We start from the raw sequence: 115,343 nt of genomic DNA on the forward strand, positions 1-115,343 counted from the left end.
CGTCCGGCGCACCGATCTGCAGCGGCATGATCCAGTTCGCGAACCCGGCGAACAACGGCGTCGCGAACATCAGCAGCATGATCGTGCCGTGCATCGTGAACGCCTGGTTGAACTGCTCGTTCGACATGATCTGCGTACCCGGGCGGGCCAGCTCGGCGCGCATGAGGAGCGCCATGATGCCGCCGATGCAGAAGAACGCGAACGACGTGACCAGGTACATCGTGCCGATGGTCTTGTGGTCAGTGGTCGTGAGCCACTTGACGGCAGCGATACCGGGTTGCTTCTTGCGTACGGGTGGTGCTGCCGGAGCCGATTCGGCGGCGGCACCCTGAGGTTCGTTGAGGATGCTCACTGGTTCTTGGTCTCCGCATTCCTGGCGTGGTCAGTCTGCTCGATACCCGCCGGCAGGTACCCGGTCTGTCCCTTCGCCGCCAGGTCCTTCAGGTGCTGCCGGTACTTGGCAGGCGAAACGACCTTGACGTTGAAGAGCATCCGGGAGTGGTCGACGCCGCAGAGCTCCGCGCACTTACCCATGAAGGTGCCCTCCTTGTTGGGGGTCACCTCGAATACGTTGGTGTGGCCCGGGATGACGTCCTGCTTCATCAGGAACGGCACCACCCAGAAGGAGTGGATGACGTCCCGCGAGGTCAGCACGAACTGGACCGTCTCGCCCTTCGGCAGCCAGAGCGTCGGACCGGGGTTGCCGGTCTGCGGGTTGCGCGTGGCCGGCGTGCCGTAGTCGTAGACGCCGTCCGCACCCTGCGGCGCGGACTTCTTCCACTTGTCCGGGATCGCCTTGAGCTCCGGAGAATTGATGTTCGTCGTCTTCGGGTTGCCGTCGACGTTCTCCAGGTAGTTGAACGCCCAGCTCCACTGGAAGCCCACGACGTTGATGACGTGGTCCGGCTTCTTGGACGTCTTGAGGAGCGCGCTCTCATCACGCGCGGTGAAGTAGAACAGCACCGCGATGATGATGAACGGGACGATGGTGTACAACGCCTCGATCGGCATGTTGTACCGCGTCTGGGCAGGGACCTCCACCTTGGTCCTGCTGCGACGGTGGAAGATCACGCTCCAGATGATCAGGCCCCACACCAGCACGCCCGTTGCGAGGGCGGCGGCCCAGGAGCCCTGCCAAAGAGAGAGGATCCGCGGCGCCTCGTCGGTGACGGGCGTTGGCATGCCGAGGCGGGGGAAGTCCTTGTATGTGCAACCAGTAGCGGTCGCCAGGACCAGGCCCGCAGCAAGCACCTGCGGCAGCTTCCGCCGCATCGGGCGCCGCGACGAGCGGTCGGAGCCGTTGGGACTCACGTAGCGCCTTCCCGAGAGTCTCGCCCGAGCGGTCGGCTGCGGCCTTACTCGCTGGTCGGTCGCCGCCCTGCTTCGGGCAGGGGTTTGGATGTTTATGCGGACCAAACCCTACTGGACGCTATTTGGGGTCGCGCGGGGAGGGTGCCCAACGCGCCGCATCGCACCCCTAAGGGGTGGCCGAGCCCTTCCCCCACCGGCGTCGCGGGCCCCGATCGCCGCCCACCGCGGGGCATCTGACGGCCCGCCCGGCACCCCCGCGAAGGGTGCTCTACCGTCTCGTACGTGCCCTACTTCGACGCGGCGTCGGCCGCTCCGCTGCACCCGGTCGCCCGGGAGGCCCTGCTCGCCGCGCTCGACGAGGGGTGGGCCGATCCGGCCCGCCTGTACCGCGAGGGACGGCGGGCCCGGCTGCTGCTGGACGCCGCGCGGGAGGCCGCCGCGGACGCCGTGGGGTGCCGCCCCGACGAGCTGACGTTCACCCCTTCGGGAACGCATGCGGTGCATTCCGGCATGTTCGGCGTCCTGGCGGCCCGTCGGCGTGTCGGACGGCGGCTGGTGCACTCCGCCGTGGAGCACTCCGCGGTGCTGCACGTCGCCGAGGTGCACGCCGCGGCCGGCGGCACGGTGACCGAGGTTCCGGTGGACCGGACCGGCCGGGTGGCCCGGGCCGCGGTGGCCGACGCGCTCGGCGGGGACGCCGCGCTGGTGTGCCTGCAGTCCGCCAACCACGAGGTGGGCACCGCGCAGCCGGTGGAGGAGGTGGCCGCGGACTGCCGGGAGGCCGGGGTGCCGCTGCTGGTGGACGCGGCGCAGTCGGTGCCGTGGGGACCGGTGCCCGGCGCCTGGTCGGTGCTGACGGCGAGCGCGCACAAGTGGGGCGGGCCGCCCGGGGTCGGACTGCTGGCCGTCCGCAAGGGGACCCGGTTCGCGCCCCAGGGGCCGCTGGACGAACGGGAGTCGGGGCGCAGCCCGGGCTTCGGGAACCTTCCGGCGGTGGTGGCCGCGGCGGCGGTACTGCGCGCGCTGCGGGCCGCGGCGGTGGGCGGGGCGGACGAGGCGGGGCGGCTCGGCGGGCTGGTGGAGCGGATCCGGGCCCGGGTGCCGGAGCTGGTGCCGGACGTGGAGGTGGTCGGCGATCCGGTGCGCCGGCTGCCGCACCTCGTCACCTTCTCTTGTCTCTATGTCGACGGCGAGGCGCTGTTGCACGAGCTGGACCGGGCCGGCTTCTCCGTTTCTTCCGGTTCGTCGTGTACGTCCAGCACCCTGACGCCGAGCCATGTGCTGCGGGCGATGGGGGTGCTGTCGGAAGGGAACGTCCGGGTCTCGCTGCCGTACGGCACGGAGGCGGCGGACGTGGAACGGTTCCTGACGGTGCTGCCGGAGGCGGTGCGGTCGGTGCGGGAGCGGTTCGGGGTGCCGGCTGAGGAGCCGGTGCACCGGGCCGCGGGAGCGGCGGCGGTCGCCGAGCCGGCGGCGCCGGGGTTGGTGGTGGACGCGCTCGGTCGGCGCTGTCCGGTTCCGGTCATCGAGCTGGCGAAGGTGATCGACCGGGTGCCGGTCGGCGGCACGGTGACGGTGCTCTCCGACGACGCGGCGGCCCGGCAGGACATCCCCGCGTGGTGCGCGATGCGGGAGCAGGAGTACGTCGGTGAGGAGCCGGCGGAACGCGGCGCCGCCTACGTGGTGCGGCGCCGCGTCTGAGGCCGGGCGGCCCGGTGGGTCAGAGCAGGAACTGACGGACCTCGCCGGCGGCGTCGTGGCCGTACGCCTTGGTGAAGCGGTCCATGAAGGAGCTGCGGTGCAGCTCGTACTCCTGGGTGCCGACGGTCTCGATGACCAGGGTGGCCAGCATGCAGCCGACCTGGGCGGCGCGCTCCAGGCCGACGCCCCAGGCCAGGCCGGACAGGAAGCCGGCGCGGAAGGCGTCGCCGACGCCGGTCGGGTCGGCCTTGACCTTCTCCTCGGGGACGCCGACCTCGATGTCGGGCTCGCCGACCCGCTGGATGCGGACGCCGTTGGAGCCGAGGGTGGTGACGCGGGTGCCGACCTTGGCGAGGATCTCCTCGGCGGTCCACCCGGTCTTGGACTCGATGAGCCCGGCCTCGTACTCGTTGTTGAAGAGGTAGGTCGCGCCCTCCATGAGGATGCGGATGTTCTCGCCGTCCATCCGGGCGATCTGCTGGGAGAAGTCGGCGGCGAAGGGGATGCCGCGGGTCCGGCACTCCTCGGTGTGCCGGATCATCGCCTCGGGGTCGTCCGCGCCGATCAGGACCAGGTCCAGTCCGCCGACCCGGTCGGCCACGGTCTGGAGCTCGATCTGCCGGGCCTCGCTCATGGCACCGGTGTAGAAGGAGCCGAGCTGGTTGTGGTCGGCGTCGGTGGTGCAGACGAAGCGGGCGGTGTGCAGGACCTCGGAGATGTGCACCGAGTGGGTGTCGACACCGTGCCGGTCGAGCCAGGCGCGGTACTCCTCGAAGTCGCTGCCGGCGGCACCGACCAGGATCGGCCGGATGCCGAGCTGGCCCATGCCGAAGCAGATGTTGGGCGCGACCCCGCCGCGGCGGACGTCGAGCTGGTCGACCAGGAAGGAGAGGGAGATCGTATGCAGCTGGTCGGCGACCAACTGGTCGGCGAAGCGGCCGGGGAAGGTCATCAGGTGGTCGGTGGCGATGGAGCCGGAGACTGCGATACGCACGGCGGGTCTGCTCCTGCGGAGGGCGTGGGGTTGTGCGGACGGAGGGCAACGCTACCCGGCGAGGGGCCCGGCTTCTGCCCATTCCTGGACACTTCGAAAAGCGCGAAAACATCTCATGATAGGGCGTTTCGATCGAGGCGTGCGGACGTCTCTCGTGGTGTGCACCGTCCGCTGTGAGGGCCGTCACAGGGGGTGCGGGGCGGCGGGACGGACGGCGCGCAGGGAACCGTCCGCGCCCCCGCTCCGTCCCATCGGCGTCCACCCTGCCGGGTGGCACGTCAGATGACCGGCGGAGCTGAAGGAGCGAAGCGGTGAGCACCGAGGAGACCCCGGAGACCCAGGACACCCCCCAGGCCACCCGACCCGAACGGCGCGGCCGGCGCACTCCCCTGGTGGTCGCGTCGGTGGCCGGCGCGGTGCTGGCCGTCGGAGGCGGCGCGGCGTACTGGGCCTCGTCCGCGTCCGACGGCGCCGGGCAGGCCGGCGCGTCCGACGGCGGGCCGCCGCCACTGGCGCTGGATTCGGCGTCGATCGCGGTCGGCGAGCCCGCCCCGCACCACGACCAGTACCGCGTGGTGGGCAAGCTCCCCGACGGCCCGCGGTCCGCGCCCGTCTACCGACCCACGGGCGGAATCGACCAGTCCGCCGTGGCGCGACTGGCGAAGGCGTTGGACGTGGCCGGATCGGTGCGGTCGGACGGCAACTGGTGGTCGGTCGGCACGCCCGGCCCGGACGGCCGGGGCACCACGCTGCGGGTCGCCAAGACCGGCGCGGGGAACTGGGTGTTCAGCCGGTTCGGCAGTGGGGACGGGACCAAGTGCCCGCTGACCGACGGCCCGTCGGGCTGCCCGTCGTACCGGGGCGGGACGGACGGCGCGGACGGCGGGAGCGGGGCCGGCGGGGACGCCGGCAGCGGTCCGGCGTCCGAGGCGACGGCCCGGCAGGCGGTGCGGCCGGTGCTGGCGGCGCTCGGCCAGCCGGACGCCCGGCTCGACACGCACCAGACGTTCGCCGCGGTGCGGGTGGTCACCGCCGACCCGGTGATCGGCGGGCTGCCGACGTTCGGCTGGCAGAGCCGGCTCCAGGTCGGCTCGGACGGGCAACTGGTCAGCGGCAGCGGTGAGTTGGCGAACCCGGTGAAGGGCGCGGAGTACCCCGTCCGGGATGCCCGGACGACGCTGACCGAGCTGAACGGCGACGGCCGGACGATGCACCCGCTGGCCCACTGCCCGTCGGCGCCCACCTTCCAGCACAAGGGCGACAAGGCTCCCCAGGGCGGCGGGATAGCGCCCTGCGAGCCGTCGCCGAACGGCAAGCCGGCGGTGTCCGAGGTGACCGGTGCGGTCTTCGGTCTCGCCACGCGGTACTCGCACGGCGGGCAGGTGCTGGTGCCGTCGTGGCTGTACACGGTGCGCACGCCGGGCGCCGCGGGCACGCCGGGCGCGACCTCGACGATCGCCGGGACCGCGGTGGACCCGAAGTTCCTGCGGGGCAGCGAGCCGGCGGGGCCGAAGCCGTCCGAGCCGGGGACGACGGCGATGACGCTGTCCGGCTACCAGGTGGCGGACGACGGTCGGACGCTGACCGTCCACTTCTGGGGCGGGGTGTGCAGCACCTACGAGGCCAGCGTGCAGGAGTCGGGCGGCACGGTGCGGGTCACGGTCACCGGGAAGGACAAGCGCCCCCACCAGATCTGCGTGAAGATCGCCAAGGACTTCAGTAAGACGGTGACGCTGGAGAAGCCGCTGGACGGCCGGAAGGTGGTGGACGCCACGTCCGGCAAGACGGTGGCACCGCGGTAGCCGGCGGCAGGACGCGTGAAAGGCGGCACTCCCGGCCGGGGGTGCCGCCTTTCTCACGTGCCGTGGCCCGTGGGCCGGAGCAGGATCAGCTGAAGGAGTCGCCGCAGGCGCAGGAGCCCGTGGCGTTCGGGTTGTCGATCGTGAAGCCCTGCTTCTCGATCGTGTCGACGAAGTCGATGGAGGCGCCGCCCAGGTAGGGAGCGCTCATCCGGTCGGTGACGACCTTGACGCCGTCGAACTCCTTGACGACGTCGCCGTCGAGCGCGCGCTCGTCGAAGAAGAGCTGGTAGCGCAGGCCCGAGCAGCCGCCGGGCTGGACCGCGACGCGCAGCGCGAGGTCTTCCCGGCCCTCCTGCTCCAGCAGGGTCTTGACCTTCGACGCGGCCGCGTCGGACAGGATGATGCCGTCGGTGACGGTGGTCTCGTCCTGAACGCTCATCTACATCTCTCCCGGGTTGTACGGACCGCTTGCCATCGGTTGCGAACAGGTCTAACCAGTGGCGTCCCGGATTAATTCCGGCTGCGCGTGATCTGTCCTTCTCTTCCTTCATGCTCGCACACCGACGGGCGGACGCCCCAGGCCCGACCGGCGGGCGGAGCGGCCCGCGGGCCCCGCGGCTGACGCGTCACATCGACGCTATGGCCATCGTCAAAGTGACGTGAACCCGCTATGATAGATAGCGTCAAATAGACGAAAAGGCGGAGCCACAGCGCATCCCGCCGCCCCCGCAGAGACCGTCCGCAAGGACTTTCCGCAGAGAAGAGAGGGTGCGTGTCGTGACCACCGCCCAGCCCCTGGACGTCCAGCCGACCCCGCTGGCGCTGCTCCTCCTCGGCCGCGAGGCCGACCCGAAGAGCGAGCGCGGCGTGGAGTGCCCCGGTGACCTGCCGGCGCCCTCCGACCCGGACCTGGTCGAGCGCGCCCGCGCCGCCAAGGCCAAGCTGGGCGAGAAGGTCTTCGTCCTCGGGCACCACTACCAGCGCGACGAGGTCATCGAGTTCGCCGACGTCACCGGCGACTCCTTCAAGCTCGCGCGGGACGCCGCGGCCCGGCCGAACGCCGAGTACATCGTCTTCTGCGGTGTGCACTTCATGGCCGAGTCCGCGGACATCCTCACCGGCGACGACCAGCAGGTGATCCTCCCCGACCTGGCCGCGGGCTGCTCGATGGCCGACATGGCCACCGCCGAGCAGGTCGCCGAATGCTGGGACGTGCTGACCGAGGCGGGCGTCGCCGACCAGGTCGTACCGGTCTCGTACATGAACTCCTCGGCCGACATCAAGGCGTTCACCGGCAAGCACGGCGGCACGATCTGCACCTCGTCGAACGCCGAGCGGGCGCTGGAGTGGGCCTTCGGGCAGGGCGAGGACCGGGCGACCACCAAGGTCCTCTTCCTGCCGGACCAGCACCTGGGCCGCAACACCGCCGTGCGGGACCTGGGCCTGTCCCTGGACGACTGCGTGGTCTACAACCCGCACAAGCCGAACGGCGGCCTGACCGCCGAGGAGCTGCGGGCCGCGAAGATGATCCTGTGGCGCGGTCACTGCTCGGTGCACGGCCGCTTCTCGCTGGACTCGGTGAACGACGTGCGGGCCCGCATCCCGGGCGTGAACGTCCTGGTCCACCCCGAGTGCAAGCACGAGGTCGTGGCGGCGGCGGACTACGTCGGGTCGACCGAGTACATCATCAAGGCCCTGGAGGCGGCGCCGGCCGGCTCGAAGTGGGCGATCGGCACCGAGCTGAACCTCGTCCGCCGCCTGGCCAACCGCTTCGCGCCCGAGGGCAAGGAGATCGTCTTCCTCGACAAGACGGTCTGCTTCTGCTCGACCATGAACCGCATCGACCTCCCGCACCTGGTGTGGACGCTGGAGTCGCTGGCGGACGGCAAGGTCGTCAACCGCATCCAGGTCGACGAGGAGACCGAGCACTTCGCCAAGCTGGCACTGGAGCGGATGCTGGCGCTGCCGTAGTGGTGTGACGCGACAGGGCGGGGCGTCCCTCCGGGGGCGCCCCGCCCTGCTGTTTCCTCCGCCTGGTGCCCGCTAGTCGGTGTACTCGACCGTCACCGGCGCGGAGTTGTTCTCCTGGTCGGGGTCGACCACGGGGTCGGAGGGCGCGGAGACCGTGCCCCGGGCGCCGTCGACCCGCTTGTCGATGCGGACCACCAGGGTCGTGTCGTGCGGGCCCCAGGGGCAGCGCGCGCCCCCGTCGGCGGGTCGGCAGAAGGTCATTTCGCTGGGGTGCTCCTCGGGGTGCGCCGGGGCCGCGCTGACGCCCTCGGGCAGGGTCACCCGGACGTCACCGTCACCGAAGTTGCGCGGCCACGGCACGTCGACCTCGACCACCTCGCCGACCTTGCCCTTGATGGCGAACCCGACCGCCTGGACGTCATGGATCCGGTCGGTGTCGAAGGCCAGGTCGCCGCCTGCCATCTCGGCCTTCCAGTGCGCGGACGTCGTGAACTCGGCGCCACCGCCGTCGACCGGCCGGAGGCCCAGCGGCGCGCCGGTGCCCCGCACGGCCGTGGCGGGCAGCTGCTCGCCGGGGTAGCGCGCGTCCAGCCGGTCGTGGGCCCGGTACACGGCGTAGGTGAGCTTGCCGTGCATCGCGGTCGCGTCGGCCACCGCGGTGAGCGGCCCGTCGGTCTCGTACGCCGCCCCGACCCGCAGCGGTCCGGGGAACGTGCACTCCGCCTTGGTGGGCGCAACGGGCTTGTCGTAGCGGCAGTTGCGGTACTGCGGCCGCAGCGTGGCCTCGGTCGCGCGCACCGTCACGAGGATGTCGTCGTCGACGTCGGTGTCCCCCTTGTTGCCGAAGGCCGGTGTCAGCGGCACCTCGGAGCCGGGCTTCACGCCGGTCAGCGGCTTGTCCTGGCGCGCGGTCAGGCGGGGCGCACCGACGACGATGTCCGTGGTGCGCCGGACGGTCGGTGCGTTGGCGCTGGTCACGGTGATGCGCAGGGTGCCGGCCGGGCCCTTGGGCGCGCCCGGCAGCACGGACACCGCGAACGGCGAGAAGGACGCACCGAGTTCGACATCCTTCAGGTCGCAGGTCAGCTGGTCACCGGAGCGGACGCAGGTGTCCGGATGCCGGTTCCCCTGGTTGATCCAACGGACGGTGGCGATGTTCTTGAAGACCGACAGGTCGAAGTGCACCTTGACGTCCTTGACGACCGACGGCTTCGCGCCGGTCCATCCGGTGGACTGCAGGTTGACTTGGTACTCGGTGGGCTCGTCGTTCGCGTCCGATCCGGTCGGCCGCGGGAGGTAGTACGTCCGCATCGCCGCCGTGATCTCAAGCTTCGTCCCCTGGGGGTGCTTCACGCCGGCCGGCGACGAGTGCGCTCCTGCCGTGGCCGGTGCGGTCACTTCCTTCCCGGCACCCGGAGACCGCTGCTCGCCGCACGCGGCCATCCCGGGTGCGAGGACGACCAACAGGGCGACCGCCCCCGTCCGCACCGCACGCCGTCTTCGCCCGCTCGTGAGTGATCCCTTCATGCGGGTCCAGACCGCGAGGTCGGTCGAACGGTTGCACGATGCACGGAGGGTGTGCCGATCCGTTACCCGGCCTCGTCATAGTCGAGATCCGGCAACCGCTCGCCCCGGCTGACGGCGATCCGCCGGACGTCGCACAGCGCCGCACGCAGCCCGGCGACCAGCCCGCACAACTCCCGTCGGCCGGCCTCCGGCCCGGGCGGCGGGTCGGTGGCGGCGAGCAGTTTCCCGGCGGCGGCGAGCATCTCCTCCTCCACGTCGTCGGCCAGCAGCGACACCCGGCTGCACGGATCGTCCGTGATCAGGTAGCACGGCGCCCCGTCGTCCCGGGTCCAGGGCAACAGCCTTGGCAAAGTGGTCCGTTGGGCCATGGGGACGTCCTTTCGGCGGGCTCCGCCCCGGGGCGAGAAGCACGCTTGCGGGGGCTGGAGTTCGGATCTCGACTGCGCTTACCGTCTGTATCGCCATCGTCGCGCTGCGAGACATGGCCTCAATAGGCCCGCACCGTCCCCGCGTTGAGAGCGGGAGCATTCGAAAGCCCGAAAGCCCGAAAGGCGCAACAGTGAAGTACGCACCCAAATCCCTGACCCCATACGTATCGGCCCGGCACTACTTCGGCTCGGAACTGCGCCGCCACCGCGAGGAGGTCAGGATGTCGCTGGTGCAGCTGGCCGACATCGTGAACTCCAGCAAGAGCAACCTGGCCCGCGTCGAGACCGCCGAGATGATGCCCCCGCCGGAACTCCCGTCCGCCCTGGACGCGGCCTTCGGCACGGGCCAGCACTTCCACGGGCTGTACCAGTTGGCGAAACGGGAGGTGCATCCGGATCAGTACCGGCGTTACATGGACCTCGAAGCACAGGCCGAGAACATCACGCAGTACGGGGGCCAGGTGTTCCCCGGATTGCTACAAACCAAGGACTACTCCTACGCGTTGCTGCGTTGCCAGGAAGACCTGACCGAAGCGCAGGTCGAAGAACGCGTCACCGCCAGGATGGCCCGCCAGGAAAGACAGCGCTCAGACTCGCCTCCGCTCCGTTGGGCGATCATTGACGAAGCCGTGTTGCGCCGGCAGGTTGGAGGCCGGAAATGCATGGCAGAGCAGCTGACTTCACTGCTTGAGCAGGCGGATACTCCGGACAGTAAGGTTCAGGTCATGCCGTTCCGAGCGGGCCCGCACTCGCTCATGGGCGGTGCGCTTACTCTGCTGAGGCTCCCCAACGGGGCCGAAGTCGCCTACGAAGAGGGCATCGAGGCCGGTCACCTCAACGAGGATGCGGAAGCGGTGAAGAAGTGGCAGCGGCGGTACGACGTACTGCGCGCCAATGCCCTGTCCCTAGGCGAGTCGGCAGAGCTGATCCGGCAAGTACTGGAGGACTACTCGTCATGCGACACACCCCCGAACTGAGCACCGCCCGCTGGCGCAAGAGCAGCCACAGCAACACCAACGGCGGGGAATGCGTCGAGATCGCCGACCACTTCCCCGGCGTGGTCCCCGTCCGCGACAGCAAGACCCCCGACGGCCCGGCGCTCGTCATCCCCGCCACCGCATGGACCGCCTTCGTCCAGACCCTCAAGGGCTGAGGCAGCAAACCGAAACCGAGCAACGGAGGGCTGCGCATCATGCGACACACCCCCGAACTGAGCACCGCCCACTGGCGCAAGAGCAGCCACAGCAACACCAACGGGGGCAACTGCGTCGAGATCAGCGAAGACTTCCCGGGGATCGTCCCAGTCCGCGACAGCAAGACTCCCAACGGCCCGGCGCTCGTCATCCCCGCCACCGCATGGACCGCCTTCGTCCAGACCCTCAAGGGCTGAGGCAGAAGAACCGGACAGCGCGAGGAAGCCCAGGTCAGCCCGTCCCGATCGACTGTCGGGACGGGTTGATGCTGATGCGGTGGGCGGAGCGCGGCGGGCTGCCGGCCGCGTGCCAGTCGCGGTAGGCCGCCGCGACCTCGTCCCACAGGCGGCGCGGGCCGTACTGCTCGGTCTCGTAGGCGTCGCGGCCCGGGACGTACTCGACCGTCGCCCAGGAGGTGCGGGCGTCGTCGAAGAGCCAGTAGGTGGCCTCGTCGCTGCCGTCGTCCGCCGGGCACAGCAGCGGCCAGGCGTCCCGGACGCGCAAGCCGGCGCATGGAATCCCTCAGCGCGTGTTGCGTACATGACATTGCACCAGATTCCCGCCGTGAGAGACCTCGTGACCAGCAGAAACAAGACTCCGCCCCCCTTCCTCTTTTCCGGTGCGGCGCGGGAACCTCGGGATCGCGGGGACCGGGGAAACCATCGGGTCCCGTACGGCACAGGGGTCAAGGAGGCAGAAGGACCGTGAACACCACAGCGGACGACCGGTCGGCGCCCTTAGCGAAGGACGGCGGCGGCGACTGGTACGTGGACGACCGGTGCACCAACTGCGACGTGGCGCGGCAGCTCGCGCCGGAGCTGATCGAGGAGGTCGACGGGCGGTCCGAAGTGGTCCGGCAGCCGCGCGGGGAAGCGGAGGAACGGCAGCTGCACGCGGTGGCGTTCGCCTGTCCGACACGGTCGGTCCGGCGGCGCGAGGGGCGGGTGGCGGCGGAGCTGGACCCGTTCCCGCTGCGGCTCGACGACGCGGTCAGCTTCTGCGGGCACAACTCGCCGCACACCGCGGGGGCCAACGCGTACCTGCTGCGGCGGCCGGGCGGCACCCGGATGATGGTCGACACCCCGCGGTTCAGCGAGGCGCTGGCCGGGCGATTCGAGGCGGCCGGGGCGGTGACGGACGTACTGCTCACCCACCGGGACCACGCCGCGCACGGGCGCCGCTACGCCGACCGCTTCGGGGCGCGGCTGTGGATCCACGAGGGCGACCTGGACGCGGCGCCGGACGCGGACCGGGTGCTGCGCGGCACCGATCCGGTGGAGGTCGCCGAGGGGGTGGTGGTGCACCCGTTGCCCGGCCACACCCTGGGCAGCGTGCTCTACGTCGCGGACGAGCGGTACTGCTTCAGTGGCGACAGCTTCTACTGGTCGCGGGCGACCGGGGACGTCGAGGTGGCGGACAGCGTCACCTGGTACTCCATCACGGAGTTGGCGGCGTCGCTGGCCCGGACCGCCGGCCGGCTGCGCTTCGAGTGGCTGCTGCCCGGGCACGGGGACCGCAAGCGGCTGCCGGCGGCGGAAATGGCCCGGCGGATGCGGGAGTTGACCGCACGGACGCAGACCCTGCGGCCACGGCCGGTGGACTTCACGGCGCTGCGGTGGTGAGCCGGGCCCGGGCGTCCCGCGCCTGACGCGGGAGCCCCCGCGGCCGTCGGGTGCGGTCGCGGGGGCTCCGTGGGGTGGTGCGGTGGAGGGCCGTCAGACGCCGGCCGGCTCCGGGGTGCGGTCGGCGTCCGCGGGGGCCGCGGGGCCGCCGCCCTGTCCGGCCCGCTTCGCCGCCTTCTTCTTCGCCCGGCGCTCCTTGCGGAGCTCGATGATCGCGTAGAGCGTCGGGACGAGGAGGAGGGTGAGCAGCGTGGAGGTGATCAGACCGCCGATCACGACGACCGCCAGCGGCTGGGAGATGAAGCCGCCGCTGTCGCCGGTGATCGACAGCGCCATCGGCAGCAGCGCCATGATCGTGGCCAGGGCGGTCATCAGGATCGGGCGGAGGCGGTGCCGGCCGCCCTCGATGACCGCCTCGACGACGCCGTAGCCCTTCGCCCGGTACTGGTTGATCAGGTCGATCAGCACGATGGCGTTGGTGACCACGATGCCGACCAGCATCAGCATGCCGATCATCGCCGGGACGCCCATCGGGGTGCCGGTGGCGACCAGCAGGCCGAGCGCGCCGGTCGCCGCGAACGGGATCGAGATCAGCAGGATCAGCGGCTGGACGATCGACCGGAAGGTGCCCACCAGCAGCAGGAAGACGATCGCGATGGCCGCCAGCATGGCCAGGCCCAGCTTGCCGAACGCGTCGGACTGGTCCTGGGAGACGCCGCCGACGGTGGCGGTGGCGCCGGCCGGCAGCTTCAGTGCGTCGATCTTGCTCTGGAGCTTGGTGGAGACCGCGCCGGTGTTGTCACCGGTCGGCTTGGCGGTGACGGTCGCCGAACGGGCGCCGTCGATCCGGGTCATCTGGACCGGACCCGCCACGGTCTTGACGGTGGCGAGGTCGCCGAGCCGGGCCATCCCGGACGGGGTCGGCAGCGGCAGGTCCTTCAACTGGGCCTCGGTGGTGGCCGGGTGCGCCGACTTGATCACCACGTCGCGCTCGGTGTCGTCGAGCACGGCCTTGCCGCTGGGGGTGCCGCTGACGGCCTGCGCGACGGCCTGGCCGAGCGTGGCCTGCGAGTAACCGGCCGCGGCGGCCTTCTCGTTGGGCGTCACGGAGATCCGCGGCACCGACTGCGACAGGTCGCTCTGGACGTCGGTGACGTTGTCCAGGCTGGCGACGGCCTTGCGGACCTGCTCGCTGGCCTGCGCCAGGACGCCGGCGTCGCCGGCCTTGACGACCACACTGAGGTTCTGGTTGCCGAAGCCGCCGCCGCCCGCGGAGACGGAGGTGTCGCCGGCGGCCGGGCCGAGCTTGGTCAGGTCGGCGCGGAGGTCCTCGGTGACCTTGTCGGAGTCGGCGGAGCTCTTGAGCTTGACCTGGTAGCTGGCCTGGTTGGCGGCGGAGCCGCCGCCGAAGGCCGCCATCATCCCGGAGGAGCCGACGGTGACCTGGTAGTCCTGCACGTCCTTGTTGGCCGCGAGGACCTTCTCGACCCGCTTGGCCTGCGCGTCGGCCGCGGTCAGGCTGGTGCCCGGCTTCAGCTCCTGCTTGATGCTCAGGGTGTCCTGCTTGCCCTGGTCGAAGAAGGTGGTCTTGAGCAGCGGGGCCATCCCGAAGGTGCCCAGGAGGACCACCACGGCGATCAGCACGCTGATCGCGCGGCGGCGGGTGGCGAAGCGCAGCACCGGGACGTAGAGCCGCTGCAGCGCGCTGCGGGTCTCCTTCTCCTCGGCCTTGCGGCGCAGTTCCTCGGGGTCGGCGCCCTCGGGCAGCTGCGGGGCGCGCAGGAACCAGTAGGACAGCACCGGCACCACGGTCAGCGAGACCAGCAGCGAGGAGAGCAGGGCGACGGTGACGGTGATGGAGAAGGAGCCGAAGAGGGCGCCGACCATGCCACCGACCACGCCGATCGGGAGGAAGACCGCGACCGTGGTGAGGGTCGAGGAGGTGATCGCGCCGGAGACCTCCTTGACGGCCTTGAGGATCGCCTCGCGGCGCTCCTCGCCGTAGCCCAGGTGCCGCTTGATGTTCTCCAAAACGACGATCGAGTCGTCGACGACCCGGCCGATCGCGATGGTCAGACCGCCCAGGGTGAGCACGTTCAGGGAGAGGTCACCGGTCCACAGCACGATCAGGGTGATGACCACGGACAGCGGGATGGAGACCGCGGTGACCAGCGTGGAGCGCAGGCTCAGCAGGAAGACCAGGATCACGATCACGGCCATCACCAGGCCGAGCAGGCCCTCGGTGGTCAGCGACTCGATGGACTTGGAGACCTGCGGGCCCTGGTCGGAGGCGATGGTGACGCTCGCGCCGGTGCCCAGGTCCTTGCGGATGGCGTCCAGCTTGCCCTTGACCGCGTCGGAGATGGCGACGGCGCTGCCGTCCTGGTTCATCGTCACGGTGACCGAGAGGCTGGGCTTGCCGTCGGTGCGGGTGATCGAGGTCGGGGTGGCCGACGCCTCCTTGACGGTGGCGACGTCGCCGAGCCGGACCGGCTTGCCGCCCTGGCCGCCGCCCATCGGGCCGGCCGCCGGCGTGACCATCAGGTCCTTGATCTGTGCGACGGAGGTGAAGCCGGCGCCGACCTGCACGGTCTTGCTGCGGCCGTCCTCGGAGAAGGCACCGGCCGGCACCGACGTGCCGTTGGCCTGGAGCGCCTGGCCGAGCGCGGCGGAGTTCAGGCCCGCGGCGGCCATCTTCTTGTCGTCCGGGGTGACCGCGACGATCCGGTCCTGCACGCCGCCGACGTTGACCTGGCCGACGCCGTCGATGTTCTTCAGGTCCGGGACGACGGTGCGGTTCAGCTGGTCGGCGAGGGTCTGCTGGTCCTTCGTGGTGGAGGAGACGGCGAGCACGACCGTGGGCAGGTCGTCGGTACCGCCGGAGACCACCTGCGGGTCCACGTCCTTGGGCAGCTTCGCCCGGGCCCGGTTGACGGCCTGCTGGACGTCGGCGACCAGGGTCTTGGAGTCGTTGCCGTAGTCGAACTGCGCCATGATGACGCCGGAGCCCTCGCTCGACGTCGAGGTGACGCTCTTGATGCCGTTGACCGCCTGGATGCCGTTCTCCAGCGGCTCGACGACCTGCTTCTCGACGACATCGGGGGAGGCGCCCTGGTACGGGGCGATCACGGAGACCATCGGCAGGTCGATGGACGGCAGGAGCTGCTGCTTGAGCTGCGGGATCGCGATGGCGCCGAAGGCGATCGCGACGATCGACATCAGCGCTATCAGGCCCCGTTGTACGAGGCTGATTCGGGACAGCCAGGACATGGGTGGGGGTCTCTCTCTTCGGTTCAGAAAAGCGGGTACCGAGGGCGGGGAACGCCGGCGGGAGCCGTGTTCGGGCCCGGCGGGAGGGCCGACAGCGGCCCACCTACACCTTCGGCCATGGCCAGGCCGGTTTTCCTCGCTCGCAGGTCGGTTTCCGGCCGCCGCCCGTACCGCGTTCGGAGTACGGGGGACTCCACCCGCCCTGCACCCCTGGGCGTACGGGCCGGGCCTTCGCTCAGTGCGCCCGCGGGCGGACCAGTCCCGACTCGTAGGCGATGACGACCAGTTGGGCGCGGTCGCGGGCGCCGAGCTTGGCCATCGCGCGGTTCACGTGCGTCTTGACGGTGAGCGGGCTGACGTCCAGCTGCACGGCGATCTCGTCGTTGGACAGACCGCCGGCCACCAGCACCAGCACCTCGCGCTCCCGGCTGGTCAACGTGGCCAGCCGCTCGGCGCCCGCACCGCCGGGCCGTTCCCCGTCCGCGTCCTCGCCCTGGGCGAGGAACTTGGCGATCAGCCCCTTGGTGGCGACGGGCGAGAGCAGCGCCTCCCCGCCGGCCGCGATCCGGATCGCGTGCAGCAGCTCGTCCGGCTCGGCACCCTTGCCGAGGAAGCCGCTGGCGCCGGCCCGCAGCGACTGCACGACGTAGTCGTCGACCTCGAAGGTGGTGAGGATGACCACCTTGACGTCGGTCAGGTCCGGGTCCTGGCTGATCATGCGGGTGGCGGCCAGGCCGTCGGTGCCGGGCATCCGGATGTCCATCAGGACGACGTCCGGGCGCTCCTTGCGGGCCAGTTCGTACGCCTGCGCCCCGTCGGACGCCTCGCCCACCACCCGCATGTCCGGTTCGGAGTCGACCAGGATGCGGAACGCGCTGCGCAGCAGCGTCTGGTCGTCGGCCAGCAACACCTTGATGGTCATCCCCGTCGCCCTCGCGCTCATGTCGTCCCGCCGGTGCGCGCGCCGCCCAGGGGCAGGGTGACCCGCACCTGGAAGCCACCGGCCGCGCGGGGGCCGGTGACGACCGTGCCGCGCAGCGCCTGGACCCGTTCGCGCATTCCGATCAGACCATGCCCGCCGCCGCCCTCCGGCACGGCCCCCTCCCCCGCGGTGCCCGAGGCGTGCGCCCCGGCGCCGCGCCCGTCGTCCTGGACGGTGACGGTCAGCGCGCCCTCGGTCCGCACGATCCGCACCGCGGCGCGGGCCCCGTCGCCGGCGTGCTTGTGGACGTTGGTCAGCGCCTCCTGGACGACCCGGTAGGCGGTCAGGTCCACCGAGGCGGGCAGGGCGGGCTGCGGTCCGGGCGGCAGCTCCAGGGCGACCGGCAGGCCGGCCCGGACGAACCCGTCGACGAGCTGGTCCAGGACGCCGAGGCCGGGCGCCGGCTCGGTGGGCGCCTTCGGGTCGTCGGACTGGCGCAGCAGACCGACGGTGGCACGCAGTTCCTCCAGTGCCGACCGGGACGCCTCCCGGACGTGTGCCAGCGCCTGTTTTGCCTGGTCGGGGCGGTTGTCCATGACGTGGGAGGCGACCCCGGCCTGGACGTTGACCAGGGCGATGTGGTGGGCGACCACGTCGTGCAGTTCGCGGGCGATGCGCAGCCGCTCCTCGGCGACCTGGCGGCGGGCCTCCTCCTCGCGGGTGCGTTCGGCGCGCTCGGCACGTTCGCGGATGGCGTCCACGTAGGCCCGGCGGCTGCGGACCGCGTCACCGGCGGCGGCCGCCATGCCGGTCCAGGCGAAGATCGCGAGGTTCTCCTGGGCATACCAGGCGCGGTGCCCGAAGAACATCGCGGCGGCGGTCAGCACCACGCAGGTGAGCGCGCCGATCCGCCAGGTGGTGGGCCGGTCGGTGTGGGAGGCCACGGTGAACAGGGCGATCACCGCCGCGCCGGCGACCGGGGCGCGCGGGTCGTTGGACTGGGCGACCAGCTCGACGATGGTCAGCGCGCCGGTCGCGGCCAGCACCGTGCGGGGCAGCCGGCGGCGCAGCACCAGCGCGCCGCAGGCGAGCGCGGCCAGCACCACCGTGGTGACGGTGAGCTCGCGGGCGGCGAACCGGGGCAGGTGCGTGCCGTGCGTGCCGTGCGGGCCGGCCACCGCGCCGCACAGGATCGCCACGAACGCCACCACCGCCACGGCGGCGTCGAACGCGAGCCGGTGGTGACGGTGCCACTGGCGAAGGCGGGCGACGCGGGTCGCGTCCCCGTCGGTCTTGTCGCCGTCGCGGCGCGACGCGCCGGGGCTCGGGGCGGCGGCGGGCCGGGGGCACCTCCCGGCGGCAGCCGGGGCACGAAGGGGTGTCACAGCAGGCAACGGTAACGCCCCGGTCCTCCCGAAGGGGCCGGGGCGCTGTCGGTAGTGCGCTGGGTGTGCGGTGCGGCCCGGGACTCAGCCCGGGATCAGGCCGTCGTCGCTGAGCATCTCCCGGACCTCGGCAAGACTGGCGTCGGGGCCGGGCAGGATGAGTTCGGAGGGTTCCAGGGCGTCGTCCGGCAGCGGGGTGCCGAGGCGGCGGACGGAATCCAGCAGGGCCCCGAGGGTGCGCCGGAATCCGGCTTCGTCACCGCTCTCCATTTCGGCGAGCAGTTCGTCGTCCAGCTTGTTGAGCTCGATGAAGTGGGCGTCGTCCAGCTTCACCTGCCCCTCCCCCATGATCCGTACGATCACGACGGTCTCCCTTGTTCCGGTCGGGCGGGGTCGCCGCGGCGTCGCCGGACCTGCCGCGGGGGCGGTCCGGCGACGTCCGTCACTGCTTGTCGAGACGCGGGTGCTGCTGCTGCGGAGCCTGCTGGGCGGCACCGCCCTGGCCGCCCTCGATGGCCTGCTGCTGGGCGGACGAGCCGCCCGCCAGCTCGGCCTTCATCCGCTGGAGCTCCAGCTCGACGTCGCTGCCGCCGGAGAGCCGGTCCAGCTCGGCGGCGATGTCGTCCTTGGCCATGCCGGACGGGTCGTCCAGCGCGCCGGAGGCCATCAGCTCGTCGATGGCACCGGCCCGGGCCTGGAGCTGCGCGGTGCGGTCCTCGGCGCGCTGAATCGCCAGGCCGACGTCGCCCATCTCCTCGGAGATGCCGGAGAACGCCTCGCCGATCCGGGTCTGCGCCTGGGCGGCCGTGTACGTGGCCTTGATCGTCTCCTTCTTCGTGCGGAAGGCGTCGACCTTGGCCTGGAGTCGCTGCGCGGCGAGCGTCAGCTTCTCCTCCTCGCCCTGGAGGGTCTGGTGCTGCGTCTCCAGGTCGGTGACCTGCTGCTGCAGCGCGCTGCGCCGGGACAGCGCCTCGCGGGCCAGGTCCTCGCGGCCGAGCGCCAGCGCCTTGCGGCCCTGGTCCTCCAGCTTGGCGGACTGGCCCTGGAGCTGGTTGAGCTGCAGCTCCAGGCGCTTGCGGGAAGTCGCCACGTCGGCGACTCCGCGGCGTACCTTCTGCAGCAGTTCGAGCTGCTTCTGGTACGAGTAGTCGAGGGTCTCGCGCGGGTCTTCAGCCCGGTCAAGGGCCTTGTTGGCCTTCGCGCGGAAGATCATCCCCATCCGCTTCATGACACCATCGCTCATGGGCCTCGCGCGCCCCCTTCTGACCGACTTGCATCGGGCTTCGGCTCCAGCACATCTACAGACCCCACAGTACGGGCCCTGGTTCCATTACCGCACTGTTCGGGCCCGGATGCGCTCCTCCTCCAGGACGATCGGACCGTCCGGCTTCTCCAGCCCAGGGAGTAGAGCGGCCCCGAGATGCCACCGCGCCGCCCGGTCCGTCCCCTTATGCCCCCACGGGAGGGCCGGTGCCGTTGCCGGATCGTTCCCCGCCGACCCGTGGCCCATTCCCGGCGAGCACGTACTCTTGGGTGTTGTGTTCCGAAGCCGTTCGAAGGATGAGCAGGCCGCGGCCGCCAAGGTGACCGCGTCCCAGCCCCAGCAGCCCCGCGACCCGCAGGCCCCCAAGGGCCGTCCGACGCCCAAGCGCAGCGACTCCCAGTCGCAGCGCCGCACCCGCGCGCAGACGCCGACCAACCGCAAGGACGCCACGAAGGCGCAGCGGGAGGCCCGCCGCGCCGACATGGCCCGCCAGCGCGAGGCGCTGGCCAACGGCGACGAGCGCTACCTGCCGGTGCGCGACAAGGGACCGGTGCGCCGCTTCGCCCGGGACTACGTCGACTCCCGGTGGTGCGTGGCGGAGTTCTTCCTGCCGGTCGCCGTGGTGATCCTGGTGCTGACCATGATCCGGGTGCCGCAGATCCAGAACCTCGCCCTGCTGCTGTGGATGATCATCATCGTGTTGATCGTCCTGGACTCGGTGGTCATCTGGATCCGCCTGGGCAAGCGGCTGCAGGAGCGCTTCCCGAAGGAGAACCTCAAGGGCGCCCGCGCCTACGCGGTGATGCGCACGCTCCAGATGCGGCGCCTGCGCCTGCCCAAGCCGCAGGTCAAGCGGGGCCAGCGGCCCTGACGCCGCACTGAGCTCGGACGACTTCCCACGGGGGCCGGCGGCACGCCGGCCCCCGTTCGCTCATTCCGCGTCGGCGTGCAGGCTCATCGCCTGCGGGTAGATCTCCGTGTCGTCCTCGAACAGCCGGACCTGGTCGACGCCGCCGTCGCGCAGGTCGCGCCACTGCTCCCCGATCCAGGACTCGGCGTCCCCCTGGGTCGTGAACTCCTCCGGTTCCACGGTGGGCACCGCCTCCGAACCGTCCGTCTTCTCGAACCGCCACGTCCACGCCATGTGCGCCTCCTGGAGTCCCACCGGGTCCGCCGGGTCCGCCGATCCCACCGCGCACGCCGGGGACCCCCGTCGTGCGCCGTGCCCGAGATCGCGCCTTCCCGCTTGATCGGAAGCCTAACGGCCCTGTCGAGGGGCGTCCGGTGCGTTCGGCAAGCCCAACGGCGGCGCCCGGAGGCGCCCCGCGCGCTGGTGCCGGTGGGACGCGAGAGACTTACCCGGGTGGACCTGACTCTTCTCGGCACCGGGGCCCCGCAGGGGCTGCCGCGCCCCGACTGCCCGTGCGCGGCCTGCGCGACCGCCGTCGGCGACGCGGCGCGCGCCGCGACCGCCCTGCTCCTCGACGGCGCGCTGCTCATCGACCTGACCCCCGGCCCGGCGTTCGCCGCCGCCCGGGCGGGCCGGTCCCTGGCCGGAATCCGCCAGGTCCTGCTCTCGCACCCGCACGACGGTCCGGCGCTGGAGGTGCCCGCCGGGCTGCCGCAGCCCGGCCGGGTCGCCGACGGGCGGGAGCTGGCGCTGCTGGACGGGCACCGGGTGCGGGCGGTCGCGGTGGACGTCCCCGGCACCGGCTACGAGGTCACCGGCGCCGACGGCGAGCGGCTGCTGTACCTGCCGCCGGGTGCCGCGCCGGCCGGGCTGGGCGAGCCCGGCGGCCCGAACGACGGGCGCGCGGCACCGGGCGGTCCGGCACCGTACGACCTGGTGCTGTTGGACGTGCTGGCGCGGCCGGACGCGCTGGCCCGGCTGCGGGCCGGCGGCGCGGTGGACGCGGCGACCGACGTGGTCGCGGTGCACCTGGACCACTGCGTGCCGTCCGGGTCCGAGCTCCACCGCCGGCTGGCGTCGCTGGGCGCCCGGGCGGTGCCGGACGGCACCTCCCTGGTGGTCGGCGAGTACCACGCGGTGCCCGATCTGCCGCGCCGGACGCTGGTGCTGGGCGGGGCGCGCAGCGGCAAGTCGGTGGAGGCCGAACGGCGGCTGCTGGCTTTCCCCGAGGTGCTGTACGTGGCCACCGGGGGCACCCGGGAGGGCGACGAGGACTGGGCGCAGCGGGTGGCGCTGCACCGGGAGCGGCGGCCGGCGGGGTGGCGGACCGCCGAGACCTGCGACCTGGTGCCGCTGCTGGCGGAGCCGGCGACCGCGCCGCCGCTGCTCGTCGACTGCCTGGCGCTGTGGCTGACGCACGCCATGGACGAGGTCGGGGCGTGGGACGACGCGAGCTGGGAGGCGGGCGGCCGGCGGGCGCTGCGGGAGCGGTGCGACGCGCTGGTGGCGGCCGTGCGGGAGACCCGGCGGCGGCTGGTGGCGGTGAGCAACGAGGTCGGTTCGGGGGTGGTTCCGGCGACCCCGGCGGGCCGTCGCTTCCGGGACGAACTCGGCCGGTTGAACGCCGCGTTCGGCGCCGAGTGCGAGCAGCTGTTGCTGGTGGTCGCGGGTCAGGCGCTTGCGCTGCGCGGCTGACAGCGGCCCGGTGCGGCCCGTGTCCGCTTGCCCGGGGGCGCGGTGGCGGGTCCGCTGGAGACGTGACCGAACTTTCCCGTCATCACGGACATCACCTACCTTTTCGTCGCCCCCTCGTGCCTTCGTCGCCGCTCCGTCGGCCGTTGCGGTGGCTGTCCCGCACCCTGGGGCGGCCCCGCACCGGGCGTTCCGGGCCGGGCGGGCCGGGTGAGTTGAGCGCCCCGGCCGAGGCGGCCGTCCGCGGCTACCTGGCACACCGGCCGGACGCCACCGTGGTGGTGCTCGGTGAGGGCCTGGGAACCGGCTTCGGCCGGCTGGACAACGGGCGACTGACCTGGCTGTCGGTGCTGCCACCCGGCGACGCGGCGGCCCGCCGGCTGCTGCTGCCGGACGGCCCCCGGCGACGCACCCTCGACCGCCCGGGAACCGGCGCCGACTGGCCGAGCCTGGTGGCCGCGCCGGAGCACGGGGTGGTGGTGGCGGTGCCGGACGCGCCCGCGCGCCTGTCCACTGTCGCGGTGCGGGAGTTGCTGGTGGTGTGCGCGGCGCGCTTCCCCGGCGGGGCGCTCGTCCTGGACGCGCTGCCCCGGTGGAGGGCGGCTGCGGTGCTCGCGGCCGGCCGCCACCCGGCCGTCGCGGCGGTGCGCACCCGGCCCGTACCGGCGGACGCTCCGTCGTCCGGCCCGCCCCGCCGGGGGTGGCGGAGGCCGGTGCGGACGGTGGTCTGCGAGGTGCGCTTCGCGGTCCGGGCGGCCGTCTGACGGACCGTCGACGGCACCGGCACCGGCCGGTTCCCCACGTGCGCCGCGTCACCGCGTGGTTGCGGGTAATCTGCGCCGAATGAGCGCCCTGAACCTCGATGACTTCGCCCAACTGATCGAGCGCCCCGACGCCGACCTGCGTCGGGCCGCCGAGGACCGACGGGCCCGCACCCCCGTGCCGCCCGGCGCCCTGGGGCGGCTGGACGAGCTGGGCGGGTGGCTGGCCGCCGTGCAGCAGCGGGTGCCGGTGCAGCCCGTGAAGCGGCCGCGGGTGGTGCTGTTCGCCGGCGACCACGGCGTGGCCGAACTGGACGTCTCGGCCCGGCCGGCCGGCGGGACCAAGGACCTGGTGCGGGCCGTGCTGGACGGCGTGAGCCCCGTGGCGGTGCTGGCCCGCGACGCCGCGGTGCCGGTGCGGGTGGTCGACATGGCCCTGGACTGCGATCCGGCGGAGCTGCCCCAGGAGGTCACCCGGCACCGCGTCCGCCGGGGTTCGGGGCGGATCGACGTCGAGGACGCGCTGACCGCCGAGGAGGCCGAGGCGGCGTTCCGGGCCGGCATGGCGATCGCCGACGAGGAGGCGGACGCCGGCACCGACCTGGTCGTGCTGGGCGATCTGAGCGTGGGCGGCACCACCGCCGCCGGCACCCTGATCGCGGCACTGTGCGGGACGGACGCCTCGGTCGTCACCGGGCGGGGCGGCCGGCCGATCGACGACCTGGCGTGGATGCGCAAGTGCGCGGCCATCCGGGACGCGCTGCGCCGGGCCCGGCCGGTCCTGGGCGACCAGTTGGAGCTGCTGGCCACCGTCGGCGGCGCCGATCTGACCGCGACCACCGGCTTCCTGCTGCAGAGCGCGGTGCGCCGCACCCCGGTGATCCTGGACGGCGTGGTGTCGGCGGCCTGTGCGCTGGTGGCGCAGCGGGTGGCGTTCCGGGCGCCGGACTGGTGGGTTGCCGGCCAGGCCAGCGGCGAACCTGCGCAGGCCAAGGCGCTGGACCGGATCGCACTCAACCCTCTGCTCGATCACGGCGTCACAGCGGGCGAGGGGGCCGGGGCGCTCCTGGCCCTGCCGCTGGTCCGGGCCGCCGCCGCCCTGGCGGCGGAGCTTCCGGTACGCGACTGAGTCCACCGGACGCGCCCGCGCACCGCCCGCTGGCCACCGCACCGCGTCGGCCTCGCGTCGGCTCCCCGTAAGATCGCGTTTTGCACGTTTTTATCGGGAGACATCGCTGTGAATCCGGAGGATGGACGCCGGCCGAGACCGACGGCCGCGGCGTGGTGCCACGGGCCCGCCGACCGCGGGGTGCGCGTCGAGGGCCGTCGTGTCGCGCCGGCCGGGGCCGGGCGACGCCGTGGGCCCGCGGAGCGCACGCGATGAGCACGTCCGGGGCGGGCCGCCGGCGCGGCACCGCCCTGCGCCGCGCCGCACGCGTCGAGTGGGGCCCGCTCCTGCGGACCCTGTGGCCGACCCTGGTGGCCCGCCGGCTCCGGGCGATCCCGCTGACCCTCGCCGCGGTGGGCCTGACGCTGGCCTTCCACTTCATCCAGCAACAGCCCTGGGGCTACCGGACCGTCCAGAACATCGGCTCGGTGCAGGCGTACGAGCACCTGTGGTTGGCGCTGCTGCGGACCCCACTGTCGCTGTTCGTGCCCGCGCTGGACCTGCCGGTGTGGGGCGCGCTGGCGCAGGTCCTGGTCGTCTTCGGGATCGCCGAGATCTGCCTCGGCCGGTGGCAGACGCTGCTGATCGCCTACGCGGCCACGCTCGCCGGGACGACGTACGCCCGGATCGGCCTGTGGCTGGGCCCGGACAGCCCGATCGGGCTGTCGGAGGTCGACAAGTTCGTGGTCGACACCGGCCCGTCGGCGGCGGTGGTCGGCCTGGCGGTGGTCGTCTGCTGGCGCTACCGGGCCCGCTTCACCTGTGCCGCGGTGGTCGTCGCGATGGTCGTCGAGGTGGTGTTCATCAAGAACAACCTCGCCGGCAAGGAGCACGTCGCGGCGGTGCTGGTGGTGCTGGCGCTGTGCGCGGTGTGGGACTGGTGGCGGCCGCGGAAGCCGTGGGACGTCCAGTACGCCCGGGGCCGGACCGGCCCCTGAGCGGCGGTGCGGGCCGCCCCGGCCGGGCCCGACCGGCCCCCGGGTACCCTGCCGCGGTGAACGACACCGCCCCCGCCTCCCCCGCCTCCCCTGCCTCCCCCGCCGACGCGCTCCGCTTCGCGTTCGGCACGCTGACCGTGCTGCCGGTGCGGGTGACCCGCTGGGACCGGCCCGCGGCCCGCGGCGGGATGCTGTGCGCGCCGGTGGCCGGGCTGGTGGTCGGCCTGTGCGCGGCGGCGCTCGGCGGGCTGCTGTTGCTGTTCGGCGGCGGGCCGTTGCTGGCCGCGGTCGGCAGCGCCGTGGTGCCCGCGGTGCTCACCCGCGGACTGCACCTGGACGGTCTCGCGGACACCGCCGACGGCCTGGGCAGCGGCAAGCCCGCCGAGGAGGCGCTGGCCATCATGAAGCGCTCCGACATCGGACCGTTCGGCGTCGTCACCCTGCTCTTCGCGCTGCTCGCCCAAGTGGCCGCGCTGTCCGGGCTGTACGCGGCGGGCTGGGCGGCCGGCGCGGTCGGCACGGTGGTGATGGCGGTCACCGCGCGCGCCGCGCTGACCCTGGCCTCCCGGGCGGGGGTGCCGGCGGCCCGTCCGGAGGGGCTGGGCGCGGCGGTCGCCGGGAGCGTTCCGGTGCCGGCCGCGGCGGGGGGCGCGGCGGTGGTGGTGGTCGGCTGCGCGGCGGCCGGTGCCGGGGTGGGCGGCCCGTACGGGGCGCTGCACGCCGGGTTGGCCGCGGTGTTGGGGCTGGCGGGCGGGGAGTTGCTGCTGCGGCACTGCCGGCGGCGGTTCGGCGGGGTGACCGGCGATGTCTTCGGGGCGCTCGCGGAGGGCGCCGGGCTCACCGCGCTGGTGCTGCTCACGCTCGGCTGAACATCCGACGGAACCGACAACTCCGCCATATGGCCGGATAGTTGGCGCATCCGCCCGTTGCCAGCCGACGCCCCGTCAGGTCCCGGTGCCGTAACCGGCCGGGCCAGGCGCCGCTCCCGAGCGTAGGCTCGGCCGCAGCAGCGCGTACGCGCGAAACGGATTCCCCGGACGGAACAGGACCTTCATCACCGTGACTGCACTGAGCCTCAGTACTTCTTCCGCCGCAACGGTGCGTGCGGATGCCGTCGTCGTCGGCGTGGCCAAGGGCGCCAAGGGCGTCGTGGTGGCCCCCGGCGCCGAGGCCGTGGACGACGCGTTCGGCGGCAAGCTCGCCGCCGTCCTGGAGACCCTCGGCGCGAGTGGTGCCGAGGGCGAGGTGACCAAGCTGCCCGCCGCCGACGGCATCAAGGCGCCGGTCGTGCTGGCGGTCGGCCTGGGCGGCGCCCCGGCCAAGGACGACTCCTACGACCACGAGGCGCTGCGCCGTGCGGCCGGCAGCGCCGCCCGCACCCTGACCGGCGCCAAGAAGGCCGCCTTCGCGCTGCCGGTCGAGCACGCCGGAGCGGCCGCCGCGGTGGGCGAGGGCGCCCTGCTCGGCGCGTACGCCTTCACCGCGTTCCGCAGCAACGGCGCGAACGGCAAGGGCGCCAAGGCCCGGAAGGACGACGCCAAGTCGGCGCCGCTGGGCGAGGTCGTGGTCCTCGGCGGCAAGCCGCGCGACAAGGAGTTCAAGGCGGCCGCGGAGCGCGCCGAGGTGCTGGCGACGGAGATCAACCGCGCCCGCGACCTGATCAACACGCCCTCCAACGCCCTGGACCCCAAGCAGTTCGCCGCGCACGCGCAGGCGGCGGCCAAGGAGTTCGGCCTCACCGTCGAGGTGCTGGACGAGAAGGCGCTCAAGAAGGGCGGCTACGGCGGTCTGATGGGCGTCGGCCAGGGCTCGGAGGCGCCGCCGCGGCTGGTGCGGATCGCGCACACGCACGCGGCCGCGGAGCGCACGCTGGCGCTGGTCGGCAAGGGCATCACCTACGACTCGGGCGGCATCTCGCTCAAGCCGGCCGGCCACAACGAGACCATGAAGTGCGACATGAGCGGTGCCGCCGCGGTGTTCGCCGCGGTGGTGGCCGCCGCCCGCCTGGACCTCCCGGTGAACGTCACCGGCTGGCTGGCGCTCGCCGAGAACATGCCGTCCGGCTCCGCCACCCGCCCCGGCGACGTCCTGACCATGTACAGCGGCAAGACCGTCGAGGTGCTCAACACCGACGCCGAGGGCCGGCTCGTGCTGGCCGACGCGCTGACCCGGGCCTCGGAGGAGACGCCGGACGCCATCGTGGACGTGGCGACGCTGACCGGCGCGATGGTGCTGGCGCTGGGCCACCGCCACTTCGGGATCATGGCCAACGACGACGCCTTCCGCACCTCGATCCACGAGATCGCCGAGGAGGTCGGCGAGGAGTCCTGGCCGATGCCGATGCCCGCCCACCTCCGCAAGGGCATGGACTCCCCGGTCGCCGACATCGCCAACATGGGCGAGCGGATGGGCGGCGGCCTGGTCGCCGGCCTCTTCCTCAAGGAGTTCGTCGGCGAGGGCATCCCCTGGGCCCACCTGGACATCGCCGGCCCGGCCTTCCACGAGGGCGCGCCCTGGGGCTACACCCCCAAGGGCGGCACCGGCTCCGCGGTCCGCACCCTGCTGCGGCTGGCCGAGCGCACCGCCGAGGGCGACCTGGGCTGACCCTGCAGCACGTCCGCAGGACCCACGACGGCCCCGGGTGCCCCCGGGGCCGTCGGTACGCTTACCACGTCGTGTTCGCCCTCAACGAAATCCGTACGTGAGTACGCAGCAGTAACCCCCGATGGAGCGGCTGATCGGCCGTCCAGAGCCCGGCCCCGCGTCCCGCCTTCGTTGAACAAGTGCGAAGATGGGTTCTCGGCAGGACAGGGCCCCCCTTACCCAGGGCCGAAGTAAAGCGGCCGAACAACAGCCGCGGTCCGGTCATCGCAGACCGGCTCCGGCGCACCCATGCATGGAGGACGTGACGTGGCGAACGACGCCAGCACCGTTTTCGACCTAGTGATCCTCGGTGGCGGCAGCGGTGGTTACGCCGCCGCCCTGCGCGGGGCGCAGCTGGGTCTCGACGTCGCCCTGATCGAGAAGGGCAAGGTCGGCGGCACCTGCCTGCACAACGGCTGCATCCCCACGAAGGCTCTGCTGCACGCCGGTGAAATTGCGGACCAGGCTCGCGAAAGCGAGCAGTTCGGCGTCAAGGCCACCTTCGAGGGCATTGACATCGAAGCGGTCCACAAGTACAAGGACGAGGTCATCTCGGGCCTGTACAAGGGCCTCCAGGGCCTGATCGCTTCCCGCAAGGTGACCTACATCGAGGGTGAGGGCCGGCTGTCCTCGCCGACCTCCGTCGCGGTCAACGGCCAGCAGGTCCAGGGCCGTCACGTCCTGCTCGCGACCGGCTCCGTTCCGAAGTCGCTGCCGGGCCTGGAGATCGACGGCAACCGCATCATCTCCTCGGACCACGCGCTCACGCTCGACCGCGTCCCGAAGTCGGCGATCATCCTGGGCGGCGGCGTGATCGGCGTCGAGTTCGCCTCGGCGTGGAAGTCCTTCGGCACCGACGTCACCGTCATCGAGGGCCTCAAGCACCTCGTCCCCGTCGAGGACGAGAACAGCTCCAAGCTGCTGGAGCGGGCCTTCCGCAAGCGGGGCATCAAGTTCAACCTCGGCACCTTCTTCGACAAGGCCGAGTACACCGCCGACGGCGTCAAGGTCACCCTCGCCGACGGCAAGACCTTCGAGGCGGAGGTGCTGCTCGTCGCCATCGGCCGCGGCCCGGTCTCGGCCGGCCTCGGCTACGAAGAGCAGGGCGTCGCGATGGACCGCGGCTACGTCCTGGTCGACGAGTACATGCAGACCAACGTCCCGACCATCTCGGCCGTCGGCGACCTCGCCCCGACCCTCCAGCTCGCGCACGTCGGCTTCGCCGAGGGCATGCTGGTGGCGGAGCGGCTGGCCGGCCAGAAGGTCGTCCCGATCGACTACGACGGCGTCCCGCGCGTCACGTACTGCCACCCCGAGGTCGCTTCGGTGGGCATCACCGAGGCCAAGGCCAAGGAGCTGTACGGCGCCGACAAGGTCGTGGCTCTGAAGTACAACCTTGCGGGCAACGGCAAGAGCAAGATCCTCAAGACCTCGGGCGAGATCAAGCTCGTCCAGGTCAAGGACGGTGCCGTGGTCGGCGTCCACATGGTCGGTGACCGTATGGGCGAGCAGGTCGGCGAGGCCCAGCTGGTCTACAACTGGGAAGCCCTGCCGGCCGAGGTTGCGCAGCTCATCCACGCGCACCCGACGCAGAACGAGGCGCTCGGCGAGGCCCACCTGGCCCTCGCCGGCAAGCCCCTCCACTCCCACGACTGACCCCCAGTCCCGGGCGCGACCACATCCGTACTTGCGATAGGAGCAACTGAAACCATGGCGGTTTCCGTAACCCTGCCGGCGCTCGGCGAGAGCGTCACCGAGGGCACCGTCACCCGCTGGCTGAAGGCCGAGGGCGAGCGCATCGAGGCCGATGAGCCGCTGCTTGAGGTCTCCACCGACAAGGTTGACACCGAGATTCCCGCGCCGGCCTCCGGCGTGCTGGCCTCCATCAAGGTGGCCGAGGACGAGACCGTGGAGGTCGGCGCCGAGCTGGCCATCATCGACGACGGCACCGGTGCGCCGGCCGCCGCGCCGGCGCCGGCCGCGGCCGAGGCTCCGGCCCCGGCTGCGCAGCCCGAGCCGACTCCGGCCCCCGCGGCCGAGGCCCCCGCCGCCGCCCCCGCGGGTGGCGCCGAGGGCACGGACGTCCTCCTCCCGGCGCTCGGCGAGAGCGTCACCGAGGGCACCGTCACCCGTTGGCTGAAGGAGGTCGGCGAGGAGGTCTCCGAGGACGAGCCCCTGCTGGAGGTCTCCACCGACAAGGTCGACACCGAGATCCCCGCCCCGACCTCCGGCACCCTGCTGGAGATCCTCGTGGCCGAGGACGAGACCGCCGAGGTCGGCGCCAAGCTCGCGGTGATCGGTGCCAAGGGTGCGGCTCCGGCCGCCGCCCCGGCTCCGGCCGCCCCGGCTCCGGCCGCGGCACCCGCCCCGGCGCCCGCGCCCACCCCGGCACCCGCCCCGGCTCCGGCTCCGGCTCCGGCCGCTGCCCCGGCTCCGGCCCCCGCGCCGGCTCCGGCCCCGGCCCCGGCCGCCGCCCCCGTCACCCCCGCCCCGGCGGCCGGTGAGGCGGACGGCGCCTACGTCACCCCGCTGGTCCGCAAGCTCGCGGCCGAGAACGGCGTCAACCTCGCCACGGTCAAGGGCACCGGCGTCGGTGGCCGGATCCGCAAGCAGGACGTCATCACCGCCGCCGAGGCCCTCAAGGCCGCCGTCCCGGCTCCGGCCGCGCCGGCCGCCGCCCCGGCCAAGGCCGGCGCTCCGGTCATCGAGGCGTCGCCGCTGCGCGGTCAGACCGTCAAGATGCCGCGGATGCGCAAGGTCATCGGCGACAACATGATGAAGGCCCTGCACGGCCAGGCGCAGCTGACCTCCGTGGTCGAGGTGGACATCACCGCGATCATGCGGATGCGCAACAAGGCCAAGGACGGGTTCGCGCAGCGCGAGGGCGTCAAGCTCTCCCCGATGCCGTTCTTCGTCAAGGCCGCCGTCCAGGCGCTGAAGGCCCACCCGGTCGTCAACGCCCGGATCAACGAGGACGAAGGCACCATCACCTACTTCGACACCGAGAACGTCGGTATCGCGGTGGACGCCGAGAAGGGCCTGATGACCCCGGTCATCAAGGGTGCCGGTGACCTCAACATCGCCGGCATCGCCCGCAAGACGGCGGAGCTGGCGGGCAAGGTCCGGGGCAACAAGATCACCCCGGACGAGCTGTCCGGCGCGACCTTCACCATCAGCAACACCGGTTCGCGCGGCGCCCTGTTCGACACCGTCATCGTGCCGCCGAACCAGGTCGGCATCCTGGGCATCGGTGCCACCGTCAAGCGTCCGGTGGTCATCAACCACCCGGACCTCGGCGAGACCATCGCGGTGCGCGACATGACCTACCTGGCGCTCTCCTACGACCACCGTCTGGTGGACGGCGCGGACGCCGCCCGCTACCTGACCACGGTCAAGCAGATCCTGGAGGCCGCGGAGTTCGAGACCGAGATCGGTCTCTGATTCCGACTCCCCTCAGGGAAGCGGTAGTTGTGCAAGGGGTCGGCCCCGGTTCGTTCCGACGAGCCGGGGCCGACCCTTTTGCGTGCCCGCGTCCGGCGATAATGGCCCCCGCACCACCCGCGGCCCCACCCGCTCTGAAGGAGCACCTCATGACCCCGCCCGTCGTCCACTCGCTGCGCGAACAGATCCGCGAGCACATCCTGGAGGGGATCGTCAGTGGCCGCTGGCAGCCGGGTGAGCGGATCGTGGAGCGGCGGATCGCGGCGGAGCTGGAGGTCAGCCAGACGCCGGTGCGGGAGGCGCTGCGGGAGCTGGAGTCGCTCCAGCTGATCGAGTCGGCGCCGAACAAGGGCGTGCGGGTCCGCAACCTCACCGCGGACGACCTCAAGGAGAGCTACCCGGTCCGGGCCGGTCTGGAGCAGGTGGCGGCGGAGCTGGCGGCGGGGCGGCTGGCCCAGGACACCGCGGCGCTGGAGCGCGAGGTGGCGGCCCTGCGGGAGGCGGACGCGGCGGGCGACGGCGAGGCCCAGGTGCGGCACACGGTGGCCTTCCACCGGGAGATCGTCCGGGCGGCCGGGAACGCCGTGCTGCTGCACACCTGGGAGTCGCTGGGCGTGGAGGTCTGGACGACGCTGTCGATCCGCTGGTTCAGCCCGGAGCCGCGCTCGCACGCCCAGGACCACCAGGAGCTGGTGGACGCGTTCCGGCGGCGCGACCCGCGGATCGGGGCGCTGTTGAAGGCGCACGTGCTGAGCTGCGCGCCGCGGGTCTAGCCGGCCCCGGAAATCCCGGTCGGGCGGCCCCGCCGAGCGTCGTGCGGGGCCGCTTCGCCCTGTCGGGCGGGAGCGTTCCGGGGTGGTCGGTTCCGGGGTGTGGCGGAGGGGCTCCGGGGCGTAACGGAGGGGGGCTCCGGGGCTGGCACGCGGTGCCCTGCATCGCGGCACCCCGTGCCGACCTGCGGTTTTTCCTCCGACCGGCGTTGATCGATCATCGATCAGAGGGTTATCGTCGATGACTGGGGCGCGACACCCCTGCCTGCCGAATGCCTGCCGAACTCGCATTCCCACCCGTCCGGAAAGGGGCCACCCATGCCCGACCCCGTGCGCCTGCCGTACAGCCAGCTCGACCAGCTCCCGGACCGCGACCCCGAGGAGACGGCCGAGTGGCGCGAGTCGCTGGACGCCGTCGCCAAGGCAGCGGGCCCGCATCGCGCCGCATACCTGATGCGCCGCGCCCTGGAGCACACCGCCCGCACCGAAGGCACCGACCTGCCGTCGCTGCTGGAGACGGACTACGTCAACACCATCCCGACCTCCGCCGAGCCCGCGTTCCCGGGTGACGAGGCGCTGGAGGCCCGGATCACCGCCTGGAACCGCTGGAACGCGGCGGCCATGGTCACCCGCGGCTCCAAGCTGGGCCTCGGCGGCCACATCGCCACCTTCGCCTCGGCGGCCTGGCTCTACGAGACCGGCTTCCAGCACTTCTTCCGCGGCAAGGAGGGCGACGGCTCCGGCGACCAGCTCTACATCCAGGGCCACGCCTCCCCCGGCATCTACGCCCGCGCCTTCCTCGAAGGCCGGCTGACCGAGGAGCAGCTCGACCACTTCCGCCAGGAGGCCGGCGGCGAGGGCCTCCCCTCGTACCCGCACCCGCGGCGGCTGCCCTGGCTGTGGGAGTTCCCCACCGTCTCGATGGGCCTCGGCCCGCTGTCCGCGATCTACCAGGCGCGCTTCAACCGCTACCTGGAGCACCGTGACATCAAGGACACCAGCAACTCGCACGTCTGGGCCTTCCTGGGCGACGGCGAGATGGACGAGCCGGAGTCGACCGCGGCACTGGCCCTGGCCGGGCGCGAGGGCCTGGACAACCTGACCTTCGTCATCAACTGCAACCTGCAGCGCCTCGACGGTCCGGTCCGCCCGAACTTCAAGATCGTGCAGGAGCTGGAGGCCCAGTTCCGCGCCGCCGGTTGGAACGTCGTCAAGGCCCTGTGGGGTCAGGCGTGGGACGAGATCTTCGCCCTCGACACCGACGGCGCGGTCATCCAGCGCCTGCGCGAGACCCCCGACGCGCAGTTCCAGACGTACGCCACCCGCGACGCCGCCTACCTGCGCGAGCACTTCTTCGGCGCCAGCGACGCCCTCAAGGCGATCGGCGCGCAGCTCTCCGACGCGAAGCTGCTGGAGCTGTTCCAGACCTCCCGCGCCGGCCACGAGCCGCGCAAGGTGTACGCCGCGTACAAGGCCGCCGCCGAGCACAAGGGCGCGCCGACGGTGATCCTGGCGCAGACCGTCAAGGGCTACACCCTCGGCACGGGCTTCGAGTCCCGCAACGCCAACCACCAGATGAAGAAGCTGACGATGGCGGAGTTCCGCACCATGCGGGACCTGCTCGAACTCCCCATCCCGGACAGCGCCCTCGAAGGCGACCTGGTGCCGTACTGGCGCCCGGCCGAGGACTCGCCGGAGATGCAGTACCTGCGCACCCGGCGCGCCGCCCTCGACGGCCCGGCCCCGGCCCGCAACGTCGTAGCCAAGCCGCTGCCGGCGCCCGCGGACAAGGTTTTCGACGCCCTGAAGAAGGGCTCCGGCAGCCAGGAGATCGCCACCACCATGGCGTTCGTCCGGCTGGTCAAGGACCTGATGCGGGACAAGGAGACCGGCAAGCGCTGGGTCCCGATCGTCCCGGACGAGGCCCGCACCTTCGGCATGGAGTCGCTCTTCCCGACCGCCGGCCTCTACTCCCCCAAGGGCGCGACCTACGACCCGGTCGACCGGGACCAGCTGCTCTGGTACAAGGAAGCCAAGAACGGCCAGATCCTCAACGAGGGCATCACCGAGGCCGGTTCGCTGGCCGACTTCACCGCCGCCGCGACGTCGTACGCGACGCACGGCGAGCCGATGATCCCGTTCTACATCTTCTACTCGATGTTCGGCTGGCAGCGGACCGCCGACCAGTTCTGGGCGCTCGCCGACCAGCTGGGCCGCGGCTTCGTGATCGGCGCCACCGCCGGCCGCACGACGATGACCGGTGAGGGCCTCCAGCACGCCGACGGCCACTCCCACCTGATCGCCTCGACCAACCCGGCGGCGCTGTCGTACGACCCGGCGTTCGCCTACGAGGTGGCGGTGATCGTCAAGGAGGGTCTGCGCCGGATGTACGGTCCGGACGCCGAGGACGTCTTCTACTACCTGACGGTCTACAACGAGACCAAGGTGCAGCCGGCGATGCCGGAGGGCGTCGAGGAGGACATCCTCAAGGGCCTCTACCGCTTCAAGGAGGCCACCACCATCGAGGGCGCCGAGGTCCCGCGGCTCCAGCTGCTGGCCTCCGGCACCGCGATCCACTGGATCCTGGAGGCGCAGCAACTGCTCGCCGCCGACTGGGGCGTGGCCGCGGACGTGTGGTCCGCGCCGTCCTGGACGGAGCTCCGCCGGGACGCCCTGGAGTGCGACGCGGCCCGCCTGGAGGGCGAGGACCGGGTTCCGCACGTCACCCGTGCGCTGGCCGGTGCGCCCGGCCCGGTCGTCGCGGTGAGCGACTGGATGCGGGCGGTACCGGACCAGATCGCCCCGTGGGTGGAGCAGGACTGGACCTCCATCGGGACGGACGGCTTCGGCCTGTCCGACACCCGTGACGCGGCCCGCCGCCACTTCGGCGTCGACCCGCAGTCGGTGGTCGTCCAGGCGCTGGCGGCCCTCGCCCGGCGCGGGGACGTCAAGCCGGAGACGGTCAAGGAGGCCCGCGAGCGCTACGGGCTGTGACACCGGGCCCTCGACGGTGCTCAGGCACCGCAGGGCCCCCGGGACGCGGGCGGCCCCGGCCGACACCGGGCGCCGCCCGCCCATGAACTCCCGTGCGGAGATCACCCACCGCGCCCGGGGTCTTCGCACGGGATCCCTCCCGTCCCGCGTTCGCGGGGCGTTGTCAGTGCCGGCACGCATGATGGATCCATGCGTGCCGCACGGCTGATCAAGATGGTGTTGCTGCTCCAGTCCCGGCCGGCGATGACGGCCGGCGAGCTGGCGCGGGAGCTGGAGGTCTCGGAGCGCACCGTCGCCCGGGACGTGCTGTCGCTGTCCGAGGCCGGCGTGCCGGTCTACGCGGACCGCGGCCGCTCCGGCGGCTACCGCCTGATAGGCGGCTATCGCACCCGGTTGACCGGGCTCGGCCGCAGCGAGGCGGAGGCGCTCTTCCTGTCCGGAGTGCCCTCCGCGCTGCGCGAGATGGGCCTGGCCGACGTCGCCTCCGCGGCCCGACTGAAGGTTTCCGCGGCGCTGCTGCCGGAGCTGCGGGACGCCGCGTCGGGCGCCGCCCAACGCTTCCACCTGGACGCGCCGCGCTGGTACCACGATCCCGAGACGCCCGAGCTGCTGCCGGTGCTCGCCGACGCGGTCTGGGACGACCGGCGGCTGACCGTCCGCTACCTCCGACGGGACCGCGAGGTGGTCCGTGAACTGGAGCCGTACGGCCTCGTGTTGAAGGCCGGCGTCTGGTACGTGGCGGCCCGGGCGGCGCCGGAGCGGTCCGCCTCGCCGCCGGCCGGTGCGCCGGCCGGTGCGCCGCCCGACGGCGACGGGGAGCGGGCCGGGTTCCGGGTCTACCGCGTCGACCGGTTCACCGCCGCGGCGCCGACCGTCCCGCCCGAGGACCTGCGGAGCGGCCCGCCCGGCGCCGACCCGGTGCGCGCCGGGCGGTTCGTCCGCGATCCGGAGTTCGACCTGCCCGCGTTCTGGGCCGAGCGGGCCGCGCAGTTCCGCCGCTCGCTGCTGCGCGAGGAGGTCGTGGTCCGGCTCTCCCCGCGCGGGGTCCGGCAGTTGCCGTACGTCACCGAGCCGGCCGCGGCGCGGGAGGCCGTCGAGCGGGCGACCGCCGCGGGCGGGCCGGACGGCCGGGGGTGGTTGACGGTCACCCTGGCCGTGGAGTCCGAGGAGGTCGCCTACGGCCAGCTGTTGGGGCTCGGCCCGGAGGGCGAGGTGTGCGCGCCCCCCGCCCTGCGGGAGCGGTTCGCGGCGGCCGCCCGCCGCGCCGCCGCGCTCTACGCGCCGTCGGAAGAAGGAGCCGCCGACTCGCGGTAGTGCTCGGGGCCCGCGTCCTTACCGCCCATCACCACGTCCAGGAAGTAGCCGAAGCAGTCGGGCCGGGTGCCGTCCGTGTCCGTGAAGTCGTACTCCTTCGCCAGTTGGCCGCTGGAGAGCGACCGGCCGGTCCAGCGCGCCCGGTCCGGGTCGGCGGCCAGGGCCCGCACCGCGCGGCCGATCAGCGCCGGTGACTCGGCGATGGCGAAGTGCGGTTCCTGGGCGATCGCGTCGCGCCAGGTCTCCTCGGTGACGCCGAAGTGGTCCAGCATCTCCTCGGACCGCAGGAAGCCCGGGGTGAGCGAGACCGCCGTGCCGCCGTACTCCGTCAGCTCGCTGGCGAGTCCGAAGGCGATCCGGTGCGGGACGTTCTTGGTGACGTCGAAGCAGAGGCTGTCGCGGTAGGTGCGGTTGAACTCCGCGGTGCCGTCGGTGACCTCGACGACCAGTCCGCCGGGCCGGCGGATCAGCAGCGGCAGCGCGAAGTGGTGGGTGATGATGTGGGAGTCGATGCCGAGCCGGAACATCCGCAGTCCGCCGGCCAGGTCGAGGTCCCACACCTTGGTGTCGAACTGGATCAGCCGGTCGCCGCCCCAGATGCTGTTGACGAGGATGTCCAGCCGCCCCTGCTCCCGGTCGATGCGCTCGACCAGCGCCTCGACCTGGTCCGGTTCCAGGTGGTCGGTGGGTACCGCGATCCCGGTGCCGCCCGCGGCCGTCACGAGCTCCGCCGTCTGCTCGATGGTCTCCGAGGGCCGGCCGACCTCGCTGGTGCGGTGCCGGGTCGTGCGGCCGGTGACGTAGACCGTCGCGCCGGCCCGGCCCAGTTCCACCGCCATCGCCCGTCCCGCGCCCCGGGTGGCCCCGGCGACCAGGCCCACCCGGCCGCTCAGGTCGCCCGCGGGGTGCCGCCCGCCGGGTGCCGCCGCTGCCGTCCGCCGGTCCGTCGCCTTCTCCTGCGCCGTCACGTGTCACTCCTCGCTCTGTTGCCTGCTGTGCGGTCGTACGCGGTGACCCTGACAGCCAATCCCGACACCTTCTGTCGGGATTCCTCGGGCGGTTGCCGGGCTTCGCCACGGACCCGCCGGCGGCCGGCGCGCCCCGTCCGCGGGCCCCGCCGGAGCCGCCCTACGGACGCAGCGCCGACAGGCTCCGGCCGTCCCGCAGCCGCCCGGCGACCTGCGCCGGGGCCTGGGGCCCGGCCGGCACCGCCAGCGTCGTCGCCGCGGCGCCGGCCCGCACCCCGCCGGTCACGTCGATCCCGGCCACCTCGCTGCTGCCGGCCGCGAGCAGATACCACTTCCCGGACTTCGCCTGCCAGTGGACGTCGCCGAGCACGTGCCGCCCGAACGGACTGCACGCCGCGGTGCCGACCGCCCGGCCGGCGGTCCTCCCGGGGTCGGCCGGCCCGGTGGCGGGCGGCAGGAACTGCACCACGGCCCGGCCCGGTCCGCGCCAGGTGTCCGCGCGGTTGCAGACCCAGGTGGCGGTGCCGCCGCCCTCGGGGAGGTCCTGCTGCGCGTAGGCCCAGTTGTTGACCGCCCGTACGCCGGTGCCGCGCAGCGACCGCAGGGTGCACGCGGTGCGCGCCCAGCTGTGCAGCGCGGGTGCGCCGGTCACCTCGCCGGGGCCGCCCGCGGTGGGCGACGGCAGGTACGTCAGGTGCGCCGGCGCCAGGTCGCCGAGGTCGGTGACCAGGAACGAGCGCCGGTCGTCGATCCGCGGCGAGGAGCGGAACTCGGCCACCGGCCAGTGCCCGCAGGGGGCACCGTCCGCCGGCGGGAGCGGGATGCGGTCGGTGACGCCGTCCGGGGCCAGGTGCAGCCCGTGCGGCGGCGCGTCGGGGGCGAGCAGGTCCCGGACGGCGACGTCGGAGACCCAGGGGGCGATCAGGTAGCGCAGCCAGCCGTTGCCGCGGCCGATCACCAGTCCGCCGGCGGAGGTGAGGTCGGCGGCGTCGACCCGGGCGAAGTGCAGGGTGGGCGTGGCCCCTTCGGGCTCCGCGTACCGCACCAGCCGCTCGCCGTCGTGGAGGACCACCACCATGACGTTGTCGATCAGGCCCGCGTACAGCAGCCGGGGCGGGGCGGCGGGCGGCCGGGTGGAGGTGTCCGCCGCGGCGACGACGCGGGTGCCCGGGGGCGGCGCGGCCCAGACCCGCAGCGCCCGCGCCAGCAGCTGCCGGTCGCCGGCCTGCCGGCCGCGCGGCGGCCAGGCGGTGAAGTCCACCCGGGAGGTCTCCGCCCACTGCTCGTGCGGCGTCCGCAGCAGCCGGTCGGGGTCGAGTGCCTGTTGGGCGGCGGTGGGTACGGGGCCGGCCGCGGGGCGGCCGTCGGGCAGCGCCGCCACCGCGACCGTCCCGGCCACCAGCACCGCCGCCAGCACCGCCGTCGCCCGCACCCGCTGTCGACGGCGCAACAGGTCCGTCGGCCGGGCCTGGACCGTGCAGGGGTCGAACTCGCCCGAGTTCAGCAGCGCCGCGGTCCCGGCGGTCCGCCGGTCCAACTGGCCGGCCGCCCGCTGCGCCGCGTCGGGGTCCGCGACGCCGGCCCGCACCAGGACGGCGCGCGCCGCGTCCGCGTCCAGCCCCTCCAGCTGCCACAGCCCCAGGGCGGCCCGCACCGCGGCCGGGACCGCCGACAGGGCCTGGTCCAGGGCGAGTTCGTCGGCGCCCCCGGCGCGCGGGAAGAGCCGCAGCCCCCAGACGAACGGCACGGTCGGCAGCAGTACCGCGGGCCGCTGGCGCTCCTCGAAGGCCAGCGCCAGCTCCACCGTGCGCTGGCGGACCAGGTCGTAGCCGGCGCCGGTGTCCGCGCCGCGCTGGGCGGGCAGCGCGCCGGCCGGCCGGCGCGGCGCGCGCCACGGCAGCGCCCGCTGCACCAGGCCGTGCGCGGTGAGGACCTTGCGGTGGCGGCCCATCGACGGGGGCAGCACCAGATAGGCGAGGCGGACCAGCCGCGGGTAGTGCTCGACGAGGGCCGCCTCGGCGCGTTCGACCTCGGCCCGGGTTCGTTCGTCCATGGGCATGGCGGTGTGCGCCCTTCACGAAGTGGGAGTGCCGGTGGGGGAGGAAAGGTGGGGTGCGGGGGGCTGTGGTGGGGGGTCTGCTCTGCCGTCGTTGCATGCCGCACAACGAGGGAGTCCCGGCGCGGTCACCCGCCGGACCGTCGCTCCTGACGCCCCGGCGCGCCGCCCGGATGGGCTCCCGGCCGGGTCCGGGGCACTCCGCGTGCGGGCCGCGTCGGCAGGACGGATGCTGGAGCGGTGATGGACGAGACGGAGTTCTGGGAGCTGGTCGACGGCTCCCGCGCGGGGGCCGCCGGCGACCCCGAGGAGCAGGCCGACGCGCTGGTCGAGCGGCTGCTGGGGCTCGACCCGGACCGCATCGTCGACTTCGCCCGCCACTTCGAGGCCCGCTACAACCGGGCGTACACCTGGGACCTGTGGGCCGCCGCGGCGTTGATGCTGGACGGCGCCAGCGACGACGCCTTCGACTACTTCCGCTGCTGGCTGATCGGTCAGGGCCGGCACGTCTTCGAGGGCGCGCTGCACGACCCGGACCAGTTGGCCGCCCTCGTCGGGGACTTCGACGAGGAGACCGACGGCGACGCCGAGGAGCTCGGGTACGCCGCCGACGAGGCGTACGAGCAGCTGACCGGCGTCGTCATGCCCGACCTGGAGCTGCCCCCGGCCCCGCCGGAGCCGCTCGGCACCTACCTCGACCTCGACGACGACCCGACCCTCGCCGAGCGGCTGCCGCGGCTGTGGGACCGCTTCCGGCGCTGAGTTCCCGCGCCGCCGCCGCGGACTCCCGCCCGGCGCACCCCTGCCCCTCCCCGGTGGCGCCCCGGATTGCGGGCAGGATGGCCCCATGCGGATCGCGATCACCGGCTCGACCGGACTCATCGGCACGGCCCTCGTCCGAAACCTGCGCGCGGACGGCCACGACGTCGTCCGGCTGGTCCGCCGGCCGTCGACGGCGGCCGACGAGGTGACCTGGGACCCCAAGGGGCGGCGGCTGGATCCGGCCGCCCTCGCCGGCTGCACGGCGGTGGTCCACCTCGCCGGGGCGGGCATCGCCGACCGCCGCTGGACCGCCGCGTACAAGCAGGAACTCCGCGACAGCCGGGTGCTGGGCACCCGCACGCTGGCCACCGCGCTGGCCGCGATGGACGACCCGCCGCGGGTCTTCGTCTCGGGCAGCGCGATCGGCTACTACGGCGACACCGGGGACCGGCGCACGGACGAGGACGCGCCGGCCGGTACGGGCTTCCTGCCGGAGCTGTGCGTGGCGTGGGAGGACGCCGCGGCCCCCGCCCAGGACGCCGGGGTGCGGACCGTCTTCGCCCGCACCGGTCTGGTCGTGGCGGGCTCCGGGGGCGCCTGGGGGCGGCTCTTCCCGCTGTTCCGGCTGGGGCTGGGCGGCCGGATCGGCGACGGCAGCCAGTACTGGAGCTTCATCTCGCTGCGGGACCACGTCGCGGCGCTCCGCCACGTGCTGGCGACCGAGGAGCTGTCCGGGCCGGTCAACCTCACCGCGCCGGAGCCGGTCACCAACCGCGAGGCGACGGCGGTGATGGGGCACGTGCTGCGTCGCCCCACGCTGTGCACCGTGCCGGCGCCGGCGCTGCGGATCGCCCTCGGGGAGTTCGCCGAGGACGTGCTGGGCAGTCAGCGGATCGTGCCGCGGCGGCTGCTGGACTCCGGTTTCACGTTCACGGACCCGCGGATCGGCGACGCGGTGCGCGCCGCGCTGGCGTCGTAGACCGCCGAGGGCCGGGGTGTGGCGCGGGGACGCTCCGACGCGCCCCCAGGGCGCCCCTGTCGGCCGGGCGGCGGTGCTCCCTACGGTCCTCGGACACACCACTGGCATCCCGGCGGCCCGCACCGGGCATGAGAACCGTGCGCTGCCGCTGGGACCGACCTCGGGAGGGGCATGTGCTGCGCTCCGCATCGGCCGTCGACGTCGTCATCGTGGGGGCCGGGCCGGCCGGCCTCGCCGCCGCCCGCCATCTGACCTCGGCGGGGCTCGCGGTCACCGTCCTGGAGGCCGCGTCACGGGTCGGCGGCCGGTCCGTCACCGACGAGGTGGACGGCTTCCGCCTGGACCGCTGCGGGCGCCCGCTGGCGGTCTCACCGGCCGCGCTGCGCCGCACGCCCGGCCTGGGCGAGTTGACGCTGCGTCCGTTCGCGGCCGGGGTGAGCCTGCACAACGGCCAGCGCGCGCAGCGCATCAGCCCGCTGCGGTGCACGAGGGGCGCACTGTCCGCGGCACGCGCCCTCACGCGCGCCGACCGGCGCACGGAGCGTTCCGCCGACCGTCCGGTCAGCGACGTGCTGGCCGGCCGCCCGGCGTTCCCGCCGCGCACCCACGACACCTTCCTGCGGCCACTGTTGAGCGCGCTGCTCTGCGACCCGCGGCTGCACGGCTCCGGCCGGGGCGCCGCACAGGTGCTGCGGGCCTTCGCGGAGGGCCGGCTGGCCCTCCCGGCGGGCGGCGCCTCGGCCGTCCCGGAGCTGCTGGCCGCCGGTCTGCCGCCGGGCACGGTGCGGACGTCCGTGGAAGTCACGGCCGTCGACACCAACGGGGTCAGCACCCGCGAGCACGGGCGGATCCCGTGCCGGGCGGTGCTGGTGGCGACCGGAGCACGGGACGCCGCCGCGCTCCTGCCGGGGCTGCGCCGGCCGGCCTTCCACCCGGTGACCGTGCTGCACCACACCGCCACCGCCCCCGCCGGCACCCGCGGCGGCCCGGTCCGCGACACCGCCCTGATCCTGCCGACCGAGGGCCCGATCGGCTTCAGCTACCTCGCCGGCGCGATCGACCCGTCCCGTACCCCGCCCGGCCGGTCGCTGGTCACCACCGTCGTCCTGGGCCCGGCCTCCGCGCTGCCGCTGGACGTCCTCGACAAGACCGTCCGGCCGCAGCTGGACCGGATCTACGGGGTGCGGACCGACGACTGGCAGCTGCTGACCGGCCACCACGATCCGTACGCGGTGCCCGCGATGGCCACCCCGCACGACCCGCAGCGCACCGTACGGGTGTTGGCCGGGCTCTACGTGTGCGGTGACCACCGCGACACCAGCACCGTGCAGGGCGCGCTGCGCTCCGGCCACCGGGCCGCCCGCGCCCTGCTCCAGGACTTCGGCATCCCGGCCCGCACGGAACCGGACGCCGTGCGGGCCGCGGCGTGACGGGCCGGGACGCGTCGCCACCGGCCCGTCACCCCAGCGCGGCCACCCGCTCCCGGTAGCCGCGCACGGCCGCCGCGTCCCGGTACGGCTCCAGCCGCCGCTCGAAGTCCCGGACGTACTCGTGGGCGCGGGCGGAGCGCATCTCGGACGCCTGGAGGGCCGCCTCGGCGCCGAGCGTGCACGCCTGCTCCAGTTCGCCCAGGCCCAACCGGGCGGTGGCCAGCACCACCCGGCAGAACAGCCGGCTACGGGCGAACCCCGCGGCACGCAGTTGCAGGGAGCGCTCGGCGTGCTGGGAGGCGGCGCGGAACTGCTGGAGGTCGCGGTGGCAGTGCGCGAGTTCGTCCGCGAGCTGGGCCTCGTCGAAGAACCGCGCCCAGTAGGGGGTGTCGTCGCCGGGGCGGGCGCCCTCCAGGGCCCGTTCGGCGCGGGCCAGTGCGGCCGTGCAGGCCCGGACCTCGCTCAGGACGCCGTGCCCGCGGGCCTCGGCGGCGTGCAGCAGCGCCTGCACCGCGGGCGGCACGCTGCTGCCGACGCCCTGCTGGGCGACCCGGGCCAGTTGCACGGCCTCCCGGCCGTGCCCCAGATAGACCGCCTGCCGGCTCATCGTCACCAGGACGTAGGCGCCGTACCCCCGGTCCCCCGCGGCCTGCGAGAGCCGCAGCGCCTGCACGAAGTACCGCTGCGCCAGCCCGTGCGCAGCGATGTCGTACGAGGTCCAGCCGGCCAGCCTGGTCAGGTCGGCGGCGGCCGCGAACAACCGGCGGCCGATCGCCTCCCCGTAGGTGCCCCGGAGCATCGGCTCCGCCTCGTGCTCCAGATAGCGCACCAGGGCCTGGCGGGCGTGGCCGCCGCCGTAGGCGTGGTCCAGGGCGCGGAACAGCTCGCCGACCGAGCGCAGCGCCGCGATGTCGCCGGAGGTGACCCGGCCGCCCTGGGTGCGGTCCACGCGCTCCGTCTGGCGCTGCCGGGGCACCGACGTCCGGCCGCCCTGGACCGGCACCCGCTCGACGGTGTCGGCCGGTTGCTCGCCGTGCGCGACGCGTTCGTCGGGGCGGCCGATCAGCCAGTCCCGGCTGGGCACCACGAGCCCGGCCGGGGTGAAGGCGATCTTGCGGAGCTCGGCATGACTGCCGGAGTCCTTGCGCCACAGCCCGCTGACGATGTCCACCGCCTCGGCGGGGGTCGAGGCGAATTCCAGCCCGGCGTACACCGGCGCGCAGGCGTCCAGGCCGAGGTCCTGGGCGGACAGCCGGCGGCCCAGCCGCCGGGTGAAGACCTCCGCGATCAGCGCGGGGGTGGTGCCTCTGGGCTGCTGGCCGCGCAACCAGCGCGTCACCGAGGTCTTGTCGTAGCGCAGGTCCAGGCCGTGCTCGATGCCCAGTTGATCAACCCGTCTGGCCAGCCCTGCGTTGGAAAAGCCCGCCTCGGAGATGAGCGCGGCGAGCTGGCGATTGGGCGTGTGGTGCGGGGGTCGTTCCGTCATCAGCTTTACCGGTCTCCTGCCTTCCGGGCCGGGCCGCCGGCCTCGACTGACCCCGTCCGGCGTGCTCTTCGCCCTTGTGGAACGGCGTGAATGTAACGGCCTTCAGCGCCTTTCTCGCGTCTTGCGCCTCGCGTTCATCCGATCGTGTGAGCACGTCACAGGCGCGTCGAGGGCTGTGCGGCGCACCGACCCCGTGCGGGGGGCGCGCGCGGCGGCCGTACAGTGGCACGGGCGCGATGTGGCATCGCAAGTGCTTCGCGTGAGGCATCAAACGTCGCGAAGAACTGCGACAACAGTTCGAAGAGGAGCTGCCGTGACTGCGATCTCTCGGGGGGAGACCCCCGCACCCGAGGGGCTGCGCTTCGTTCATCTGGGCTTCGGGGCGGACGCCGTCGCGTACGAGCCGGCTTGGCAGGAACAGCGTCGCGTCCACGCCGCCCGGTTCGCCGACGAGGTCCCCGACACCTGCCTGCTCCTGGAGCACCAGGAGGTCTACACGGCGGGTCGGCGCACCTCCGACGACGAGCGCCCGTTGGACGGCACCCCCGTCGTCGACGTGGACCGCGGTGGGAAGATCACCTGGCACGGTCCCGGCCAGTTGGTCGGCTACCCCATCCAGAAGCTGCCGCGCCCGGTCGACGTGGTCGCGCACGTCCGCCGGTTGGAGGACGCGCTGATCCGGGTCTGCGCCGAGTTCGGCGTCGAGGGCACCCGGGTCGAGGGCCGCAGCGGCGTGTGGGTCCTGGGGGACCCGGTGGAGCAGCGCCCGGCCCTGGGCGGTCTCCAGCTCGACTTCGACCCGCGGACCACGGACGAGCTGTTCGACCCGCGGCTGAACGGCCCCGAGTACGCGCCGTCCAACGCCGGGCAGCGCCGCGAGGACCGCAAGCTGGCCGCGATCGGCATCCGCGTCGCCAAGGGCGTCACGATGCACGGCTTCGCGCTCAATGTGAACCCGGACACCACCTCGTTCGACAAGATCGTGCCCTGCGGCATCCGGGACGCCGGCGTCGCCTCGCTCTCCGGCGAACTGGGCCGCGAGGTCACCATCGCCGAGGTCCTGCCGGTGGCCGAGAAGCACCTGCGGGACGTCCTGGAGAACGCCGTCCTCCTGCCCCGCGCGGTCTGAGCGCCGCACCCGCGGCATGACCGCGGGAATGCCGTCCTCCCGTCCGAGGTTGGCCCTGCACCACCCGCACGTGGATATGCGTGCGAATTGACGGGCGTACCCTGGTGTACGCCGAAGAATCGAAGTTGTTAGGGAGCCGACGTGTCCGCAGTCGCACCCGACGGACGCAAGATGCTGCGCCTGGAGGTCCGCAACAGCCAGACCCCCATCGAGCGCAAGCCCGAGTGGATCAAGACCCGGGCGAAAATGGGTCCCGAGTACAACCACCTCCAGGGCCTGGTCAAGAGCGAGGGTCTGCACACGGTCTGCCAGGAGGCGGGGTGTCCCAACATCTTTGAGTGCTGGGAGGACCGCGAGGCGACCTTCCTCATCGGTGGTGACCAGTGCACCCGCCGCTGCGACTTCTGCCAGATCGACACCGGCAAGCCGCAGGAGCTGGACCGCGACGAGCCGCGCCGGGTCGCGGAGTCGGTCCAGACCATGGGCCTGAAGTACGCCACCATCACCGGCGTCGCCCGCGACGACCTGGAGGACGGCGGCGCCTGGCTCTACGCCGAGACCGTGCGCCAGATCCACGCCGCGATGCCCGACACCGGCGTGGAACTGCTGATCCCCGACTTCAACGCGGTCCCCGAGCAGCTCGCCGAGGTCTTCTCGTCCCGCCCCCAGGTGCTGGCGCACAACGTCGAGACGGTGCCGCGGATCTTCAAGCGGATCCGCCCCGGCTTCCGCTACGAGCGGTCGCTGGAGGTCATCACCAAGTCCCGCGAGGCCGGTCTGGTCACCAAGTCCAACCTGATCCTGGGCATGGGCGAGACCCGCGAGGAGATCAGCCAGGCGCTCCAGGACCTGCACGACGCGGGCTGCGAGTTGATCACGATCACCCAGTACCTGCGCCCGTCGGTGCGGCACCACCCCATCGAGCGCTGGGTGAAGCCGGCCGAGTTCGTGGAGCTCAAGGAGGAGGCCGAGGAGATCGGCTACGCCGGCGTCATGTCCGGCCCGCTGGTCCGCTCCTCCTACCGCGCCGGTCGGCTGTACCAGCAGGCGATCGAGCGGCGCGAGGTCGAGGCGTCCAGTCAGGCGGTTTGACGCGTCCGACGCGCCATCTTGTGAAACGTGGCACATGCTGAGAGACGCGGCCCCGCACTCCCCCAGGCTGGGGGGCGTGGGGGCCGCGTCAACGTTTCATAGGTGTTTGACCGGCAGGTCATCCGTTGGTAACACCCTTCAGTGACGATGGATGTACGCACCGCTCGACACCTCCCACCACCGCATCCCCCTGCTCGTTCCGTTCGTCCGAGGGAGACCACCACCATGGAGGCCGCGCCGCTCCGCGCCACCCCCCGCCCCATCCCCTCCGTCACCGGTACCCTGCGCGCCATCGAGGCCGTGCTGCTGCGCAACGGCCAGCGCACCGCCCGCCGCAACGCCTGGACATCTGTCCTGGAGGACCGCCGGCGCGCCAAGGACCGGTACGACGCCGAGTACGTCCTGGAGGCCGCGGCCACCCGACGCCCGCACGCCACGTAAACTTCGCTGTATGGCGAGGAAGGCAAACGCAACCGGCGCTGGCGGCGCTGAGAACACCGGGCGGCTGAAGCAGATCGCCCTGACCTACAAGATGACCCGTCGGGTCGATTCCAAGGTCGGTCTTGTCGTCGCTGGCACAGGAATCGTCGTCTTCGGCGTGCTCCTCGCCATCGGCTTCCTGATCGGCCACCCCGTCTACGCGGGCATCCTGGGCTTCGTCCTGGCGTTCCTCGCGATGGCGATCATCTTCGGGCGGCGTGCCGAGCGGGCGGCGTTCGGACAGATGGAGGGCCAGCCCGGCGCGGCGGCCGCCGTCCTGGAGAACGTGGGCCGTGGCTGGACGGTGACCCCCGCCGTCGCGATGAACCGCAACCAGGACGTGGTGCACCGCGCCGTCGGCAAGGCCGGCATCGTCCTGGTCGGCGAGGGCAACCCGAACCGACTGCGCGGTCTGCTGGGCGCCGAGAAGAAGCGCATGGCGCGCACCGTCGCCGACGCCCCGGTGCACGACGTGATCATCGGCGAGGGCGAGGGCCAGGTTCCGCTGAAGAAGCTGCGCACCCACCTGCTGAAGCTCCCGCGCGTGCTCCCCGGCCCCCAGGTGACGGCGGTCAACGACCGCCTACGCGCGCTCGGCGACCTGATGAGCAACATGCCGGTCCCGAAGGGGCCGATGCCCAAGGGCATGCGGATGCCCAAGGGCGGCGGCAAGGCCCGCTGACCCCGACGCCCCACTCGTCCCCGGCCGCACGGAAACCACCGCCCGGCCGACACCCACAACAGCAACACAAGAGCAACGCCCGACGCCCCGAGGCTTGGCCTCGGGGCGTCGGGCGTTGAGGTGGGGTGCGCGGCTCCGCCGCGGGAGGCAGGTGAAGTCAGGAGCGGCGGACGGACCCCGCCGGGAGCGGGCCGCGGAACGGAGCGGATGAGGCAGCGGGGCAGACCAGCGCGTCAGACCAGCGAAGCCGATCGGCCCGGCGGACGGATCGGCCCGGCGGACGGATCGGCGAGCTGGTCAGATCCGCACCTGCACCGAGCGGCTGAGCCGGTCGTGCAGCCCTCGGCCGTCCCGGTCCCAGATCGCGGCGGGGATGACCAGCACCAGCAGCACCGTGCGCAGCACCACGCGCGGCAGGGTGATCCGGCCGCCGCCCTCGGAGACCACCCGCAGCCCGAGCAGTCGCTTGCCGGGGGTGCAGCCGACGGTACCGACGGTCAGCACGCTGAGCACCGCGAACACCACCAGCGCCCAGTTGCTCGCCGACTGCGCCTTGCCGCCGCTGAGCAGCCCGTAGGCGACGAGCAGGCACAGCGCCCAGTCGATGAAGAGCGCGCCGAAGCGGCGGCCGACCCGTGCGATCGAGCCCGGGCCCTCCTCGGGCAGCCCGAGTTGCTGACCCCGGTACCCGAAGTCGACGCCCATGTCCTCGGCTGCCGCCCGGGGCCCGGAGATCCACGATCCGAATGCTTGCCTGTTGTCCACCCGTCCACGGTACTGCGACCGCATCCGTTCCCCCGGTGGCGGGTTGCCGGGTCCCGGTTTCCGACGCGTTTCCGCCGCGTCCCCCTGCCCGGGGCCGGCCCGGGACCATCGGGTCGGCCGGAGACAACCGGGAGCGCCCGGGCGGCCCGGAGGCCCCGAGGCGGCCGTCGGAGCGGCCCGTCGCGGCCCCTTCTCCCGGCCCGCCGAACCCGCTTCCACAGGCGTCCCCGCACCCACCCCGGCAGGCGCACACTGGGGGTGGGCGGACAGCGTGCCGGTTAACCTCGGCGAAACAAATGGGTCATGCTTGGGAAATCCCGCCTGCCTATGGTCGGGCGAGCGCACCACTGCACGAGGTCGCGCTCCGAGTCGCAACCCCGCGTCCGCCGAGCGGTGACCGGGCTAGGAGGAGTTGGATGTTCCAGAACGCCGACGACGCGAAGAAGTTCATCGCGGATGAGGACGTGAAGTTCGTCGACGTCCGTTTCTGCGACCTGCCGGGCGTGATGCAGCACTTCACGATCCCCGCTACGGCGTTCGACCCGGACGAGGAGCTGGCGTTCGACGGTTCGTCGATCCGCGGTTTCCAGGCGATCCACGAGTCCGACATGGCCCTGCGCCCGGACCTGTCGACGGCCCGCGTGGACCCGTTCCGCCAGGAGAAGCACCTCAACATCAACTTCTTCATCCACGACCCGATCACGGGCGAGCAGTACAGCCGTGACCCGCGCAACATCGCCAAGAAGGCCGAGGCGTACCTCGCCTCCACCGGCATCGCGGACACCGCGTTCTTCGGCCCCGAGGCGGAGTTCTACGTCTTCGACTCGGTCCGCTTCGAGACCTCCGCGAACCAGGGCTTCTACCACATCGACTCCGAGGCCGGCGCCTGGAACACCGGTGCCCTGGAGGACAACCGCGGCTACAAGGTCCGTTACAAGGGCGGCTACTTTCCGGCCCCGCCGGTCGACCACTTCGCCGACCTGCGCGCCGAGATCTCCCTGGAGCTGGAGAAGTCCGGCCTGCAGGTCGAGCGCCAGCACCACGAGGTCGGCACCGCCGGCCAGGCCGAGATCAACTACAAGTTCAACACCCTGCTCGCCGCCGCCGACGACTTGATGCTCTTCAAGTACATCGTCAAGAACGTCGCCTGGCGCAACGGCAAGACCGCCACCTTCATGCCCAAGCCGATCTTCGGTGACAACGGCTCCGGCATGCACGTCCACCAGTCCCTGTGGCAGGGCGGCCAGCCGCTCTTCTACGACGAGCAGGGCTACGCGGGCCTCTCCGACACCGCCCGCTACTACATCGGCGGCATCCTCAAGCACGCCCCGTCGCTGCTGGCGTTCACCAACCCCACCGTGAACTCCTACCACCGCCTGGTCCCGGGCTTCGAGGCACCGGTCAACCTGGTCTACTCGCAGCGCAACCGCTCCGCCGCCATGCGCATCCCGATCACGGGCTCCAACCCGAAGGCCAAGCGCGTCGAGTTCCGCGCCCCGGACCCGTCGTCCAACCCGTACCTCGCCTTCTCGGCCCTCCTCCTCGCCGGCCTCGACGGCGTCAAGAACAAGATCGAGCCGGCCGAGCCGATCGACAAGGACCTCTACGAGCTCGCCCCGGAGGAGCACGCCGGCGTCCCGCAGGTCCCGACCTCCCTCCCCGCGGTCCTCGAGGCCCTCGAAGCGGACAACGAGTACCTCCAGCAGGGCGGCGTCTTCACCTCCGACCTGATCGAGACCTGGATCGACTACAAGCGCACCAACGAGATCGCCCCGATCCAACTCCGCCCGCACCCGCACGAGTTCGAGCTTTACTTCGATCTCTAAACAGCGGAGCGCAAACTCGGCTGCCGACGGTAAGGCTGAGAGCGGTTGCCCCACTCAGGCGGGGCAACCGCTCGTTGTCTGTCGCGACCGGCATTCGGAGCCCAGCCGGGTTCGCCGTCGCCCGGGCTTCAGATCAGATGGGTGCCAGACTCACCCACTGGGGCCCAGGTCCCTTCATGCGCCGGAGAGCGGTGTCGTCCGCGGCGACTACTCGCCAGCCATTGCTGGAGTTATCGACTGCCATGTGCTGATCCTGAGCCGTCGACGTTCCCCGGTCACTACTCCGCATCACGGGCCGGCTCGGTCTCGAATGCCATGAGCGTCAACCCCGTGACTTGGATGACGGCGTTCCACTCGTCCTGGGTCAAGTCCGGAAATTCCTCCCGCAGGCAACTGGGGACAGGGGAGCCATCAGCGCTCAGCACTACCTCCGCGAAGGCCACCCCCGAGCGACTGAGGCACAAGCGCGGCCCTTGCCGGGGCTCCCCGGCTTGCAGCACCGCGATGCGCTGAGCGGCCTCCTTGTTGTCGGGCGTCTCCGATGCGAAGTTCAGGAGCGCGGTCCGCAATTGCGCAGTGAGCTCGTCCTGGCGCAGGTCAGGGCGCTCCGAAATGGCGGCCAGTGCCAGGCAGAATCGCTCTCGCGCTACCGACCGGGGCGGTCTCGGGGTGACCTGCTGGTGCCGGCCGGCATCGTCGCGCACAGGCTCGGGCTCCGACTGAAGTCCTGTGAAGACAAGCTTGGACACCAGCAGTACTGCCTCCCACTCCTCCTGGTTCAGGGTCGGGCAACTCTCCCGCACCTGGGACGGAAGGTGGCTCTCGTCCGCGTACAACAGCACGTCCGACAGGTCTACGTCATAGTCCGCAAGCCGAAGGCCGAGGCTTCGTCCCCAGGGATGGTCCTCAGCGCCAACGGTGACCAGGTCGACGCGCGATCGCTCGCCCAGCGCCTCCGAAGCCAGTTCGCGTAGCGCGGTGACGACTGCCGCGCTAAGGCCGGCCTCGTCCAGGTCACCCCTCTCGCCGACACACAGCAGGGCGTCGCGCAGGCGTCCGCGCGGCGATGACGGGTTCATCGTCTCCTCCTACGGCCGCCGCCTGAGTCGAGCGGCTGGACGTTCGTCTTCTCCACGTACTTGTTGAAATCATCGATCTTGTCCGCCGGTACCGCATAGCGACCTGGCTCGTTTGTCGGCTTGACCTCGTACTGCTTGAGCCAGGCCAACACCTCCGGCTTGCAGTGGAACTCCATTTTGTGGGTGTAATTCTTGCTCTTGCCGAGCGTGCCGGGGTTGACCTTGCCGGTCTGGGCGATCCACTTCGGCTGCCGTTCGTGGCCGGGCCTGGGGACGAGCCCTCCGCTTGGCTTCACTGCTGCGCTCGCCTTCGCCTCCGCCTCACTGCCGTAGCGTTCGATGATGACCGGGCACTTCTTCTTCGCCAGGCCGAGTGGGTCGATTTCGGCGAAGGGATTGTCGACGTAGCCGTGTGGGTCGGGAGCGGGCCCGAGACCGAGGGGATCGGGGCTGAGGTACCGGCCGTTGAGTGAGTCGTAATAACGGAACAGGTTGTAGTGCAGGCCGCTCTCACGGTCGTGGTACTGACCGGGGAAGCCGAGACTGCACTCCACCGCAGCCCCGCTGGGATCACCAGGATGGGGTGTTCCCCACAGCGTGGACCTGGAGTGCCAGGCAATCGCACCGTCCTCATCGACGAGCTCCGTCGGTGTGCCGACCAGGTCGGTGATGACGGAGTAGAAGCGCTCGTCGAATTCCCCTTGCGCCGGCTCGGGTCCGCCGGCGGTGCGGTCCACCCGGGTCAGGACGCGGTAGCCGACTGGATCCCACTCCCAGCTGGTGACCTGGACATCAGCCGGCCCTGAACCGCTGCGCAGTTCCTCGGCAAGAACGGTGCCGTCCCAGGTGAACGTGGTCTGCTCGACCACGGTGCTGGTGTCGCCGCTCAGCCGCTGCTTGGCGATGCGGCGCCCGAGGGGATCGTAGTGATAGCGCCAGGTGATACCGCCCGGGAGGGTGACCGTGGTGAGGCGGTCATCCGCGTCCCAGGAATAGTGCCAGCTGCGGGTGCCGCCGGAGAGCAACCTGCGGCACTGCTTGATGACCCGCCCCTGGCCGTCGTACTCATAACTGGTGCGCCCTGCCTGGCGGAGCAGGGTGCCGTCGTACGACCTCGTCCCCGCGGTGTCGTTCAGGTCCACCCGCCCGGCGGTCTGGCTCTCCGCATGGGTCAGGTTGCCCGCGGTGTCATAGGCATAGGTCTCGGACCAGTTGTGTCCCGAGACTCTGGTGACCCGCCCCATCGGATCCAGTTCGAAGGCTCGTGTCCCCAGCATGGTGTCCGTGAAGCCGAGAAGTTGGCCGTCCGGGCGGTAGGCGAAGGTGCGGTGTCTCAGCGCGGTACCTGCTACGTCGGCTGCCGGCAGCGCAGCTGAGAGGGTCTGGCCCGTCATGCGGTTGGCCGGGTCCCAGGTCTGGGAGAGGACCGCCGCACCGAGGTTGCGACAGGTCTCCCGCCCGGCGAGGTCGTGGCCGAACCTGACCTCTCGCCCAGCGCTGACCAGCGTTGCCGGCCGACCGGCCGCATCATAGGTCCACCGGGTCTCTACACCGCTGGGGGTCCGGCGCAGGGCGCGTCTGCCCAGGTCGTCGTATCCGAACTCGATGACCGACTGGTCCTGTTGCTCCGTCCGCAAACGGCCTGCTGGGTCGTACGTGAAGGCCAGGTCCGTGTCGCCGTTGGCCGCGTACAGCAGACGGCCTTCGGCGTCGTAGTGGAATCGCGCTCCGCCGTCCTGCGTGGCTTCACGGACGACACGGTCGAGCAGATCGCGGGTGTAGCGCACGGTCTGGCCCGCGCCGTTGGTCCGCGACGTCAACCGGCCGGCCACATCGTGTGTGTAGCCGATGAGGCGCCCGTTGAAGTCGGTCTCCTGTACGACCCGGCCCAGCGAGTCGTAGGTATAGCGCCACAGTTGTCCCTGAGGGTTGGTGACGGCGATGAGCCGCAGCTCAGGATCGTAGGCAAAGGTGAACCTGGCACCGTCGGGGCCCGTACGGGCAGAGACTCGATCAAAGAAGGTGTATTCGAAGGACGTGGTTCCGCCAGCCGCATCGACACGCTGGAGCAGGTTCTCTTCGGCGTCGTAGGACCACCGCTCGGTGTGGCCGTCGGGCCGGGTACACCAGGCCGGCTGTCCCTCCACCGTCCATCCGAACACCGTCACGGCACCCATCGGATCGGTCACCATCCGAGGTCGACCGAAGGCGTCCCGCTCGCATGTGCTCACGGCTCCCAGAGGGTCGGTGACGGCCACCGGCAATCCGGCTGCGTTGGTGGTGAGACGGGTCGTCTGACCGATGGCGTCGGTGACGGCTGTGAGATGGCCGAAGGAGCCGTACTCGTAGCTGGTGGTGGCTCCGACCGGATCAGTGACCTGCAGCAGGTTTCCGCAATCGTCGTACACGTACTGCCAACCCGCACCGTCCGCACCGACCATGATCAGGGGCTGGTGGAGGTCGTTGTAGACAGCGGTCATCCGCGAGCCATCGGGGCGGGTGACCGCGGTGGCGTTGCCCGCCGTGTCGTACTCCATTGTGACCGTACGGCCCAACGGGTCGGTACGTCGCAGCAGTCGGTGGTACCGGTCCCATTCAAAGGTGGTGGCCTCGCCCGAGGGATCGGTCTCCCTCGTCGTCTGACCGCGCTCGTTGAACTGGTAGACAGTGACCTGCCCCAGTGCGTCGGTGACCCGGGTACGGCGGGCCTCGTCGTCGTAAACGAAGACGGCATTGAGGAATCCCCCCTCGCCGCGGGTCTCGACACAGCGCCCGGCCGCGTCGTAGAGGTAGTCGTACCGATGCCGATTCCGGTCGGTCCAGGAAGTGATCCGACCGTCCCGGTCATACGTGAAGCGCATCGGTTCACCGGACGAGTTGGTGACCTCGGTGAGGTTCCCGTCGCCGTCGTAGTCGAATGCAGTCAGCAGCAGTCCTGCCGCGCAGCCGCCCTCGGTCTCCTCACTGCTGGTTGGCTCGGCGGCCAGTGCCACCGCATCTGAACTCCTCGCGCCCAGCAGGCGCAGCCCGGATATCCGTAGCCCTGCGGTCTCGACACGGATCCGGTATCCGCCGCTGTGCCAGACCTCGTTGGGGGAGCCGTCGTCGGAATAGTCGATGTCGATCTGATTCCCGTGCCGGTCGGTGACGGCCGTCAGCCGGAGCTGTGAGGCACTCAACCCGCTCAGCTCACCCGTGACGTTGGCCGGCTTGGCGAAGTGCCAGGAGCGACCCTCCAGTGGATCGCTGATGCGAAGTCCACCGGGCGTTTCCCGATCCCAACTGAGCGGCCATCGGGGGCCTTCGACGGGGAGAACCGGCTCGTCGTGCCCGGGTACCGGGTAGACCAGGATCATGCCGTCCTCGGCAGCGAAGACGACGCCTTCGTCGTCGAGTTCGAGACGCTGGTCGAGGGTCGAGGACCACGACGGACCGAACCATCCGCCACAGCGGTACGAGGACACATGGGTCCGCGAGAGCAGCAGCGGCAGAACAGCCGGCAGGCTGACGTCCTCTTGAGCCAGGACCATCTCACCCGAGGCGATGTCGATCGGGTCGCTCCGACAGTTTCGGGCGTCCGCCGGGGTGCTGGTCTTGTCCGGTTCTGCTGCCCCTTTTCGCAGGGACGATTTCGGTGAGCCCCTTCCCTGCTTCCTGCCGCCGACTCGGCTACCGGTCCCGCCGACGCCGTCGCCCGGCGCCTTGGGGTCCTTCTTATCGCCCTTGCCGATGCCTGTGAAGTGGTCGGCCAGCTTGCGGTCGTTGTCGTGATGGTTCTTGGCCATCTGCTTCACACCACGGGTCATGTTGTCGTCGAGGTGCTTGGCGGTCTTCTTTACGCCGTCCTCTATGCCGTCGATGACCTTGTCCAACATCGCGTTGGCCGCGTCAGCGATGGCGTCCTTGCCACGGGTGCGCCCGTGGTGGCTTCTAGCACGGCCGATCTTGCCGCCGGCCTTGTTGCGAAAGGTGCCACCTGCGCTCTGCAGGCCCGTCACTACACGGTCGTGCTCATCCGGATCGAAACTGAACCCTCCGCCGGCGCCTCCGCCCCCGCTACCGCCGCCAGCACTCAGGAGTTCCATCGGGTTGGCCGCGGCCGACGACGCGGAATCCTTGGCGTCTTGCACACCCTGGTGGAAGCCGTCCTTGCCGGCCTTGGCGGTCTGCCCCAGGTCCACTCCGTCCTTGACCCCGAGGGCGTTGGCGCCGATCTGCACGACCAGGTCGCCAACCATTGCGCCCAGTGCCTCTTCGACGGGCGTCAGGGCGATGCTGATGACTTGTTCAGCGACCTGCTGGCACACTTCTTTGAAGAGGCGTTTGACGATGACGCGGGTCGCCTGGGTCGCGGCCAGCGCACCGACTTCGGAAAGTCCCAACGTGAAGGGTGCCGCCGCCTGCGCGGCGATCACTTCTGCGGCGAGGACACCCAGCTGGACGATCGCGCCGATCTTCGCGCCCTCGATGAGAACCGCCACGCCCTCCATGGCAGTGGCCGCCATGCGGCCGCACTCCCCCAGATTCTTGAGGTGAGTGCCATTGATCTTGCTCCAGTGGGCGTTGAGCGCCTCGACAGCCAACGAGCCCCCCGCTGACCCCACCAATCCCTGGATGGCCGTGTGGGCTTCGTTGGCGCCGTGATCGATGTCATCGGCGAACTCCCGCATGGCATCGGCCATGTCTCGGTAGTCGTCCTCGTCGACGTTCGGCCATGAGACACCGATGATGTCGAGTATTTCGTCTGCCCAGCCAGGCAGTACTACACCCACCGAAAACCACTCCCCCGTTGACCATTTTTCAGTTGGATAATGCTTCCCGCTCGACGAGCGGCTTCTCAAGCGCCCTATGAGCCGTCGCGTGGCGCGTTTCCCACAAACGCCAGCACCTCGTCGTGCGTTTGCCTTTCATGGAAGCAGTGGATCACCTCGATTCCGTCTCAGGTCGGTCCGAGCCGTGCATGGCAGAGCGTTGCCCCCCTTGCTCGGCCGTTGTCCAGTGTCGGCGCGTGGACATTGGACAAAATCACCGTGCCGAACGCGCACCAGGCACTCCACCTCGCTCACGACGTGCACCGGCCCTGCACGTACCCCAACCGTCAAACGGTGCCTGGGCAGGTCAGAGCACTATTCGTGGCCGACTCCGCCCCCCTAACCAGGCCCCCAACCGCCCCTTGTGGTTGGTTGGTTGGGGCGCTGAGGGCCGTCGCCCGTTGTGGGTGGCGGCCCTCGCTGGGCGTGGGGTCAGGTGAGGTGGGTGGTCGGGGTCAGCAGTTGTCGTAGATGAGGGTGCGGACCAGGCGGCAGGTGGTGTCGGAGGGGTGGTGGACGCCTATGGTGCGGGCGGCGGCGCGGATCTTGGTGTTGGTGGCGTGCTCGGGGCGGTAGGTGCCGGTGTCGAGGAGGGCTATGGCCAGGCGCATGGCCTTCAGGCGGCGGTTGTGGGATTCGTACCGCTCGCGGGGCCAGCCTGCGGGGAGCGGTTTCTTGGGCAGCGGGTGGGCCGGGAGGGGTTTCGTCATGAGCGTGGCAGCAGCCATCCGGCGGACCTCCTGGAGCTTCGGTGAACCCTCATTTACTGGTTCCCATTTTACCGCCGGGCACTGACAAAAGCCCCTGGCCAGGGGGGATTTGGCGGGGTCGGGAGAGGGGCGGGGGATGGGGTGGGGGGGGCGGGGTCGGACGGGGGGCCGCCGGTGGTTTCAGGCGGTGGGGGTGGGGGCCGTGCGGGTGCGGAGGAGTTTCTTGTCGGGCTTGCCGACGGAGGTGAGGGGGATGGCGTCGACGACGTGGACGGCGGCGGGGGTGTAGAGGGCGCCCTTGTGGGCGGTGACGAAGGCGCGGAGGGCGGTCGGGGAGAGTTCGTCGGCGGTGTGGCCGGGGGCGGGAACGACCGCCACGTGCACCTCCTCGGTCTCGTCGGGGGTGCGGACGCCGTAGACGGCGGCGTGGGCGACGGCGGGGTGGGTGTGGAGGAGGTCTTCGAGTTCGGAGGGGTGGACGTGGCCGCCGACGACGATGATCACGTCCTTGACGCGGTCGACGAGGTAGAGGCGGCCGTCGGCGTCCAGATAGCCGACGTCGCCGGTGCGCACCCAACCGTCCTGGAGGACCTGGGCCGTGAGGTCGGGGCGCTTCCAGTAGCCGCGCATCACGCCGGCGGAGTGGACGTGGACCTCGCCCGGTTCCCCCTGAGGCAGGTCGCGGCCCTCGGGGTCGCGGACGGCGAGGGTGACGCCGGCCATCGGGCGGCCGACGGTCATCGGGCGGTCGGTGCGGATGTCGGCGTGGTCGTCGGGGCCGGCCTCGGTGATGGACATCGCCTCGGACTGGCCGTACAGGCCGTAGAGGACCGGTCCGAACGTCTCGGCCGCCTGGCGCATCCGGGGCGCGGAGGCGGTGCAGCCCCCGTAGGAGATACGGGTGAGGGAGCTGAGGTCGGTGGTGGGGAGGGTCGGGTCGTCCAGGAGGCGGTAGAGGAGCGGCGGGAGCAGCCAGAGGTGGGTGATGCGTGCGCGGGCGACGGTGGCCAGGACGGCGGTGGGGTCGAAGCTCTGGTGCAGGACGACGCTGCCGCCGGCCACGAGGGTGATGTCGGCCACGATGCCCGCCAGGTGGGCCAGCGAGGTGCAGGCCAGGAAGCGGGGCGGGTCGCCGGCGGTCTGCCAGGTGGCGTGGGTGAGCAGTGCGGCGATCGCGCCGTGGGTCATCCGAACGCCCTTGGGGACGCCGGTCGTTCCGCCGGTGTGGCGGATGCACCAGTCGTCCTCGGGGCGGGCCGCGCCGGTGACCGTCGGGGTGCCGGGCAGGGCGGCGCAGGCGGCCAGCAGGTCCGGGCCGAGCGGGGTGGCGCCGTCGGTGTTCGGGCCGAAGGTCATGACCTGGGGGCGGGTGCCGGTGAGTCCGTCCAGGAGGGCGTGGGCGGTGGCGTGCAGGTCGGGGTCGACCAGGAGGACGGCGGTCTCGGCGCTCTCGGCCACTAAGGCCAGGGTTTCGGCGGCCATGCCGTCGTAGAGGAGCACCACCCGCGCGCCCAGGAGGTTGACGGCGTAGCGGGCGGCGAGCGCTTCGGGGCGGTTGCGGCTGAGGACGGAGACGGTCTGGCCGCGTCCGACGCCGTGGGCGCGGAGGGTGGCGGCCATGCGGTGGACGGTGGCGTGCAGGGCGCCGGCGGTGACCTCGTGGCCGTCGGCCGCGGTGACGACGGGGCGGTCGGGGTCGCGGGCCAGGACGGCCAGCACGAGGTCGACGTAGCTGCTGAAGGGCGGGGCGGGGGTGGTGGACGGGTCGGCGGTCATGGTGGGTGGGCTCCTTGGCGAGCGAGGGGACGGGATGGAGTGGGGTGGGGTGAGGTAGGTGGGGAGGGAGGGGCGGGGGTGGGGTGGGGAAACGGTCACTTGTGACGTTAGGCGGGGCCGGGGGTGTGATCCATGACCAAATGCGCCATGTGGTCATGCGGCGGCGGGCATGAGGGCGGTCGCGCCGCGGACGGGGGCGTCGGCGAACTGGGGCGCTGGGGGCGGCACTTGGGGGCGTGGGGCCGTCGGCGGGCGAAGCGATCTCGCGTCACGCATACGAATACCAGGCGTTTTATGGCGAATCATTGCGGAATCAGAGGATGTCCGAGTGGGTAACCTGTGGTTCACATACGGGCAACGGACGGGAAACGGCCTGTTGCGAGAGTGCTCCGGTACGCCCGCACGCGTACCCGCACCGACCCGTATAAGAGGACCCCGTGAGCATCAAGGCCGAGTACATCTGGATCGACGGCACCCAGCCCACCCCCAAGCTCCGCTCCAAGACCAAGATCCTTGCGGACGCCGGCTCGCTGCCGCGCTGGGGCTTCGACGGGTCCAGCACCAACCAGGCCGAAGGCCACTCCTCGGACCTCGTGCTCGACCCGGTGTTCAGCTGCCCGGACCCGATCCGCGGCGGCGAGCACCTGCTGGTGCTGTGCGAGGTGCTCAACACCGACCTCACGCCGCACTCCTCCAACACCCGGGCCCTGCTGCGCCCGGTGGCGGAGCGCTTCGCCGCGCAGGAGCCGATCTTCGGCATCGAGCAGGAGTACACCTTCCTCAAGGGCGACCGTCCGCTGGGCTTCCCCGAGGGCGGCGGCTTCCCGGCCCCCCAGGGCGGCTACTACTGCGGGGTCGGCGCCGGCGAGATCTTCGGCCGGGAGATCGTCGAGACGCACCTGGACCGTTGCCTGGCCGCCGGTCTCGGCCTGTCCGGCATCAACGCCGAGGTGATGCCGGGCCAGTGGGAGTTCCAGGTGGGCGCGCTGGCGCCGCTGGTGGTCTCGGACCACATGTGGGTGGCGCGCTGGCTGCTGCACCGCACGGCGGAGGAGCACGGCGTCACCGCCTCCCTGGACGCCAAGCCGGCCCGGGGCGACTGGAACGGCGCGGGCGCGCACGCCAACTTCTCCACCCGCGCGATGCGCGAGGGGTACGACCCGATCATCACCGCCTGCGAGGCGCTGGGCGAGGGCGACAAGCCGATGGAGCACGTCAGCCAGTACGGCACCGGTATCGAGGAGCGGCTGACCGGCGCCCACGAGACGGCGCCCTGGAACGCGTACTCCTACGGGGCCTCCGACCGCGGGGCGTCGGTGCGCATCCCGTGGCAGGTCGAGGTCGAGAAGAAGGGCTACATCGAGGACCGACGGCCCAACGCCAACGTCGACCCGTACGTGGTGACGCGGCTGATCGTGGACACCTGCTGCACGGAGCTGGAGCGGCGCGCGCAGGTGTGACCCACCGCCCGCCGGAGCGCGGGAACGGACGGGGCCGGACCGGCGGGTCCGGCCCCGTCCGCGCGTCCGGGCCGGGGGCGGCCGGGGGGGCGGCACCGACAGTCGGGGCCGGCGGTCGGGGCCGGCGGTCGGGGCCGGCGGTCGGGGCCGGCGGTCGGGGCGCGTTGTCGGTGCGGGATGGCACGCTGGAGTCATGCTTGCGATCACCGTGCAGACCGAGTCCGGGCCGGCCCTCGCCCGGCCGTCCGCGGACGAACTGGCCGCGCTGCTACGGCGGATCGGCGGCGACGACGACCACTTCGCCGTCGCCGAGCGGATCCCCGGCGCGGACCAGGTCTTCCTCCAGACCTGGCGGGAGGGCGCCGGGCCGTTCGCCGTGGAGCACCGCGACGGCGGGCCGGACCGGCACTTCCGGGCCGAGTGCGCCGACGCCTGCGCGGTCGCCGAGGTCTTCCTCGCCTGGGCGCGCGGCACGGAGTGCTGGCGGACCGCGCTCGACTGGCGGCCGGCGGACCTGTACTCCACGCCCGGTCTGGATCCGCGGACCCGGGCGGCGGCCGAGGAGCGGGCCCGCACCGACATCCGGACGGGCTTCTGGACGGCCGAGGAGGTCGCGCAGGGGGTGTGCGACGCCCTCGGCCCCGACGGGACACCGGTCACCGTGGAGCAGGCGCGGCGGATCGTGGCACAGCTGTGGCAGGAGCGGCTCGCCGAGCAGGCGCAGTGGCCCGCGCAGACCGATCCGGACCGGGTGGCGCGGGCGTTCGGCGCGCTGGCCTCGCAGGGGCTCACCGCCCTGATGAACTTCACCTGTTGCAGCCGCTGCGCCCTGAGCGAGTTGGCCGGTGAACGGGCCGAGGGCGACCGGGGTTTCGTCTTCTTCCACTACCAGGACACCGCGGCCGCGGCGGACGGGCACGGCCTGTCGATACGTTACGGCGCGTACCCGGACTCCGGGGCGGACAGTGCCGCGGTCGGGCGGGCGGTGACGGCCGCGTTGGCCGCCGTCGGGCTGCCGGTGGCGTGGGACGGCGACCCGACGAAGGTCATCGAGGTCACCCCGCTGCGGTGGCACAAGCGTCTGCCGTCCGGGAGGTGAGGCCGCGACGAGGAGGGGGCGTACGGATGGGCGTACGGATGGGCACAGGGGAAGACGGCGCGGTGGGGGGACGCGGGGCGGGGCGGGGCACGCGGCGCGGGGCGGTGCCGTGGGTGACGCCGCTGTACGTGGGGGCCTTGCAGTGCGGGGCGCTCGCCACCGCACGGCTGCCGGCGCCGCGGCGCACCGCGCTGCTGCGGGCGCACTCCACCAACGTGGCCAATCTGCGGGCCGGCCGGTGGGGCACGCTGGCCACCAGCGCGGCCTTCGTGGAGGAGCCGCTGCCGGTGGCGTACGGGGCCGCGCTGCTGGCGACGCTCGGGGTGGCCGAGGTGCGCTGGGGCACCGCCCGCGCGGCGACGGTGTTCGCGGCCGGTCACATAGGTGCCAGCCTGCTGGTCTACGCCGGGCTGCGGGCGCGGCGGGGCGGCGGTGCCCGGCCGGCACCACGGGCGCCCGGCGGGGACGGCGGCATCGCGCACGCCCTCGACGTCGGGGCGAGCTACGGCTTCTACGCCACGCTCGGCGCGCTGGCCGCGTCGCTGCCGCACCGGGGCGCCCGGGCGGCGGCCACCGGCGGGTTGCTGGCGCTGGGCGCGGTGCCGGTGGTCCGCCGCGGCCGGACGTTCACCGACGTCGGACACCTGACGGCGTTGGTGCTCGGGGTGGGCATGGGGGCCGCCGGGGCACCGGTTCGGGGGCGAGTTCCGGCCACCGGGTGGTGGCGCCGCCGACCGGCGGTCTCCACAACTCCGGGGAGGTCAGGGGCAGTCGGGACGGGCCCGGCGGCGGTCCGTCGGGGAGCTGGGTCGACGTACGACGGGATCGCGTCACCACGGGGAGTGGTGTGAAAGACAGATCAGTGACCGTCTGGTTCAATAGGGCCATGGCCAGCCTCACAGATACCGCGACGGGTCGCAGCGACCTTGAGCCGTTCTGGCCGTCCCGACAGGCGCACGCCTTCGACCGTCTGTGTTGCCGCGCGCACTGAGCGCGGGCCCGCACCCTCCTCTTCGACACCGCTGACCGGTGTCGCCAGCCCTGCCCGCGCGCATGACGTCCCCCGACGGTCCCCTGCGCGAAAGAGCTGACGTTCGATGACTAATCTCCGTACCGTGCCTGCCGGTTCCCCCACGGCCGCCGTTCCGCATCCCGCCCACCACCGTCACCGACTGCGCGCCGTCGCACCCGACGAAGCCGTGCCGGTGCCCGCCGCCCCGGGCGCCGGCGCCACCCGCCACAGCGCCCAACAGGTCGCCGAACTGCTGAACTCCGGGGCGACCTGGCTGCCGGCGCCGCAGCACAGCCTGCCCGCCCTGCCCGGGCAGCCGCCGATGGTCGGCTACCTCGTCCTGGTGCCGGCCGAGCAGGCCCCCGCCGCGCCGCAGCCGCCCGTCGGGCCCGCCCCGGCGGCCCGGACCGGCGACGCGACGGTGCGGATCGACCCCGAACAGCGCACCGTGCACGTCCAGGGCCGGCAGCTGGACCTGACGTACCTGGAGTTCGAACTGCTCGCCCATATGGTCGCGCATCCGCACCGGGTGCACACCCGCGACCAGTTGGTGACCACCGTGTGGGGCTACGGGCACGTCGGCGACGGCCGCACGGTCGATGTCCACGTCGCCCGGCTGCGGCGGAAGTTGGGCACCGAGCTCCGCGGGTCGATCGTCACCGTCCGCCGGGTCGGCTACAAGTACGTGCCGAGCGCCTGACCGGCCCGGTCGGGCACCCGGCCGCCGCGCGGCACTCGCCCGCCGCGCGGCGGCCGGGTGCCGCCGAGCACCGCCCGCTCGGCGGCGGCCGCCAGGGCGCGCCGGTCCAGGCCGCGCCCGGCGGTCGGCAGCGCCGGATGGACGGTGGCCCGTACGGCCAGTCCGCGGGCGGCGACGACCCGGCGCAGCGACGCGGCGAAGGTGTCGGCGCCGCAGAAGGCGGCCACTGTGGTGGGGCGCCCCTGCTGGACGTAGTCGACGGTGACCGGGCGGACGGGGGCGCCGGCGTCCAGCGCGGCCTGGAAGGTGGCTCGGCGGAAGCCGCCCTGGTCGGCGGTGCACCAGGTGGTGGCCTGGGGGAAGACCGCGACCGAACGGCCGGCGGCCAGGAGCGCGGACAGTTCCGCGACGGTACGCGGGAGTCGGCGGGGGTGCGTGCGGTCGATGAAGTGCGTGCCGGCGCGCCGGGCCAGGCCGCCGACCAGCGGCCAGCCGCCGACCTCGCGCTTGGCGAGCAGGACGGCGGGCTCGACGGCGAGCAGGGCGACGACGTCCAGCCACGAGATGTGGTTGAGGACGATCAGGGTGCCCGGGGTGCGCTCCCCCGCCCCGGGGCCGGGCACCGTCAGCGGCCCGTTCGCAGCCGCCCCGCGGACCTCCAGCCCGACGCCCAGCGCCGTCAGCAACGCCCGGGCGTGCGTCCGGAGCCGCACCGGGTCCGCCAGGTGCGGGCCGGCCGACAGGGCGCGGGCGACCGCGCCGGTGAACGCGGCGGTGCGGCGGGCGGCCGCGGGGAGGGGGACGGGCGTGGTGGCGTGCGCGGCGCAGTGCGGGGTGCACACCGCGCGGACATCCCAGGGGCCGTTCACCGCTCCCCCAGGAAGAAGCGGCGGTATCGGTCGCCGAGCCGCTCGATGTCCAGGACGGTGAAGAAGTCGGCGACCCCGAAGTCCGGGTCGTGGGCGGGCGCGCCGCAGATCCAGGCGCCGATGCGGAGGTAGCCGCGCAGCAGCGGGGGGAGTTGGGCGAGGACGGGGCGCTCGGGCAGCGGGCCGGTGGGGTGCCAGGGGCGGCGCGGGGCGACCAGGAACGCGGCCGGCGCGGTGTGGCGGGTGCGGGCCAGGGCCCAGGCATGGGTGGCGGCGGTGCCGCCGTCGGCGAGCGGCACGGAGGCGCAGCCGGCGAGGTAGCGGTGGCCGGAGAGCAGGGTGTAGCGGGCCAGGGCGGCCCACATCTGGTTGATGACGGCGCCGTTGCGGTGGTCGGGGTGGACGCAGGAGCGGCCGGCCTCGATGAGGGCGGGGCGCACGGCGTCGAGCGCGGTGAGGTCGAACTCGCCGTCGGAGTAGAGGTGTTGGGTGCGGCCCGGGGGCAGCAGACGGTAGGTTCCGACGACCGCGTCGGTGGCGGTGTGGACGACGACCAGGTGGTCGGCGAGGTCGTCGACCGGGTCGACGTCGTGGCCGGGCAGCGGGGTGTCGAGGGTGGCGCCGAGCTCGTCGCCGAAGACCTGGTGGCGCAGCCGCTGGGCGGCCCGGATCAGGTCGGGGGTGTCGGCGATCAGCGCGGTGTAGTCGGGGGCGGCGGCCGGGGCGGCGGCGGTCGCTGCGGTGGGGCCGGTGCGCGCGCCGAGGGCGGGGGTGTCCGGGGTGCCCGCTCCGCGGGCCGTCGTGGGTGCCGTGCTCATCAGAGCCTCCGTAGGTGGTGCTGGGTACACCCCCATGGGGTGCGCAACCCAATGACCTGGCGTTCTCCTACCCGGCAGACTGTTCCCGCGCCCGAGGTCCGGTCGCGTGAAGCCCAGGGAGCGTACGGATGAGGGTCCGCAGAACAGTGGTCGCCGCGGCGCGGGGGCTGGCGCTGGCGGTGGCCGCGGAGGCGGGATCGGTCGTCCTCCTGGTGCTGGTCCTGCTGTCGTTGGCGCTCCTGGTCATCGGCGTGGGGGTGCTGACCACGCCGGTGGTGCTGACGTGGGCCCGCGGCCATGCCGATCTGCGGCGGGTGTGGGCGCACGCGCTGAGCGGGGTGCGGATCCCGGCCGGGTACCGCCCGTTCCCGCCGGGGCTGCGGCGCGGCCCCGCGGGCCAGTGGCGGCGCTGTGCGGTCATGTTGCGGGACCCGGCGACCTGGCGGGAACTGCTGTGGTTGGTGGTCGACCTGTCGGTGGGGCTGGCCCTGGCGCTGCTGCCGGCGACGCTGCTGGTCTACGGCGCCGGGTTCGTGCTGCTGCCGGTGGTGCAGGGGCTGACCGGAGCGGGCGGCGAACTGCTCGGGGTCGGGTCGCTGACCGTTGACCACCCGTTGCTGCTGCTGGTGGCGCCGGTGCTCGGCGCGGGGATGCTGTGGCTGGCGTGGCGCGGCAACCCGGCGCTGTTGCGGGCGCACTTCCGCCTGGCGGCGGTGTTCCTGGCCCCGCCGCAGGCGGAGTTGGCGGACCGGGTGGCGCGGCTGACCGAGACCCGGGCCGACGCGGTGGACGCCTCGGCGGCCGAACTGCGCCGGATCGAGCGCGATCTGCACGACGGGGCGCAGGCCCGGCTGGTGGCGATGGGCATGGAGCTGGGCGTCGTCGCGGCGCTGATCGAGAAGGACCCGGCCCGCGCCAAGGAGCTGGTGGGTCGGGCCCGGGAGTCGTCCGCGGAGGCGCTGGCGGAACTCCGCGACCTGGTGCGCGGGATCCACCCGCCGGTGCTGGCCGAGCGGGGTCTGGGGGACGCGGTGCGGGCGCTGGCCCTGCGGATGGCGGTCCCGGTCGAGGTGACGGTGGAGCTGCCGCGGCGGTTGACGGCACCGGTGGAGTCGGCCGCGTACTTCGCGGTCGGCGAGCTGCTGACGAACGCCGCGAAGCACTCCGGCGCCGACCGGATCGCGGTGGACGTCCGGCACGTCGACGGCCGGCTGCGGGTCACGGTGTGCGACGACGGGCGGGGCGGGGCCGCGGTGCGTCCCGCCGGGGCCGGCGGGGGCGCGGAGGGTTCGGGGCTGCGCGGGGTGGCGCGCCGGCTCGGTACATTCGACGGCGTGCTCGCCGTCGACTCCCCGGCGGGCGGCCCGACGTCGGTCACGATGGAGATCCCGTGCGCGTAGTCCTCGCCGAAGACCTCTTCCTCCTGCGGGACGGTCTGGTGCGCATGTTGGAGGCGTTCGACTTCGAGGTCGTGGCGGCGGTGGCGTCGGGGCCCGAGCTGAGCCGGGCGCTGGCCGAGCTGGAGCCGGACGTGGCGGTGGTGGACGTCCGGCTGCCGCCGTCGTTCACCGATGAGGGGTTGCAGTGCGCGCTGCGGGCCCGCGCGGCCCGGCCGGGGCTGCCGGTGCTGGTGCTGTCGCAACACGTGGAGCAGTTGTACGCGCGGGAGTTGCTGGCGGACGGCAGCGGCGGGGTGGGGTACCTGCTCAAGGACCGGGTCTTCGACGCGGAGCAGTTCGTGGAGGCGGTGCGCCGGGTGGCGTCCGGGGGGACCGCGATGGACCCGCAGGTGATCGCCCAGTTGTTGTCCCGACGGGCCGGGGACCGGCCGATGGCGGGGCTGACGCCGCGCGAGGTGGAGGTGATGGAGCTGGTGGCGCAGGGCCGGTCCAACGCCGCCATCGCGGCCCGGCTGGTGATCACGGAGCGGGCGGTCGCCAAGCACACCTCCAACATCTTCGGGAAGCTGGCGCTGCCGCCGTCGGACGACGACAACCGCCGGGTGCTGGCGGTGCTGGCCTACTTGGACCGCGGCTGAACGAGCGCGCGGCGCCGGCTCGTCGCCGGGCGTGTGTGCGTGTGTGCGGTGAGTTTCGGCCAATCGGCGGCCCGTGGGCGGGGCGCTCCGGTGTCCCGCCGGCCGCCGTGCGCCGCCAACTCCCTTGCCGGGCGGGGCGGACGATCGTCCCGGCGCCGCTGGTGGGCGCCCCGGGCGCCGCGTACGCTGACCGGCACGGCTCACGCGAGTAAGGGGATCAGACATGGGCACCGCAGCCGACAAGGAATGGCTCTACGGCCTCGACATCTCCGACGCCGTCTGGCAGCGCCCGCCCGGCGACCCCGAAGCGGAGGCGGTGGAGATCGCCTTCCTGGAGCGCGGCGCGGTGGCGATGCGCAACTCCACCGACCCCGACGTCGTGCTGCGCTACACCGAGGCGGAGTGGCGGGCGTTCGTCCTGGGCGCCCGGGACGGGGAGTTCGACCTGGACCGGCACCAGTCGGCCTGACCCCGGCGTCGGGTCCGCCCCGGGGTACGGTCACCCGTTCGGGTCGGCCCGGTCGGTCGGTGACCATCACAGGATTCACTCGTTCCACCGAACGTGGAGCAGCAGCAGGCGGCAACCCCGCGCCCGGACCGCACCTCCCCCGTCGGACCTGCCGACGGGGGTGACCCCATCGACGTCGAGCAGGCCGAGGCGGCCCTGGTCGAGCACTACCCCCGGCTGGCCCGGCTGGCCTACGTGGTACTGCCGCCGGGGCCCAGCCGCGGGCGGCGGGTGCTGGCCGCCCACGCCGTGGTGCAGCGGGCCCTGCCCCGGCGGGCCGGCCCCGGCGTCGTGCTGCCCGCGCAGCGCGGCGGGGACGAGGCCGTCGATCCCGGTTACGCCCTGATGCGGCTGCGGGTGCTGCGGGCGGCGCTGGCCGCCGGGCGGCGCCGGTGGCAGCCGCCGGCGCCGCTCCCCCAGGTCTGGGGCCTGCGGTTGTTCCCACGCTCCGGCGGCGCCGACGAACTCGCCCTGGACCAGGCCCTGTCGGCGCTCTCCGGGCCGGCCCGGGCCGCGTTCGTGCTGCGGGACCTGGAGCGGCTGTCGGTCCAGGAGACCCGGCGGGTGCTGGAGGCCGCGGGGGTCGCCGACGTCCCCGCGGCACTGGCCGCCGCCGACGGGGCGGCGCTGCCGGCCGGGAGCCGGGACCGGGCGCTGCTGGAGTCGGTGGAGTTCGACCCGTGCGCCCTCCAGGCCCGCCCGACGGACCTGATCCGGCGCCGTCAGCACGGCCGGGCGGCGCTGGCGGCCGGCGCGGCGGTGCTGGTCTGCGGGGCGCTGCTGGGCCTGCCGGGCGGGGGCTGGGGGGCGGACGGCGCCGCGGCCCCGCCGTACGCCCGCAACGCCGCGGCCGAGGCGGCGCTGGACCCGGGCCGGTTGACGGTGTCCTCGGTGTCCGCCTGGAAGGGCGCGCCCCGGCCGGACTTCTCGTCCTGGCCGGCCCGCGGCGACCGGCTCGGCGACAAGGCGCTGCTGCGGCGGGCGTTGGCGGTGTGGGCCCGGCCCGGCGCCGGCGTGCCGGTCACCGCGACCCCCGGCACGCCCACCGGTCCCGCCGCCGGGCCGCCCCAACTGCTCTTCGCGGGCGTGGTGGACCACGCCGTGGTGGTGCTCTTCCACGACGGGCTGCGAGTGGTGCGGTACGCGGAGCGGGTCGACGGCCAGGGGCAGGGCGACGGCTCGGGGGCGAGCCTGGACTTCGCCCGGACGGACGGCGCGACGGCGGACGTGGCGAGCGCGTTGGTGGTGGGCCGTACGCAGGGCAATGTCCGTTATCTGACGGCCCCTTGGGTCACCTCGGTGCGGCTGCTGGACCTGCTGGCGCCGGCCGCGGCGGGCCAGCCGGTCACCGTCGGGGCGGACGGTCTGACCGCACCGGTTCCGGCGCCGCGCGCCGACGGGAACTGCGCCGGTTGGCCCGCACTGCGGGTCGGCGGCCGGTTGGACGGGCAGCCGGGCGGGGTGCCGGGCGGGCGGTCCGACGGCGAGTTGGTGACCGACCTCGGGGAGTTGTCGCCCGCACGCCTGACCTACGGCCCGCCGGACGCGCCGGACGCGGTGGTCGGGCCGGAGGGGCGGACGGCCTGGGCGCGGACCGCCTGCCAGCTGCCGGCGGTCCGTTCGCAGGGCGTGCGGTCGGTGAACACCTGGCGGTTCGCCCAGCAGCCGCTGCCCGAGGGCGCCGGGGTCGCGGCCTGGCTGTGCACCCGGGCGGAGACCTGGCGCGGGGCGGGCAGCCGGACGATGGCGCAGTTCCAGGCGCCGCCGCCGAGCGGGCAGCCATACCCGACGGGGGCGGTGACCGCGCGGGCGGACGGCGGTACGGCCTGCGGTCCGCGGGCGCCCCGGGTGCTGTCGGGCGTGCTGTGGAAGAGCAGCGGCGGCCGGTGGTGGCTGCTGGCGGCGGGCAGCGAACAGGTCAGGTCGGTCGCCGCGAGCGGCGGGGTGCGGGGCCGGGCGGCGGGCCGGCTGCTGGCGGTGCCCGCCGCGGCGGGCGCACACGCCGATCTGGTGGGCGAACTGGCCGACGGCAAGAAGGTGCGCGCGCTGCGCTGAGCCCGTGGGGCGCCGGTCGTGGCCGGCGCCCCACCCGCCCTCCCCGTTTTCTCGGCTTTCGGCGTCCGGGGGGTACCGGCATTCCTTACCCGCCAGTACATTGACGCCATGTCTAATACGGCCTCGTTGCGGCCTCAGCCGGTCGCGTCCGAGCACACCCCGCTGAAGGCCCGCAACGTGGCCTTCGACTGGTCGGACACCCCCTTGCACTGGATCCCCGGCGATCCGGCCAGCACCCACACGATCAACGTCCTGCACCTGCTGCTGCCGGCCGGCGAACGCTGGTTCGTGCACGTCTACAAGCAGGCGCTGCCGTACGTCCGCGACCCCGAACTGCGGGCGGACGTCATCGGGTTCATCGGCCAGGAGGCCATGCATGCGCAGGCGCACGACGACGTCCTGCCGCACTTGAAGGAGCAGGGGCTGGACCCGACCCCGTACACCGCGCAGGTCGACTGGCTCTTCGAGAAGCTGCTGGGTGACCGGACGCTGCCGCCGGGGCGGGCCCGCGCGTGGTGGCTGCGCGAGCGGGTGGCGATGATCGCCGCCATCGAGCACTACACGGCCTTCCTGGGCGACTGGGTGCTCAACGCCGAGGCCCTGGACGCCAAGGGGGCCGACCCCACCATGCTCGACCTGTTGCGCTGGCACGGGGCGGAGGAGGTCGAGCACCGCTCGGTGGCGTTCGACCTCTTCGTCCATCTGGACGGCGGCTACCGGCGGCGGGTGCGGACCTGGGCGACGGCCTTCTCGGCGCTGGTGTTCCTGTGGCAGCGCGGCACCCGGTTCTTCATGGAGAACGACCCGACGCTGGTGGGCCAGAAGGCCGCCGTGAAGGACTTCGTACGGGGCGGGCGGCAGGGCGTGCTGCCCACCACGGGGGCCATCGCGCGCTCCATCCCGCAGTACTTGAGCCGGACCTACCACCCGTCGCAGCACGGCAGCACCACGCAGGCGCTCGCCTACCTCGACCGTTCGCCCGCCGCGACCGCCGCCGCCTCCGAAGGAGCCTGAGATGCCCGCGCCCGTCCGCGTCCCGTCGTCCGCCGGCCGGGGCGGCCCGCTCCGTCCGGGCCTGCCGCGGCTCCGCACCGTACTGACGGTGGCCGGTACCGCCCTGGTGGTCCAACGGGCGCTGCGCCGGCGGATCCGGCGTTCGCCGCTGTGGCCGTTGCCCGCGTTGGAGCAGCCGATCTCCGGGCGGGGACGGGAGGCGGCCCGGACCGCGGCCCGGGCGAACGGCCTCGACGGGGCGCAGCCGGCGCCGGGCCGGCCGGCGACGCTGCGGATGCGGGTGGCCGAGCGCACCGAGGTGGCCGACGGGGTGGTGGCGCTCCGCCTGGAGGGCGAGCGGCTGCCCGCCTGGGAACCAGGTGCGCACCTGGACCTCGTGCTGCCCTCGGGGGCCGTGCGGCAGTACTCGTTGTGCGGCGAACCGGCCGACGCGGTACGGGCGGACGGCGGCTCGTACACCCTGGCGGTCCGGCTGATCGAGGACGGTCGGGGCGGTTCGCGGGAGGTGCACGAGGTGCTGCGGGCGGGCATGACCGTCGAGGTGCGCGGCCCCCGCAACCGCTTCCCCCTGGAGGACTGCCACGCCTACCTGTTCGTCGCGGGCGGCATCGGCATCACGCCGATCCTGCCGATGGTGCGGCAGGCCGAGGCGGAGGGAGTGCCGTGGCGGCTGGTGTACGCGGGGCGTTCGCGGGCGTCGATGCCGTTCCTGGCGGAGGTCGAGAAGCTGGCCGGGGGCGGGACCGGCGGCGGCGAGCGGTTGACCGTGGTCGCGGAGGACGTGGACGGGCGGCCCGATCTGGCCGCGGCGCTCGCCGACGCGCCGCCGCACGCCGCCGTCTACTGCTGCGGTCCCGAGCCGCTGATGGACGCCGTGGCCGACCTGCTGCCGGACGGGCCGGCGGGACTGGCCCTGCACACCGAGCGGTTCGCGCCGACCGCCACCGGCCCGGCCGCGGCGGGGGGCGCGGACGGGACGTCGGACGACGTGGCGTTCGCGGTGGAGCTGCGGCGGACCGGCCGCACGGTGACCGTCCCGGCCGGCACCAGCGTGCTGCGCGCGATCCGCGAGCAGGCCCTGCCGGACCTGGCGTACTCCTGCGAGGAGGGCTTCTGCGGCACCTGCCAGCAGCGGGTGCTGGCGGGTGAGGTGGACCACCGCGACGCGTTGCTGACGGACGCGGAACGCGACGACTCGCTGCTGATCTGCGTGTCCCGGGCGAAGCGGGGGTCCGGGCTGGTGCTGGATCTCTGACGTCGGCTCTTCGGGGCGGTGGGCGGGGGCGCGGGGCGTGCGGCACCGGGGCGAGGCGGGCGGTCCGCGCGCTGGTGCCGCCGCGCGGCCGGTCGTTAGGGTGGACGCATGACCACCGGGGCACGCCGCAGGATGGGGGTCGAGGAGCGACGGGAGCAGCTGATCGCCGTCGCGCTCGGCCTGTTCAGCCACCGCTCCCCCGACGACGTCTCGATCGACGAGATCGCCGAGGCGGCCGGCATATCGCGACCGCTGGTGTACCACTACTTCCCGGGCAAGCAGCAGCTCTACGAGGCGGCGTTGCGGCGCGCCGCCGACGAGTTGACGGCCCGGTTCGTGGAGCCGCACGAAGGCCCGCTCGGCGCCCGGCTGTTGCGCGTCATGCAGCGGTTCTTCGACTTCGTCGACGAGCACGGGCCCGGTTTCTCGGCGTTGATGCGCGGCGGGCCGGCGATCGGCTCGACCCGTACCAGCGCACTGATCGACGGCGTGCGCCAGGCCGCCTTCACGCAGATCGTCGCGCATCTGGACGTCCAGGAGCCGTCGCCGCGGCTGGAGTTGGTGGTCCGGTCGTGGATCTCGCTCGCCGAGACCACAGCGCTGCTGTGGCTGGACGGGCAGCGGCTGCCGCGCGCCGAGTTGGAACGGCAGTTGGTGCACGACTTCGCGGCCCTGGCGGCGGTCAGTGCCGCGTACGACGAGCGGATGGCGCAGGTGGTGCGCCGGATGTTGGCGGACGAGCCCGCGGACGGGATGTTCGCGGACCTGGTGGGGCGGTTGTTGGAGCTTCCGCAGCCGGCGTGACGCCGCGGGCGGTCCGGGCCCGACGGGCACCGCCCGGCTGCGGCAGAATCCGGCCATGGACGAGATCACGTATCGGCTGGCCGGGGCGGCGGACGACCCGGCGGTTCTGGTCGGCCTCCACGACGCGGCGGCCCGTTGGATGGTGGCGCACGGCGTCGACCAGTGGAAGCCCGGGGGCAAGGACGAGGAGCACTTCCGGCTGCGGATCGCGCAGGGCGAGGTCTGGTTGGCGGAGGCCGCCGGGCGGGTGGTCGGCGGTTTCGAACTGTGGTGGGAGGACGAGCCGGCGTGGGGTCCGCAGCCGCCGGTGGCGGGGTACGTGCACCGGCTGATGGTGGACCGCTCGTGCGCGCCGACCGGGACCGGGCGGGCGATGCTGGCCCGGGCCGAGCGGCGGATCGCCGCGTCGGGGCGGGTCTGGTCCCGTCTGGACTGCATGGCGAGCAATCCGCGGCTGCGGACGTACTACGAGGGGGCGGGCTACGCGGTCGTGGGCGAGCAGCCGTTCAAGGAGGGGGCCGGGGGCAGCCGGTACGGCGTGACGTTGCTGGAGAAGCGGGTGGGCTAGGAGGAACCGCCGCCGCGCGCCCGGGGCGTCCGCCTTCCGTTCGCCGGCCCGGGTCAGCCGCGGCGGAAGACGGCGACGGTGCGGGGCGGGACGGTGAAGGTGCCCGAGGCCGGGTCGTAGGTGGCGGTCGCGGTGGTGCGGTCGGCGCCGTGCGCCTGGACGGGGTGCAGGGCGTAGGGGTGGCCGGTGAGCGCCGGGACGGTCTGGGCCTGGCGTTGCGGGGTGGCGTTGAAGACGACGACGAGGTCGGCCAGGCGCATGGTGAGGACGCCGGGGGTCTCGTCCGGGCCGGAGCGCGGGAAGGAGAGCGCGGACTGGACGGCGGCGGTGGTGGCCAGGCCGAAGGCCGGTTCGGTGGCGTGGATGCGCAGCAGGTCGCGGTAGGCGGCCGACGCGGCGTTCTGGGTGGCGCAGTCCGGGCGGAGGGCCGGGTCGGCCAACAGGGGCTTGGCGTAGGGCCACTTGTCCTTGTTGTCGGCGGCCGGCGGCAGGCCCCGGCCGAAGCCGTTGCCGGCCGTGGCGCCCCCCGGGTCGTCGGTGCACTCCCAGTGCAGGGCGTTGAACCAGTCGCCGCTGTTGAAGGAGTTGCGGTCCAGGGACTTGGAGCGCAGCAGGTCGGAGCCGGCCTGGGAGAGCGCCGGGCCCTGGGCGAGGGCGGCGGTGGCGAGGGCGACGACCTGCATCCGGGCGCGGTCGGCGGCGGAGGTGCCGGGCGGCAGTTTGTAGGCCAGGGCGTCGTAGAGGGTTTCGTTGTCGTGCGCGTCGACGTAGGCGAGGGCGTCACCGGGGGCCGAGGCGTAGCCGGCGGGGGCGCCGTCGTAGTCGACCTGGGCGCCCGTGACGCGGCGGCCGGTGGTGTCGGTGAAGGCGTAGCCGGCCAGGTTGCCGGTGAGTCCGACCTTGATCAGGTCCTGGTAGTGCAGGAGGCGGGCGCGCTGGGCGGCGGAATCGCCGTTGGCCGGTGAGGCGTTGGGGTCGGTGGCGAGGCCGGAGGCGAAGCCCTGGACGCGGGGGTCGGCGTCGAAGGGGCCGCCGCCGCGCACCGCGTCGCGGGCCCGGTCGTTGAAGGTGGCGATGCCGGTGCCGGCCATGTTGCGCTGGGTGGCCTGGACGAAACGGGCGTCGTCGGCGACCTCGCCGAAGTTCCAGCCCTCGCCGTAGAGGACCACCGCCTTGCCGTCGACGCCGTCCCGGGCCGGGGTGAGGGCGTCGAGGGCCTTGCGGACGGCGAGGACGTTGGCCTTGGGGTGGTGGCCCATGAGGTCGAAGCGGAAGCCGTCGACCTTGTACTGCTTGGCCCAGGTGACCACGGAGTCGACGACGAGCTTGCCCATCATGGTGTGTTCGGGTGCGGTGCCGGCGCAGCAGGTGGAGGTGGCGACGGTGCCGTCGTCGAGCAGCCGGTGGTAGTAGCCGGGCACGATGCGGTCGAGGACGGCGCGCGGATCGTCCTGACCGGCGGCGGCGGTGTGGTTGTAGACGACGTCCATGACGGTGCGCAGGCCGATGCCGTTGAGGCCCTGCACCATGCGGCGGAATTCGACGGTCCGGGCGGTGCCGCCGGGGTCGGAGGCGTAGGAGCCCTCCGGGACGGTGTAGTGCAGGGGGTCGTAGCCCCAGTTGTAGCCGTCCCGGTCGGCCGTCGCGGCCACGCACTCCTGCTGACGCGGGGAGTCGGCGGGCAGGGCGGGCAGGTCGCAGGCGGGGCGCTGCTGGTCGGCGCGGCGTTCGGGGACGGAGGAGAAGTCGAAGGCCGGCAGCAGGTGGACGTGGGTGGTGCCGGCGGCGGCGAGGGCCTTCAGGTGGCGCATGCCTGCGGAGTCGTCGGTGAAGGCGAGGTACTGGCCGGGGTGGCGCGAGGTGCGGTCCTCGATGGAGAAGTCGCGGACGTGGAGTTCCTGGATGCGGGCCCGGCGCAGCGGCACCGCGGCGGGCTTGCGCAGCGCGGCCCAGCCCGCGGGGGCGAGCCGGGGGTCGGCGAGGTCGACGACGAGGCTGCGGGCGGAGTCGGCGGTCAGGGCGGTGGCGTACGGGTCGGTGACCGCGTTGGTGACGGTCCGGCCGGCGTCCGCCGCCCAGACGGTGACCAGGTAGCGGTACGGCTTCCCGGTCCAGGCCCGGTCGCCCCGCACGCTCCACACCCCGCTCGCCCCGTCGCGGTGCATCGGGACGCGCCGGCCGGCCAGTTCGAGGGCGACCGTGCGGGCGGTGGGCGCCCAGACGGCGAGGGTGGGGCGGCCGGCGTGGAACACCGGTCCCAGGGCGGCGCGTCGGGCGCGGGTGCCGTAGAGGTCGTCGAGGACGCCGGGGAGCTGCACGCCGGTGGTGCGCGGCCCGTCGGCGGTGCGCTGGGTGGCGACCAGGCGCCCGCGCAGGGCGGTGGCGGCCAGGGCCCGGTCGCGGGGGTCGACGGTGAAGGCCGGGTAGCCGGTCAGGTGGGGGTAGGCGGCGCGCTCGGCGGGGGTGAGGGTTCCGGGGGTGAGGCGGATGCGGCCGGTGGGACGTCCGTCGCGGTCGGCCGGGTCGCCGAACTCCAGTTGTGCGGCGACGGGTTGGGCGCCCTTCCAGACCACGGTGGTGCGGTCGATCCACTGGGCCTCGGCCTTGGTCGGGCCGCCGGTCGGGGCCGCCTGGGCCGGGGGGTGCGGCGGGAGGGCGAGCACGGCGGCGCCGGCCAGCAGGGCGAGCACGGCGGCGGTCCGACGGCGGAGGCGGTGCGCGGTGGAGGGCATGGCCCCTGGTTCTAGTCGGACCGGACGCTTGCTGCAAGACCTTTCGCAAGAGATTGCAACGGTGTTACGTTCCCAGACGAGTCGGTCCGGCCGGCCGGAGACCCACCCCACGGTGGGCCCACGCGCCCGGCCGACCGGACCGACCGCCAAACGACCGCCGAACAGCACTTTTTGACGTAACGTCAGACACGGAGCGGCCCGGTGGAGCCGCGCACCACCAGTTCCGGCTGGAAGACGAACTCGGTCCGCTGGACGGGGTTCCCCTGGATCTCCTCGATCAGTGCCCCGACCGCCGCCGTCGCCATCGCCTGCACCGGCTGCCGCACCGTGGTCAGCGGCGGGGCGGTGAACGCGATCAGCGGCGAGTCGTCGAAGCCGACGACGGAGAGCCGGCCCGGGACGTCGATCCCCCGCTGCCGGGCCGCCCGCACCACGCCAAGCGCCATCAGGTCACTGCCGCAGACGATGCCCGTGCAGCCGTCGTCGAGCAGGGCGGCGGCCGCGGCGTGACCGCCCTCGACGCTGAACAGGGTGTGCGTCACGCGTCGTTCGGCCTGCCCCCTCGACAGGCCGAACGTCTCCCGGAGCGCCGCGGTGAAGCCCTCCGCCTTGCGCCGGGAGGGCACGTAGCGGGCCGGACCGACGGCCAGTCCGATGTGCTCGTGGCCCAGTTCGGCGAGGTGACGCACGGCCGTCCGGGCCGCGGCACGGTCGTCCGGCGAGACGCAGGGCGCGTCGACCCGTTCGTTGTAGCCGTTGATCAGGACGTAGGGCACGCCGCGCGAGGTGAGCCGGGTGTAACGGGAGGGGTCGGCGGCGATGTCGGCGTGCAGGCCGGACAGGAAGACGATGCCGGTGACGCCGCGCTCCTCCAACTGCTCGACGAGCTCGTCCTCGGTGGCCCCGCCCGGCATCTGGGTGCACAGGACCGGCGTGTACCCGTGACCGGCCAGGGACTGCTCGATGATCTGGGCGAAGGCCGGGAAGATCGGGTTGGTCAGTTCCGGGATGACCAGCCCGACCAGCCCGGCGCTGCGCCGCCGCAGCCGCACCGGGCGTTCGTAGCCGAGCAGGTCGAGCGCGGCGAGCACCCGCTGACGGGTGCCCGCCGCCACGCCCGCCCGCCCGTTGAGGACGCGACTGGCGGTCGCCTCACTGACCTGCGCCTGGGCGGCGATATCGGCGAGGCGCGGGGTGGGTCGGGGGGCCGGCCGGGTCACTCCGCCCACCAGATCGTGGTGTCCGCGGGAACCTCCCGCACCGGCGGGGCGGGCTGGTCCGTCGGGTCGACGTCGGCGAACGGGACGCGGGAGGACAGGAGTTGACGTACCGGCGGCAGCTCCAGTCGCACGGGTTCGGCCGTGGTGTTCACCGTGCAGAGCAGCCCGCCGGGGCGGCGGAAGACCAGCACGCCGTCGGGGGCGGCCAGCCACTCCACGGCGTCCCCCTCCCCCAGGCCGGGGTGCGTGCGGCGCACCGCCAGGGCGCTGCGGTACAGCTCCAGCGTGGAGGTCGCATCGCCGGTCTGGGCCGCCACGGTGAGCGCGGCCCAGTCGTCGGGCTGGGGCAGCCAGGTGTCGTGGGCGCCGAAGCCGTACGGGGGTGCGGTGCCGTCCCAGGGGAGCGGCACCCGGCAGCCGTCCCGGAGGCCGTCCTGGCCGTTGGCACGGAAGAAGGACGGGTCCTGACGGACCTCGTCGGGGAGGTCGGTGACCTCGGGAAGACCGAGTTCCTCGCCCTGGTAGAGGTAGGCCGAGCCGGGCAGGGCCAGCATCAGCAAGGTGGCGGCGCGGGCGCGGTCCAGGCCGCCGCCGAGGCGGGTGCGGTGGCGGACGACGTCGTGGTTGGACAGGACCCAGGTGGCCGGCGCGCCGACGGCGCCCAGGGCGGTGAGGGAGGCGTCGATGGTCGTCCGGAGCGCGGCGGCGTCCCATCCGGTGCTCAGGTAGTGGAAGTTGAAGCCCTGGTGGAGCTCGTCCGGGCGAACGTAGCGGGCGAGCCGTTCGACGGTGGGGGTCCAGGCTTCCGCGACGCCGATCCGGTCCCCCGGGTACTCGTCGAGGATCGTCCGCCAGGAGCGGTAGACGGCGTGCACGCCGTCCTGGTCGAAGAAGGGCAGCACCTGCGAGCCGATCAGGCTGGCCTGTTCGCCGCGGCCGATGTCCGGCAGGCCGGGGGCCTTGACCATCCCCTGGGCGACGTCGACGCGGAAACCGTCGATGCCCAGGTCGAGCCAGAACCGCAGGATCGAGCGGAACTCGTCCCGGACGGCGGGGTGGTCCCAGTTGAAGTCGGGCTGTTCGGGGGCGAAGAGGTGGAGGTACCACTCGCCGTCGGGCAGCCGGGTCCAGGCGGGGCCGCCGAAGACGGACTCCCAGTCGTTGGGCGGGAGTTCGCCGTTGTCACCCCGGCCCTTGCGGAAGTGGAAGCGTTCACGCAGGACCGAGCCGGGCCCCTCGGCGAGTGCGCGACGGAACCAGGCATGCTGGTCGGAGCAGTGGTTGGGGACGAGGTCGACGATGATCCGCAGGCCCTGGTGGTGGGCCTCGCGGATGACCGCCTCGGCGTCCGCGAGGGTGCCGAAGAGCGGGTCGGTGGCGCGGTAGTCGGCGACGTCGTAGCCGGCGTCGGCCTGCGGGGAGGCGTAGAAGGGGCTCAGCCAGACGGCGTCCACGCCGAGGTCGCGCAGGTGGCCGAGGCGGTCACGGACGCCCGCCAGGTCGCCCATGCCGTCCCCGTTGCCGTCGGCGAAGCTGCGCGGGTAGATCTGGTAGATCACGGCGTCGCGCCACCAGTCGGCGGCCCGGGCGACCGTCCCGACCGGGGCGTCGGCCGGGTCGGGGCGACCGCCGGGGGCGGTGGGTGGGGCGGTGGGCTGTCGGGTCATGTCATCCCTTGCTGGTGCCGGCGGTCAGTCCGGAGACGAGGTGGCGCTGGGCGAAGGCGAAGACGAGTGCGGCCGGTACGGCGATGAGCACGGCGGCGGCGGTCATCGAACCCCAGTCGTTGGTGTACTGGTTGACGAAGGTCTGCAGCCCGCCGGCGAGGGTGAGGTTCTCCTCGCCGGTCATGAAGGCGGAGGCGTAGGCGACCTCGGCCCAGGCCGTGACGAAGGTGTAGAAGCCGGTGACGGCGAGGCCGGGGCGGGCGAGCGGCAGCACCAGCCGCCAGAAGGTGCCGAACGGGTTGAGGCCGTCGACCCGGCCCGCTTCGTCGATCTCCACCGGGATGGTGTCGAAGAAGCCCTTCATCATCCAGGCGCAGAACGGGACGGCGATGGTGAGGTAGGTGAGGACCAGGCCGAGGGGCTGGTTCAGCAGCCCGAGGGCGGCGAGGAGGTTGTAGAGCGGGACGATCAGCACCGCGACCGGGAACATCTGGGTGAGCAGCAGCAGCCACATCAGCGGCCGCATGCCGGGGAAGCGGAAGCGGCTGACGGCGTAGCCGGTGGTGGCGGCGGTGAAGACGCCGAGGGCGGTGGTCAGGCCGACGACGACCACGGAGTTCCCGAACCACGTGAGGAAGGAGGTGTCGGTCAGCACGTGGCGGTAGTTGTCGAGGCTGAAGTGGGTGACGAGGCTGGTGGTGAAGGCGTCGTTCTTGGGCTTGAAGGAGGTCACCAGCAGCCACAGCGGCGGGAAGACCGCGATGACGGCGGCGACCGCCAGCGCCAGGTGCAGGCCCACGGAGGCCAACCGGTGCCGTTGCCCACGGGTGCGGGTGCGGGTGCGGGTGCGGGTGCGGGTGCGGGTGCGGGTGCGCGCCATGGTCACCACACCTCCCCTTGCTTGCGCAGCGCCCGGCGGTAGCCGACCGCGACCAGGGCGAGGAGGGCGAGGATGACCACGCCCCAGGTGGCGGAGGCGGAGAAGTTGCGGGGGCTGTCGACGAACGAGAGCCGGTAGGCGTAGGTCACCAGGATCTCGGTGGCGTCGCCGGGTCCGCCCCTGGTGAGCAGGAAGATCACCGGGAACATGTTGAACGTCCAGATGGTCGAGAGCAGGATCACGGTGCCGCTGACCGCGCGCAGGCCCGGCACGGTGATGTGGCGGAAGCGTTGCCAGGCACCCGCGCCGTCCATCTCGGCGGCCTCGTAGAGCTCGCCCGGGATGGACTGGAGTCCGCCGAGCAGTGCGACGAGCATGAAGGGCACGCCCAGCCAGACGTTGACGGCGATGACCGAGAGCTTGGCCCAGGTCGGGTCGTTGAGCCACGGCACGGCGTCGATGCCGCCGCCGGCCAGCAGCTTGTTGAGGATGCCGTTCTTCTCGTTGTAGAGCATCCGCCAGGTGAAGACGGAGACGAAGGCGGGGATCGCCCACGGCAGGATCAGCGCCAGGCGGTAGGCGGTGCGGCCGCGCAGTTGGCGGTTGAGCAGGGTGGCCAGGGCGAGGCCGGTGAGGAAGGTGAGGCCGACGCATCCGACGGTCCACACCACGGTCCAGCCCAGTCGGCCCCAGAAGACGCCGTCGGTCAGCACCGCCCGGTAGTTGTCCAGGCCGGTGAAGTGGTAGGTGGCGGGGATGTGGTTCATGCCGATCGAGCGCTCGACGTTGGCCTCGTTGGCGTCGGTGAGGGAGAAGTAGACGCCGCGGACGAGGGGGATCCCGATGATGACGCCGATGACGAGGACGACCGGGGCGGTCATCGTCCAGGCGTACCAGTGGGTGCCGAACGCCCGGCGGGTCCGGGCGGTGAGCGTCACGTGTAGTCCTTGAGCAGCTTCCGGTAGGCGTCGCCGACGGACTTCGCGGCCTGTTCGGGGGTGGCGGTGCTGGTGAGCACCTTGTTCATCTGGACCTTGAGCGGTTCGAAGAGCGAGTTGCCCTCGGCGATCCAGGGGCGCTGGACGGCGCCGTCGACGGCGGGCTTGAAGAAGGAGACCATCTCGTTCTGCTTGACCGCCGGCACCGCGTAGACGGACTTGCGGGTGGGCAGCAGGCTGAGCGCGTCGGTGGTCTGCTGCTGGACCTTCGCGGAGCTCATGTACTTCACGAAGGCGTAGGCGGCCGGGAGGTTCTTGCTGCCGGCGTAGACCGAGAGGTCCCAGCCGCCCTGCGGGGAGCCCTGGGCGGCGGATCCGCCGGGGACGGGGGCGACGCCGAGGTTGTCCTTGTCCTGGAACGCCGTGCCGGCGCGGGCGCCCTCGATGTCCCAGGGGCCGTCGATCGCCATCGCGACGGTGCCGTCCTTGAGGGCCTTGAGTTGGTTCTCCTGGCCGTCGGTGGCGTCGGTGACGGCGGTCTTGGAGTCGACGAGCTGCTTGAGGGTGCGGAACGCGCGAACGCCGGCGGCGTTGTCGATGGTGACCTTCTTGTGGGCGGCGTCGACCATGTCGCCGCCCTCGCCGTAGAGGTAGGGCAGGAACCAGTAGGGATCGTCGCCGCGCAGGTAGAGCGCGGTGGCGCCGGTCTTGGCCTTGATCTTCTGGGCGGCGGCGGTGAGTTCGGCGACGGTCTTGGGGACGGGGACCCCGGCGTCCTTGAGGAGCTTCTTGTTGTAGAAGAGCCCGAGGGTGTCGATGACCTGCGGCACGGCGTAGGTCCTGCCGCCGAACTTGGTCGAGCCGACGGCCTGCGGGAGGTAGTCGTCGGTGCGGTCCAGGGCCGGGGTGCCGTCCAACGGGGCGAGGTAGCCGAGGTTGGCGAAGTCGGCGACCCAGGCGACCTCGGTGCGCATCACGTCGGGGGCGCCCGCCCCGCCGCCCGCGGCGTTCTTGAACTTGGCGTTGGCGTCGCCGAACGGGACGTTCACGTAGGCGATGTGGACCTTGGGATGCTCCTTCTGGAAACCCTCGGCCAACTTCCGGTAGGTGGCCTTCTCGGCGTCGTTGGAGGTGTCCCAGAAGGTGACGGTTCCGGACAGCTCGCCGCCCGCCGAACTTCCCCCGTCTCCCCCGCCCCCGCACCCCGTCGCCGCCAGTGCCAGGCCCGCTACCAGCGCGGTGGCCAGAGCGCCACGTATGCCACGCCGCATGTGAACTCCTTTGGGAAAGCCTCGGTTGGCGGTCTGGAACGTAACAGCGCCGAAAACTTTCCGAAAGATGTTGCGAGATTTTTCTGCAAGAATTCTGGAAGCAGTTGTGGCGCCCTGGCCGGAACACGACCCGCCGGGGCCCTGGCGCACCGTCACCCGCCGCCCCTTGGAGCGTTGACTCCGTGGAAGCACCTTCGCCTCATGACCTGACAGGGACGGCAGATGACCCAGGAGCTCACTTCCCCCAGCCCCGCCCCCCAGGCCGCCGGACCGGACCGAGGGCAGGGATGGTGGCGCGACGCCGTCATCTACCAGGTCTACGTCCGCTCCTTCGCCGACAGCGACGGCGACGGCGTCGGCGATCTGCGCGGGGCGCGCGAACGGCTCCCCTACCTCAAGGACCTGGGCGTGGACGCCGTCTGGCTCACCCCGTTCTACTCCTCGCCGCAGGCCGACGGCGGGTACGACGTCGCCGACTACCGCGCCGTCGACCCGCTCTTCGGCGACCTCCAGGACGCCGACGCGCTGATCCGCGCCGCGCACGCGCTCGACCTGCGGGTGATCGTGGACGTCGTCCCCAACCACACCTCGGACCGCCACCCGTGGTTCCAGGACCCGGACCTGGCCCGGCAGCGCTACGTCTTCCGCCCCGGCAAGGGCGAGAACGGCGAACTCCCGCCCAACGACTGGGAGTCGGTCTTCGGCGGGCCGGCCTGGACCCGTACCGACCGCGGCGACTGGTACCTGCACCTCTTCGCGCCCGAACAGCCCGACCTGGACTGGGAGCGGCCCGAGGTGCACGAGGAGTTCGCCGCGATCCTGCGCTTCTGGCTGGACCTGGGCGTGGACGGCTTCCGGGTGGACGTGGCGCACGGCATGGTCAAGGCGCCGGGCCTGCCGGACATCGGCCGCGGCGAACAGGCCCGGCTGATCGGCAGTCAGGTGCTGCCCTTCTTCGACCAGGACGGCGTGCACGCCATCCACCGCGCCTGGCGCCGGCTGCTGGACGGCTACGGCGAGGCCAGCGGACGCGAGGTGATCGGGGTCGCCGAGGCGTGGGCCCCCAGCAGCGAGCGGCTGGCCCTGTACGTCCGCCCGGACGAGCTCCACCAGGCGTTCAACTTCCAGTTCCTGGGCACCCCGTGGGACGCCGGGGCGCTGCGCGGGGTCATCGACTCCTCGCTGGCCGCCACCGTCGCCGTCGGTGCCCCCACCACCTGGGTGCTCTCCAACCACGACGTCGTCCGGCACGCCACCCGGCTCGGCGGCGGTCTGGCCCGGGCCCGCGCCGCCACCCTGCTGATGCTGGCGCTGCCCGGGTCCGCCTACCTCTACCAGGGCGAGGAGCTGGGGCTGCCGGAGGTCACCGACCTGCCGCCCGAGGCGCGCCAGGACCCGGCGTTCTTCCGCGGCCGCGTCGGCGGCGACGGGCAGAGCAGCGACGGCTGCTCCGGCGCCAGCGGCCAGGACGGCTTCCGGGACGGTTGCCGGGTGCCGCTGCCCTGGTCCGGCGAGCAGCCGCCGTACGGCTTCGGGCCGGGGGGCAGTTGGCTGCCGCAGCCCGCCGACTGGGGCCCGCTGAGCGTCGCGGCGCAGACCGGCGACCCGGCCTCCACGCTGGAGCTGTACCGCGGCGCGCTGGAGCTGCGCCGGCGCCTGCCGGGCCTGGGCGACGGGGAGATGGCGTGGCAGTCGGCCCCCGAAGGGGTCCTGGCGTTCCGCCGGCCCGGGGTGCTGTGCACCGTCAACACCCACGCCGGGGAAGCCGAGATCCCGCTGCCCGGGGAACTGCTGCTCGCCAGCGCCGCGGTGACGACCGGCGACGGCACCGCGGTGCTGCCCGGGGACAGCTGTAGCTGGTGGGCAATCTGACATGCGACCGGTACAGTCCAGTGCCATGACCGCCCGGCTGGCCGACCTCGCAGCGCAGGCGGGTGTCAGCGAGGCCACCGTCAGTCGGGTGCTCAATGGGAAGCCCGGCGTCTCCGCCACCACCCGCCAGTCCGTGCTTGCCGCACTCGACGTGCTCGGGTACGAGCGGCCGGTGCGACTGCGGCGGCGCAGCGCCGGCCTGGTCGGACTGATCACCCCGGAGCTGGAGAACCCGATCTTCCCGGCGTTCGCCCAGGTCATCGGGCAGGCCCTGACCCGCCAGGGCTACACCCCGGTGCTGGCGACCCAGACCCCGGGCGGCTCGACCGAGGACGAGCTCACCGAGATGCTGGTGGACCGCGGGGTGGCCGGCATCATCTTCGTCTCCGGACTGCACGCCGACACCGACGCCGACATGGGGCGCTACGAGCAGCTGCGCGGCCAGGGCGTGCCGTTCGTCCTCATCAACGGCTTCTCCGACAAGGTGCAGGCACCGTTCGTCTCCCCCGACGACCGGACCGCGGTGGAGTTGGCGGTGACCCACCTCACCGCGCTGGGCCACCGGCGGATCGGGCTGGCGCTCGGGCCGAAGCGGTTCGTGCCGGTGCAACGGAAGATCGAGGGGTTCCTGCGCTGCGTCCAGGAGCAGCTGGGCCTGGATGCGGCCACGGCCGCGCCGCTCGTCCAGCACTCCCTCTACACCCTGGAGGGCGGGCAGGCCGCGGCGGCCGCGCTGATCGAGCAGGGCGTGACGGCGATCGTGTGCGCCAGCGACATGATGGCGCTGGGCGCGATCCGGGCGGCCCGGCAGCGCGGACTGGACGTGCCGCGGGAGATGTCCGTCGTGGGCTTCGACGACTCCCCGTTGATCGCGTTCACCGACCCGCCGCTGACGACGATCCGGCAGCCGGTGCAGGCCATGGGGCAGGCGGCGGTGCGGGCGCTGCTGGAGGAGATCGGCGGCACCCCGGCGCCGCACAGCGAGTTCGTCTTCCACCCGGAGCTGGTGGTGCGGGGGTCGACGGCCTCGGCGCCGAAGGCGGCGAGGGTGCCGCGGCCGCTGCGCGCCGCACAGTGAAGGGGTGCTCCGGGCCCGCAAGGGGTGCGGGGCGGCCCGCCGGCCCCCGTCCCGTAGGGGGATTCCCGTCCTCCTTCAGGTCGAGCCAGGGGGCCGTTTACCCGACTGGAGGATGATCGGGCGCACGTCCCTTTCTGGCAGACTGTCTGCCTATGGGTGATGCGCATGTGAGGACTCTGGACGACCTGTCAGCCGCCCCGCCAGCCAGCGGGGAGCCTGCGGACCGTCCGGCGGACAAGGGGCGACGGGTCCGGTTCCGGGCCCCGCGCGCACCCCGGCTCTGGTTCGAGGTCCTGCTGATCGCGGTCAGCTACTGGATCTACTCGATGATCCGCAACGCGGTGCCCGAGCAGAAGTCGCAGGCGCTGCGGAACGCCGACTGGATCTGGCGCGCCGAGCACGCCCTGGGCATCGCCGTAGAGCACACCGTCAACCACGCCGTGAACTCCGTGACGTGGCTCATCGTCTCGATGAACTACTACTACGCGACGCTGCACTTCATCGTGACGATCGGCGTGCTGATCTGGCTCTACCGCTGGCATCCGGGGCGGTACGCGGCGGCCCGGCTGGCGCTCTTCGCCACCACCGGCGTGGCCCTGGTCGGCTACTACTTCTTCCCGCTGGCGCCGCCCCGGCTGATGCCGGACGGCGGCTTCGTGGACACCGTCGTCCAGCACGGCACCTGGGGCTCGATGGCGTCCGGGAACCTCGCCTCGATGTCCAACCAGTACGCCGCGATGCCGTCGATGCACATCGGCTGGTCGCTGTGGTGCGGCCTGACCATCGCGCTGCTGGCGAAGCCGGTCTGGGCCAAGGTGCTGGGCCTGCTGTACCCGGCGACGACGCTGACCGTGATCGTCTCGACCGCCAACCACTTCTGGTTGGACGCGTTGGGCGGGGTGCTGTGCCTGGCGTTCGGCTACGGGCTGGCCCTCGCGTGGTACGGACGGCTGCCGCACCGGCTGGCGCGGCACGTGGGGACGGCGGAGCTGGCGCCCCTCGGGGTGTGACCCGGCCCGGGGTGTGACCCCGGGCACGGTGCGGCGGCGGGCCGCGGGCGGAGGGTTCGCCCGCGGCCCGTCGTCGTGGCTACCGCTCGGCGCGGTGGGTGAGGTGGCCGCCGGTCATGGTCAGGAGGACCGGGGCCGTGGCCACCTCGTCGGCCGGGGCGGTGACCGGGTCGACGGCCAGCGCGGTCAGGTCGGCGCGGAAGCCGGGGGCGATCCGGCCGGCCTCGGCCTCCTCGCCGACCGCCCGGGCCGCGTGCGAGGTCAGGCCCTCCAGCGCCTGGAGTCCGGTCAGGGCCTGGTCGGGGGTGACCGGTTGGGTGTCCGGGTGGCCCGCGGGGCGGCGCAGCCGGGCGGTGGCCAGGACCTGGCGGGGGTCGTGGTGCGCGATCGGCCAGTCCGAGCCGAGGACCAGGACGGCGCCGGCGTCCCGCAGGTCGCGGCAGCGCCAGGCCCGGCCGGCGCGTTCCGCACCGACCCGCTGGGACCAGGCGTCGGTGTGGTCGGCTCGGGTGTAGTGGGTGTGGGTGGGCTGCATGGAGGCGGCGACGCCGAGCCGGGCGAACCGCGGGAGCTGGGAGTCCGGGACGGTCTCGATGTGCTCGATGCGGTGCCGGTGGCGGGCGCCGGGCCGGTCGGCGCCGAGCAGTTCGACGGTGTCCAGGACGTGGCGGACCGCGGCGTCGCCGATGGCGTGGGTGGCGGTGCGCACCCCGGCCCGGTCGAGGTGGTGGACGGCGTGGGTGTAGGCGGCGGGGTCCGGCCAGAAGGCGTCGGTGCCCTGGCCGTGGCAGTCGGGGCGTTCCAGCCAGGCGGTGCCGCCCTCGACGGTGCCGTCCATGAAGAACTTCACCCCGCCGATCCGCCAGTGGCGGCCGGCCCGGCGCTGCAGGGCGACCAGGTGGTCCAGGCCGTCGGCGTCGATGCCGGGCATGCACCAGGGGGCGAGCCGCAGCCGGACCGGGAGGTGGCCGTCCGCCTCGATGGCGGCGAGGAGTTCGGGGGCGTCCTCGTCCTCCATGTCCATGACGTGGGCGCCGGTCAGGCCGGCCGCGGCCATCTCGTGGAGCAGGCCGAGCAGCCGGGCGCGGCGGTCGGCGGCCGAGGGGCGGGGCATGGCGGGCAGCACCAGGTTCATCGCGGCGTGCTCGACCAGGTGCCCGGTGGGGCGGCCGGTGTCGTCGCAGACCACGCTGGCGCGCTGGGCGAAGGCCCGCGGCCCGGTGATCCCGGCGGCGTCCAGGGCCCGACCGCTGGCCAGCGCCGAGTGGCCGTCGTAGAGGCGGAGGAAGGCGGGGGCGCCGGCCAGCGCGTCCTCGATCAGCTCGCGGTGGACGGGCCGGTCGCCGAAGACGTTGTGGTCCAGGCCCCAGCCGGTGAGCCAGGCGCCCGGGGGCAGTGTCCGGGCGGCGGTGGCGAGGGCCGCGCGCAGTCCGTCGAGGTCGCGGACGGCGCTCAGGTCGAGGCCGGTGGCCATCTCGACGCCCCAGACGGGGTGGCTGTGGCCGTCGGTGAGGCCGGGGACGAGGGTGGCGCCGGCCAGGTCGACGATCTCGGTGGCGGCGCCGCGCCAGTGCCGGACGTCCGCCGCGTCGCCGACCGCGGCGATCCGCCCGTCCTTGACGGCGACGGCCTCGGCCCAGGGGCGGGCGGGGTCGAGGGTGCGGACCCGGGCGCCGGTCAGGACGGTGTCGGCGGCGATGCGCGAACTGCCGGACGGGGTGGACGGGATGGGCGGGGTGGCGGGGGTGGACGGCACGGGGAAGCTCCTCGGTGCGGGCGGGGTGGCGGGGCCGGTCCGGCCCCGGGCGGGTCGGCGGGTCAGCCGCGGGCGGCGGCCTCCTCGGGTGCGGCGGCGGACGGGTCGACGGGGGCCGGCTCCGGGTCCGCGTCCGGTTCGGCGGCGAAGCCCGCGTAGACCGCGGGGCGGGTGCGGCGCACCCGGCGGGCGAGGAGGAGGCCGACGGCGAAGGCGGCGGGGACGGCCAGCACCAGGGCGGCGTTGGTGGCCAAGCCGGCGCCGGTCATGATGTCTATCTTGGCGATGACCAGCCATAGCGCGCCGAGCATCAGCACCGTGGCGGCGATCGGCGTGACCTGGGTGCGCAGCGCGCCCTCTTGGTGCCGGAAGCGGCGGAAGTACAGCGGCACCGCGATCGCGGTGAGGGCCTGGAGCGCCAGCAGGCCCAGCATGCCGGGGGTGTTCATCCACAGCAGCAGTTGGGTGTACGGGTCGGCGCCGGCCAGGGCGAAGCCGAGCACGACCACGACGGCGAGGACGCTCTGCACCGCGCCGGCGGCGTACGGGGAGCGGTGGCGGGGGTGGACCCGGCCGAGGACGGGGGGCAGCACCCCTTCCTGGGCCATGGCCAGGCCGTAGCGGTTGATCGCGTTGTGGAAGGCCAGTTGGGAGGCGAGGATGCTGGTGATGATGAACAGGTGCATCAGGTCGGCGGCCCAACTGCCCACGTAGCGGGTGGTGGCGGTGAAGAAGAGGCCCGCGGGGTCCGCCAGGGCGGCCTGCACGATCCGGTCGGCGCCGTACGCCTGGATGACGATCCAGATCGTGAAGGCGTAAAAGAGGCCGAGGAAGGCGACCGCGATGTAGGTGGCGCGGGGGATGGTGCGGCTGGGGTCGCGGGCCTCGTGGCGGTAGATGGCGGTGGACTCGAAGCCGGTGAAGGCGGCGAAGGCGAAGGCCAGGACGGCGCCGGTGCCGGGGACCAGGACGTGCTGCGGGGTGAAGGAGTCCAGTGCCAGGCCGTGCGCGCCGCCGTGCAGCAGGACGCCGCCGGCGAGCAGGGCGAGGATGCCGGTCTCGGCGACCAGCAGGACGCCCAGCACCTTGGCGCCGAAGTCGATGCTGCGGTAGCCGAGGAACCAGATGACGACGACGCCGGCGAGCGCGATCGGCGGCCAGGGGACGTGGATGCCCCAGAACGCTTCGAGGGCGTCCTGGGTGGCCGTGGCGAGCAGGCCGTAGACGCCGATCTGCATGCCGTTGTAGGCGAGCAGCGCCAGGGTGGCGGCGCCGAAGCCGGCCGGGCGGCCCAGTCCGCGGGTGATGAAGGCGTAGAAGCCGCCGCCGTTGCGGACGTGCCGGGCCATGGTGGTGAAGCCCACCGCGAACAGGGCCAGGGTGGCGCCGGCCAGCACGTAGCCGACCGGGGCGCCGAGGCCGCCGGCACCGAGGGCGATCGGGGAGGTGCCGGCCATCACGGTGAGCGGTGCGGCGGCGGAGATGACGAAGAAGGCGATGTCGGCGACGCCGAGGGTGCCGCGGCGCAGCGTGGCGGCGGCTGTGTCGGGCGGTGCGGTCCGCTGCGGCGCCTCGTTGGGGGACCCGGACTCTACGGCCATGGCTCGGTTGCCCTTCTGCGACCTGGACAGGGGAGGGGTAGCGGCCGTGCGCGTACGGGGTGTGACGGCAGGGTGACCGCGGAGGGAGAAGAAACCTAAAGCCTTTCGGTTTTTGGGACCGTACCCGCCGCCGTACGATTCGGGAAGACCCCCGTGACGGGGACTTTCGCCGGGAGGGGACACCATGGGGCGGCCGCGGAAGGCCCTGCTCGACCGGGCGCGGATCGGCGCGACCGCACTCGAACTCGTCGACGAGAAGGGCGACTTCAGCGTTCCGGAGGTGGCCCGGAGACTCGGCGTGCAGACCGCCTCGGTGTACCACCACGTGGACGGCCGGGCCGGGGTGATCGAGCTGCTGCGGGAGCGGGTCACCGACGCGATCGACCCCGACACCCTGGCGGACGCCCGCTGGGACGTGGCGCTCGCCGCCTGGGCACACTCCTACCGCGCCGCGTTCGCCGCCCACCCGCGGACCATCCCGATGCTGATGACCTCACCGGTCCGGGCGCCGAAGGTGCTCGCCCACTACGACCGGGTGGCCGGACTGCTGCTCGACGCGGGCTTCGCGCCGGAGGGGGTGATGGCGGTGATCACCGGCCTGGACAACCTCGTCCTCGGCTCGGCGCTGGACATGTCGGCACCGGACCCCATGTGGGAGGTCGCCTCCGGGGCCGACGCGCCGCGGCTGGCGGCGGCCCAGGACGCCAGCGCCCCGGACCGCGCCGACGCCGCGTTCGCCCTCACCCTGGCCGGGTACCTCGCGCACCTGCGGACGCTGCTGGGCAGCGCGACGGCCCCCGGCGACCGCTAGGCCGCCCCCGGGCTCGCCGAGACCGGCATCAGGCCCCGTAGAACAGCTCCTCGACGACGGCGCGCGCCCGCCGGGTGATCCGCCGGTAGTCGTCGACCATGTCCCCGACGTGCCCCTCCTCGTAGCCGAGGTAGCGGCCGACGGCGGCCAGCTCCCGGCCGTCCGCCGGGAAGGTGTCCCCGGGCCGGCCGCGCACCAGCATCACCGCGTTGCGCACCCGCGCCGCCAGTACCCACGCCTCGTCCAGCGTCCGGGCGTCGTCGGTGTCGATCAGTTCGGCGGCGTGCGCGGCGGCCAGCGCGTCCCGGGTCCGGGTGGTGCGCAGTCCGGGCAGCTCCCAGCCGTGCCGCAGCTGCATCAACTGGACCGTCCACTCCACGTCGCTCAGGCCGCCGCGGCCCAACTTGGCGTGCGTGGTGGGGTCCGCGCCGCGGGGCAGCCGCTCGGACTCCATCCGCGCCTTGAGCCGGCGGATCTCGCGGACCGCGTCCTCGCCCAGACCCTCGGCGGGGTAGCGCAGCGGGTCGATCAGCTCGACGAACCGCTCCCCCAACTCGACGTCGCCGGCGACCGGTTCGGCCCGCAGCAGCGCCTGTGCCTCCCACACCAGCGACCACCGCCGGTAGTACGCCGCGTACGAGGCGAGGGTGCGCACCAGCGGGCCCGACCGGCCCTCCGGCCGCAGGTCCGCGTCGATGAGCAACGGCGGGTCGGCGGAAGGGAGTTGGAGCAGCCGCCGCATCTCGTTGGCGACCGCGTGGGCGGCCTTGGCGGCCTCCTGCTCATCGGCGCCCTCGCGCGGTTCGTGGACGAACAGCACGTCGGCGTCGGAACCGTAGCTCAGCTCGTGGCCGCCGAACCGGCCCACCCCGATCACCGCGAACCGGGTCGGCAGGGTGTCGCCCCAGCGCTCGCGGACGGCGGCCCGCAGGGCGCCGGCGAGGGTCGCGGCGTTGACGTCGGAGACCGCCGAGCCGACCGCGTCCACGGCGTGGCCGTGGTCGGTCTCGGCCGGGCTGGACTCGGTGCCGTACGCACCGATGACGTCGGCGGCGGTGGTGCGGAACAGCTCCCGACGACGCACCCCGCGGGCCGCCGCCACCGCCGCCTCGGCACCGTCGGCGCGGCCGACCGCGGCCAGCACCTCCTGCTCCAGGGCGGCCCGGCCGCGCGGCTGGAGCCCGTCGGCGGCGCCCAGCAGGGCGACCGCCTCGGGCGCGCGCAGCAGCAGGTCGGGGGCGAGCCGGCCGGCGGACAGCACCCGTGCGAGGTTCTCCGCGGCGGCGCCCTCGTCGCGCAGCAGCCGGAGGTACCAGGGGGTCTTGCCGAGCGCGTCGGAGACCTTGCGGAAGTTCAGCAGGCCGGCGTCGGGGTCGGCGGAGTCGGCGAACCAGCCGAGCAGCACCGGCAGCAGGGTCCGCTGGATCGCCGCCTTGCGGCTCACCCCGGACGCCAGCGCCTCCATGTGCCGCAGCGCGGCAACCGGATCGGCGTAGCCGAGGGCCTCCAGGCGGTGGCCGGCGGCCTTCGCCGACAGCCGGACCTCGCCGGGCTCCAGGTGCGCGACGGCGTCCAGCAGTGGCCGGTAGAACAGCTTCTCGTGCAGCCGGCGCACCTCGCGGGCGTGCCACTTCCACTCCCGGCGCAGCGAGGCGACCGGCTCGGTGCGCAGCCCCAACGACCGTGCCAGGCGCCGCAGTTCACTCTCGTCCTCGGGCATCAGGTGAGTGCGGCGCAGCCGGAACAACTGGATCCGGTGCTCCAGCGTGCGCAGGAAGCGGTAGGCGGCGTCGAGCGCGGCGGCGTCCTGGCGGCCCACGTAACCGCCGGACGCGAGCGCCGCCAGCGCGTCCAGCGTGGTGGCGCTGCGCAGCGTGGCGTCCGTGCGGCCGTGCACCAACTGGAGCAGCTGGACGGCGAATTCGACGTCCCGCAACCCGCCGGGGCCGAGCTTGAGCTCGCGGTCGACCTGGGCGGCGGGGATGTTCTCCACCACCCTCAGGCGCATCTGGCGGACGTCGGTGACGAAGTTCTCCCGCTCGGCGACGTCCCACACCATCGGCGCCAGCGCGTCCACGTACTCCTGGCCCAGCGCCAGGTCACCGGCCATCGGGCGGGCCTTGAGCAGTGCCTGGAACTCCCAGGTCTTGGCCCACCGCTGGTAGTAGGCGAGGTGGCTGGTCAGGGTGCGTACCAACGGCCCGTTGCGACCCTCGGGGCGCAGGTTGGCGTCCACCGGCCAGATGGTGCCCTCGGCGGTGCTGTCCGAGCACAGCCGCATCATCCGGGCGGCGAGCCGGGTCGCGGCCTGGAGCGCCTTGGCCTCCTCGGCGCCCTCCCGCGGCTCGGCGACGTAGATGACGTCCACGTCGGAGACGTAGTTCAGTTCCCGGCCGCCGCACTTGCCCATGCCGATGACCGCCAGCCGGCACTGCGCGGCGTCGCCGGGCTGCTCCTCGTAGGCGATCTCCAGGGCGGCCCGGACGGTGGCGGTGGCCAGGTCCGCGAGCTCCGCCGCGGCCTCCGCGACGTCGGTGGTGCCGCACACGTCACGGGCCGCGATGCCCAGCAGGCAGCGGCGGTAGGCGGCGCGCAGCGCGTCCGCGCGCGGCCGGTCGGCGCCCCGCTCGCCCCAGATGCCGTCGGCGAGCGCCTGCTCGAACTCCGGGGTGGTGGGGTGCAGGTCGACGGACTCGTAGGTGACCAGCGACCGCCAGTCGTCCGGGTGCCGGACCAGGTGGTCGCCGAGCGCCTCGGACGCGCCCAGCACGCCCAGCAGCCGGTCGCGCAGCGGCTTGGCGGCGGCGACCGTGGCCAGCAGCTCCTGCTGCTCGGCCGGCTGGAGCGCCTCCACCATCCGCAGCAGGCCGCGCAGCGCCAGGTCGGGGTCGGACGTGCCGCCGAGCGCTTCGAGGAGCACCGAATCGTCGCGCACGGAGGCGAGTTCGGGGGCGTCGAGCAGCGTGCCGGCCGCCGAGGCGTCGGTGAAACCGTGCCTCAGCAGCCGGGCGAAGGTGCTGCTCCGCCGTCCCTGCGGAGCGGGTAGTGCCATGGGGCGGCCTCTCGGTGGCGGGTCGGCTCGGACACGGGGCGCGGGTCCGGGCTCAGAGCACCGGCAGCATCTTCCGCAGCTCGAAGGCGGTGACCTCGGAGCGGTACTCCTCCCACTCCTGCTTCTTGTTGCGCAGGAAGAAGTCGAAGACGTGCTCGCCGAGGGTCTCGGCGACCAGTTCGCTGCGCTCCATCAGGTCGATGGCCTCGCCGAGGTTCTGCGGCAGCGGCTCGATGCCCATGGCGCGGCGCTCGGAGTCGGACAGCGCCCACACGTCGTCGTCGGCGCCGGCCGGGAGTTCGTAGCCCTCCTCGATGCCCTTCAGGCCGGCGGCGAGCAGCACCGCGTAGGAGAGGTAGGGGTTGGCGCCGGAGTCGACGGAGCGGACCTCGACGCGGGTGGAGCCCATCTTGCCGGGCTTGTACATCGGGACGCGGATCAGCGCGGAGCGGTTGTTGTGGCCCCAGCAGATGTACGAGGGGGCCTCTCCGCCGGCGCCCGCGGTGCGGTTGGCGCCGCCCCAGATGCGCTTGTAGGAGTTGACCCACTGGTTGGTGACGGCGGAGATCTCGCCGGCGTGCTTGAGCAGACCGGCGATGAAGGACCGGCCGACCTTGGAGAGCTGGTACTCCGCGCCCGACTCGTGGAAGGCGTTGCGGTCGCCCTCGAAGAGCGAGAGGTGGGTGTGCATGCCCGAGCCCGGGTACTCCGAGAACGGCTTGGGCATGAAGGTGGCCTGGACGCCCTGCTCCAGCGCGACCTGCTTCATCACCAGCCGGAAGGTCATGACGTTGTCGGCGGTGGAGAGCGCGTCGGCGTAGCGCAGGTCGATCTCCTGCTGGCCGGGGGCGCCCTCGTGGTGGCTGAACTCCACCGAGATGCCCATCGACTCCAGCATGGTGATCGCCTGCCGGCGGAAGTCCATCCCGACGTTCTGCGGGGTGTGGTCGAAGTAGCCGGAGGAGTCGCCGGGGATCGGCCGGGAGCCGTCCACCGGCTTGTCCTTGAGCAGGAAGAACTCGATCTCGGGGTGGGTGTAGAAGGTGAAGCCGAGATCGGAGGTCTTGGCCAGGATGCGCTTGAGGACGAAGCGCGGGTCGGCGTACGAGGGCGAGCCGTCCGGCATCAGGATGTCGCAGAACATCCGGGCGGTGCCCGGGGCCTCGGCGCGCCACGGCAGGATCTGGAAGGTGCCGGGGTCGGGCTTGGCGATCATGTCGGACTCGTAGACGCGGGCGAAGCCCTCGATCGCGGAGCCGTCGAAGCCGATGCCCTCGTCGAACGCCTGCTCCAGCTCGGCCGGGGCCACCGCCACCGACTTCAAGAACCCGAGGACGTCGGTGAACCACAGCCGGACGAAGCGAATGTCGCGCTCTTCCAGCGTCCGGAGCACAAACTCCTGCTGCTTGTCCATGGTTCACCAATCCTTGCAGGTCATATGGCCTGTCCACGCGCGGGGATCATCGCGTTCCGGCCCACCAGTATCACGTCAGGGGGTTACCGTCACATTACGCACCCTTGGCCTGAATCAGAACCGCCGACCCGTGACCCCCTCCTCGGTTCCTTCCCGCATCTTCCCCGCCGCGACCAGGGTCAGCGCACGGCGACCCGTGAAGCGAGGGCCTTGGCCCACTCTTGGACGCTCCGTAAGTCCCCGTTGACCCGGCATTGAGCGCTCCGTGTGCCGATGTTCGGCCGGTAAGGGCCGTTGGCAAGGGCCACCGTCATCCCAGGTCCAGCACCGCCCGGGCCACCGCCTCCGGCACGTCCGCCATGACCAGGTGGCCGGAGGGCGCGGCGACGGTGCAGCGGCCGCCCAGCTGTGCGGCGAGCGCCCGCTGCCGCGCCAGCCAGCGCAGTTCGCCCGCGGACTCGCTGCCGTCGTAGGCGGCCAGCACCGTCACCGGGACGGCCGGCATCGGGCGGTGGGCGCGCAGCGCGGCCAGGTCCGCGGCCTGGTAGGGGTAGCCGGCGTTCTCCAGGGCGCAGGCCCGCAGCACCCGACTGGTGCGGTAGCCGGCGCTCTCCCAGCGGTGTCGCGGGTGCCGGCCCACCGTCCCGGCACGGGATATCAAGCGGCGCGCAGCCGGGCCGAGCAGCTGCGGCAACCCGACCGCGGAGAGCGCGCCGGCCGCGCCCCGGGCCCAGGCGGTGCGGACCGTGCGCGGCAGCCGGGGCCGGGGGTCCTCCTCGACGCTGCCGTCGACGAGCACCAGACCGGCGCAGCGGGCGGGGTGCATCCGGGCGAACGCCTCGGCGTGGAAACCGGCCAGCGAGTGCCCGACGACGGTGGCCGGCGCCCGGTGGCCCAGGGCGTCCAGGAGGGCGGCGATCCGGTCCGCCTCGGCGCCGAGGTCGGGCGGCGCCGCGGCCGGGGCGCTGAGGCCCAGGCCCGGACGGTCGAAGCGGACGACGGTGCGGTGCGGGACGAGCAGCGCGGCGACCGCGTCCCAGTCGAACCAGGCCATGCCGAGGCCGCCGCTGAGCACCACGACGGGGCCGGCGCCCTCGCTCAGCACGTGCAGCGGCAGCCCGCCGACGCGCACCATCCGGCCGGGGGCGGGGCGGGGGTTCATCGGTCTCCTCGCGGTGGGGTCGACGGGGTCGGGGGCATGTCCGGGGTGCCGGTCCGGGCGGGGCGGCGGGCCAGGCACCCGGCGAGCAGGGCGAGGTAGAGCGCGACCAGCAGCACCTGGAGGCGTTGGCCGACGCCGAGCGCCCAGGTGTCCCGGCCCGCGGTGAGGACGGCGACCTCGGCCAGCGTCCAGACGGTGGCGGCGAGTTCGGCCAGCACCAGGGGCGGGCCGAGGCGGGCGAGTGCGGGCCACTGGTCGTACCGGCGAGCCGCGACGGTCAGCAGGAGCAGCGCGGCCAGCGCGCCGACCATCGCCAGCGTGCTGCTGACGGCGTGCGCGGCGTGGGTGGCCGGGACCAGTCCGGCGGTCTCCCGGGCGGCGCACACCGGGTCGCTGGTGGGGGCGCAGCTCAGCGGCAGGCGGGAGTCCAGCGCGGTGGCGGCGCCGAAGAGCGCCAGGGCGCTGAAGCCGGCCACCGTCCAGGGCCGGCGCTCGGTGCTGGCGAGCGCGGCGAGCGCGCCGATCAGCACCAGCAGCCCGGCGACCAGGTCGGTGGCGCGGAACAGGCCGCCCAGCGGCTGGTCGGCGGCGGCCAGCTCGCTGACGTACGCCCGCACCGGGTCCAGGCCGGTGGCTATCACCAGCTCCAGCACCCAGGCGGTGTAGGCCAGCGCACCGAGCAGCAGTGCGACGGCGGCCGCGCCCGTGGTGCGGGTGCGGATGCCGGTGGCGGCGGCGCCGGGCGCGGGGCGGGTCGGGGTCACGGACATCCTGGTGTTCGGGTGGTCCCGACGGCGCGTCCGGAATGCCGGATACGTCGGGAGCGCGGGAAGGCCAAGAATAGGCAGACGGTCCACCGGACGCGGCGAGTGCGGCGCGATGGGCCACCTCCGGGGCCGCAGCCCCGGGAACCAGGGTGCGTCGGTAGGTCTCCGGTCGTCGAGAGGTCCGCGATGGGTGAACACCGCAAGGCCGCCACCGCGCGGCGCGGTCACCCGTCGCGCGGACCCGGGGCGATACGCCCGGCCGGGTCGCCCCTCCCCCGCCCGACCGCCGGCTGAGTGCGCCGCAGCGCGCCCCTCCGCCCCACCGCCTCCGCCGCTTCCCCCTCCCCGGCCCCGCCCCCCGTTCTCGTACGGGGGCGGGGCCGGGGACCTCCGGCCGGCGCCCGCGGTCGTCCTCGCCTCCCCGTCCCCGACATCGCCACGAGGTGCTCACCCCATGGATTCCCCTTCCACACACTCCCGCCGCGCCGTGCTGACCGCGGGCCTCGCGGTCGCCGGCGGCAGCCTGCTGGCCTCGTCGCCCGGTGCCGCCGCCGCGACGCCGGGACCGGACGGCCGGCGCGCCGACACCCGCCCGCGCGGCGGGCGCTACGTCGACCCGCACGGTCCGGAGGTCGCCGAGGCCGAGGGCAAGCGCGCCTTCTCCGGCCGGGTGCACCGGCTGCACCTTGAGGCACGGAAGGCCCGGATCGACATCGGCAGCCGGACGGTCGACACCTGGGTGTACGGCGACCGGCTGCCGGGCGAGGTGGTCCGGGTCACCGCGGGCGACAGTCTGTCGATGACGTTCCGCAACAGCCTGCCGCAGCCGACCACGCTGCACTGGCACGGGTTGGGGCTGCGCAACGACATGGACGGCGTCCCGGACGTCACGCAGCGCCCGATCCGGCCGGGCGACTCCTTCCACTACCGCTTCCGGGTCACCCAACCGGGCACGTACTGGTTCCATCCGCACGTCGGCGTCCAGCAGGACCACGGGCTGTACGCCCCGCTGATCATCGACGACCCCAAGGAGCCGCTGGAGTACGACCACGAGTGGGTCGTCGTGCTGGACGACTGGCTCGACGGGGTGGACGGCAGCGACCCGGACGTCGTGCTCAACGAGCTCAACCACGGCCGGGACTCCATGCACGGCGACAGCGGCTCCGGCGAAGGGCACCACTCCGACGGCGATCACGCGCACGCGAGCGGCGGCCACGGCGAGGCGGCCGGTCACGGCAACCACGGCACGGGCCACGACAGCAGCCACGGCACGAGCAACAGCAACAGCAACCACCGGGACCACAGCGGTCACGGCAGCGGCAGCGAGGGGACGGCGGTCCCCGCATGGGTGCCCCCGGCCTTCCCGGACGTGGACCTCGACCGGTTCGTCCCGCACGTGAACGGCCCCGGCGACCTGGGCCTGGACCTGGCCAACAAGAGCCTGCACGAGGTCGGTCTGGGCAACCTGCCGCTGCACGGCATGAGCGCCACCGCGGCGGCGGCCGCGGCCGCCGCTTCCGCGGACGCCGCGTCCAGGGAAGCGGCCCGGGCCAGTCGCGGGGCGCGCCGCGACGACGGCCCCGGGCACGGCCACAACGGACCCTCCCGGCTGCTGAAGAGCGGCACCCGCAGCGACGTGCTGGGCGGCATGCCGGGCAGCGTGAACTACCCGTACCACCTCATCAACGGCCGCACGAAGACGGACCCGGAGGGCTTCCGGGCCCGGCCCGGCGACCGGATCCGGATCCGCTTCATCAACGCCGGCGGCGACACCGCCTACCGGGTGGCGCTGGGCGGCCACCACATGACCGTGACGCACACCGACGGCTACCCGGTGCAGCACGCCCGCGCCGAGCAGCTGCTCATCGGCATGGCCGAGCGCTACGACGTCCTGGTCACCGCCAAGTCCGGAGTCTTCCCGCTGGTCGCCGTCGCCGACGGCAAGGGCAAGGACAAGACCGCGCTGGCCGTACTGCGCACCGGCAACGGCCCGACGCCGGAGCCCTCGGTCCACCCCAAGGAGCTGGAAGGACCACTGACGACCGCGGACCGGCTGCGGGCGGCCGAGGGCGTCCGGGGCCGGTCCGGGAAGCCGGACCGGGTGCTGACCATGAAGCTCATGGGCAACATGGAGCGCTTCAACTGGTCGTTCAACGGATACCCGTACACCCCGTCACAGCGCTACGCGATCGAGGAGGGCGAGCGGGTACGGCTGGTGTTCCGCAACCGCACCGCGATGTGGCACCCGGTCCACCTGCACGGCCACAGCTTCACGCTCCCCAACGGCGGACCGCGCAAGGACACCACGGTCATGCGGCCCGGGCAGCGCCTCGCCGTGGACTTCGACGCCGACAACCCGGGGCTGTGGATGCTGCACTGCCACAACATCTACCACTCGGAGTCGGGGATGATGACGGTCCTCGGCTACCGGCGGAAGTGACCGCGCGCCGACCGGACCCGTGCTCCACCGGTACGGTCGGCGGCCGTGCGGCACCCCGTTCGGCCCCCGGCAACCGCGTTGCCGGGGGCCGCCGCGCGCCGCGCCGCACCCCCATTGCGTCAGAAAGACGATTAGACTGGCGGGGTGCCCCGACTTCGTCTCGCCCTCCAACAGATCGATTCCTGCGTCGGCGACCTCGCCCGGAACGCCGCGGCGGTCGTGCACGGGACCCGGCAGGCCGCCGGCCAGGGTGCGCACCTCGTCGCGTTCCCGGAGATGGCGCTTACCGGCTACCCCGTCGAGGACCTCGCCCTGCGCCCGTCGTTCGTCGAGGCGAGCCGGGCGGCGCTGTCCGCACTGGCCGCCCGGCTGGCCGCGGAGGGGCTGGGCGAGGTCCCGGTCGTCGTCGGCTACCTCGACCGCTGCGCGCAGGCGCTGCCCCGCTACGGCCGACCGGCCGGCGCCCCGCAGAACGCCGCGGCGGTGCTGCACCGCGGCACGGTCGCGCTCACCTTCGCCAAGCACCACCTGCCGAACTACGGCGTCTTCGACGAGTTCCGGTACTTCGTCCCCGGCGACACCCTGCCCGTCGTCCGCGTCCACGGCGTCGACGTGGCGCTGGCCATCTGCGAGGACCTGTGGCAGGAGGGCGGCCGGGTGCCCGCCGCGCGCGAGGCCGGCGCGGGACTGCTGCTGTCCGTCAACGCCTCGCCCTACGAGCGGGACAAGGACGACACCCGGCTGGAACTGGTCCGCAAGCGGGCGCAGGAGGCCGGCTGCACCACCGCCTACCTCGCGATGACCGGCGGGCAGGACGAGTTGGTCTTCGACGGCGACTCGATCGTCGTCGACGCGGACGGCCGGGTGCTCGCCCGGGCCCCGCAGTTCGCCGAGGGCTGCGTGCTGGTCGACGTGGAACTGCCGGCCGCCGCACCGCAACCGCCGTCCGGGGTGCTGACCGACGGGCTGCGGGTGGACCACGTCGTGCTCTCCACCGCACCCTCGGCACCGGCGCCCGCCACCACGGAGCGGGCGGCGGGGACGCTCGACGGGCACGCCGAGCGCCTGGACGACCTGGCGGAGATCTACAGCGCGCTCGTCGTCGGCCTACGGGCCTACGTCACCAAGAACGGCTTCGGCAGCGTGGTGCTGGGGTTGTCCGGCGGGATCGACTCCGCGCTGGTCGCCGCGCTGGCCTGCGACGCGCTCGGCGCCGAGCAGGTGCACGCGGTCGCGATGCCCTCGCGCTACTCCAGCGAGCACTCCGTCGGCGACGCCGCCGAACTGGCCCGCCGCACCGGGCTGCACTTCCGCACGGTGCCGATCGGCCCGATGTTCGACGCGTACATGGCGACACTGCACCTGACCGGGCTCGCCGAGGAGAACCTCCAGTCGCGGCTGCGCGGCACGACCCTGATGGCCCTCTCCAACCAGGAGGGGCACCTGGTCCTCGCCCCGGGCAACAAGTCCGAGCTGGCCTGCGGCTATTCGACCCTCTACGGCGACTCGGTCGGCGGCTACGGCCCCATCAAGGACGTCTACAAGACCGTCGTCTACGAGCTGGCGCGCTGGCGCAACGAGGCCGCCGCCGCGCGCGGCGAGACCCCGCCGATCCCCGAGCACTCCCTCAGCAAGCCGCCCAGCGCCGAACTGCGGCCCGGCCAGGTCGACACCGACTCGCTGCCGGACTACGCGGTGCTGGACCGGATCCTGGAGCTGTACGTCGACCGTGACCGGGGCCGCGAGGAGATCGTGGCGCAGGGCTTCGACGCGGCGCTGGTGACCCGGGTGCTGCGGATGGTGGACCACGCCGAGTACAAGCGCCGGCAGTACCCGCCCGGCACCAAGATCTCCGCCAAGGGCTTCGGGAAGGACCGACGGCTGCCGATCACGAACCACTGGCGCGAGGGGTTCTAGGGACCTACGGACCGGAGGCGCCCGGGGGCGCGGTGCTCCCAGGCCCTCCGTACCGGGCCTACGGGCCGACGGCGTCGGCCGAGAGGGCCGCCTCCGCCGGGGCGGCGGGTGCCGGTTCGCCGTCCCGGCCGCGCGCCACGATGCGGGTGGGGGCCGTCCCGCCCGTCCCGGGGGACGCGTCGCCGGCGCCGCGGTCCAGCCGGCCGGCGACCAGCGCGACCACCAGGCCGGCGGCGGCCAGCACCGCGCCGGCCAGGGTGGGCGAGGTCCAGCCCCAGCCCGCCGAGAGGACCAGGCCGCCGATCCAGGCCCCGCCCGCGTTGGCCAGGTTGAACGCCGACTGGTTGGAGGCGGCGGCCAGGGTGGGGGCCTGCCGCGCCTTGTTCATCACCAGCATCTGTAGCGGCGTGGTGGTCAGGAATCCGGTGGCGCCGATGAGCACGACGCCGACCAGCGCCGCCCACTTCACCGGGGCGGCGAAGTGGAAGGCCGCCAGGATCACGGCGAGCGCGCCCAGGGATCCGTAGAGGGTGGGGCGCAGCGCCCGGTCGGTGAGCGGTCCGGCGGCCAGCGCGCCGAGCGTCATGCCGATGCCGAAGAGGGCGAGGACCAGCGGGACCGAGCCGGCGGCGAAGCCGGTGACCTCGGTCATCATCGAGGCCAGGTAGCTGTAGACGGCGAAGATCCCGGCGAAGCCGAAGACCGCGGTGAGCAGGCCGAGCAGCACCTGGCGGTTGCCGAGGGCGCGCAGTTCGCCGCCCAGCCCGGTGTGCGGCTCGGCCGGCAGCGGCGGGATCAGCCGGGCCAGGGAGGCCATCGCGACCAGGCCGATGGCGGCCACGACGAGGAAGGTCGCGCGCCAGCCCAGATGCTGGCCGAGCAGGGTGGCGGCGGGCACGCCGACGATGTTGGCGATGGTCAGGCCCAGGAACATGGTGGCCACCGCGCGGGCCTGGCGGCCCTCGCGGACCAGGCGGGCGGCGACCACCGCCCCGACGCCGAAGAACGCGCCGTGCGGGAGGCCGGCCAGCAGCCGGCCGGCGATCAGCAGCCCGAAGGTGGGGGCCAGGGCGGAGGCGAGGTTGCCGACCGTGAAGACCGCCATCAGCGCGACCAGCATGCGCTTGCGCGGGACGCGGGAGCCGAGGGCGGTCAGGAGGGGTGCGCCGATGACGACGCCGAGGGCGTAGGCGGAGACGAGGTAGCCGGCGGTGGGCACGGAGGTGCCCAGGTCGTCCGCGACGTCGGGCAGCAGGCCCATCATCACGAACTCGGTGGTGCCGATACCGAAGGCCGAGATCGCGAGCGCGAGCAGAGCCAAGGGCATGGAGAACCTTTCGGGGTGGGGTGGGGAGGCACGATGGGGCGCGCGGTGTGCAGCGCGCGGCGTTCTAAAGTTCTGTTTCGGAACAAAGTCTCCCAGCCCGAGTATTCCGACGCGAAAACGGGACGTGAAAAGCCCGCGTCAGCAGGACGACCCAAGGGCCGTCCCACCGGACGCGGGCTTGCGGAACAGGGAGCGGGGAGCGGGCGCGCCGCCGCCGGTCAGACCTTGACGGTGGCCGCCACCGGCCGGTGGTCGCTGCCGGTCGCCGGCAGCACCCACGCCTTGACCGGGTCGATGCCCTTCACCAGGATCTGGTCGATCCGGGCCATCGGGAAGCCGGCCGGCCAGCTGAAGCCGAGGCCGTCGCCGGCCGCGCCCTGGGCGGAGCGCAGCTGCGAGGTCAGCGGGGCCAACGACCGGTCGTTCATGGTGCCGTTGAGGTCGCCGAGCAGCACGACCTGCTGGACCGGGTCGGCGGAGATCGCCTCGCCGAGGGCCTGGGCGCTGCCGTCGCGCTGGTTGGCGGTGAAGCCCTTGTCGACGTAGACCCGCACCGACGGCATGTGCGCGACGTAGACCGCGACCTTCCGGCCGTCGGCGGCGGTGACGGTGGCGCGCAGCGCGCGGACCCAACCGATCTTGATGTCGACCGGCCGGGCGTCGGCCAGCGGGCGCTTGCTCCACAGACCGACGGTGCCCTGCACGGTGTGGTACGGGTACGCCTCGGCCAGGCCCTTGCGGTACGCGGGCAGGGCGGTGCCGGTCAACTCCTCCAGGGCGACCACGTCGGCGCCGGAGGCCGCGATGTCCCGGGCGGTGCCCGCCGGATCGGGGTTGCCCGCGTCGACGTTGTGGGTGAGCACGGTCAAGTTGCCGCCGGTGCCGGTCTTGTCGGTGAGCTGCCCGCCGAAGAGGCTGACCCAGGCGACGGCCGGCAGCAGCAGCGCCACCAGCGCCGTCGCCGAGCGGCGCAGCAGCGCGCAGAGGAGCAACAGCGGAACGCCCAGCCCCAGCCAGGGCAGGAACGTCTCCAGCAAACTGCCCAGGTTCCCCACGGTGTTGGGGATCCGGGCGTGCAGCACCATGGCCAGCCCGAGGAGGACCGCGAACACCGCGAGGACGATGCCGCGCCGCCACATCCCTTCGCGCCGCCACCAGTTCCGCAGGCGCCCGGACCGGGAACCGCCCCGCTCGGACCCCTGGCCCTGTCCCGGCTCCGTCATGTACGCCTGCGCCATACCGTTGTCCTCACTGCCTTGCCGCCCTGCTCCGGTGCGCCTCACCTGTGATCGTCGACCCTAGGTGATGGCCGTGAAACGCACTCTTAGATCCGTGTTCCGCCGGACCGTCTTTTGCGTTCCCGCAGGAGAGGACGGCATGCCTGCGGCCCGGGGTTCCGCTCCCACGGGTTCGTGACGGCGGCTGTGACACAACGGGCATGGTCCGGTCACACAGCCCCCACCACCGGTCAGCGCGCCGACGTTCCCGGGCCGCTGCCCGGCTGCGCCGCCGGCGGCCGGACCCCCTCCAGCACCGTGTCGACGACGTCCTCGGCGAGCCCCTCGGGGAGTTGCTGCCACTCGTGGAGCAGCGCGCGGGCCAGCATCGGGCCGACGAAGAGGGCGGCGAGGGTGTCCAGGTCGCGGTCGGCGCGGATCTCGCCGGTGGCCACCCCGCGCCGCAGCACCCCCAGCAGCACCTCGTGCCGGGCCCGGACGACCGTCTCGTGGTACTCCGCCCACAGTTCGGGCTGCGCCTCGACGTGACTGACGACCGTGCGCAACACGGCCGAACTGCGCTTGGCCAGACCGCGGCGGTGCAGGAACTCCAACAGCCGCACCAGGTCGTCCCGGACCGAGACGCCCTCCAGCGGCGGACAGGGCACGTCCATCGACCGCATCACGTCGACCAGCAACGCGCTCTTGCCGGACCAGCGGCGGTAGAGCGTGGCCTTGCCCACACCGGCCTCGCGGGCGATCCGCTCCATGGACAGCTCGGCTATCGGAACGCCGTCCTCGATCAGCCGGAGCACCGCCTCGACGATGGCGGAGTCGGCCGCGGCACTGCGCGGGCGGCCCCGGCGCCGGGGGGCCGCCCCACCCGTGCGCGCCCCGGCCGTCCGCCCGCGGTCTTCCGCCACCCGGCTCATCGTGCTGCGCCCGCCTTCCGCCCGTCCCACGGCTCCGCCGCGTGCGGTGCCGGGTCCATCTTGCCCGGCAGGAACAGCACGACCACCACGGCCCCGACCATCGAGACGGCCGCCGCCCCCAGGGCGGTGACGTGCATGGCGTGCAGGAAGGCTTCGTCGGCCCGTTCGGTCAGCACGTGGGCGGGCAGCGGGCGGAGCCGGGCGGCGAGGCCGAGGGTGGCCTCGATGGACTCGCCGGCCGCGGTCCGCACCGGGCCGGGCACGCCGCGCAGCGCGTCGAGGGTGCCCTGGATGCCGTCGCGGTAGCTGGTGGAGAGCAGCGAGCCCAGGACGGCGACCCCGAGCGTGCCCCCGACCTGCCGGAAGATGTTGTTGAGCGCCGAGCCGGAGCCGGCCTTTTCGCGTGGTAGCGACTGCATGATCGCGACGGTGACCGGCGGCATGATGTGCGCCATCCCGGTGCCCTGGAGGAAGAACAGCACCTCCAGCACCCAGATCGGGGTGTCGGTGCCCAGCAGCAGCATCCCGGCCATCGTGACCGCGACCACCAGCATGCCGACGGTGCACACCGCGCGGGCCCCGAAGCGGTCCACCGCGAGCCGGGCCCGCGGCGCGAAGATCAGCTGGGCGGCGGCCAGCGGCAGGATCAGCAGCCCGGAGTCGAGCGGACTGTAGCCGCGCACGCTCTGGACGTAGAAGACGATGAAGAACGTGACGCCCATCAGCGCGAAGAAGACCAGCGCGATGGCGGCGACGGCGGCCGAGAAGGCCGGTTTGCGGAAGTAGCCGATGTCGATGGACGGGTGGTCGCTGCGCTTCTGGTGGACGACGAAACCGGCCAGCACCACCAGCCCGCCGAGGACCGTGGCGAGCACTTCGGGGTCGGTGAAGTCGGCGAGCTGACCACCCTTGATGATCCCGAAGACCAGCAGGACCAGACCCACCACCGAGAGCAGCACCCCGACCGGGTCCAGCTTGCCGGGGGCCGGGTCCTTGGAGTCGGGCACCACGATCACCATCGCGACCAGGGCGCACACCACGATCGGGACGTTGATCAGGAAGACCGAGCCCCACCAGTAGTGGTCCAGCAGCAGTCCGCCGGCGATCGGGCCGACGGCGATGGCCAGCCCCACCCCACCGGCCCAGACGCCGATCGCCCGGGGCTGTTCGTCGCGTTCGAAGACGTTCATCAGGATCGCGAGGGTGGCCGGCATCACGAACGCGCCGCCCAGGCCCATCAGGGCGCGGAAGGCGATGAGCTGGGTGGGCGAGGAGGAGACCGCGGCCAGCACCGAACCGGCGCCGAAGACCGCCAGACCGAAGAGGAGGACCTTCTTCCGTCCGAGCCGGTCACCGAGCAGGCCGGAGGTGAACAGCAGTCCGGCGAAGACCAGCGTGTAGGAGTTGATCGCCCACTCCAGCTCGCTCTGGGTGGCGCCGAGGCCGGTGGGGGCCGGGGTCGCGATGGTCTTCATCGCCACGTTGAGGATGGAGTTGTCCAGCACCACGATCAGCAGGCTGAGCATCAGCACGGTGAGGATCACCCAGCGCCGACGGTGGATGTGCGCGGGGATGACCGGGGCGGCGGGAGCGCCCGGGGCGCCCGGTGGGGTCGGTGAGGTCGCCATGGCGCCACCATACGCTCATTGCGATACGGAACCGTTCCGTATCGGTGTTGAGGCGTGCCGAAGCCACCGGTTCGCCGGAATCACCGAAGCCACCGAAGCCACCGAAGCCACCGGAACCGAAGCGACCCGACGGGCCGGCCCAGCACTCCCCCACCCGCACAGTCCTTCCCCCACCCACCCACCCAGACCTTCCCCCACCCCCGCCCCCTTTCCTCCCCCAAGAGGCCGTGCCAGCATGGACGGGAGTCCGGAGACACCGTCAGGGTGCTTCGAGATGGAGAAACAGGAGTCGTCACCATGACGCTTTCGCCTGCCCAGGAGCCGGCCGCGGGGGCCACCGCAGAGCCCACCGCCAAGCCCGCCAAGGAGAACACCAAGACCCTCTACGGCGGCACCGGCTCGCGCCGGGTCACGGTCCGTGACATCGCCGCCGCCAAGGGCCGCGGCGAGAAGTGGCCGATGCTCACCGCCTACGACGCGATGACCGCGTCGGTCTTCGACGAGTCCGGGATCCCGGTGCTGCTCGTCGGCGACTCGATGGGCAACTGCCACCTCGGCTACGAGTCCACCGTGCCGGTCACGATGGACGAGATCGCCCTGCTGTCCGCGGCGGTCGTGCGCGGCACCAAGCGCGCCCTGATCGTCGCCGACCTGCCGTTCGGCGCCTACCAGGAGAGCCCGGTCCAGGCCCTGCGCAACGCCACCCGACTGGTCAAGGAGGCCGGGGTCGGCGCCGTCAAACTGGAGGGCGGCGAGCGCTCCGCACACCAGGTGGAGCTGCTCGTCTCGTCCGGCATCCCGGTGATGGCCCACGTCGGACTGACCCCGCAGTCGGTGCACGCCTACGGCGGCTACCCGGTACAGGGCCGCGGTGAGGAAGCCGCCCAGCAGTTGCTGCGGGACGCCAAGGCCGTGCAGGACGCCGGGGCGTTCGCGGTGGTCCTGGAAGCGGTGCCGGCCGAGCTGGCCGCGGAGGTGACCCGTTCGCTGCACGTCCCCACCGTCGGCATCGGCGCCGGGGCCCAGTGCGACGCCCAGGTGCTGGTGTGGACCGACATGGCGGGCCTCAACGCCGGCCGGGTGCCGCGGTTCGTCAAGCAGTACCTCGCCCTGCGGGAGCTGCTCGGCGGTGCGGCCAAGGCGTTCGCCGAGGACGTGGTCGGCGGCGCCTTCCCCGCCGAGGAGCACACCTTCCACTGATCGCCCGCCGACGGGCCGCCGACAGCCGTTCCGCACGGGCTGTCGGCGGCCTGTCGGTGCGCTGTCGGCGGCGGCTGGCACCTTTGCTGGCATGACGCGACAGACGATAACCACCAAGGGCGGCAACGCCGTGGAGGTGCGCGGTCTGGTCAAGCACTTCGGCGAGGTGAAGGCCGTCGACGGGGTGGACCTGGACGTGCGCGAGGGCACCGTGCTCGGCGTCCTCGGACCCAACGGCGCGGGCAAGACCACGCTCGTGCGCTGCCTGTCCACGCTCCTGGTGCCGGACGCCGGGCACGCCGTGGTCGCCGGCTGCGACGTGGTGCGCCAGCCCCGCGCCCTGCGCCGCCGGATCGGCCTGACCGGGCAGTACGCCTCGGTCGACGAGAAGCTCTCCGGCTGGGAGAACCTCTACATGATCGGCCGGCTGCTGGACCTGTCCCGCAAGGACGCCCGGAGCCGCGCCGACGAGATGCTGGAGCGGTTCTCGCTCACCGAGGCCGCCAAGCGGCCGGCCGGGAAGTACTCCGGCGGCATGCGGCGCCGGCTCGACCTCGCCGCCTCGATGATCGGCCGACCCGCGGTCCTCTACTTGGACGAACCCACCACCGGCCTGGACCCGCGCACCCGCAACGAGGTGTGGGCGGAGGTCCGGCGCATGGTCCGCGAGGGCGCCACGGTCCTGCTGACCACCCAGTACATGGAGGAGGCCGAGCAGCTCGCCGACGAGCTGGCGGTCATCGACCGCGGCCAGGTGATCGCCGAGGGCCGGGTCGAGGAGCTGAAGGCCAAGGTCGGCGGGCGGACCCTCCAGGTCCGGCCGGCCGACCCGACCGAGCTGGACCGGATGGTGGGCGCCGTCGCCCAGGCCGGTCTGGACGGCATCAGCGGCGCCACCGCCGACCACGAAGAGGGCGTGGTCAACGTCCCCATCGTCAGCGACGAACAACTGACCACGGTCGTCGGGGTGTTGGGCGCCCGAGGCTTCGCACTGGCCGGGATCAGCACCCACCTGCCCAGCCTGGACGAGGTGTTCCTGGCGATCACCGGCCAGAAGACGTCCGGGGCCACCGCCCCGGAGACCGGTTCCGCTCTGCACGACGAGGAGTACGCGGGGGTGTCGGCATGAGTGCCGCGACGATGACGGTGCCGCCGGTCGGGACGACCGGCGCCGACGAGGGCCGGATCGGCCTCCGGGCCAACCTGCGGCACATCGGTGCGCTGGTGCGGCGCAACCTCGTGCAGATCAAGCACGACCCGGAGACGCTGTTCGACGCGGTGCTGATGCCGGTGATCTTCATCCTGCTGTTCGTCTACGTCTTCGGCGGCGCCATCGCCGGCAAGGGCAACCAGCACGCCTACGTGCAGTACCTGGTGCCCGGCATGATGGCGATGATGGGCATGAACATCGCCATGGCGGTGGGCAGCGGCGTCAACGAGGACTTCCGCAAGGGCGTGATGGACCGCTTCCGGACGATGCCCATCGCCCGGTCCTCGGTCCTGATCGCCAAGATCGTGGTCGAGCTCGGCCGGATGCTGCTCGCGATCTCGATCCTGCTCGGCATGGGCTTCCTGCTGGGCCTCGAAATCCACGGCTCCCTGCTGGAGTTCGCCACCGCGATCGCCCTGTCCGCGGTCTTCGGCGCCGCCCTGATGTGGATCTTCATCCTGCTGGGGCTCAGCGTGAAGACCCCGCAGGCAGTGCAGGGCATGGCGATGCTGGTCCTGATGCCGCTCCAGTTCGGCTCGTCGATCTTCGCGCCGACCCAGCAGATGCCCGGCTGGCTGGAGGCGTTCACCAAGGTCAACCCGCTCTCCAACCTCGCCGACGCGGCCCGCGCCCTGCTCAACGGCCAGGGGGCGGTGGCCCATCCGGCGCTGATCACGCTCGGCTGGGCGGTGGCCATCACGGCGATCACCATGCCGCTCGCCGTGCGGAAGTTCCGCACCAAGACCTGACGCGGCGTCCGCGGGGGCGTGCCCCGCGGACCGTCCAGCCCGCCCGGCTCGCGTCAGATGAGGGCGGCGGCCTCGTCCAACGCGAGGCCGCCGCCCTCGGCGTGCGCGGTCTCGTAGGCGGCGTCGCCCAGCAGGGCCCGGGCGGCCTCCTCGGTGCGGGCCCGGTCCCGGCGGTTGGCCAGCGGCGTCACGTGCGGGCTGACGAGCAACGCGTCGTGGGCGCCGATCAGCCGGGCCGCGTCCCAGGCCCCGGCCGCGCCGCGGACCGCCGTCAACACCCGGGCGCCGGTCAGCAGCAGCACCACCGGAAGGTCCGGCGCGACCAGTTCCACCAGCGGGTCCCGGACCTGGGTGACGGCCTGCCGGATCCGCGGGAGGAGTTCCGGCCCGTGCTGCCCCTCGTCCACGTCCAGCGAGACCAGCGAGGCGTCCAGCAGGCCCAGGAACATGTCGGAGTCGTGCGAGGTGAGCGCCTCCCGCACCACCAGGAACTCCCGGCGGGCCTCGTGCGTGCGGCCCTCCGTCGCCAGGTGCATGCCCAACGTCATCCGGGTGAACCACGCCGCGTCCCGGCCGCTGTGGGCGTCCTCCGCCTCGGCCAGCACCTCCTTGAGCATCCGCCGGCCGTCCTCCGGCCGGCCGTCCTCGATCAGCACGGCGCCCAGCCGGGCCCGCAGTAGCAGCGTCTGGCCGTGCGCGCCCAACTGCTCGGCGTACACCATCGCCGCCTCGTAGTCGCGCACCGCGGCGGCGTGGTCGCCGCGCTTCTCGGCGGACTCGCCGAGGCCGGCCAGCGCCTCGGCCGCGCCCCAGACGTCGCCGAGCCGGACGAAGATCGCGAGCGCCTCGTCGGCGTCCCGGGTCGCCCGGGGCAACTGGCCGGGGCGGTCGTTGAGGATCTTGGAGCGCAGTTGGAGGACGTAGGCCAGCTCCCAGTCGTAGCCGAAGCCGCGACAGCCCTCGACGGCCTGGTCGAGCATCTCGACCAACTCCCGCCAACGGCCGGTCATCAGGACCGCGTGGTACCACAGCACCCCGGGCACCTTGCAGGTCTGCGGCATGCCGCCGCGGTAGGCGGCGATGATCCCGGCCAGTTCCTCCTGCCCGTCCGGGTCACGCAGCCACTCGATGTTGCGGTCGTTGCTGGCGAGCGCCACCAGGCGGACCTCGCGGCGGGCCTCCACGAGCTGCTCGGGCGGCATCGGCGGGGGTGCGTCGATCGGCCGCGCGGGGAGCTCGGGGGCGACCTCCACGGGCCGGGCGAAGGGGTTGGGCCCGAGTGCGGCGACGGCCTCCGCCCAGGTGCAGGAGTCGCCGCGGTGGTCGCGCAACGACCAGAACCAGTGGAGCGACAGCACCAGGCACAGCCCCTCCTGCTCATCCCCGGCGGCGACGGCCCGGCGCAGCGCGGTGCGCAGGTTGTCGTGCTCCAGCTCCAGTCGGTCGATCACCGCGCGCTGTCGGGGGCCGCGCAGCAACGGGTCGCTGGTGCGGGCCAGTTCGCGGTAGGCGACCAGGTGGCGGCGTTCGACCGCGGCCCGTTCCCCGGCCTCGTCCAGCCGCTCCCCGGCGTACTCGGCCACCGTCTCCAGCAGCCGGTAGCGCATCTGCCCGCCGGCACCCGCCCCGGTCCGTGGCGCGCGCCCGGCCTCAAGGTCGCGGGCGCCGGGGAGGACCCGCGCGCCGGGCCCCTCGTCGGCCGGGGCGGCGACCACCAGCGATTTGTCGATCAGTGAGCCCAGCAGCCCGGCCACCTCGTACGCGGGCACGCCGTCGCCCGCGCAGACCTCCTCGGCGGCGGCCAGGTCGCACCCGCCGGCGAAGACCGACAACCGGCGCAGCACCGCGCGTTCGGGCTCGTCGGTGAGGTCCCAGGACCAGTCGACCACCGCGCGCAGGGTCTGTTGGCGGGGCAGCAGCGTGCGGCTGCCGCTGGTCAGCAGGCGGAAACGGTCGTCGAGCCGGTCCGCGAGCTGACGGGGCGTCATCATGCGGAGGCGGGCGGCGGCGAGTTCGATCGCCAACGGCAGGCCGTCCAGCCGGCGGCAGATCTCCGCGCAGGCCAGCACGGTCTCCTCGTCGGCGTCGAGGCGGAAGCCGGGGCGGGCGGCGGCCCCGCGGTCGGCGAGCAGCCGCAGCGCGACCGGGTCCGGCAGCGGCTCCACCGGCCGCACCACCTCGCCCGGCACGGCCAGCGGCTCCCGACTGGTGGCCAGCACGGTCACGCCCGGGCAGGCGATCAGCAGCCGCTCGGCGAGTTCCGCGGCGGCCCCGATCACGTGCTCGCAGTTGTCCAGCACCAGCAGCATCCGGCGGCCCGCGCAGTGCTCGGCGAGCCGGGCGTGCGGGTCCCGGGCACCGTGGTCGGCGGCGGCCCGCAACCCCTCGGCGGTGGTGCCGCGGACGACGGTCTCGCGGGCCCCGAGCGCGGTCAACACCGCCTCCGGCACGGTCCGCGGATCGTCGACGGGCGCCAGCTCCGCCAGCCAGACGCCGTGCGGCCAGGCGTCCGGCAGCGCGGCCGCGGCGGCCTCGGCGCCCTCCTGGGAGAGCCGGGTCTTGCCGGCGCCACCCGGCCCCAGCAGCGTCACCAACCGGTGCGCGGCGAGGTCGGCCCGCAGGGCGTCCAGGTCGTGTTCCCGGCCGACGAAGGAGGTGAGGCGGGCGCGGAGGTTCCCTGGCCGGGCGGCCGGCGGCACCGGAGCGTCCGCCGGCGCGGGCGGGGCGGCGGACGCCGGCCGGGGCGGGACCGTCGGACCGCCGTGCGCGGCCGCCCCCTCGGGCGCCGGGGCCGCGAGGTCCGGCTGCAACAGCGCGGCGTGCAGGGCGCGCAACTCCGGTCCGGGGTCGGCGCCCAGGCGGTCGGCGAGGTCGGCGCGTATCGCCTCGTAGGCGGCGAGCGCCTCGGCGGTGCGGCCCGCGGCACGCAGGGCGCGCAGCCGGAGCGCCTGGAGCGGCTCGTCCAGAGGGTGGTCCTGGCAGAGCGCGCCCAGTGCGGGCAGCGCCCGGGCGGCCCGGCCCAGGGCCAGGTCGGCGGCGAAGCGGGTGCGCTGGGCGTCCAGGCGGCGGCTCTCGGCGCGGGCCGCCTCGACGGTCGCCTCGGGCAGGTCGGCCAGGGCCGGCCCGCGCCACAGGGCCAGCGCCTCGTCGAGCAGGGCGGCGGCGCGGCCCGGGTCGGCGGCGTCCAGCGCCCGGCCGCCCTCCGCCGTCAGCCGCTCGAAGCGGTGCAGGTCGACCGCGTCCGGCTCGGCGCACAGCAGGTAGCCGCCGTCGACCGAGGCGATCGCGGACCGGCCCAGGGCCCGGCGGAGCCGGCCGACCAGCGCCTGGAGGGCACCGGGCGCGTCGGCCGGCGGGTCCATCCCCCAGACGTCGGCGATCAGGACGTCCGCGGGCAGCGCCCGGCCGGGGCGCAGGGCGAACGCCGCGAGCAGGGCGCGCAGCCGGGCGCCGCCGACGGCGACGGGCGTGCCGTCGGCCTGGCCGACCTGGGTGGTGCCGAGAATTCCGTAACGCACCGGGCCATTGTCGGTCACCGGCGGAACTCTCCGCGTACCGAGCGGCGTTTCCGTTGGCGGGGCGCGACCGCCACGGGGCCGTGCGCCGGCGGCCGCACCGCGGATACGGTCGGGGCGGCCCGCCGCGGCCCGGCCCCGCCCACGACCCACCCTTGGGAGACCCGTACCGATGACCACCGCCATTCCGCGCGCCGACCGCCGCGTCAGTCCGGTCTTCCTCGCGCTCGTCGCCGTCCTGGCGGTTTCCGGCTGGGCCGTGTGGAGCGGAACGCTCGCGGCCAGCACCGGCTTCGCGGTCTTCCTGTTCGTGACGGCGGGCTGGGTGGTGTCGCTGTGCCTGCACGAGTACGCGCACGCCCGCACCGCCCTGCACGGCGGCGACATCACGGTGGGCGCGAAGGGCTACCTCACCCTCAACCCGCTGGTCTACTCGCACGCGCTGCTGAGCATCGTGCTGCCGGTGCTCTTCGTGATCATGGGCGGGATCGGGCTGCCGGGCGGGGCGGTGTTCATCGAGCGCGGCCGGATCCGGGGCCGTTGGCGGCACAGCCTGATCTCGGCGGCCGGGCCGCTGACCAACGTCCTGTTCGCCGTGGTGGTCAGCGCGCCGTTCTGGCTGCACGCCCTGGACGGGGTGCCGGACGCCTTCCGCTACGCGCTGGCGTTCCTGGCGCTGCTCCAGGTCACCGCGGCGCTGCTGAACTTCCTCCCGGTGCCCGGGCTGGACGGCTACGGCGTGCTCGAACCGTGGCTGTCGGACCGGGTCCGGCGGCAGGTCGCGCCGATCGCGCCGTTCGGGATGCTGGCGGTCTTCGCGCTGCTGTGGGTGCCGGAGATCAACCAGGTCTTCTTCGACCTGGTGCACACGGTCCTGCGGGGGCTGGGCGTGTCGACCTGGGACACCTACTGGGGCCAGGAGTTCTACCGCTTCTGGCAGGGCGAGCCGCAGGTCCCGCAGATCGGCGGGACGGCCTGACCGGGGCGCGGCCGGCGGGTCAGCCGGCGACCTCGGCCTGGCGGGCCCGCTCCAGCTTCGCCTTGCGGAAGTAGAACCACGCCATGTTGCTGGAGACGCCGGCCAGCAGGATCCACACGATGCCGATGAAGCTGCCCCGGACGAAGGAGACGACCGCCGCGGTGACGGCGAGCGCGCACACGGCGAGGGCGAGGACGGCGAGGCGCCGGTCCGGTCCGGGCGGGGGCAGGGAGGGCATGGGGTCGGCTCCTGTCGGGTCGTGCGGTCCGTCCCAGTGTCCCTTATGGCCCGCGCCGCCCCCGCCGCCCCCTCCCCCGCAGCGGTGTGCCGGCTCAGACGTCGGTGACCCGCAGGCCGGCGTGTGCCGTGTAGCGGCGGTTGACCGAGATCAGGTTGGCGACCAGCGACTCGACCTGGTGGGCGTTGCGCAGCCGGCCGGCGAAGACACCGCGCATCCCGGGGATGCGGGCGGCCAGCGCCTGCACCAGGTCGGTGTCGGCGCGGCGTTCGCCGAGCACCATCACGTCGGTGTCGATCTCGGCGACCTCGGGGTCCTGGAGCAGGACGGCGGAGAGGTGGTGGAAGGCGGCGGTGACCCGGGAGTCCGGCAGCAGCGCGGCGGCCTGCTCGGCGGCGCTGCCCTCCTCCGGCTTGAGCGCGTAGGCGCCCTTCTTGTCGAAGCCGAGCGGGTTGACGCAGTCGATCACCAGCTTGCCGGCCAGCTCCTCGCGCAGCGCCTGGAGGGTCTTGGCGTGTCCCTCCCAGGGCACCGCGACGATCACGGCGTCGCTGCGGCGGGCGCAGTCGGCGTTGGCGGCGCCCTCGACGCCGAGGCCGCCCAGTTGGGGGTCCTCGGCGGCGGCCTGCGCGCGCTCGGCGGCCCGGGAGCCGATGATCACCTTGTGGCCGGCCTTGGCGAACCGGTAGGCCAGGCCGCGGCCCTGGTCGCCGGTGCCGCCGAGGACGCCGATCACCAGGCCGGAGACGTCGGGCAGGTCCCACGGATCGCGGGCGGCCGGCTTGGCGCCGGTGGTGGACGGGGTCTCGGCCGGGGTCGCGGCAGCGTCGGAAGAAGTCATGACAGCGATACTGTCACGCCCCGGCGCCGGTGTCGGGGGGACGTCACGCCTTGACACTCCCCTCGGTCAATCCCGTGCGCCAGTACCGCTGGAGCACCGTCATCAGCACCATCAGCGGCAGTACGGACAGCAGCGCACCGCCCACCGTGTACTGGTAGAGGACCGGCTGTCGGTCCGCGTAGCCCAGCCACGTCGTCAGCCCCAGTTGGACCGGGTACAGGTCGGAGTCGGAGAGCATCACCAACGGCAGGAAGTAGTTGTTCCAGATGTGCACGAACTGGAACAGGAAGACGGTGACCAGCGCCGGTCCCATCAGCCGCAGCCCCAGCCCGGCGAAGATCCGCGCCTCCCCCGCGCCGTCGATCCGGGCCGCCTCCAGGAGCGCGTCGGGCACCGCGGCGGCCGCGTAGATCCGGCACAGGTAGACCCCGAACGGGCTGACCACGCTGGGGATCAGCACCGCACCGTAGGTGTCGGCCAGGCCCAGCGCGCCGAAGAGGAAGTACAGCGGCAGGGCCAGTGCGGTGCTCGGGATCAGCACCCCGGCCAGCACCAGGCCGAAGACCGTCTCCCGCCCCCGGAAGGGGAACTTGGCCAGCGCGTAGCCCGCCGCGGCGGACAGCCCGGTGGCGCAGACCGCGCCGACGCCGGCGTAGAGCAGCGAGTTGGCGAACCAGCGGGCGTAGACGCCGTGGTCGTACGTCAGGACACCGGTGAGGTACGCCAGCGGCCGGGGGTGGTCGGAGAACCAGAAGCCGAAGGTGCCGAAGAGGTCGGCGCTGCTCTTGGTGGCCGAGACGACCAGCCAGTAGACGGGCGCGAGGAAGTAGAGGGCGGCGACGGCCAACAGGGAGCTGGTGATGATCCGTTGACGGACGGGGACCCGGGCGCTCACGGGCGCCCCTCCCCTCGCCCGCCGGGGGCCTGGGTGCTCATCCACGCTCCTTCCCGCGCCCGCCGACCAGCCGCAGGAAACCGAACGAGGCCGCGCACGCCACCAGGGCCAGCAGCACCGCCTCGGCCGCCGCCCGGTGCTGGTTGTTGCCGACGAACGCCTCGCTGTAGGCGTGCAGGTTGGGGGTGTAGCCGGAGTCGATGGACGAGGCGAGCGGACGCAGCACCATCGGCTCGGCGAACAGCTGGAGGGTCCCGATGATGCTGAACACGGTGGTGAGCACCAGCGCCGGGCGGAGCATCGGGAGCTTGACGTACCGGGCCACCTGCCAGGCGCCCGCACCGTCGATCCGGGCCGCCTCGTAGAGCTCGCCGGGGACGGACTTCAGCTGGGCGATCAGCACCAGCATGGTGTAGCCGGTGAACTGCCAGGTGACGATGTTGGCGACCGACCACAGCACGCTGCCGCGGGAGAGGAAGTCGACGTTCCAGCCCACCGCTTGGGCGATCCGCACCAACGGGCTGAGGCCGGGGACGTAGAGGAAGCCCCACAGGATCGAGGCGATCACCCCGGGCACCCCGTAGGGCAGGAAGAAGGCGCTGCGGAAGAAGGTGACCCAGCGGGCGGCGGCGCTCTCCAGGAGCAGCGCCAGCGCGGTGGCGAGCGCCGTCATCAGCGGGATCTGCACGACGCCGAAGAGCAGCACCCGGCCGAAGCCGGTCAGGAACCGGTCGTCGGCCAGTGCCTGGGCGTAGTTGGCGAGGCCGGCGAA

The 115,343-nt window shown here is 73.1% G+C and carries 93 protein-coding genes (1 of these 93 running past the window's edge); 49 read left to right on the forward strand and 44 right to left on the reverse strand.

Annotated elements, in window-relative coordinates; all coding sequences use genetic code 11:
• The coding region (locus ACLJT4_RS31145) for a cbb3-type cytochrome c oxidase subunit I (RefSeq protein WP_411127384.1) at window positions 1-352 on the reverse strand (352 nt) is incomplete at its 3' end.
• Complete coding sequence (gene coxB, locus ACLJT4_RS31150) at window positions 349-1,311, reverse strand: cytochrome c oxidase subunit II (RefSeq protein WP_020929738.1); 963 nt, start codon at window positions 1,309-1,311, stop codon at window positions 349-351. The genes ACLJT4_RS31145 and coxB, both read right to left, overlap by 4 nt.
• Window positions 1,312-1,593: 282 nt before the next feature.
• Between coxB and ACLJT4_RS31155 the strand changes: the two genes are divergently transcribed.
• Entirely contained in the window at window positions 1,594-3,012 is a 1,419-nt protein-coding gene (locus ACLJT4_RS31155) for a cysteine desulfurase/sulfurtransferase TusA family protein (protein ID WP_411127386.1), read from the forward strand.
• A gap of 19 nt (window positions 3,013-3,031) precedes the next feature.
• Here ACLJT4_RS31155 and ACLJT4_RS31160 read toward each other — a convergent pair whose 3' ends face one another.
• Entirely contained in the window at window positions 3,032-4,006 is a 975-nt protein-coding gene (locus ACLJT4_RS31160; protein WP_233659897.1) for a carbohydrate kinase family protein, read from the reverse strand.
• A 311-nt stretch (window positions 4,007-4,317) separates the two neighbouring features.
• Between ACLJT4_RS31160 and ACLJT4_RS31165 the strand changes: the two genes are divergently transcribed.
• Window positions 4,318-5,808 carry a hypothetical protein gene (locus ACLJT4_RS31165; RefSeq protein ID WP_411127388.1) on the forward strand — a complete coding sequence of 497 codons (1,491 nt, stop codon included), beginning with the start codon at window positions 4,318-4,320 and terminating at the stop codon, window positions 5,806-5,808.
• Between the two features lie 85 nt (window positions 5,809-5,893).
• Here the strand turns inward: ACLJT4_RS31165 and erpA are convergent, their stop codons facing one another.
• The gene (gene erpA, locus ACLJT4_RS31170; protein ID WP_411127390.1) at window positions 5,894-6,247 is read right to left on the reverse strand and encodes an iron-sulfur cluster insertion protein ErpA; all 354 of its coding nucleotides are present in this window, start codon (window positions 6,245-6,247) and stop codon (window positions 5,894-5,896) included.
• Window positions 6,248-6,585: 338 nt separating this feature from the next.
• On the opposite strand from erpA, the gene nadA reads away from it, so the two are divergent.
• Window positions 6,586-7,779 carry a quinolinate synthase NadA gene (nadA, locus tag ACLJT4_RS31175; protein ID WP_016572336.1) on the forward strand — a complete coding sequence of 398 codons (1,194 nt, stop codon included), beginning with the start codon at window positions 6,586-6,588 and terminating at the stop codon, window positions 7,777-7,779.
• A 72-nt stretch (window positions 7,780-7,851) separates the two neighbouring features.
• Here nadA and ACLJT4_RS31180 read toward each other — a convergent pair whose 3' ends face one another.
• Complete coding sequence (locus ACLJT4_RS31180; RefSeq protein WP_411127392.1) at window positions 7,852-9,177, reverse strand: hypothetical protein; 1,326 nt, start codon at window positions 9,175-9,177, stop codon at window positions 7,852-7,854.
• A 191-nt stretch (window positions 9,178-9,368) separates the two neighbouring features.
• Window positions 9,369-9,674 (reverse strand): hypothetical protein, encoded by a 306-nt coding sequence (locus tag ACLJT4_RS31185; protein ID WP_411127394.1) that lies wholly within the window; start codon window positions 9,672-9,674, stop codon window positions 9,369-9,371.
• Between the two features lie 191 nt (window positions 9,675-9,865).
• Between ACLJT4_RS31185 and ACLJT4_RS31190 the strand changes: the two genes are divergently transcribed.
• Genes ACLJT4_RS31190 through ACLJT4_RS31200 form a run of 3 tightly spaced genes read left to right on the forward strand, consistent with a single transcriptional unit; the run spans window position 9,866 to window position 11,124 of the window.
• Window positions 9,866-10,711, forward strand: coding sequence for a helix-turn-helix domain-containing protein (locus ACLJT4_RS31190; protein WP_411127396.1), 846 nt, complete (start codon window positions 9,866-9,868; stop codon window positions 10,709-10,711).
• On the forward strand, window positions 10,690-10,887 hold the full coding sequence (locus ACLJT4_RS31195; protein WP_388983751.1) for a DUF397 domain-containing protein: 198 nt from the start codon (window positions 10,690-10,692) through the stop codon (window positions 10,885-10,887). Before ACLJT4_RS31190 ends, ACLJT4_RS31195 begins: the two co-directional genes overlap by 22 nt.
• A 39-nt stretch (window positions 10,888-10,926) precedes the next feature.
• The gene (locus ACLJT4_RS31200) at window positions 10,927-11,124 is read left to right on the forward strand and encodes a DUF397 domain-containing protein (RefSeq protein WP_411127398.1); all 198 of its coding nucleotides are present in this window, start codon (window positions 10,927-10,929) and stop codon (window positions 11,122-11,124) included.
• A gap of 34 nt (window positions 11,125-11,158) precedes the next feature.
• On the opposite strand, the gene ACLJT4_RS31205 is transcribed toward ACLJT4_RS31200, so the two are convergent.
• Window positions 11,159-11,431 (reverse strand): hypothetical protein, encoded by a 273-nt coding sequence (locus ACLJT4_RS31205; protein ID WP_411127400.1) that lies wholly within the window; start codon window positions 11,429-11,431, stop codon window positions 11,159-11,161.
• 200 nt (window positions 11,432-11,631) lie between these two features.
• Between ACLJT4_RS31205 and ACLJT4_RS31210 the strand changes: the two genes are divergently transcribed.
• Window positions 11,632-12,549 carry an MBL fold metallo-hydrolase gene (locus ACLJT4_RS31210; RefSeq protein ID WP_411127402.1) on the forward strand — a complete coding sequence of 306 codons (918 nt, stop codon included), beginning with the start codon at window positions 11,632-11,634 and terminating at the stop codon, window positions 12,547-12,549.
• Between the two features lie 93 nt (window positions 12,550-12,642).
• On the opposite strand, the gene ACLJT4_RS31215 is transcribed toward ACLJT4_RS31210, so the two are convergent.
• The 5 genes from ACLJT4_RS31215 to ACLJT4_RS31235 form a co-directional block, all read right to left on the reverse strand.
• Window positions 12,643-15,819 carry an efflux RND transporter permease subunit gene (locus tag ACLJT4_RS31215; protein ID WP_411127404.1) on the reverse strand — a complete coding sequence of 1,059 codons (3,177 nt, stop codon included), beginning with the start codon at window positions 15,817-15,819 and terminating at the stop codon, window positions 12,643-12,645.
• A gap of 235 nt (window positions 15,820-16,054) precedes the next feature.
• Window positions 16,055-16,741 (reverse strand): response regulator, encoded by a 687-nt coding sequence (locus ACLJT4_RS31220; RefSeq protein ID WP_411127406.1) that lies wholly within the window; start codon window positions 16,739-16,741, stop codon window positions 16,055-16,057.
• Between the two features lie 17 nt (window positions 16,742-16,758).
• A complete protein-coding gene (locus ACLJT4_RS31225; protein WP_411127408.1) occupies window positions 16,759-18,126 on the reverse strand; it encodes a sensor histidine kinase in 1,368 nt (455 codons plus the stop codon).
• Window positions 18,127-18,210: 84 nt separating this feature from the next.
• A complete protein-coding gene (gene pspAA / locus ACLJT4_RS31230; RefSeq protein ID WP_016574234.1) occupies window positions 18,211-18,489 on the reverse strand; it encodes a PspA-associated protein PspAA in 279 nt (92 codons plus the stop codon).
• A 79-nt stretch (window positions 18,490-18,568) separates the two neighbouring features.
• Window positions 18,569-19,354, reverse strand: coding sequence for a PspA/IM30 family protein (locus tag ACLJT4_RS31235; RefSeq protein WP_020929733.1), 786 nt, complete (start codon window positions 19,352-19,354; stop codon window positions 18,569-18,571).
• 310 nt (window positions 19,355-19,664) lie between these two features.
• Here ACLJT4_RS31235 and ACLJT4_RS31240 point away from each other — a divergent pair, with 310 nt between their 5' ends.
• Entirely contained in the window at window positions 19,665-20,261 is a 597-nt protein-coding gene (locus ACLJT4_RS31240; protein WP_411127410.1) for a DUF3043 domain-containing protein, read from the forward strand.
• A 60-nt stretch (window positions 20,262-20,321) separates the two neighbouring features.
• Here the strand turns inward: ACLJT4_RS31240 and ACLJT4_RS31245 are convergent, their stop codons facing one another.
• The gene (locus ACLJT4_RS31245) at window positions 20,322-20,534 is read right to left on the reverse strand and encodes a hypothetical protein (RefSeq protein WP_016579044.1); all 213 of its coding nucleotides are present in this window, start codon (window positions 20,532-20,534) and stop codon (window positions 20,322-20,324) included.
• A gap of 219 nt (window positions 20,535-20,753) precedes the next feature.
• On the opposite strand from ACLJT4_RS31245, the gene ACLJT4_RS31250 reads away from it, so the two are divergent.
• The 11 genes from ACLJT4_RS31250 to ACLJT4_RS31300 all read left to right on the forward strand — a co-directional run bounded on the left by ACLJT4_RS31250 (window position 20,754) and on the right by ACLJT4_RS31300 (window position 36,021).
• Window positions 20,754-21,995 carry a bifunctional adenosylcobinamide kinase/adenosylcobinamide-phosphate guanylyltransferase gene (locus ACLJT4_RS31250; RefSeq protein ID WP_411127412.1) on the forward strand — a complete coding sequence of 414 codons (1,242 nt, stop codon included), beginning with the start codon at window positions 20,754-20,756 and terminating at the stop codon, window positions 21,993-21,995.
• Between the two features lie 143 nt (window positions 21,996-22,138).
• Window positions 22,139-22,756, forward strand: coding sequence for a class I SAM-dependent methyltransferase (locus tag ACLJT4_RS31255; RefSeq protein WP_411127414.1), 618 nt, complete (start codon window positions 22,139-22,141; stop codon window positions 22,754-22,756).
• Window positions 22,757-22,835: 79 nt separating this feature from the next.
• Window positions 22,836-23,882, forward strand: a complete 1,047-nt coding sequence (gene cobT / locus ACLJT4_RS31260) for a nicotinate-nucleotide--dimethylbenzimidazole phosphoribosyltransferase (RefSeq protein WP_411127416.1) — start codon at window positions 22,836-22,838, stop codon at window positions 23,880-23,882.
• Window positions 23,883-24,133: 251 nt separating this feature from the next.
• The gene (locus tag ACLJT4_RS31265) at window positions 24,134-24,859 is read left to right on the forward strand and encodes a hypothetical protein (protein ID WP_411127418.1); all 726 of its coding nucleotides are present in this window, start codon (window positions 24,134-24,136) and stop codon (window positions 24,857-24,859) included.
• Between the two features lie 56 nt (window positions 24,860-24,915).
• Window positions 24,916-25,728, forward strand: coding sequence for an adenosylcobinamide-GDP ribazoletransferase (locus ACLJT4_RS31270; RefSeq protein ID WP_411127420.1), 813 nt, complete (start codon window positions 24,916-24,918; stop codon window positions 25,726-25,728).
• A 190-nt stretch (window positions 25,729-25,918) separates the two neighbouring features.
• On the forward strand, window positions 25,919-27,463 hold the full coding sequence (locus ACLJT4_RS31275; RefSeq protein ID WP_411127422.1) for a leucyl aminopeptidase: 1,545 nt from the start codon (window positions 25,919-25,921) through the stop codon (window positions 27,461-27,463).
• Between the two features lie 306 nt (window positions 27,464-27,769).
• Entirely contained in the window at window positions 27,770-29,158 is a 1,389-nt protein-coding gene (lpdA, locus tag ACLJT4_RS31280) for a dihydrolipoyl dehydrogenase (RefSeq protein ID WP_016571449.1), read from the forward strand.
• Window positions 29,159-29,212: 54 nt separating this feature from the next.
• Window positions 29,213-30,943, forward strand: a complete 1,731-nt coding sequence (sucB, locus tag ACLJT4_RS31285) for a 2-oxoglutarate dehydrogenase, E2 component, dihydrolipoamide succinyltransferase (RefSeq protein WP_411127424.1) — start codon at window positions 29,213-29,215, stop codon at window positions 30,941-30,943.
• Between the two features lie 149 nt (window positions 30,944-31,092).
• Window positions 31,093-31,716, forward strand: coding sequence for a GntR family transcriptional regulator (locus tag ACLJT4_RS31290; protein ID WP_020931280.1), 624 nt, complete (start codon window positions 31,093-31,095; stop codon window positions 31,714-31,716).
• A gap of 315 nt (window positions 31,717-32,031) precedes the next feature.
• Window positions 32,032-34,707, forward strand: coding sequence for a pyruvate dehydrogenase (acetyl-transferring), homodimeric type (gene aceE / locus ACLJT4_RS31295; protein ID WP_411127427.1), 2,676 nt, complete (start codon window positions 32,032-32,034; stop codon window positions 34,705-34,707).
• Window positions 34,708-34,896: 189 nt separating this feature from the next.
• On the forward strand, window positions 34,897-36,021 hold the full coding sequence (locus tag ACLJT4_RS31300; protein ID WP_411127429.1) for a helix-turn-helix transcriptional regulator: 1,125 nt from the start codon (window positions 34,897-34,899) through the stop codon (window positions 36,019-36,021).
• On the opposite strand, the gene ACLJT4_RS31305 is transcribed toward ACLJT4_RS31300, so the two are convergent.
• Both ACLJT4_RS31305 and ACLJT4_RS31310 read right to left on the reverse strand, forming a co-directional pair.
• Complete coding sequence (locus ACLJT4_RS31305) at window positions 35,982-36,914, reverse strand: SDR family oxidoreductase (RefSeq protein ID WP_411127589.1); 933 nt, start codon at window positions 36,912-36,914, stop codon at window positions 35,982-35,984. The genes ACLJT4_RS31300 and ACLJT4_RS31305 overlap by 40 nt on opposite strands.
• 235 nt (window positions 36,915-37,149) lie before the next feature.
• Complete coding sequence (locus ACLJT4_RS31310) at window positions 37,150-39,042, reverse strand: hypothetical protein (RefSeq protein WP_411127431.1); 1,893 nt, start codon at window positions 39,040-39,042, stop codon at window positions 37,150-37,152.
• 246 nt (window positions 39,043-39,288) lie between these two features.
• Here ACLJT4_RS31310 and ACLJT4_RS31315 point away from each other — a divergent pair, with 246 nt between their 5' ends.
• The 3 genes from ACLJT4_RS31315 (at window position 39,289) to ACLJT4_RS31325 (ending at window position 42,216) form a co-directional block, all read left to right on the forward strand.
• A complete protein-coding gene (locus ACLJT4_RS31315) occupies window positions 39,289-39,807 on the forward strand; it encodes a DUF4240 domain-containing protein (protein ID WP_016572041.1) in 519 nt (172 codons plus the stop codon).
• Window positions 39,808-39,892: 85 nt separating this feature from the next.
• Window positions 39,893-40,786, forward strand: a complete 894-nt coding sequence (locus ACLJT4_RS31320) for a TIGR01777 family oxidoreductase (RefSeq protein WP_411127433.1) — start codon at window positions 39,893-39,895, stop codon at window positions 40,784-40,786.
• A 173-nt stretch (window positions 40,787-40,959) separates the two neighbouring features.
• The gene (locus ACLJT4_RS31325; RefSeq protein WP_411127435.1) at window positions 40,960-42,216 is read left to right on the forward strand and encodes an FAD-dependent oxidoreductase; all 1,257 of its coding nucleotides are present in this window, start codon (window positions 40,960-40,962) and stop codon (window positions 42,214-42,216) included.
• A 28-nt stretch (window positions 42,217-42,244) separates the two neighbouring features.
• On the opposite strand, the gene ACLJT4_RS31330 is transcribed toward ACLJT4_RS31325, so the two are convergent.
• Entirely contained in the window at window positions 42,245-43,702 is a 1,458-nt protein-coding gene (locus ACLJT4_RS31330) for a hypothetical protein (RefSeq protein ID WP_016572044.1), read from the reverse strand.
• Window positions 43,703-44,015: 313 nt separating this feature from the next.
• Between ACLJT4_RS31330 and lipB the strand changes: the two genes are divergently transcribed.
• The 4 genes from lipB to ACLJT4_RS31350 all read left to right on the forward strand — a co-directional run bounded on the left by lipB (window position 44,016) and on the right by ACLJT4_RS31350 (window position 47,085).
• The gene (gene lipB / locus ACLJT4_RS31335; RefSeq protein ID WP_351474366.1) at window positions 44,016-44,831 is read left to right on the forward strand and encodes a lipoyl(octanoyl) transferase LipB; all 816 of its coding nucleotides are present in this window, start codon (window positions 44,016-44,018) and stop codon (window positions 44,829-44,831) included.
• A gap of 141 nt (window positions 44,832-44,972) precedes the next feature.
• Entirely contained in the window at window positions 44,973-45,923 is a 951-nt protein-coding gene (gene lipA / locus ACLJT4_RS31340; protein ID WP_275464980.1) for a lipoyl synthase, read from the forward strand.
• A 225-nt stretch (window positions 45,924-46,148) separates the two neighbouring features.
• Window positions 46,149-46,364, forward strand: coding sequence for a hypothetical protein (locus ACLJT4_RS31345; protein ID WP_016572047.1), 216 nt, complete (start codon window positions 46,149-46,151; stop codon window positions 46,362-46,364).
• Between the two features lie 10 nt (window positions 46,365-46,374).
• On the forward strand, window positions 46,375-47,085 hold the full coding sequence (locus tag ACLJT4_RS31350; RefSeq protein WP_016572048.1) for a DUF4191 domain-containing protein: 711 nt from the start codon (window positions 46,375-46,377) through the stop codon (window positions 47,083-47,085).
• A gap of 297 nt (window positions 47,086-47,382) precedes the next feature.
• Here the strand turns inward: ACLJT4_RS31350 and ACLJT4_RS31355 are convergent, their stop codons facing one another.
• Window positions 47,383-47,850, reverse strand: a complete 468-nt coding sequence (locus tag ACLJT4_RS31355; protein ID WP_174505067.1) for an RDD family protein — start codon at window positions 47,848-47,850, stop codon at window positions 47,383-47,385.
• A 416-nt stretch (window positions 47,851-48,266) separates the two neighbouring features.
• Between ACLJT4_RS31355 and glnA (ACLJT4_RS31360) the strand changes: the two genes are divergently transcribed.
• Entirely contained in the window at window positions 48,267-49,676 is a 1,410-nt protein-coding gene (glnA, locus tag ACLJT4_RS31360) for a type I glutamate--ammonia ligase (RefSeq protein ID WP_016572050.1), read from the forward strand.
• 278 nt (window positions 49,677-49,954) lie between these two features.
• On the opposite strand, the gene ACLJT4_RS31365 is transcribed toward glnA (ACLJT4_RS31360), so the two are convergent.
• The 4 genes from ACLJT4_RS31365 to ACLJT4_RS31380 form a co-directional block, all read right to left on the reverse strand.
• Entirely contained in the window at window positions 49,955-50,755 is an 801-nt protein-coding gene (locus tag ACLJT4_RS31365; protein WP_411127439.1) for a hypothetical protein, read from the reverse strand.
• Window positions 50,752-55,527 carry a DUF6531 domain-containing protein gene (locus ACLJT4_RS31370; protein WP_411127441.1) on the reverse strand — a complete coding sequence of 1,592 codons (4,776 nt, stop codon included), beginning with the start codon at window positions 55,525-55,527 and terminating at the stop codon, window positions 50,752-50,754. Before ACLJT4_RS31370 ends, ACLJT4_RS31365 begins: the two co-directional genes overlap by 4 nt.
• A gap of 494 nt (window positions 55,528-56,021) precedes the next feature.
• On the reverse strand, window positions 56,022-56,294 hold the full coding sequence (locus ACLJT4_RS31375) for a hypothetical protein (protein WP_411127443.1): 273 nt from the start codon (window positions 56,292-56,294) through the stop codon (window positions 56,022-56,024).
• Window positions 56,295-56,456: 162 nt separating this feature from the next.
• On the reverse strand, window positions 56,457-58,052 hold the full coding sequence (locus ACLJT4_RS31380; RefSeq protein ID WP_411127445.1) for an AMP-binding protein: 1,596 nt from the start codon (window positions 58,050-58,052) through the stop codon (window positions 56,457-56,459).
• A 437-nt stretch (window positions 58,053-58,489) separates the two neighbouring features.
• Here ACLJT4_RS31380 and glnII point away from each other — a divergent pair, with 437 nt between their 5' ends.
• The 4 genes from glnII to ACLJT4_RS31400 all read left to right on the forward strand — a co-directional run bounded on the left by glnII (window position 58,490) and on the right by ACLJT4_RS31400 (window position 62,323).
• Window positions 58,490-59,512: a glutamine synthetase gene (gene glnII / locus ACLJT4_RS31385; RefSeq protein ID WP_275464974.1), complete on the forward strand. Its 1,023-nt coding sequence runs from the start codon at window positions 58,490-58,492 to the stop codon at window positions 59,510-59,512.
• A 193-nt stretch (window positions 59,513-59,705) separates the two neighbouring features.
• Window positions 59,706-60,611, forward strand: coding sequence for a DUF6891 domain-containing protein (locus tag ACLJT4_RS31390; RefSeq protein WP_411127447.1), 906 nt, complete (start codon window positions 59,706-59,708; stop codon window positions 60,609-60,611).
• 113 nt (window positions 60,612-60,724) lie between these two features.
• Window positions 60,725-61,462 (forward strand): rhomboid-like protein, encoded by a 738-nt coding sequence (locus ACLJT4_RS31395; protein ID WP_411127449.1) that lies wholly within the window; start codon window positions 60,725-60,727, stop codon window positions 61,460-61,462.
• A gap of 246 nt (window positions 61,463-61,708) precedes the next feature.
• Window positions 61,709-62,323 (forward strand): winged helix-turn-helix domain-containing protein, encoded by a 615-nt coding sequence (locus tag ACLJT4_RS31400; RefSeq protein ID WP_376445045.1) that lies wholly within the window; start codon window positions 61,709-61,711, stop codon window positions 62,321-62,323.
• Here the strand turns inward: ACLJT4_RS31400 and ACLJT4_RS31405 are convergent.
• Together ACLJT4_RS31405 and ACLJT4_RS31410 are read right to left on the reverse strand one after the other, a co-directional pair.
• The gene (locus tag ACLJT4_RS31405) at window positions 62,299-63,192 is read right to left on the reverse strand and encodes a lysophospholipid acyltransferase family protein (protein WP_411127451.1); all 894 of its coding nucleotides are present in this window, start codon (window positions 63,190-63,192) and stop codon (window positions 62,299-62,301) included. The genes ACLJT4_RS31400 and ACLJT4_RS31405 overlap by 25 nt on opposite strands.
• Window positions 63,189-64,010, reverse strand: a complete 822-nt coding sequence (locus ACLJT4_RS31410) for a GNAT family N-acetyltransferase (protein ID WP_411127453.1) — start codon at window positions 64,008-64,010, stop codon at window positions 63,189-63,191. The genes ACLJT4_RS31405 and ACLJT4_RS31410 overlap by 4 nt, the downstream gene beginning before the upstream one ends.
• A gap of 128 nt (window positions 64,011-64,138) precedes the next feature.
• Between ACLJT4_RS31410 and ACLJT4_RS31415 the strand changes: the two genes are divergently transcribed.
• From ACLJT4_RS31415 to ACLJT4_RS31450, 8 genes are all read left to right on the forward strand, one after another.
• A complete protein-coding gene (locus ACLJT4_RS31415) occupies window positions 64,139-65,410 on the forward strand; it encodes a sensor domain-containing protein (RefSeq protein ID WP_411127455.1) in 1,272 nt (423 codons plus the stop codon).
• Window positions 65,401-66,048, forward strand: coding sequence for a response regulator transcription factor (locus ACLJT4_RS31420; RefSeq protein WP_038518954.1), 648 nt, complete (start codon window positions 65,401-65,403; stop codon window positions 66,046-66,048). The genes ACLJT4_RS31415 and ACLJT4_RS31420 overlap by 10 nt, the downstream gene beginning before the upstream one ends.
• A 223-nt stretch (window positions 66,049-66,271) precedes the next feature.
• A complete protein-coding gene (locus ACLJT4_RS31425) occupies window positions 66,272-66,517 on the forward strand; it encodes a DUF397 domain-containing protein (RefSeq protein ID WP_016575957.1) in 246 nt (81 codons plus the stop codon).
• Window positions 66,518-66,610: 93 nt separating this feature from the next.
• Window positions 66,611-68,611, forward strand: coding sequence for a hypothetical protein (locus ACLJT4_RS31430; RefSeq protein ID WP_411127458.1), 2,001 nt, complete (start codon window positions 66,611-66,613; stop codon window positions 68,609-68,611).
• 108 nt (window positions 68,612-68,719) lie between these two features.
• Complete coding sequence (locus tag ACLJT4_RS31435; RefSeq protein WP_411127460.1) at window positions 68,720-69,625, forward strand: metal-dependent hydrolase; 906 nt, start codon at window positions 68,720-68,722, stop codon at window positions 69,623-69,625.
• A gap of 1 nt (window position 69,626) precedes the next feature.
• On the forward strand, window positions 69,627-70,880 hold the full coding sequence (locus ACLJT4_RS31440; protein WP_411127462.1) for a PDR/VanB family oxidoreductase: 1,254 nt from the start codon (window positions 69,627-69,629) through the stop codon (window positions 70,878-70,880).
• A 108-nt stretch (window positions 70,881-70,988) separates the two neighbouring features.
• Window positions 70,989-71,684 carry a TetR/AcrR family transcriptional regulator gene (locus ACLJT4_RS31445; protein ID WP_016576307.1) on the forward strand — a complete coding sequence of 232 codons (696 nt, stop codon included), beginning with the start codon at window positions 70,989-70,991 and terminating at the stop codon, window positions 71,682-71,684.
• A 55-nt stretch (window positions 71,685-71,739) separates the two neighbouring features.
• On the forward strand, window positions 71,740-72,252 hold the full coding sequence (locus ACLJT4_RS31450; RefSeq protein ID WP_411127464.1) for a GNAT family N-acetyltransferase: 513 nt from the start codon (window positions 71,740-71,742) through the stop codon (window positions 72,250-72,252).
• Window positions 72,253-72,305: 53 nt separating this feature from the next.
• Here ACLJT4_RS31450 and pulA read toward each other — a convergent pair whose 3' ends face one another.
• The 6 genes from pulA to ACLJT4_RS31480 form a co-directional block, all read right to left on the reverse strand.
• Window positions 72,306-74,942, reverse strand: coding sequence for a pullulanase-type alpha-1,6-glucosidase (gene pulA / locus ACLJT4_RS31455; RefSeq protein ID WP_411127591.1), 2,637 nt, complete (start codon window positions 74,940-74,942; stop codon window positions 72,306-72,308).
• A gap of 224 nt (window positions 74,943-75,166) precedes the next feature.
• Complete coding sequence (locus ACLJT4_RS31460) at window positions 75,167-76,213, reverse strand: LacI family DNA-binding transcriptional regulator (protein WP_411127466.1); 1,047 nt, start codon at window positions 76,211-76,213, stop codon at window positions 75,167-75,169.
• Window positions 76,201-77,871 (reverse strand): glycoside hydrolase family 13 protein, encoded by a 1,671-nt coding sequence (locus ACLJT4_RS31465; protein WP_411127468.1) that lies wholly within the window; start codon window positions 77,869-77,871, stop codon window positions 76,201-76,203. The genes ACLJT4_RS31460 and ACLJT4_RS31465 overlap by 13 nt, the downstream gene beginning before the upstream one ends.
• A gap of 1 nt (window position 77,872) precedes the next feature.
• Entirely contained in the window at window positions 77,873-78,751 is an 879-nt protein-coding gene (locus ACLJT4_RS31470) for a sugar ABC transporter permease (RefSeq protein ID WP_411127470.1), read from the reverse strand.
• Between the two features lie 2 nt (window positions 78,752-78,753).
• A complete protein-coding gene (locus tag ACLJT4_RS31475; protein WP_411127472.1) occupies window positions 78,754-79,689 on the reverse strand; it encodes a carbohydrate ABC transporter permease in 936 nt (311 codons plus the stop codon).
• Window positions 79,686-80,960, reverse strand: a complete 1,275-nt coding sequence (locus ACLJT4_RS31480) for an extracellular solute-binding protein (protein WP_411127474.1) — start codon at window positions 80,958-80,960, stop codon at window positions 79,686-79,688. Before ACLJT4_RS31480 ends, ACLJT4_RS31475 begins: the two co-directional genes overlap by 4 nt.
• A gap of 222 nt (window positions 80,961-81,182) precedes the next feature.
• Between ACLJT4_RS31480 and ACLJT4_RS31485 the strand changes: the two genes are divergently transcribed.
• The 3 genes from ACLJT4_RS31485 to ACLJT4_RS31495 all read left to right on the forward strand — a co-directional run bounded on the left by ACLJT4_RS31485 (window position 81,183) and on the right by ACLJT4_RS31495 (window position 84,920).
• On the forward strand, window positions 81,183-82,832 hold the full coding sequence (locus tag ACLJT4_RS31485) for a glycoside hydrolase family 13 protein (protein WP_411127476.1): 1,650 nt from the start codon (window positions 81,183-81,185) through the stop codon (window positions 82,830-82,832).
• 25 nt (window positions 82,833-82,857) lie between these two features.
• Entirely contained in the window at window positions 82,858-83,910 is a 1,053-nt protein-coding gene (locus tag ACLJT4_RS31490; RefSeq protein WP_411127478.1) for a LacI family DNA-binding transcriptional regulator, read from the forward strand.
• Window positions 83,911-84,062: 152 nt separating this feature from the next.
• Complete coding sequence (locus ACLJT4_RS31495) at window positions 84,063-84,920, forward strand: phosphatase PAP2 family protein (protein WP_411127480.1); 858 nt, start codon at window positions 84,063-84,065, stop codon at window positions 84,918-84,920.
• 79 nt (window positions 84,921-84,999) lie between these two features.
• On the opposite strand, the gene ACLJT4_RS31500 is transcribed toward ACLJT4_RS31495, so the two are convergent.
• Entirely contained in the window at window positions 85,000-86,619 is a 1,620-nt protein-coding gene (locus tag ACLJT4_RS31500; RefSeq protein ID WP_411127593.1) for an amidohydrolase, read from the reverse strand.
• A 119-nt stretch (window positions 86,620-86,738) separates the two neighbouring features.
• The gene (locus ACLJT4_RS31505) at window positions 86,739-88,277 is read right to left on the reverse strand and encodes an APC family permease (RefSeq protein WP_411127482.1); all 1,539 of its coding nucleotides are present in this window, start codon (window positions 88,275-88,277) and stop codon (window positions 86,739-86,741) included.
• 184 nt (window positions 88,278-88,461) lie between these two features.
• On the opposite strand from ACLJT4_RS31505, the gene ACLJT4_RS31510 reads away from it, so the two are divergent.
• Window positions 88,462-89,088, forward strand: coding sequence for a TetR/AcrR family transcriptional regulator (locus ACLJT4_RS31510; protein ID WP_411127484.1), 627 nt, complete (start codon window positions 88,462-88,464; stop codon window positions 89,086-89,088).
• Between the two features lie 28 nt (window positions 89,089-89,116).
• On the opposite strand, the gene ACLJT4_RS31515 is transcribed toward ACLJT4_RS31510, so the two are convergent.
• The 4 genes from ACLJT4_RS31515 to ACLJT4_RS31530 all read right to left on the reverse strand — a co-directional run bounded on the left by ACLJT4_RS31515 (window position 89,117) and on the right by ACLJT4_RS31530 (window position 95,486).
• On the reverse strand, window positions 89,117-92,140 hold the full coding sequence (locus ACLJT4_RS31515) for a bifunctional [glutamine synthetase] adenylyltransferase/[glutamine synthetase]-adenylyl-L-tyrosine phosphorylase (RefSeq protein ID WP_411127486.1): 3,024 nt from the start codon (window positions 92,138-92,140) through the stop codon (window positions 89,117-89,119).
• A 52-nt stretch (window positions 92,141-92,192) separates the two neighbouring features.
• The gene (glnA, locus tag ACLJT4_RS31520) at window positions 92,193-93,554 is read right to left on the reverse strand and encodes a type I glutamate--ammonia ligase (RefSeq protein ID WP_016576258.1); all 1,362 of its coding nucleotides are present in this window, start codon (window positions 93,552-93,554) and stop codon (window positions 92,193-92,195) included.
• Between the two features lie 310 nt (window positions 93,555-93,864).
• A complete protein-coding gene (locus tag ACLJT4_RS31525) occupies window positions 93,865-94,716 on the reverse strand; it encodes an alpha/beta fold hydrolase (RefSeq protein WP_411127489.1) in 852 nt (283 codons plus the stop codon).
• Entirely contained in the window at window positions 94,713-95,486 is a 774-nt protein-coding gene (locus ACLJT4_RS31530) for a DUF998 domain-containing protein (protein WP_411127491.1), read from the reverse strand. The genes ACLJT4_RS31525 and ACLJT4_RS31530 overlap by 4 nt, the downstream gene beginning before the upstream one ends.
• Before the next feature lie 451 nt (window positions 95,487-95,937).
• On the opposite strand from ACLJT4_RS31530, the gene ACLJT4_RS31535 reads away from it, so the two are divergent.
• Both ACLJT4_RS31535 and ACLJT4_RS31540 read left to right on the forward strand, forming a co-directional pair.
• Window positions 95,938-97,923: a multicopper oxidase family protein gene (locus ACLJT4_RS31535; RefSeq protein ID WP_411127493.1), complete on the forward strand. Its 1,986-nt coding sequence runs from the start codon at window positions 95,938-95,940 to the stop codon at window positions 97,921-97,923.
• Window positions 97,924-98,067: 144 nt separating this feature from the next.
• The gene (locus ACLJT4_RS31540) at window positions 98,068-99,840 is read left to right on the forward strand and encodes an NAD+ synthase (RefSeq protein ID WP_411127495.1); all 1,773 of its coding nucleotides are present in this window, start codon (window positions 98,068-98,070) and stop codon (window positions 99,838-99,840) included.
• A 58-nt stretch (window positions 99,841-99,898) separates the two neighbouring features.
• Here the strand turns inward: ACLJT4_RS31540 and ACLJT4_RS31545 are convergent, their stop codons facing one another.
• The 4 genes from ACLJT4_RS31545 to ACLJT4_RS31560 form a co-directional block, all read right to left on the reverse strand.
• Window positions 99,899-101,167, reverse strand: coding sequence for an MFS transporter (locus tag ACLJT4_RS31545; RefSeq protein WP_411127497.1), 1,269 nt, complete (start codon window positions 101,165-101,167; stop codon window positions 99,899-99,901).
• Between the two features lie 218 nt (window positions 101,168-101,385).
• Window positions 101,386-102,306: an endonuclease/exonuclease/phosphatase family protein gene (locus tag ACLJT4_RS31550; RefSeq protein ID WP_374206850.1), complete on the reverse strand. Its 921-nt coding sequence runs from the start codon at window positions 102,304-102,306 to the stop codon at window positions 101,386-101,388.
• Between the two features lie 329 nt (window positions 102,307-102,635).
• Window positions 102,636-103,316 (reverse strand): TetR/AcrR family transcriptional regulator, encoded by a 681-nt coding sequence (locus ACLJT4_RS31555; RefSeq protein ID WP_411127499.1) that lies wholly within the window; start codon window positions 103,314-103,316, stop codon window positions 102,636-102,638.
• Window positions 103,313-104,944, reverse strand: a complete 1,632-nt coding sequence (locus ACLJT4_RS31560; protein WP_411127501.1) for an MFS transporter — start codon at window positions 104,942-104,944, stop codon at window positions 103,313-103,315. Before ACLJT4_RS31560 ends, ACLJT4_RS31555 begins: the two co-directional genes overlap by 4 nt.
• Window positions 104,945-105,241: 297 nt before the next feature.
• Between ACLJT4_RS31560 and panB the strand changes: the two genes are divergently transcribed.
• The 3 genes from panB (at window position 105,242) to ACLJT4_RS31575 (ending at window position 108,103) form a co-directional block, all read left to right on the forward strand.
• Window positions 105,242-106,144, forward strand: a complete 903-nt coding sequence (panB, locus tag ACLJT4_RS31565; RefSeq protein ID WP_411127503.1) for a 3-methyl-2-oxobutanoate hydroxymethyltransferase — start codon at window positions 105,242-105,244, stop codon at window positions 106,142-106,144.
• 91 nt (window positions 106,145-106,235) lie between these two features.
• The gene (locus ACLJT4_RS31570) at window positions 106,236-107,273 is read left to right on the forward strand and encodes an ATP-binding cassette domain-containing protein (protein ID WP_411127505.1); all 1,038 of its coding nucleotides are present in this window, start codon (window positions 106,236-106,238) and stop codon (window positions 107,271-107,273) included.
• Entirely contained in the window at window positions 107,270-108,103 is an 834-nt protein-coding gene (locus ACLJT4_RS31575; protein ID WP_411127507.1) for an ABC transporter permease, read from the forward strand. Before ACLJT4_RS31570 ends, ACLJT4_RS31575 begins: the two co-directional genes overlap by 4 nt.
• Before the next feature lie 53 nt (window positions 108,104-108,156).
• Here ACLJT4_RS31575 and ACLJT4_RS31580 read toward each other — a convergent pair whose 3' ends face one another.
• A complete protein-coding gene (locus ACLJT4_RS31580) occupies window positions 108,157-111,621 on the reverse strand; it encodes an AfsR/SARP family transcriptional regulator (RefSeq protein ID WP_411127595.1) in 3,465 nt (1,154 codons plus the stop codon).
• 169 nt (window positions 111,622-111,790) lie between these two features.
• Here ACLJT4_RS31580 and ACLJT4_RS31585 point away from each other — a divergent pair, with 169 nt between their 5' ends.
• Window positions 111,791-112,597 carry a site-2 protease family protein gene (locus ACLJT4_RS31585; protein WP_411127509.1) on the forward strand — a complete coding sequence of 269 codons (807 nt, stop codon included), beginning with the start codon at window positions 111,791-111,793 and terminating at the stop codon, window positions 112,595-112,597.
• Window positions 112,598-112,616: 19 nt separating this feature from the next.
• Here the strand turns inward: ACLJT4_RS31585 and ACLJT4_RS31590 are convergent, their stop codons facing one another.
• From ACLJT4_RS31590 to ACLJT4_RS31605, 4 genes are all read right to left on the reverse strand, one after another.
• Window positions 112,617-112,835, reverse strand: a complete 219-nt coding sequence (locus tag ACLJT4_RS31590) for a hypothetical protein (RefSeq protein WP_411127511.1) — start codon at window positions 112,833-112,835, stop codon at window positions 112,617-112,619.
• Window positions 112,836-112,929: 94 nt separating this feature from the next.
• Window positions 112,930-113,676 carry an NADPH-dependent F420 reductase gene (gene npdG, locus ACLJT4_RS31595; RefSeq protein WP_020930253.1) on the reverse strand — a complete coding sequence of 249 codons (747 nt, stop codon included), beginning with the start codon at window positions 113,674-113,676 and terminating at the stop codon, window positions 112,930-112,932.
• A gap of 43 nt (window positions 113,677-113,719) precedes the next feature.
• The gene (locus ACLJT4_RS31600) at window positions 113,720-114,571 is read right to left on the reverse strand and encodes a carbohydrate ABC transporter permease (protein WP_411127513.1); all 852 of its coding nucleotides are present in this window, start codon (window positions 114,569-114,571) and stop codon (window positions 113,720-113,722) included.
• Window positions 114,572-114,608: 37 nt separating this feature from the next.
• Window positions 114,609-115,343, reverse strand: partial view of a carbohydrate ABC transporter permease gene (locus ACLJT4_RS31605; RefSeq protein ID WP_411127515.1) — the 3' portion only. The gene runs 201 nt beyond the window's last position; only the last 735 of its 936 coding nucleotides appear in the window; its start codon lies off the right edge, out of view — the gene reads right to left on this strand; the stop codon is at window positions 114,609-114,611.

This window comes from Streptomyces sp. x-19 (assembly GCF_046549115.1).
GTDB lineage: Bacteria > Actinomycetota > Actinomycetes > Streptomycetales > Streptomycetaceae > Streptomyces > Streptomyces albulus_C.

Coding starts and splice junctions, on each gene's coding strand:
- erpA (WP_411127390.1), bottom strand. CDS start 6,247: ATGAGCGTTCAGGACGAGACCACCGTCACCGACGGCATCATCCTGTCC.
- ACLJT4_RS31185 (WP_411127394.1), bottom strand. CDS start 9,674: ATGGCCCAACGGACCACTTTGCCAAGGCTGTTGCCCTGGACCCGGGAC.
- ACLJT4_RS31195 (WP_388983751.1), top strand. CDS start 10,690: ATGCGACACACCCCCGAACTGAGCACCGCCCGCTGGCGCAAGAGCAGC.
- ACLJT4_RS31200 (WP_411127398.1), top strand. CDS start 10,927: ATGCGACACACCCCCGAACTGAGCACCGCCCACTGGCGCAAGAGCAGC.
- ACLJT4_RS31215 (WP_411127404.1), bottom strand. CDS start 15,819: ATGTCCTGGCTGTCCCGAATCAGCCTCGTACAACGGGGCCTGATAGCG.
- ACLJT4_RS31220 (WP_411127406.1), bottom strand. CDS start 16,741: ATGACCATCAAGGTGTTGCTGGCCGACGACCAGACGCTGCTGCGCAGC.
- ACLJT4_RS31235 (WP_020929733.1), bottom strand. CDS start 19,354: ATGAAGCGGATGGGGATGATCTTCCGCGCGAAGGCCAACAAGGCCCTT.
- ACLJT4_RS31245 (WP_016579044.1), bottom strand. CDS start 20,534: ATGGCGTGGACGTGGCGGTTCGAGAAGACGGACGGTTCGGAGGCGGTG.
- cobT (WP_411127416.1), top strand. CDS start 22,836: ATGAGCGCCCTGAACCTCGATGACTTCGCCCAACTGATCGAGCGCCCC.
- ACLJT4_RS31265 (WP_411127418.1), top strand. CDS start 24,134: ATGAGCACGTCCGGGGCGGGCCGCCGGCGCGGCACCGCCCTGCGCCGC.
- sucB (WP_411127424.1), top strand. CDS start 29,213: ATGGCGGTTTCCGTAACCCTGCCGGCGCTCGGCGAGAGCGTCACCGAG.
- ACLJT4_RS31290 (WP_020931280.1), top strand. CDS start 31,093: ATGACCCCGCCCGTCGTCCACTCGCTGCGCGAACAGATCCGCGAGCAC.
- aceE (WP_411127427.1), top strand. CDS start 32,032: ATGCCCGACCCCGTGCGCCTGCCGTACAGCCAGCTCGACCAGCTCCCG.
- ACLJT4_RS31300 (WP_411127429.1), top strand. CDS start 34,897: ATGCGTGCCGCACGGCTGATCAAGATGGTGTTGCTGCTCCAGTCCCGG.
- ACLJT4_RS31310 (WP_411127431.1), bottom strand. CDS start 39,042: ATGGACGAACGAACCCGGGCCGAGGTCGAACGCGCCGAGGCGGCCCTC.
- ACLJT4_RS31315 (WP_016572041.1), top strand. CDS start 39,289: ATGGACGAGACGGAGTTCTGGGAGCTGGTCGACGGCTCCCGCGCGGGG.
- ACLJT4_RS31320 (WP_411127433.1), top strand. CDS start 39,893: ATGCGGATCGCGATCACCGGCTCGACCGGACTCATCGGCACGGCCCTC.
- ACLJT4_RS31330 (WP_016572044.1), bottom strand. CDS start 43,702: ATGACGGAACGACCCCCGCACCACACGCCCAATCGCCAGCTCGCCGCG.
- ACLJT4_RS31345 (WP_016572047.1), top strand. CDS start 46,149: ATGGAGGCCGCGCCGCTCCGCGCCACCCCCCGCCCCATCCCCTCCGTC.
- ACLJT4_RS31350 (WP_016572048.1), top strand. CDS start 46,375: ATGGCGAGGAAGGCAAACGCAACCGGCGCTGGCGGCGCTGAGAACACC.
- glnA (WP_016572050.1), top strand. CDS start 48,267: ATGTTCCAGAACGCCGACGACGCGAAGAAGTTCATCGCGGATGAGGAC.
- ACLJT4_RS31365 (WP_411127439.1), bottom strand. CDS start 50,755: ATGAACCCGTCATCGCCGCGCGGACGCCTGCGCGACGCCCTGCTGTGT.
- ACLJT4_RS31375 (WP_411127443.1), bottom strand. CDS start 56,294: ATGGCTGCTGCCACGCTCATGACGAAACCCCTCCCGGCCCACCCGCTG.
- ACLJT4_RS31380 (WP_411127445.1), bottom strand. CDS start 58,052: ATGACCGCCGACCCGTCCACCACCCCCGCCCCGCCCTTCAGCAGCTAC.
- ACLJT4_RS31390 (WP_411127447.1), top strand. CDS start 59,706: ATGCTTGCGATCACCGTGCAGACCGAGTCCGGGCCGGCCCTCGCCCGG.
- ACLJT4_RS31400 (WP_376445045.1), top strand. CDS start 61,709: ATGACTAATCTCCGTACCGTGCCTGCCGGTTCCCCCACGGCCGCCGTT.
- ACLJT4_RS31410 (WP_411127453.1), bottom strand. CDS start 64,010: ATGAGCACGGCACCCACGACGGCCCGCGGAGCGGGCACCCCGGACACC.
- ACLJT4_RS31415 (WP_411127455.1), top strand. CDS start 64,139: ATGAGGGTCCGCAGAACAGTGGTCGCCGCGGCGCGGGGGCTGGCGCTG.
- ACLJT4_RS31425 (WP_016575957.1), top strand. CDS start 66,272: ATGGGCACCGCAGCCGACAAGGAATGGCTCTACGGCCTCGACATCTCC.
- ACLJT4_RS31435 (WP_411127460.1), top strand. CDS start 68,720: ATGTCTAATACGGCCTCGTTGCGGCCTCAGCCGGTCGCGTCCGAGCAC.
- ACLJT4_RS31440 (WP_411127462.1), top strand. CDS start 69,627: ATGCCCGCGCCCGTCCGCGTCCCGTCGTCCGCCGGCCGGGGCGGCCCG.
- ACLJT4_RS31445 (WP_016576307.1), top strand. CDS start 70,989: ATGACCACCGGGGCACGCCGCAGGATGGGGGTCGAGGAGCGACGGGAG.
- ACLJT4_RS31450 (WP_411127464.1), top strand. CDS start 71,740: ATGGACGAGATCACGTATCGGCTGGCCGGGGCGGCGGACGACCCGGCG.
- ACLJT4_RS31465 (WP_411127468.1), bottom strand. CDS start 77,871: ATGACCCGACAGCCCACCGCCCCACCCACCGCCCCCGGCGGTCGCCCC.
- ACLJT4_RS31470 (WP_411127470.1), bottom strand. CDS start 78,751: ATGGCGCGCACCCGCACCCGCACCCGCACCCGCACCCGCACCCGCACC.
- ACLJT4_RS31480 (WP_411127474.1), bottom strand. CDS start 80,960: ATGCGGCGTGGCATACGTGGCGCTCTGGCCACCGCGCTGGTAGCGGGC.
- ACLJT4_RS31485 (WP_411127476.1), top strand. CDS start 81,183: ATGACCCAGGAGCTCACTTCCCCCAGCCCCGCCCCCCAGGCCGCCGGA.
- ACLJT4_RS31490 (WP_411127478.1), top strand. CDS start 82,858: ATGACCGCCCGGCTGGCCGACCTCGCAGCGCAGGCGGGTGTCAGCGAG.
- ACLJT4_RS31495 (WP_411127480.1), top strand. CDS start 84,063: ATGGGTGATGCGCATGTGAGGACTCTGGACGACCTGTCAGCCGCCCCG.
- ACLJT4_RS31505 (WP_411127482.1), bottom strand. CDS start 88,277: ATGGCCGTAGAGTCCGGGTCCCCCAACGAGGCGCCGCAGCGGACCGCA.
- ACLJT4_RS31510 (WP_411127484.1), top strand. CDS start 88,462: ATGGGGCGGCCGCGGAAGGCCCTGCTCGACCGGGCGCGGATCGGCGCG.
- ACLJT4_RS31515 (WP_411127486.1), bottom strand. CDS start 92,140: ATGGCACTACCCGCTCCGCAGGGACGGCGGAGCAGCACCTTCGCCCGG.
- glnA (WP_016576258.1), bottom strand. CDS start 93,554: ATGGACAAGCAGCAGGAGTTTGTGCTCCGGACGCTGGAAGAGCGCGAC.
- ACLJT4_RS31525 (WP_411127489.1), bottom strand. CDS start 94,716: ATGAACCCCCGCCCCGCCCCCGGCCGGATGGTGCGCGTCGGCGGGCTG.
- ACLJT4_RS31530 (WP_411127491.1), bottom strand. CDS start 95,486: ATGTCCGTGACCCCGACCCGCCCCGCGCCCGGCGCCGCCGCCACCGGC.
- ACLJT4_RS31535 (WP_411127493.1), top strand. CDS start 95,938: ATGGATTCCCCTTCCACACACTCCCGCCGCGCCGTGCTGACCGCGGGC.
- ACLJT4_RS31545 (WP_411127497.1), bottom strand. CDS start 101,167: ATGCCCTTGGCTCTGCTCGCGCTCGCGATCTCGGCCTTCGGTATCGGC.
- ACLJT4_RS31550 (WP_374206850.1), bottom strand. CDS start 102,306: ATGTGGCGGCGCGGCATCGTCCTCGCGGTGTTCGCGGTCCTCCTCGGG.
- ACLJT4_RS31555 (WP_411127499.1), bottom strand. CDS start 103,316: ATGAGCCGGGTGGCGGAAGACCGCGGGCGGACGGCCGGGGCGCGCACG.
- ACLJT4_RS31560 (WP_411127501.1), bottom strand. CDS start 104,944: ATGGCGACCTCACCGACCCCACCGGGCGCCCCGGGCGCTCCCGCCGCC.
- panB (WP_411127503.1), top strand. CDS start 105,242: ATGACGCTTTCGCCTGCCCAGGAGCCGGCCGCGGGGGCCACCGCAGAG.
- ACLJT4_RS31570 (WP_411127505.1), top strand. CDS start 106,236: ATGACGCGACAGACGATAACCACCAAGGGCGGCAACGCCGTGGAGGTG.
- ACLJT4_RS31575 (WP_411127507.1), top strand. CDS start 107,270: ATGAGTGCCGCGACGATGACGGTGCCGCCGGTCGGGACGACCGGCGCC.
- ACLJT4_RS31585 (WP_411127509.1), top strand. CDS start 111,791: ATGACCACCGCCATTCCGCGCGCCGACCGCCGCGTCAGTCCGGTCTTC.
- ACLJT4_RS31590 (WP_411127511.1), bottom strand. CDS start 112,835: ATGCCCTCCCTGCCCCCGCCCGGACCGGACCGGCGCCTCGCCGTCCTC.
- npdG (WP_020930253.1), bottom strand. CDS start 113,676: ATGACTTCTTCCGACGCTGCCGCGACCCCGGCCGAGACCCCGTCCACC.